At 69.1% G+C, this 88,728-nt stretch carries 79 protein-coding genes and 4 pseudogenes; 50 read left to right on the top strand and 33 right to left on the bottom strand.

All coding sequences use genetic code 11. The features are described 5' to 3' along the window. Positions 1–87: pseudogene (locus ACWDZ7_RS34210) on the top strand (alpha-ketoglutarate-dependent dioxygenase AlkB); the annotation flags it as partial. Positions 88–104: 17 nt separating this feature from the next. On the opposite strand, the pseudogene ACWDZ7_RS34205 reads toward ACWDZ7_RS34210, so the two are convergent. Together ACWDZ7_RS34205 and ACWDZ7_RS34200 are read right to left on the bottom strand one after the other, a co-directional pair. After that, positions 105–491, bottom strand: a pseudogene (locus ACWDZ7_RS34205) (SCO4983 family protein); the annotation flags it as partial. Between the two features lie 110 nt (positions 492–601). Then, positions 602–1,813 (bottom strand): pyridoxal phosphate-dependent aminotransferase, encoded by a 1,212-nt coding sequence (locus tag ACWDZ7_RS34200; RefSeq protein ID WP_451802427.1) that lies wholly within the window; start codon positions 1,811–1,813, stop codon positions 602–604. Positions 1,814–1,971: 158 nt separating this feature from the next. On the opposite strand from ACWDZ7_RS34200, the gene ACWDZ7_RS34195 reads away from it, so the two are divergent. Next, positions 1,972–2,808 carry a trypsin-like peptidase domain-containing protein gene (locus ACWDZ7_RS34195; protein WP_451802426.1) on the top strand — a complete coding sequence of 279 codons (837 nt, stop codon included), beginning with the start codon at positions 1,972–1,974 and terminating at the stop codon, positions 2,806–2,808. 116 nt (positions 2,809–2,924) lie between these two features. Here the strand turns inward: ACWDZ7_RS34195 and ACWDZ7_RS34190 are convergent, their stop codons facing one another. From ACWDZ7_RS34190 to ACWDZ7_RS34180, 3 genes are all read right to left on the bottom strand, one after another. Then, entirely contained in the window at positions 2,925–3,323 is a 399-nt protein-coding gene (locus ACWDZ7_RS34190) for a DUF2267 domain-containing protein (RefSeq protein WP_451802424.1), read from the bottom strand. A 51-nt stretch (positions 3,324–3,374) separates the two neighbouring features. Next, entirely contained in the window at positions 3,375–3,794 is a 420-nt protein-coding gene (locus ACWDZ7_RS34185; RefSeq protein WP_451802422.1) for an Hsp20/alpha crystallin family protein, read from the bottom strand. A 138-nt stretch (positions 3,795–3,932) separates the two neighbouring features. Next, positions 3,933–4,310 (bottom strand): hypothetical protein, encoded by a 378-nt coding sequence (locus ACWDZ7_RS34180; protein WP_451519099.1) that lies wholly within the window; start codon positions 4,308–4,310, stop codon positions 3,933–3,935. Between the two features lie 397 nt (positions 4,311–4,707). On the opposite strand from ACWDZ7_RS34180, the gene ACWDZ7_RS34175 reads away from it, so the two are divergent. The 4 genes from ACWDZ7_RS34175 to ACWDZ7_RS34160 all read left to right on the top strand — a co-directional run bounded on the left by ACWDZ7_RS34175 (position 4,708) and on the right by ACWDZ7_RS34160 (position 8,219). Next, the gene (locus tag ACWDZ7_RS34175; protein WP_451802420.1) at positions 4,708–5,091 is read left to right on the top strand and encodes a MerR family transcriptional regulator; all 384 of its coding nucleotides are present in this window, start codon (positions 4,708–4,710) and stop codon (positions 5,089–5,091) included. Between the two features lie 317 nt (positions 5,092–5,408). After that, positions 5,409–5,612, top strand: coding sequence for a cold-shock protein (locus ACWDZ7_RS34170; RefSeq protein WP_046930152.1), 204 nt, complete (start codon positions 5,409–5,411; stop codon positions 5,610–5,612). A gap of 274 nt (positions 5,613–5,886) precedes the next feature. Then, entirely contained in the window at positions 5,887–7,398 is a 1,512-nt protein-coding gene (locus ACWDZ7_RS34165; RefSeq protein ID WP_451802418.1) for a DEAD/DEAH box helicase, read from the top strand. A gap of 194 nt (positions 7,399–7,592) precedes the next feature. Then, positions 7,593–8,219 carry an SAM-dependent methyltransferase gene (locus ACWDZ7_RS34160; RefSeq protein WP_451802416.1) on the top strand — a complete coding sequence of 209 codons (627 nt, stop codon included), beginning with the start codon at positions 7,593–7,595 and terminating at the stop codon, positions 8,217–8,219. 23 nt (positions 8,220–8,242) lie between these two features. Here ACWDZ7_RS34160 and ACWDZ7_RS34155 read toward each other — a convergent pair whose 3' ends face one another. Both ACWDZ7_RS34155 and ACWDZ7_RS34150 read right to left on the bottom strand, forming a co-directional pair. Beyond that, entirely contained in the window at positions 8,243–9,862 is a 1,620-nt protein-coding gene (locus ACWDZ7_RS34155; RefSeq protein ID WP_451802415.1) for an N-acyl-D-amino-acid deacylase family protein, read from the bottom strand. Positions 9,863–9,964: 102 nt separating this feature from the next. Next, the gene (locus ACWDZ7_RS34150) at positions 9,965–11,308 is read right to left on the bottom strand and encodes an amino acid deaminase (protein ID WP_451802413.1); all 1,344 of its coding nucleotides are present in this window, start codon (positions 11,306–11,308) and stop codon (positions 9,965–9,967) included. Positions 11,309–11,501: 193 nt separating this feature from the next. On the opposite strand from ACWDZ7_RS34150, the gene ACWDZ7_RS34145 reads away from it, so the two are divergent. The 4 genes from ACWDZ7_RS34145 to ACWDZ7_RS34130 all read left to right on the top strand — a co-directional run bounded on the left by ACWDZ7_RS34145 (position 11,502) and on the right by ACWDZ7_RS34130 (position 15,320). Further along, a complete protein-coding gene (locus ACWDZ7_RS34145; protein ID WP_451802431.1) occupies positions 11,502–12,533 on the top strand; it encodes a sugar kinase in 1,032 nt (343 codons plus the stop codon). Beyond that, on the top strand, positions 12,530–13,288 hold the full coding sequence (locus tag ACWDZ7_RS34140) for an IclR family transcriptional regulator (RefSeq protein ID WP_451802411.1): 759 nt from the start codon (positions 12,530–12,532) through the stop codon (positions 13,286–13,288). Before ACWDZ7_RS34145 ends, ACWDZ7_RS34140 begins: the two co-directional genes overlap by 4 nt. A 6-nt stretch (positions 13,289–13,294) precedes the next feature. Further along, complete coding sequence (locus ACWDZ7_RS34135) at positions 13,295–13,705, top strand: RidA family protein (protein ID WP_365819936.1); 411 nt, start codon at positions 13,295–13,297, stop codon at positions 13,703–13,705. A gap of 121 nt (positions 13,706–13,826) precedes the next feature. Next, complete coding sequence (locus tag ACWDZ7_RS34130; RefSeq protein ID WP_451802408.1) at positions 13,827–15,320, top strand: GntP family permease; 1,494 nt, start codon at positions 13,827–13,829, stop codon at positions 15,318–15,320. Between the two features lie 40 nt (positions 15,321–15,360). On the opposite strand, the gene ACWDZ7_RS34125 is transcribed toward ACWDZ7_RS34130, so the two are convergent. Beyond that, positions 15,361–16,704 carry a M14 family metallopeptidase gene (locus ACWDZ7_RS34125; RefSeq protein ID WP_451802407.1) on the bottom strand — a complete coding sequence of 448 codons (1,344 nt, stop codon included), beginning with the start codon at positions 16,702–16,704 and terminating at the stop codon, positions 15,361–15,363. A gap of 258 nt (positions 16,705–16,962) precedes the next feature. Between ACWDZ7_RS34125 and ACWDZ7_RS34120 the strand changes: the two genes are divergently transcribed. From ACWDZ7_RS34120 to ACWDZ7_RS34055, 14 genes are all read left to right on the top strand, one after another. After that, a complete protein-coding gene (locus ACWDZ7_RS34120; RefSeq protein ID WP_451802405.1) occupies positions 16,963–18,312 on the top strand; it encodes an Nramp family divalent metal transporter in 1,350 nt (449 codons plus the stop codon). A 161-nt stretch (positions 18,313–18,473) separates the two neighbouring features. After that, entirely contained in the window at positions 18,474–19,385 is a 912-nt protein-coding gene (locus ACWDZ7_RS34115) for a hypothetical protein (protein ID WP_451802403.1), read from the top strand. 94 nt (positions 19,386–19,479) lie between these two features. Then, positions 19,480–20,190, top strand: coding sequence for a Flp pilus assembly protein CpaB (cpaB, locus tag ACWDZ7_RS34110; RefSeq protein WP_451802401.1), 711 nt, complete (start codon positions 19,480–19,482; stop codon positions 20,188–20,190). A 10-nt stretch (positions 20,191–20,200) separates the two neighbouring features. Next, positions 20,201–21,841, top strand: coding sequence for an AAA family ATPase (locus ACWDZ7_RS34105; protein ID WP_451802399.1), 1,641 nt, complete (start codon positions 20,201–20,203; stop codon positions 21,839–21,841). Positions 21,842–21,930: 89 nt separating this feature from the next. Next, entirely contained in the window at positions 21,931–22,257 is a 327-nt protein-coding gene (locus ACWDZ7_RS34100) for a TadE/TadG family type IV pilus assembly protein (RefSeq protein WP_451802397.1), read from the top strand. 35 nt (positions 22,258–22,292) lie between these two features. Then, a complete protein-coding gene (locus ACWDZ7_RS34095; RefSeq protein WP_451802395.1) occupies positions 22,293–23,630 on the top strand; it encodes a CpaF family protein in 1,338 nt (445 codons plus the stop codon). A gap of 97 nt (positions 23,631–23,727) precedes the next feature. Then, positions 23,728–24,675: a type II secretion system F family protein gene (locus ACWDZ7_RS34090; RefSeq protein WP_451802393.1), complete on the top strand. Its 948-nt coding sequence runs from the start codon at positions 23,728–23,730 to the stop codon at positions 24,673–24,675. A gap of 13 nt (positions 24,676–24,688) precedes the next feature. After that, a complete protein-coding gene (locus ACWDZ7_RS34085; protein WP_451802391.1) occupies positions 24,689–25,579 on the top strand; it encodes a DUF5936 domain-containing protein in 891 nt (296 codons plus the stop codon). Positions 25,580–25,839: 260 nt separating this feature from the next. Beyond that, the gene (locus tag ACWDZ7_RS34080) at positions 25,840–26,058 is read left to right on the top strand and encodes a hypothetical protein (protein ID WP_451802433.1); all 219 of its coding nucleotides are present in this window, start codon (positions 25,840–25,842) and stop codon (positions 26,056–26,058) included. Continuing rightward, on the top strand, positions 26,037–26,666 hold the full coding sequence (locus ACWDZ7_RS34075; protein ID WP_451802430.1) for a pilus assembly protein TadG-related protein: 630 nt from the start codon (positions 26,037–26,039) through the stop codon (positions 26,664–26,666). Before ACWDZ7_RS34080 ends, ACWDZ7_RS34075 begins: the two co-directional genes overlap by 22 nt. A 32-nt stretch (positions 26,667–26,698) precedes the next feature. Next, positions 26,699–27,301, top strand: coding sequence for a hypothetical protein (locus ACWDZ7_RS34070; protein WP_451802389.1), 603 nt, complete (start codon positions 26,699–26,701; stop codon positions 27,299–27,301). Positions 27,302–27,305: 4 nt separating this feature from the next. Next, on the top strand, positions 27,306–27,935 hold the full coding sequence (locus ACWDZ7_RS34065) for an OmpA family protein (RefSeq protein WP_451802387.1): 630 nt from the start codon (positions 27,306–27,308) through the stop codon (positions 27,933–27,935). Positions 27,936–28,006: 71 nt separating this feature from the next. Further along, positions 28,007–28,816: a methyltransferase domain-containing protein gene (locus tag ACWDZ7_RS34060; RefSeq protein ID WP_451802385.1), complete on the top strand. Its 810-nt coding sequence runs from the start codon at positions 28,007–28,009 to the stop codon at positions 28,814–28,816. A gap of 57 nt (positions 28,817–28,873) precedes the next feature. After that, positions 28,874–29,263, top strand: coding sequence for a winged helix-turn-helix transcriptional regulator (locus ACWDZ7_RS34055; protein WP_451802383.1), 390 nt, complete (start codon positions 28,874–28,876; stop codon positions 29,261–29,263). Positions 29,264–29,828: 565 nt separating this feature from the next. On the opposite strand, the gene mgrA is transcribed toward ACWDZ7_RS34055, so the two are convergent. Further along, entirely contained in the window at positions 29,829–30,866 is a 1,038-nt protein-coding gene (gene mgrA, locus ACWDZ7_RS34050) for an L-glyceraldehyde 3-phosphate reductase (RefSeq protein ID WP_451802381.1), read from the bottom strand. Positions 30,867–30,996: 130 nt separating this feature from the next. Here mgrA and ACWDZ7_RS34045 point away from each other — a divergent pair, with 130 nt between their 5' ends. From ACWDZ7_RS34045 to ACWDZ7_RS34030, 4 genes are all read left to right on the top strand, one after another. Beyond that, a complete protein-coding gene (locus tag ACWDZ7_RS34045) occupies positions 30,997–31,758 on the top strand; it encodes an isoprenyl transferase (RefSeq protein WP_451519122.1) in 762 nt (253 codons plus the stop codon). A 321-nt stretch (positions 31,759–32,079) separates the two neighbouring features. After that, positions 32,080–33,402, top strand: coding sequence for a PhoH family protein (locus ACWDZ7_RS34040; RefSeq protein WP_451802379.1), 1,323 nt, complete (start codon positions 32,080–32,082; stop codon positions 33,400–33,402). A gap of 399 nt (positions 33,403–33,801) precedes the next feature. Further along, on the top strand, positions 33,802–34,533 hold the full coding sequence (locus tag ACWDZ7_RS34035) for an aggregation-promoting factor C-terminal-like domain-containing protein (protein ID WP_451519124.1): 732 nt from the start codon (positions 33,802–33,804) through the stop codon (positions 34,531–34,533). A 145-nt stretch (positions 34,534–34,678) separates the two neighbouring features. Beyond that, positions 34,679–35,989: an AI-2E family transporter gene (locus ACWDZ7_RS34030; RefSeq protein WP_451802377.1), complete on the top strand. Its 1,311-nt coding sequence runs from the start codon at positions 34,679–34,681 to the stop codon at positions 35,987–35,989. A gap of 99 nt (positions 35,990–36,088) precedes the next feature. Here ACWDZ7_RS34030 and ACWDZ7_RS34025 read toward each other — a convergent pair whose 3' ends face one another. Further along, complete coding sequence (locus ACWDZ7_RS34025) at positions 36,089–36,622, bottom strand: alkyl hydroperoxide reductase (protein WP_451802375.1); 534 nt, start codon at positions 36,620–36,622, stop codon at positions 36,089–36,091. Between the two features lie 15 nt (positions 36,623–36,637). Next, entirely contained in the window at positions 36,638–37,192 is a 555-nt protein-coding gene (locus ACWDZ7_RS34020) for a peroxiredoxin (protein ID WP_451519704.1), read from the bottom strand. 160 nt (positions 37,193–37,352) lie between these two features. Here ACWDZ7_RS34020 and ACWDZ7_RS34015 point away from each other — a divergent pair, with 160 nt between their 5' ends. Beyond that, positions 37,353–38,294 carry a LysR substrate-binding domain-containing protein gene (locus ACWDZ7_RS34015; protein ID WP_451519705.1) on the top strand — a complete coding sequence of 314 codons (942 nt, stop codon included), beginning with the start codon at positions 37,353–37,355 and terminating at the stop codon, positions 38,292–38,294. A 37-nt stretch (positions 38,295–38,331) separates the two neighbouring features. On the opposite strand, the gene ACWDZ7_RS34010 is transcribed toward ACWDZ7_RS34015, so the two are convergent. From ACWDZ7_RS34010 to ACWDZ7_RS34000, 3 genes are read right to left on the bottom strand one after another with little or no spacing between them, the layout of a single operon-like run. Beyond that, positions 38,332–40,749 (bottom strand): ABC transporter permease, encoded by a 2,418-nt coding sequence (locus ACWDZ7_RS34010; protein ID WP_451802373.1) that lies wholly within the window; start codon positions 40,747–40,749, stop codon positions 38,332–38,334. After that, positions 40,746–41,432 (bottom strand): ABC transporter ATP-binding protein, encoded by a 687-nt coding sequence (locus ACWDZ7_RS34005; protein ID WP_451802372.1) that lies wholly within the window; start codon positions 41,430–41,432, stop codon positions 40,746–40,748. The genes ACWDZ7_RS34010 and ACWDZ7_RS34005 overlap by 4 nt, the downstream gene beginning before the upstream one ends. Beyond that, positions 41,429–41,956: a PadR family transcriptional regulator gene (locus ACWDZ7_RS34000; protein WP_451519708.1), complete on the bottom strand. Its 528-nt coding sequence runs from the start codon at positions 41,954–41,956 to the stop codon at positions 41,429–41,431. Before ACWDZ7_RS34000 ends, ACWDZ7_RS34005 begins: the two co-directional genes overlap by 4 nt. Positions 41,957–42,235: 279 nt before the next feature. Here ACWDZ7_RS34000 and ACWDZ7_RS33995 point away from each other — a divergent pair, with 279 nt between their 5' ends. After that, positions 42,236–44,494 carry a transglycosylase domain-containing protein gene (locus tag ACWDZ7_RS33995; protein WP_451802370.1) on the top strand — a complete coding sequence of 753 codons (2,259 nt, stop codon included), beginning with the start codon at positions 42,236–42,238 and terminating at the stop codon, positions 44,492–44,494. A gap of 78 nt (positions 44,495–44,572) precedes the next feature. Here ACWDZ7_RS33995 and ACWDZ7_RS33990 read toward each other — a convergent pair whose 3' ends face one another. The 4 genes from ACWDZ7_RS33990 to ACWDZ7_RS33975 form a co-directional block, all read right to left on the bottom strand. Then, on the bottom strand, positions 44,573–46,603 hold the full coding sequence (locus tag ACWDZ7_RS33990) for a SpoIIE family protein phosphatase (protein WP_451802369.1): 2,031 nt from the start codon (positions 46,601–46,603) through the stop codon (positions 44,573–44,575). Between the two features lie 62 nt (positions 46,604–46,665). Continuing rightward, the gene (locus ACWDZ7_RS33985) at positions 46,666–47,070 is read right to left on the bottom strand and encodes a hypothetical protein (RefSeq protein WP_451802368.1); all 405 of its coding nucleotides are present in this window, start codon (positions 47,068–47,070) and stop codon (positions 46,666–46,668) included. 117 nt (positions 47,071–47,187) lie between these two features. Beyond that, complete coding sequence (gene fomD, locus ACWDZ7_RS33980) at positions 47,188–47,871, bottom strand: cytidylyl-2-hydroxypropylphosphonate hydrolase (protein ID WP_451802366.1); 684 nt, start codon at positions 47,869–47,871, stop codon at positions 47,188–47,190. A gap of 44 nt (positions 47,872–47,915) precedes the next feature. Then, a complete protein-coding gene (locus ACWDZ7_RS33975; protein ID WP_451802364.1) occupies positions 47,916–49,337 on the bottom strand; it encodes a class II fumarate hydratase in 1,422 nt (473 codons plus the stop codon). A gap of 122 nt (positions 49,338–49,459) precedes the next feature. On the opposite strand from ACWDZ7_RS33975, the gene ACWDZ7_RS33970 reads away from it, so the two are divergent. After that, positions 49,460–50,995 carry a ricin-type beta-trefoil lectin domain protein gene (locus ACWDZ7_RS33970; protein ID WP_451802362.1) on the top strand — a complete coding sequence of 512 codons (1,536 nt, stop codon included), beginning with the start codon at positions 49,460–49,462 and terminating at the stop codon, positions 50,993–50,995. Positions 50,996–51,078: 83 nt separating this feature from the next. Here the strand turns inward: ACWDZ7_RS33970 and ACWDZ7_RS33965 are convergent, their stop codons facing one another. Then, complete coding sequence (locus ACWDZ7_RS33965; protein WP_451802361.1) at positions 51,079–52,746, bottom strand: fumarate hydratase; 1,668 nt, start codon at positions 52,744–52,746, stop codon at positions 51,079–51,081. Between the two features lie 179 nt (positions 52,747–52,925). Between ACWDZ7_RS33965 and ACWDZ7_RS33960 the strand changes: the two genes are divergently transcribed. Together ACWDZ7_RS33960 and ACWDZ7_RS33955 are read left to right on the top strand one after the other, a co-directional pair. Further along, a complete protein-coding gene (locus ACWDZ7_RS33960) occupies positions 52,926–53,612 on the top strand; it encodes a DUF1707 SHOCT-like domain-containing protein (protein ID WP_451802359.1) in 687 nt (228 codons plus the stop codon). A gap of 124 nt (positions 53,613–53,736) precedes the next feature. Then, positions 53,737–54,111, top strand: coding sequence for a WhiB family transcriptional regulator (locus ACWDZ7_RS33955; protein ID WP_451802358.1), 375 nt, complete (start codon positions 53,737–53,739; stop codon positions 54,109–54,111). A gap of 202 nt (positions 54,112–54,313) precedes the next feature. Here ACWDZ7_RS33955 and glpX read toward each other — a convergent pair whose 3' ends face one another. Beyond that, on the bottom strand, positions 54,314–55,345 hold the full coding sequence (glpX, locus tag ACWDZ7_RS33950) for a class II fructose-bisphosphatase (protein ID WP_398518186.1): 1,032 nt from the start codon (positions 55,343–55,345) through the stop codon (positions 54,314–54,316). 180 nt (positions 55,346–55,525) lie between these two features. Between glpX and ACWDZ7_RS33945 the strand changes: the two genes are divergently transcribed. Then, positions 55,526–56,053, top strand: coding sequence for a DUF4245 domain-containing protein (locus ACWDZ7_RS33945; protein ID WP_451802356.1), 528 nt, complete (start codon positions 55,526–55,528; stop codon positions 56,051–56,053). 131 nt (positions 56,054–56,184) lie between these two features. Here ACWDZ7_RS33945 and ACWDZ7_RS33940 read toward each other — a convergent pair whose 3' ends face one another. From ACWDZ7_RS33940 to ACWDZ7_RS33925, 4 genes are all read right to left on the bottom strand, one after another. Beyond that, positions 56,185–56,775 (bottom strand): malonic semialdehyde reductase, encoded by a 591-nt coding sequence (locus tag ACWDZ7_RS33940; RefSeq protein WP_451519478.1) that lies wholly within the window; start codon positions 56,773–56,775, stop codon positions 56,185–56,187. Positions 56,776–56,927: 152 nt separating this feature from the next. Further along, a complete protein-coding gene (locus ACWDZ7_RS33935; protein ID WP_451802355.1) occupies positions 56,928–57,194 on the bottom strand; it encodes an exodeoxyribonuclease VII small subunit in 267 nt (88 codons plus the stop codon). 65 nt (positions 57,195–57,259) lie between these two features. Further along, positions 57,260–58,465, bottom strand: a complete 1,206-nt coding sequence (gene xseA / locus ACWDZ7_RS33930; protein ID WP_451802353.1) for an exodeoxyribonuclease VII large subunit — start codon at positions 58,463–58,465, stop codon at positions 57,260–57,262. A gap of 208 nt (positions 58,466–58,673) precedes the next feature. Then, positions 58,674–60,059: an APC family permease gene (locus tag ACWDZ7_RS33925; protein WP_451802351.1), complete on the bottom strand. Its 1,386-nt coding sequence runs from the start codon at positions 60,057–60,059 to the stop codon at positions 58,674–58,676. 129 nt (positions 60,060–60,188) lie between these two features. Here ACWDZ7_RS33925 and ACWDZ7_RS33920 point away from each other — a divergent pair, with 129 nt between their 5' ends. Both ACWDZ7_RS33920 and ppgK read left to right on the top strand, forming a co-directional pair. After that, positions 60,189–61,172: a 4-hydroxy-3-methylbut-2-enyl diphosphate reductase gene (locus ACWDZ7_RS33920; protein WP_451802350.1), complete on the top strand. Its 984-nt coding sequence runs from the start codon at positions 60,189–60,191 to the stop codon at positions 61,170–61,172. Between the two features lie 22 nt (positions 61,173–61,194). Continuing rightward, complete coding sequence (gene ppgK / locus ACWDZ7_RS33915; protein ID WP_451802348.1) at positions 61,195–61,938, top strand: polyphosphate--glucose phosphotransferase; 744 nt, start codon at positions 61,195–61,197, stop codon at positions 61,936–61,938. 37 nt (positions 61,939–61,975) lie between these two features. On the opposite strand, the gene ACWDZ7_RS33910 is transcribed toward ppgK, so the two are convergent. After that, the gene (locus tag ACWDZ7_RS33910) at positions 61,976–62,491 is read right to left on the bottom strand and encodes a DUF6542 domain-containing protein (protein WP_451802346.1); all 516 of its coding nucleotides are present in this window, start codon (positions 62,489–62,491) and stop codon (positions 61,976–61,978) included. A gap of 910 nt (positions 62,492–63,401) precedes the next feature. On the opposite strand from ACWDZ7_RS33910, the gene ychF reads away from it, so the two are divergent. Together ychF and ACWDZ7_RS33900 are read left to right on the top strand one after the other, a co-directional pair. Beyond that, a complete protein-coding gene (gene ychF / locus ACWDZ7_RS33905) occupies positions 63,402–64,490 on the top strand; it encodes a redox-regulated ATPase YchF (RefSeq protein ID WP_451802345.1) in 1,089 nt (362 codons plus the stop codon). 594 nt (positions 64,491–65,084) lie between these two features. Beyond that, the gene (locus ACWDZ7_RS33900) at positions 65,085–67,076 is read left to right on the top strand and encodes an AIPR family protein (RefSeq protein ID WP_451802343.1); all 1,992 of its coding nucleotides are present in this window, start codon (positions 65,085–65,087) and stop codon (positions 67,074–67,076) included. 95 nt (positions 67,077–67,171) lie between these two features. On the opposite strand, the gene ACWDZ7_RS33895 is transcribed toward ACWDZ7_RS33900, so the two are convergent. Then, positions 67,172–67,348: a hypothetical protein gene (locus ACWDZ7_RS33895; RefSeq protein ID WP_451802341.1), complete on the bottom strand. Its 177-nt coding sequence runs from the start codon at positions 67,346–67,348 to the stop codon at positions 67,172–67,174. A 293-nt stretch (positions 67,349–67,641) separates the two neighbouring features. Between ACWDZ7_RS33895 and ACWDZ7_RS33890 the strand changes: the two are divergent. Then, positions 67,642–68,463, top strand: a pseudogene (locus ACWDZ7_RS33890) (helix-turn-helix domain-containing protein). Then, positions 68,460–68,642: a DUF397 domain-containing protein gene (locus ACWDZ7_RS33885; protein ID WP_451802340.1), complete on the top strand. Its 183-nt coding sequence runs from the start codon at positions 68,460–68,462 to the stop codon at positions 68,640–68,642. Before ACWDZ7_RS33890 ends, ACWDZ7_RS33885 begins: the two are co-directional and overlap by 4 nt. A gap of 58 nt (positions 68,643–68,700) precedes the next feature. On the opposite strand, the gene ACWDZ7_RS33880 is transcribed toward ACWDZ7_RS33885, so the two are convergent. Next, a complete protein-coding gene (locus tag ACWDZ7_RS33880; RefSeq protein WP_451802339.1) occupies positions 68,701–69,540 on the bottom strand; it encodes a hypothetical protein in 840 nt (279 codons plus the stop codon). A gap of 136 nt (positions 69,541–69,676) precedes the next feature. Here ACWDZ7_RS33880 and ACWDZ7_RS33875 point away from each other — a divergent pair, with 136 nt between their 5' ends. From ACWDZ7_RS33875 to ACWDZ7_RS33845, 7 genes and pseudogenes are all read left to right on the top strand, one after another. Continuing rightward, positions 69,677–71,761 carry an N-6 DNA methylase gene (locus ACWDZ7_RS33875; RefSeq protein WP_451802338.1) on the top strand — a complete coding sequence of 695 codons (2,085 nt, stop codon included), beginning with the start codon at positions 69,677–69,679 and terminating at the stop codon, positions 71,759–71,761. 121 nt (positions 71,762–71,882) lie between these two features. Further along, positions 71,883–73,874 (top strand): type I restriction-modification system subunit M, encoded by a 1,992-nt coding sequence (locus ACWDZ7_RS33870; RefSeq protein WP_451802429.1) that lies wholly within the window; start codon positions 71,883–71,885, stop codon positions 73,872–73,874. Positions 73,875–73,984: 110 nt separating this feature from the next. After that, complete coding sequence (locus ACWDZ7_RS33865) at positions 73,985–75,157, top strand: restriction endonuclease subunit S (RefSeq protein WP_451802337.1); 1,173 nt, start codon at positions 73,985–73,987, stop codon at positions 75,155–75,157. Then, complete coding sequence (locus tag ACWDZ7_RS33860; protein WP_451802336.1) at positions 75,154–78,378, top strand: type I restriction endonuclease subunit R; 3,225 nt, start codon at positions 75,154–75,156, stop codon at positions 78,376–78,378. Before ACWDZ7_RS33865 ends, ACWDZ7_RS33860 begins: the two co-directional genes overlap by 4 nt. A gap of 117 nt (positions 78,379–78,495) precedes the next feature. Beyond that, on the top strand, positions 78,496–80,103 hold the full coding sequence (locus tag ACWDZ7_RS33855) for a protein kinase domain-containing protein (RefSeq protein ID WP_451802334.1): 1,608 nt from the start codon (positions 78,496–78,498) through the stop codon (positions 80,101–80,103). A 17-nt stretch (positions 80,104–80,120) separates the two neighbouring features. Further along, positions 80,121–82,289 (top strand): UvrD-helicase domain-containing protein, encoded by a 2,169-nt coding sequence (locus ACWDZ7_RS33850; RefSeq protein WP_451802332.1) that lies wholly within the window; start codon positions 80,121–80,123, stop codon positions 82,287–82,289. A 39-nt stretch (positions 82,290–82,328) separates the two neighbouring features. Further along, positions 82,329–82,669 (top strand): annotated as a pseudogene (locus tag ACWDZ7_RS33845) (sugar nucleotide-binding protein); the annotation flags it as partial. Here the strand turns inward: ACWDZ7_RS33845 and ACWDZ7_RS33840 are convergent. The 3 genes from ACWDZ7_RS33840 to ACWDZ7_RS33830 all read right to left on the bottom strand — a co-directional run bounded on the left by ACWDZ7_RS33840 (position 82,638) and on the right by ACWDZ7_RS33830 (position 84,811). After that, positions 82,638–83,906, bottom strand: a complete 1,269-nt coding sequence (locus ACWDZ7_RS33840) for an IS256 family transposase (protein WP_451802331.1) — start codon at positions 83,904–83,906, stop codon at positions 82,638–82,640. The pseudogene ACWDZ7_RS33845 and the gene ACWDZ7_RS33840 sit on opposite strands and share 32 nt — an antisense overlap. A 249-nt stretch (positions 83,907–84,155) precedes the next feature. Continuing rightward, the gene (locus tag ACWDZ7_RS33835) at positions 84,156–84,548 is read right to left on the bottom strand and encodes a PIN domain-containing protein (RefSeq protein WP_451802330.1); all 393 of its coding nucleotides are present in this window, start codon (positions 84,546–84,548) and stop codon (positions 84,156–84,158) included. Continuing rightward, a complete protein-coding gene (locus ACWDZ7_RS33830) occupies positions 84,545–84,811 on the bottom strand; it encodes a hypothetical protein (RefSeq protein ID WP_385117384.1) in 267 nt (88 codons plus the stop codon). Before ACWDZ7_RS33830 ends, ACWDZ7_RS33835 begins: the two co-directional genes overlap by 4 nt. Positions 84,812–84,964: 153 nt before the next feature. On the opposite strand from ACWDZ7_RS33830, the gene ACWDZ7_RS33825 reads away from it, so the two are divergent. Both ACWDZ7_RS33825 and ACWDZ7_RS33820 read left to right on the top strand, forming a co-directional pair. Continuing rightward, complete coding sequence (locus tag ACWDZ7_RS33825) at positions 84,965–85,333, top strand: tyrosine-type recombinase/integrase (RefSeq protein ID WP_451802329.1); 369 nt, start codon at positions 84,965–84,967, stop codon at positions 85,331–85,333. 357 nt (positions 85,334–85,690) lie between these two features. After that, positions 85,691–85,996 carry a tyrosine-type recombinase/integrase gene (locus tag ACWDZ7_RS33820; protein WP_451802328.1) on the top strand — a complete coding sequence of 102 codons (306 nt, stop codon included), beginning with the start codon at positions 85,691–85,693 and terminating at the stop codon, positions 85,994–85,996. 202 nt (positions 85,997–86,198) lie between these two features. Here ACWDZ7_RS33820 and ACWDZ7_RS33815 read toward each other — a convergent pair whose 3' ends face one another. Further along, the gene (locus ACWDZ7_RS33815; protein WP_451802327.1) at positions 86,199–86,843 is read right to left on the bottom strand and encodes a dihydrofolate reductase family protein; all 645 of its coding nucleotides are present in this window, start codon (positions 86,841–86,843) and stop codon (positions 86,199–86,201) included. Positions 86,844–87,058: 215 nt separating this feature from the next. Here ACWDZ7_RS33815 and ACWDZ7_RS33810 point away from each other — a divergent pair, with 215 nt between their 5' ends. Continuing rightward, the gene (locus ACWDZ7_RS33810) at positions 87,059–88,201 is read left to right on the top strand and encodes an acetate/propionate family kinase (protein WP_451802326.1); all 1,143 of its coding nucleotides are present in this window, start codon (positions 87,059–87,061) and stop codon (positions 88,199–88,201) included. Positions 88,202–88,273: 72 nt separating this feature from the next. Here ACWDZ7_RS33810 and ACWDZ7_RS33805 read toward each other — a convergent pair whose 3' ends face one another. Further along, a complete protein-coding gene (locus ACWDZ7_RS33805; protein WP_451802325.1) occupies positions 88,274–88,453 on the bottom strand; it encodes an acyl-CoA carboxylase epsilon subunit in 180 nt (59 codons plus the stop codon). Positions 88,454–88,476: 23 nt separating this feature from the next. Then, a partial coding sequence (locus ACWDZ7_RS33800) for a carboxyl transferase domain-containing protein (RefSeq protein ID WP_451802323.1) occupies positions 88,477–88,728 on the bottom strand: 252 nt, incomplete at its 5' end.

Here is an 88,728-nt window from a genome sequence, read left to right as displayed (position 1 = left end):
GGCTGGCTCACCGGTGCCGACGCCCTGTTCGAACACCTCGCCACGGACGTCCCGTGGCAGGCCGAGCGCCGGCAGATGTACGAGAGGGCGCCGACCAGGCGCGTGGCGCCCGCGTGGGCGTCCATGCGCTCGGCGGCCAGGATGGCCGCCGCGGTGTCGGCGCGGGAGGCCGCCACGACCAGGGCGCGGCCCGCGAGGGCGTGGGCGCGCTGGTGCAGGGCGGCCGTGTGGGGTTCGTGGATGGCGGCGGCGATGGTGGAGCGCGCCGGCTGCACACCGCGGCGCAGACGGGACACCTGGAACGCAAGCTGCTCGGCGGCGGCGTCCAGCTCGGCCGTCGGGGCCAGGGCGCGCAGCTCGTCGGTGACGGCGAGGAGCGCGGCGAGGTGCCCGGCGAGCTGGATGTCCAGCTCTTCCTCGCGGGAGCGGTGCGGGAAGCTCGCGTCGTCGGCCATCGAGTGGACCGACTTGGTGCGGATCGGCTCGTACATGGGGTGGCCTCCAAGCGGTGTAGCCACCATCCTACCTTAGATCCCGTCTAAAGTTGAGAACGGTCCGAAGATGTGGTTCCGCCTCCGGACCCGTCCGCACGGCGTGGGCGTCACGGCTGGCTGTAGCCGTCCAGGAAGTTCCCGATCCGCCTGACCGCCTCCGCGAGGTCCGTCGCCGTCGGCAGCGTCACGACGCGGAAGTGATCGGGCTCGGGCCAGTTGAAGCCCGTACCGTGCACGACCATGATCTTCTCGGCCCGCAGCAGGTCCAGGACCATCTGCCGGTCGTCCTTGATCTTGAAGACCTTCGGGTCGAGCCGCGGGAAGAGATACAGCGACCCCTTGGGCTTCACACAGCTCACCCCGGGGATCTGCGTCAGCAGGTCGTACGCCGTGTCCCGCTGCTCCAGGAGCCGCCCGCCCGGCAGTACCAGACCGTTGATCGTCTGGCGCCCGCTCAGCGCCGCGACGACGCCGTGCTGGCCCGGCATGTTCGCGCACAGGCGCATGTTGGCGAGGATCGTCAGGCCCTCGATGTACGAGGTGGCGTGCGCCTTCGGCCCCGATACGGCCATCCAGCCGACGCGGTAGCCCGCCACGCGGTATGCCTTCGACATGCCGTTGAACGTGAGGGTCAGCAGATCGGGTGCGATCGCGGCGGTCGGCGTGTGCGTCACGCCGTCGTAGAGGATTTTGTCGTAGATCTCGTCCGAGCAGACCAGGAGGTTGTGACGGCGCGCGATATCGGTCAGACCACGGAGCATGTCGTCGCTGTAGACGGCGCCCGTCGGGTTGTTCGGGTTGATGATCACGATCGCCTTGGTGCGGTCGGTCACCTTGCGTTCGATGTCGGCGAGGTCCGGCATCCAGTCCGCCTGCTCGTCGCAGCGGTAGTGCACGGCGGTGCCGCCGGACAGCGAGACGGCCGCGGTCCACAGCGGGTAGTCGGGCGCCGGTACGAGGACCTCGTCGCCGTCGTCGACCAGGCCCTGCATGGCCATCACGATGAGCTCGGAGACGCCGTTGCCGATGAAGACGTGCTCGACGTCGGTCTCGATGCCGAGCGTCTGGTTGTGCATGACCACCGCGCGGCGGGCGGCCAGCAGGCCCTTCGCGTCGCCGTAGCCGTGCGCGTCGCCGACGTTGCGGAGGATGTCCTCCAGGATCTCGGGCGGGCACTCGAAGCCAAAGGCGGCGGGGTTGCCGGTGTTGAGCTTGAGGATGCGGTGGCCTGCCGCTTCCAGCCGCATCGCCTCCTCAAGGACGGGGCCCCGGATCTCGTAACAGACGTTGGCGAGCTTCGTCGACTGGATGACCTGCATGGCGGCGAGCTTACGGGGTGTTCCGGCGGTCGACGGAGCGGATTATTCGGTGGGTCCCCGGGCGCGGGCCGGATGCGGCTGGTCGCGCGGTCTTGTCCTGATGGCCGGGTGGCCCAACAATGCGCATGACAAAACTGCCAGCGGAGGGGACCCCCCACATGAACAAGCCTCTCGTCGGTGCGTGCTTTGCCGTGCTGCTCCTCGGAGCGACGGCGGCGCCCGCGACGGCCGTCAGCGACGAGCGCCCCGCCAAGCCGAGGGTCAAGGCCGTCGACTTCGCCGGGACCGTGGCGCTCAGCAACTGTTCCGGCTCCGTCGTCCGCGTACCGGACTCGCGGCCCGGCGACCCCGCGCTCGTCCTGTCCAACGGCCACTGCGTCGAGAGCGGCTTCCCCGCGCCCGGCGAGGTCCTCGTCGACAAGCCCTCGACGCGCAGCTTCACGCTGCTGAGCGCCTCGGGCCGCAACCTCGGGACGGTCAGGGCGAGCAAGATCGCGTACGCCACGATGACCGACACGGACATCTCGCTCTACCAGCTCACCAGCACCTACGGCGACATCGAGAGCAAGTACGGGATCAAGGCGCTGGAGCTGAACGCGGCGCGGCCCGAGGCGGGCCGGGCGATCACCATCGCCTCCGGCTACTGGAAGAAGTTCTACAAGTGCGGCATCGACGGCTTCGCGTACCGCCTCAAGGAGGGCCAGTGGACCTGGAAGGACTCGGTCCGCTACACCCCCGCCTGCAAGACGATCGGCGGCACCTCCGGCTCCCCGGTGATCGATGACGCGACCGGCAAGGTCGTCGCCGTCCACAACACCGGCAACGACAACGGAGGCCGGTGCACGGACAACAATCCCTGTGAGGTCGACCAGAACGGCCAGGTCACCGTGCGCGAAGGCATCAACTACGGCCAGCAGACGTACACGATCGTGCCGTGCGTCGGCACCGGCAACAAGATCGACCTGAGCCGGGCGGGCTGCGCGCTGCCGAAGTAGCGGCGGGCGCGGGCACGGGCGCGGGTGCCGTCCGCGGGCGGACGGCACCCGCGTCAGTCCTCAGGTCCTCAGGTCCTCAGGCTCAGAGGGATCGGATCCTCAGAGGTGTCGGGTCCTCAGGCCGCCGGGACCAGCTCGGCCCTGCCGAACAGCAGGGCGTAGCCCGGCGGCAGCAGGTTCAGCAGGCGGTCGACGAGCTCCTCGTCGACCGCCCGCGTCAGGGCGGTGAGGACGGAGCTGACGTCCCACCGGGCGGTGGCCGGCGTGGCACCCTCCAGGCGCAGCGCCACACTCTCGACGAACTCCGGGGCCGTGAGCTGTCGCGTCACGGGCACCTGGTCCGCGATCACCCTCGCCGCCTCGACCGGCAACTGGCCTGCCAGTTCGACGCGTTCGTCCCCGACGACGTGGCCGCCGAGGGCCGACAGGACGGTGCGCGTCACGCGCTCCGCCTCGGCGGCGGTGGTGTACTGGCCGGTTTCCCTCACCGCCTCGATGAGTTCGCTCCATCTCATCGTGCCGTTCTCCTCCGCTCTGTTCTTGTTGTTCTTCGTGTTGTTTCCGCGTCAGCCGCTGATCTGCTTGCGCCCGCCTCCGCCGCTGATCTGGATCTTGCGCGGCTTCGCCTGTTCGGCCACCGGGATGCGCAGCGTCAGCACGCCGGCGTCGTACGAGGCGTCGATCCGCTCGGTGTCCAGGGTGTCGCCGAGGAACAGCTGGCGGGAGAAGCTGCCGGTGGGACGCTCGGCCGCGATCATCTCCACGCCTTCGCGGGCGGGGGAGCGGCGCTCGGCCCGTACGTTCAGGACGTGGCGTTCCACGTCCAGGTCGATCGACTCCGGGTCGACGCCCGGCAGATCGAAGTGGACCACGAACTCGTCGCCCTCGCGGTAGGCGTCCATCTGCATTCCGGCCGGACGGGCGGTGTTGAAGACCTGCTGGGTGAGGCGGTCCAACTCGCGGAACGGGTCGGTACGCATGAGCATCACGGGTCACTCCCTTCCTCAGGTACTGGGTGCGATGCCCTACGTTTTCTATATAGCCCGAGGAAGGAAAATTGACAAGGCCGGGCTCAAGTCAGGTCGCTGGACCTGACTTGAGCCCGGTCGCTCGTCCGGTGCTGGTCAGTTGTCCGAGTAGCTGAGGTCACCCACCGTCCAGGCGCTCACGTCCTGGAGGGCGATGCGGTACATCCCGCCGGTCGCCGGCAGGCCGAGGTTGCCCTGGAGGATCCGGGCCAGGTGGAAGTGCAGATGGGTGGGGGGCGCCGTGCCTCCCGCCGGGTCGGCGGGCTCCCCCTCGCTCTCGAACGCGGCGGCGAACGGACTCAGGTGGTCGGAGTCCTTCAGGACTTCGGCGACGCGCCGCCGCCACAGGGCTTCGGGGGCCAGCCGTCCGGTGATGACGGCGCCGGCCACGACCACGGTGAGGGACATCTGATTGCTGTGCTCGGACTCGACCAGGGTGGCGATGTCGACGAGCAGTTCGTCAGGCTTCGACATGACTGGTGAGCCTACCGAGACAAGGCGGTACGTGGGTCTCCTGATCCCCCCTCCTCCGCTTCCGAAAATCTATCTTGGCTGAGGTAGACATGCGGAACCACCGTTGTTAGAGTTCCTTGTGTAGTCACAGACGTTCAGCGAGAACGTAAAGCAGCAAGGAGAGGAGTGGACGCCATCAGGATCGCCCGGGTGAGGTTCGGCACCGCTCGGGTAACGCAGGCCCCGGATTGGAAGGTGGTCCCCGGTCACGCATTCACGATCCCCGCATCCCCGCCCCGTCGGGCGGCCGTGCGGAAACAGATAGCCGGCACGCAGGGCCGGTAGATGGTGTTGAAACCCCTCGGGGCCTGGTGCCGTACGGCACCAGGCCCCTCGACGCGTTCCAGAAAAGGTGCAAATGCCCCCAGAGACCCTTACGCAAGGCCCCGACCGGTTCGATGACGACGACTACCCCGCCTACACGATGGGCCGGGCCGCCGAGATGATCGGCGCCACGCCGGGCTTCCTCCGGGCCGTCGGCGACGCCCGCCTGATCACACCGCTTCGCTCCGAGGGTGGCCACCGCCGCTACTCGCGCTACCAGCTGCGCGTCGCCGCGCGCGCCCGCGAGCTCGTCGACCAGGGCACCCCGATCGAGGCCGCCTGCCGCATCGTCATCCTCGAGGACCAACTGGAAGACGCGCTGCGCATCAACGAACAGCTGCGCCGCTCCCCGGCCGGGTCCGAAGGGGCGCAGTCGTCCGAGGAGGCGCAGCCGTCCCAGGGGGCGCGCTCGTCCTGAGGGCGCCGTCCATGAAACTGTGTGCCTCGCGCCGCCGGATATCTGCGACGGCAAATGCAGAATTTCATGTGATGCGCGATGAGGGTTTATCCGTCCCTCGGCGGAGCGGTAAAGAACACCATGCGCCGCCGCCGAGGGCGTGCTAGTGTCGTTATCAGTTGCAGTTGTGGTTCCCAAGAGACTTCAAGTGCTCAGTCGGCGTTATGTGCCGGCGGGGCACTTTGTATTGCCGGTCATTCCGGACGGGGAAATCATCGCGGCGACGCGGAGTTCGCACAGTGTGGACTCCACGGGCACTGCCCCGAAGGAGATATGACATGGCTACTGGCACCGTGAAGTGGTTCAACGCGGAAAAGGGCTTCGGCTTCATCGAGCAGGACGGCGGCGGCGCCGACGTCTTCGCTCACTACTCGAACATCGCCACCCAGGGCTTCCGTGAGCTGCAGGAGGGCCAGAAGGTGAACTTCGACGTCACGCAGGGCCAGAAGGGCCCGCAGGCCGAGAACATCGTTCCCGCCTGACGCTGACGCGTACTTCGTGGCTGGGGCCCGCACCTTGGGTGCGGGCCCCGGCTCGTTTTGTTTCCGGGGAAGAAACGCCCCGATGATCTGATGCGACACCCCGGTGGTCACACCCGGAGCGTGTCCCTCTTCTGACCGGCCGGTCCCTGAATTTATTCCGGCGGCCGGAATTTATTTTTTTATCCCCCCGGCCGTTCCTGCAATTCTCGACACCCGTCTCCGACCGGTGTCGGTGAGAATTCCTCGATACGCGCCGCATCGAGGAAGGTTCTTCATGAACCGCTCAACTCGCACGAACGGCCGTTACACCGGCAGCCCCCGCTCCGCCTCCGCCTCCGGAGGCCGGTCGTACTCCAGGGGCCCGTCCCGCCGCCCCGCCGCGCTCCAGGGAGAGTTCGCCCTCCCGGTCACCGTCACCCCGGCCCTGCCGCCCGTCGAGGACTTCGCCGCGCTCGGCCTGCCGGACGGTGTGGTGGAGATCCTCACCCGTCTCGGTGTCACCGAGCCCTTCCCGATCCAGGCGGCCACGCTTCCGAACTCCCTCGCGGGCCGGGACGTCCTCGGCCGCGGGCGCACCGGCTCCGGCAAGACCCTTGCCTTCGGCCTCGCGGTGCTCGCCCGCACCGCCGGGCAGCGCGCCGAACCCCGCCGCCCCCTCGCCCTGGTCCTCGTGCCCACCCGTGAGCTGGCCCAGCAGGTGACCGACGCCCTCACCCCGTACGCCAAGGCGGTGAAGCTGCGCCTGGCCACCGTCGTCGGCGGCATGTCGATCGGGCGGCAGGCCGGCGCGCTGCGCGCCGGGGCCGAGGTCGTCGTCGCGACGCCCGGACGGCTCAAGGACCTCATCGAGCGCCGCGACTGCCACCTCGACCAGGTCGCCGTCACCGTCCTCGACGAGGCCGACCAGATGGCCGACATGGGCTTCCTGCCCCAGGTCACCGAGCTTCTCGACCAGGTGCGCCCGGGCGGCCAGCGGATGCTGTTCTCCGCCACCCTGGACCGCAACGTCGACCTCCTGGTCCGGCGCTACCTCGACGACCCGGTCGTCCACTCGGTCGACCCCTCGGCGGGCGCCGTCACCACGATGGAGCACCACGTGCTGCACATCCACGGTGCCGACAAGTACGCCGCCACGACCGAGATCGCCGCCCGCGACGGGCGCGTGATCCTGTTCCTGGACACCAAGCACGCCGTCGACCGGCTCACCACGCACCTGCTCAACAGCGGGGTGCGGGCGGCGGGGCTGCACGGCGGCAAGTCACAGCCCCAGCGCACCCGTACGCTCGCCCAGTTCAAGTCCGGGCAGGTCACGGCGCTCGTCGCCACGAACGTCGCGGCGCGCGGCATCCACGTCGACGACCTCGACCTCGTCGTCAACGTGGACCCGCCGGCCGACCACAAGGACTACCTGCACCGCGGTGGCCGCACCGCACGCGCCGGTGGCTCCGGCAGCGTCGTCACCCTGGTGACCTCGGCGCAGCGGCGCGACATGAGCCGCCTGATGGCCGCCGCGGGCATCACGCCGCAGACCGCGCAAGTACGGTCGGGCGAGGCCGAGTTGTCGCGCATCACCGGCGCCAGGACTCCCTCGGGTGTGCCGGTGACCATCGCCGCCCCGCCGAAGGAGGGCTCCAGGCACGGCGGTTCGCCGGCCCGTGGCCGACGCCCCCGCGACGGCCGTGCGCGCCGCGCCTACACCGCCCGTGCGCAGGGCGGGGCCTCGCAAGGCCCGTCGCGAGGGGCCTCGGGCGGGGCTTCGGGCGGCTCTCAGGGCAAGGCCGCCTGACACCGGGCGGTCACCCCTGGCGGGCCCCGGCCCGCCGGGTCCTCCCTGTGAGGGCCGCCTTCGGGACCGCCTGTCGGTGACGCCGCCGCACTGCTCACCTCCGCCCGCTCACCTTGCCGGAACGGCAAGAATCCGTGCCAGTTCACGGTGAGCCGGGCAAGACTGCGCGCGTGCCCCGACAGAAGGAGCTCCCGATGAGCAACACCGACGCGCTCACGTTCTGGGACGGCGTCTACACGGCCCGTCCCGCGGCCACCGATCCGCGGCCGAACGTACGACTCACCGAGACCGTCACGGGCCTGCCGCCCGGCGACGTGCTGGACCTCGGATGCGGCGACGGCGGCGACACGCTGTGGCTCGCCCGCCAGGGGTGGCACGTCACCGCCGTCGACGTCTCCGCCGTGGCGGTCGAGCGGCTCACCGGACTCGCCGCCTCCAGCGGCCTGGCCGACCGGATCGCCGCCCAGCGGCACGACCTGCGCGAGTCCTTCCCGCAGGGCGCGTTCGACCTCGTCTGCGCGCACTATCTGCAGACGCCCCTCGACCTCGACAGGGCATCCGTCCTGCGCACGGCCGCGCACGCGCTGCGTCCGGGCGGGCGGCTGCTGGTCGTCGACCACGGATCGACCGCTCCGTGGTCGTGGAACCAGGACCCCGGCATCCGGTACGCGACCGCGCGGGAGGTCGCCGCGGACATCGCCCTGGACCCGGCGGCGTGGACGCTCGAACGGGCCGACGCGTCCCGCCGGATCGCCGACGGCCCGGACGGACGCACCGCCGAGGTCACGGACCACATCCTGATCATCCGCCGCACCGCTTGAACGCCGGCGGCGGAGATGGGTGCTCAGGGGGTTCGGCGTACGGCGCGTCCCGCGAGGGTGTCCGTGCGCCGGCCGTCCCGCATCACGAACCGGCCGTCGATCAGGACGTGCGGGATGCCGGTGGGAAGCGTGCGGGGCGCCTCGAAGGTGGAGCCCGCCGCGACCGTCTCCGGGTCGAAGAGCACCAGGTCGGCGCGGTAGCCCTCGCGTACGGTGCCCCGGTCGGGGAGCCGGAGGCGGGCGGCGGGTCGCGAGGTGAGGTGGGCGACGGTCTCTTCCAGTGACATGACGCCCAACTCCCGGGCGTACCGGCCGAGATACTGCGGGAACGTGCCGTACGCGCGCGGGTGCGGCTTGAAGCCCTGGAGGATGCCGTCGCTGCCGCCCGTGTGCACACGGTGGCGCATGATCGTCCGTACGTTCTCCTCGTGCCCGACGTGCTGGAGGATCGTCGAGCCGAGCCGGTCGTCGATGAGCAGGCGGCGGGCGGTGACCCAGGGGGCCTCGCCGCGCATGTCGGCGGAGTGCTGGATCGTCTTGCCGACGCAGGAGGCGAGCCCGGGGTCGCTCACCCCCGAGATCTCGATCGTGTCCCACTCGATGGGTACGCCGTGACAGCCGTCGGCGCCGATGACCTCCATGTGATGGCGGATCTTCTCGGCGGTCGCCTCGTCCTCCAGCCGGGCGAGGATCGCGTCGGGCCCGCCTTCGCTCGCCCAGCTGGGCAGCATCGCGACGAGCGTCGTGCAGCCGGGGGTGTAGGGGTACGTGTCGAGGGTGATGTCCGCGCCCTGCGCGAGGGCGTCGTCGAGGAGGGCGATCAGGTCCGGGGCCCTGCCCTTGTTCACGCCGAAGTTCATGGTGGCGTGCGCGAGGTGCAGGGGGCAGTGCGCGGTCCGGGTGAGGGCCACCATCTCCTCGTACGCCTCAAGGGCGCCCGCTCCGTAACTGCGGTGATGGGGGCAGTAGTAGCCCTTGTGGGCGGCGACGACCTTGCACAGCTCGGTCAGTTCGGAGTCGTCGGCGTACATGCCGGGGGTGTAGGTGAGGCCGGAGGACATGCCGACGGCGCCCTCCCGCATGCCCTGCGTGACGAGCTGCCGCATGTGGTCCAGCTCGGCGGGGGTCGCCGGGCGGTCGTCCCAGCCCAGCGCGTACATCCGGACGGTGCCCTGCGGGATGAGGTACGCGGCGTTCACCGCGATGCCGTGGCCGCCGTGGGCGGTGTCCAGCGCGTCCAGGTAGCCGCCGACGGTGCGCCACGTGAAGTCGATGTCGGCGCCGTCGCCGTTCCAGCCGGTGATGGCCCGGCGGACCTGGGCGAGCGTACGGTCGTCCACGGGGGCGTAGCTCAGGCCGTCCTGGCCGATGACCTCCAGCGTGACGCCCTGGGCGGCCTTCGCGGTGTGCTCGGGGTCGCGGAGGAGGGCGAGGTCGCTGTGGGCGTGCATGTCGATGAAACCGGGCGCCAGCGCCAGGCCCTGGGCGTCCAGTGTGTGCCGCCCTGTGGGGCGGTTGCCGGTCCCTTCGCGGTCCCCCCGGTGGACCGTGGCGATCCTGCCGTTGTGTACGCCGACGTCAGCGCGGTAGGAGGCACCTCCGGTCCCGTCTATGACGCGAGCGTCCCGGATGACCAGGTCCATGAGGTGCCTCTCTCTTGTTCGCGGGTTTCGTCGGAGGGTGCGGGGTGGCCCCTACGTGAGGGGTTCGCTGCGGGGCAAACAGACCCGCCCAAGACCCCCAGGTCAGAAGAACGTGCGGACGTAGTCCGTGACCGTCCCGTCCCCCTCCACCAAAGGAATCATCTGCCACTTGTCGAACGCCGTGCACGGATGCGAAAGCCCCATGCCGACCCAGTCGCCCACCGCGAGGTCCGCCTCCGGAGCCGTCCGGAGCCACCCGTGCTGGTCGGAGAGCCCGGTGACCGTGACCCCGGTCGCGGGCCGCTCCACCCCGTCGCGCCGTACGACCTGCGCCGCCGGCAGATCCAGGTCGTACGCCGCGTCCCGCTTCCCCGCGTTGGTGAACGCCTGCTCGGCTGAGGGCCGCGACACCACCTGCGTCCAGAGCCGGAAGGCAGGCTCCAGCGCACCCTCCTCCGGGACCCGGTTGAAGGGTGTCAGCTTCCGGTAGTGGCCGTCGTCATGTGAGACGTACGCACCGGAGCGCAGCAACTTCAGCACGGGCACGGACAGTTCCGGCACCTCGGCGAAGACCGACGCCACCGCGTCGAACCACGCGCTGCCGCCCGCGCTGAGCACGACCTCCGGCAGATCCGCGAACCGCCCCGCCTTGTCCAGCTCGACGAGCAGCGCGACCAGCCGCCGCAGCCACGCCGTGACCCGCTCCGTGGAGGGCTGCGGCACCTCACCCTCGTATCCGGCGACGCCGACGAGCCGCAGCGTGTCCGCGCCCGCCACGGCGTTCGCGATCTCGAAGCACTCGGCCTCGGTCCGTACGCCGGTCCGCGCCCCGTCGCCCGCCGCCAGTTCGATCACGACGTCCACGGGACGGCTCGCCCCCGCCTCGCTGAGCGCGGCGTGCATCAACTCGACGCCGCGTACGGAGTCGACGTAACAGATGAAGTGGAAGGACGGGTCGGCGTCCAGTTCGCGGGCGAGCCGGCGCAGCGCCGCCGCGTCGACCAGTTCGTTCGCGAGGAAGATCCGCGAGGTGCCGAACGCCCGTGCCACGTGCACCTGGTGGGGCACGGCGAGTGTGATGCCCCACGCCCCGCGCTCCATCTGCCGGGCGAAGAGCTGCGGCGCCATCGATGTCTTGCCGTGCGGCGCGAAGGCGAGGCCGTGGCGTTCGGCGTACGTCTCCATGAGCGCGAGGTTGTGCTCCAGGCGCTCGGCGGAGAGCGCGAGGACGGGGGTGGTGAAGCCACCGGTGAAGAGGTTCCGGCGCTGGGCCGCGAGCTCGCCGACGGTGAGGCCCTCCGCGTCCGGGGGAAGCCCCTTGAAGCGGTGATCGATCCGTTCGTCCGCGAGCGAGGCGAGCGGGTCGCCGGACCGGCCGACGGACGGTCCGGCGGACCGGTCAGCGGGACGGTCGACGGCGTGGTCGGTGCCGTGGTCGGCGGCCATGGGCGCCTCCTCCAGAGGTGCGTTGCAGTATCTGCAACAGTCATTGCGTATGTCGCTGACAGCTGTCTAACATCCGAGCCAACGCCGGGTCAACGGATCCGGAGAGACGGTTGAGGGGCTGGAGATCGTGACCGCACAGGCAACCGCGCAGGCGGCCGCCCAGACACCGGCGGCCGCCCAGACACCGGCGCCGGTGGACGTCGTGGCGCTCGGCGAGTCCATGGTCACGTTCCTGCCCGCACGCCCCGGCCGCCTCGCCGACGTGCCCTCCTTCGAGCGCGGAATCGGCGGCGCCGAGTCGAACGTCCTCTGCGCGCTCGCCGCCGCCGGACACACCACCCGCTGGGTCAGCCGCGTCGGCGCCGACGGCTTCGGCGACCACCTCGTCGAGACCGTCGCGCGCCACGGCGTCGACACCTCCGCCGTCGCCCGCGACCCGCACCGCCCCACCGGCGTCTACTTCCGCACCGCCGACGACCGCGACACCGACACCCACGAGGTCGTCTACTACCGCGCGGGCTCCGCCGCCTCCGCCATGTCGCGGGCCTCCGTGGACGAGGACGCCCTGACCGCCGGCCGCATCCTGCACCTGACGGGCATCACGCCCGCCCTCTCCGCCGACTGCCTGGCACTCGTACGTCATCTCTGTACCCGGCGCGCGGCCCGCGGCCCGCTCCTCTCCTTCGACGTCAACCACCGCCCGGGGCTGTGGACGGACGCGGGCGACCGCGCCCCCGGTGTCCTCCTCGACCTCGCGCGCGGCGCCGACCTCGTCTTCGTCGGCGAGGACGAGGCCGCGGCGGTCTGGGGCGTGAGCGGCGGCCCCGACGCCATCCGCGCCGCCCTTCCCGAACCCGCCACCCTCGTCGTCAAGCAGGGCAGCCGCGGCGCCACCGTCTTCCGCCACGGAGAGGAACCCGTCTTCCAGGCCGCCCTGCGCGTGGACGTCGTCGCGCCGGTCGGCGCCGGTGACGCCTTCGCCGCCGGGTTCCTCTCCGCCACCCTGCGCGACCTGCCCGCCGCACACCGACTGCGCCACGGCCACCTCATGGCCGCCGCCGCCCTCACCGTCCCGGGCGACCTCGCCCCGCCCCCCGCCCGCGCACACGCCGACCGCCTCGCCGCCCTGGACGACGCCGCCTGGGAGACACTCCGTCTCGGCCCCGGCTGGACGGCGAACATCCCGGAGGAAACCGGGGCCGAGGAAGAGGTACGTACCCCATGAGCCAGACCGTCGACCGCGCGCTCTCGATCCTGCCGCTGCTCGCCGAGGGCCCCGCCGACCTCGGGCAGGTCGCCGAGCGGCTCGGCGTCCACAAGTCCACGGCGCTCCGGCTCCTGCGCACCCTCCATGAGCACGGCCTGGTCTTCCGCCAGTCCGACCAGCGCTACCGCCTCGGCGCGCGCCTCTTCGCCCTCGCCCAGGAGGCCGTCGAGAACCTCGACGTGCGCGAGATCGCCCACCCGCACCTCCTCGCCCTCAACGAGAAGTGCGGCCACACGGTCCATCTCGCCGTCTACGAGGAGCAGGAAGTCCTCTACATCGACAAGGTCGAGAGCCGCTACCCGGTGCGCATGTACTCGCGCATCGGCAAGCCGGTGGCGATCACGGTCGCCGCCGTGGCCAAGCTCCTCCTCGCCGACTTCCCGGAAGCCGAGCGCCGCGCCTTCGCGGAGAAGCTCGACTACCCCACCTACACGTCCCGTTCGACGCCCAACGCCGCCGCTTTCCTGCGGGAGCTGGACAAGGTGCGCGAACAGGGCTGGGCCACCGACCTCGGTGGCCATGAGGAGTCCATCAACTGCATCGGGGCCCCCATCCGCGGTGCGGACGGGCGTGTCGTCGCCGCCATGTCGGTCTCCGCGCCGAACGTCGTCGTCACCGCCGAGGAACTCCTCACGCTGCTCCCGCTGGTGCGCCGCACGGCGGACGCCATCAGCCGGGAGTACTCCGGCAAGTCACCCCTGAAGGAAGCCTGAACGACCATGACCGAAAAGATCGCTCTCACCCCGGCGACCCACACCACCCCGCCCGCGAAGTTCTCCCACGGCGTCAAGAAGGGCAACATCCTTCAGGTCGCCGGCCAGGTCGGCTTCCTCCCCGCCGAGGAGGGCAAGGCCCCCACCCCCGCGGGCCCGACCCTGCGCGAGCAGACCCTCCAGACCTTCGCCAACGTCAAGGCGATCCTCGAAGAGGGCGGCGCCACCTGGGACGACGTGATGATGATGCGCGTCTACCTCACGGACGTGGACCACTTCGCCGAGATGAACGAGATCTACAACGCGTACTTCGAGGAGCAGGGCCTCAAGGCCCCCGCCTCGGCCCGCACCACGGTGTACGTGGGCCTGCCCAAGGGTCTGCTCATCGAGATCGACGCGCTCGCCGTCCTGAGCTGACGCGCATCTTCTTCTTCCAGCAAGCCGTACGTCGTCACGGCACGGCGCCCGTCACCCGCGGTGCGCCGTGCCGCGATCCTCCATGCCTGCCCGAAAGTCCCATGCACTTACGAGGTCAACGATGTCCCCGTCCCACACCGCCGTGCTCGCGGCCGCCGCCCCCGCCGCGGAGACGCCACCCCACACCGGTGGCGTCCTCACCCTGATCGATGGCACGGCGGGTCTGCTGACCGTCGCCGCGCTCGGGATCGTGCTCCTCCTCTTCCTGATCATCAAGGTCAGGCTCCAGCCCTTCGTGGCGCTGCTGGCGGTCTCGATAGTCGTCGGCCTCTCGGCCGGCCTCTCCGTCACCGAACTCTTCGGCACCGTCCAGAGGTCCGACGCCGTCTCGGTCATCGAGTCGGGCATGGGCGGCATCCTCGGCCATGTGGCGATCATCATCGGCCTCGGCACGATGCTCGGCGCGATCCTCGAAGTGTCGGGCGGCGCCGAGGTGTTGGCATCGCGCCTGCTGGGCCTCTTCGGCGAGAAGCGCGCGCCGCTGGCCATGGGCCTGACGGGTCTGATCTTCGGCATCCCCGTCTTCTTCGACGTCGGCATCTTCGTCCTGGCGCCCATCGTCTACGCCGCCGCCAAGCGCAGCGGCAAGTCGATCCTCCTCTACTGCCTCCCGCTCCTCGCGGGTCTCTCGATGACCCACGCGTTCCTGCCCCCGCACCCGGGACCGGTGGCAGCGGCGGGTCTGCTCCACGTGGACCTCGGGTGGGTCATCCTCATGGGCATCGTCTGCGGCGTCCCGGCCGTCCTCGCCGCCTGGGTGTACTCCGCGTGGATCGGCAAGCGCATCTTCGTACCGGTCCCGCAGGACATGGTCGAGGCCGCCGAGGAGGCGAAGGCCGCGGTCGTCGCCGAGCAGCGCGCGGCCGGTGTGGAGCCGCGCGAGAAGCCGGTGCCGCTGGGTGTCGTCTTCGCGATCATCGGTACGCCACTCCTGCTGATCCTCCTCGCGACGTTCTCGTCCATCGCCTTCGACCCCTCGACTCTCCGCTCGGTGATCGAGTTCTTCGGCAGCCCCTTCGTGGCCCTCACGATCGCGCTCCTGATGGCCTACTACCTGCTGGGCATCCGGCGCGGCTGGTCCCGCAAGTCCCTTGAGACGGTGTCGACCTCGTCCCTCAAACCGGTCGGCAACATCCTCCTGGTGGTGGGCGCGGGCGGCATCTTCGGCGCGGTCCTCAAGGCGAGCGGCGTGGCCGGAGCCCTCTCGGACACCTTCCAGGACGTGGGCCTGCCCATCATCGTCCTCGCCTACCTGCTCTCCCTGGTGCTGCGGGTCGCCCAGGGCTCGGCGACGGTCGCGATCGTCACGACGGCGGGCATCGTGGCCCCCCTCCTGGCCGAGGGCGACCACTCCCAGGCCTTCGTCGCCCTGGTCATCATGGCGATCTCGGCGGGCTCGATCTTCGCCTCGCACGTCAACGACGGCGGGTTCTGGATGGTGGCGAAGTACTTCGGCATCAGCGAGCGGGACACGTTGAAGACGTGGACCGTGCTGGAGTCCGTGCTTTCGGTGGCGGGGTTCGTGGTGGCGGCGGTGGTGAGTCTGTTCGTGTAGCGGTGGGGCACCCGGCAGGGTATGCCGGGTGCCCGGGGTGTCAGCTCGCGCAGTACTGCTGCTCCTTGCCGATGGACCGGTACATGCAGTCCGAGTTCTCCAGGAGTTGGAGGACCGCGTCGCGGTTGCGGCTCGTCTCGCGTTCGATCACCTCGTCGGGCGGGTAGAAGCCGCCGCCGCCCGCGGACGACGGGTACATCTCGAAGGTGTAGCTGAAGATCTTCTGGGCGCCCCACAGCCAGTCGTCGATCGAGCCGTCCGTGATGTAGAGGTCGCTGGCCTGCTCGGGCGTGTAACCGTTGCTCGCGGCCATCTTCCTGCCGACGGCCGCGTGGGCGTCACGGTCGTCCTGGGTCAGGCCGGGGGCCGTGTCGGCGTAGGTGTAGCCGTAGGGCCACAGGATCAGTTCGCTGTACGTGTGGAAGTCGATGGCGGTCCTGATCTGCTGCTTGCCGCCGACGACCCGGCTGCGTACGAAGTCCGCGACGACCTTGACCTCGGGGGCCGACTCGGCGCGCGGCCCGCGGTAGGTGTCCGAGCCCGTGGAGCCGGAGGAGCCGCCGCAGCAGCCCCACTTGTAGGCCCAGTTGCGGTTCATGTCGGTCCCGACGCTCGACGAACCGCTGTTGGGCTGGCGGTTCTTGCGCCAGCTGCGGTAGGAGCCGGTCGCGATGTCGTACTCGCCGCCGTCCGGGTTCATGTCCGGCACGATCCAGATCTCGCGCGAGTCGACCATCTTCTTGAGCCGCGCGTCCGTGGCGTAGTCGTCGCCCAGCTCGCGCAGCAGGTAGAGCGCCATCTCCACCGTCAGGTGCTCTCGGGCGTGCTGGTGATGGGTGAAGAGGACCTCCGGCTCGGCCTCGTCGGTGGCGACGTTGTCGCTGATCTTGATGGCGACGATGTCCCGGCCCGCGTACGACTTGCCGATGACCCTCTTGCTCATCAGGCCCGGGTGGGCCGCGATGCGCTGGTCGATCGCGGCGTTCATCTCGGCGTAGTTGTGGTACCTCGCGTCGGCGGGCGGGAAGTCCTTGGGCTCCACCGCATGTCCGTCCGTACGCTTCGGAGGGCCGGCCAGGGCCTTGAGGCCGTAGCCCAGCTCCCTCAGCCTCGCCGCCTCGCGGCCGTCGGCGGAGACGACCACCGCGCGGGCGTCGACCTCGTCGATGGAGACGCCGGTGCGGGCGAGCGCGGTGCGCGCGGCGCGGTCGTCGGGCAGGGGGATCTCGTACTGGCGTATGTCCTCGTCGGCCGTCGTCGCCGCGCTCCGGGCGGCGGGGTCGGCCGAGGACGGTGCGGCGTTGGCGGTGAGAGGGGCCGCCACAGCGACGGCCAGAAGGGCGGCGAGGGCGGCGGATCTTCTGCCGCGTATGCGGAGTCGCATGAAGTCTCCTCAGGGGTGGGGGGGTGGTTCAGTGCGACGCGTGCGGTGCGGGGGTGTGCGGGACGCGGGTGTGCGGGGTGTGCGGGGAGCGTTGGGGTAACGCGGGTGTGCGACGTGTCCCGCGTGTCCGCTGCGGGTCGCGCCGCGTGTCACGTGCGGGTCGCGCCGCCCCATCGTCGGGGCGTGGCATGCTCTGGTCAACGCCGTCTTCCGGCCAACCCCTTGTGCCACGCGCCGCTATGCGCTTTCTTGATCGGCATGGCTGAAACCACAGGCAGTGGCACCCCCGTCGGCGCATCCGCACCCCAGCCGCGCAAGTCGAGCTGGAAGTACATCGGCCCCGGCATCGTCGTCGCCGCGACCGGGGTCGGCGCGGGCGACCTCGTCGCGACTCTCATCGCGGGCAGCAACTTCGGCTACACTCTGCTGTGGGCCGCCGTCATCGGCTGCGTCGTGAAGATCTCGCTCGCCGAGGCCGCGGGCCGCTGGCACCTCGCCACCGGGCGCACCCTCTTCGACGGCTGGGCGAGCCTCGGCCGCTGGACGACGTGGTTCTTCGTCGTCTACGTCGTGATCTGGGGGTACGTGTACGGGGCGGCGGCCATGTCCTCGTCGGGGCTGCCCCTCCAGGCGCTCTTCCCCGACGTCATGGAGCTCAAGTGGTGGGGCATCCTCACCGGCCTCGTCGGCCTTGTCTTCGTCTGGTTCAACAAGTACGCCGTCTTCGAGAAGGTCATGACGGTCCTGGTCGGCGTGATGTTCGTCGTCACCGTCTATCTCGCCATCCGCGTCACCCCGCACCTGGGCGACGCCTTCGCCGGCCTGCTGCCCGTCCTGCCCGACGAGAAGGACTCCATCCTCAACACGCTGGGCCTGATCGGCGGTGTCGGCGGCACGATCACGCTGGCCGCGTACGGGTACTGGGTCAACGCCAAGGGCTGGACCAACACCGGCTGGATGAAGGTGATGCGGCTCGACAACCGCGTCGCGTACATCACCACCGGCGTCTTCGTCGTCGCCATGCTCTTCGTCGGCGCCGAGATGCTGCACTCCGCGAACGTCGCCATCGCCAGCGGCGACAAGGGCCTCGTCCAGCTCTCCGGCATCCTGGAGAAGGAGTACGGCGACGCCACCGCCAAGCTGTTCCTGGTCGGCTTCTTCGCGACGTCGTTCACCTCGCTGATCGGCGTGTGGCACGGCGTGAGCCTGATGTTCGCGGACTTCGTCGAGCGCTACCGCAAACAGCGTGTGGGCGCCGACTCCGCCGACTCCGCCGGGGACGCCTCGCTGAGCGGCGAGGAGGTGGCGTCCGGCGCCCGCGAGAAGTCGGTGCCGTTCCGCGCGTACCTGCTCTGGCTGACGTTCCCGCCGATGATCCTGCTCTTCGAGGGGCAGCCGTTCCGGCTCATCATCATCTACGGCGTCCTGGGCGCGGCCTTCATGCCGTTCCTGGCGCTCACCCTGGTCTGGCTGCTCAACTCCGCCCGCACCCCGAGGGAGTGGCGCAACGGCTGGCTCAGCAACGGCATGCTGACGGTCGCCGGCCTGCTGTTCCTGGTCCTGTGCGTCAAGCAGATCTCGGACCAGGACTGGAGCAGCTTCTTCTAGCCCACGGCCCGGCCCGCGACCCCCTCGAACACCGCCCGCTTCCCGGCACGGGACGACCATCTCCACGTGAACACTGGGAAGTTGGGTGTGGATGCGGGCCTTGCCTGGATATGGTGCTGAGGCCGAGGAGAAGTGCAGGGGGAGCCGCAGGGGGTACGCGCATGCCGACCGCCATAGCCGTCACCGGCCCCGACCTCGTGCTGCCCTCACCCGACCGGCACACGCCGTCGGCCGCGGTGCTCCAGTCCGCCGTGCAGTCCCCGCGGACGTACTCGCTGGACCAGGCGCTCACCGAGATGGACACGCTCATCGAGCACCACGGATATGTGATCGTCCTGTGCCCCGCCTCGGCGCCCGCGGCCGTCACGCACCGCCTGTACGCGGTCCGCTCCGTCCTGGAGAGCGACCGGATCGCCGTCGTCCGCTCGGACCTGCCACCGCTGGGCCTGGCCGTACTGGCCCTCCAGCTGCGCCAGCTGTCCATCTGCGACTTCAGCCCGGGAGTCCTCGCCTCCGCCGCACGCCTGCTGTCCCACTACATCTACGCGGGCGCCCTGCTCGGCTCCGTCACCAAGCTCGACCGCGTCCCCGTCACCCTCCAGTCGCACGCCAGGTCCTGGCTGCCGGGCACCCAGTTCGCTGTCCTCGCCACGCCACGGGCCGAGCTGGTGAAGATCTCGGGCGGCGGCCCGGAGGCGAGCCTGTCCGGCCCTGGATTCGGTACGAAGTTGCTGTACGCCCCGGGGCAGCTGGCGCCCGGCTGGGTCACCGGGACCCTCGCGCCGGCCTGGCGCTCCCAGGGGGTCGCCGAGGCGCGCCTGCCCGCGGAGTCCGCGCGCTGGTGGGCCACGGGCAGACTCGTCGAGTTCGCCGCGGCCATCCCGGACATCTCCGTCCTCTACCAGCTGGTGTCGTCCGTCCGGCGCGACGACTGCCACTGGTGCGGGCTCGAACTCATCGGCGACCGCTGCGCGTTCTGCGCCGCACCGCTGGCGCCGCCCGCGGACCGTCCCGCCCACCTCGCCCACTCCGCCCACCCCGCCCGCGCCCTCCTGCCACGCGGCGCGACTTAGCCGCACTCCGCCCTCGTACGCGACCTACGACCGCACACGCGCCACACCGCTCACTGTCCGTAGCCACCCGCACTCGATCGAGGTAGTCCGGCCCATGAACTCACGCCAGCGTCGCGGCGTCATCCTGCTGGTCCTGTCGGTCCTGTGCGCGTTCGGCGCCTTCGCGGGCGTCCTCTCGGTGATCCGTGACGTGAACTCGAAGGTGGGCCCCGAGGTCGCCGCGTACAAGCTCAAAGGGGACATCGCGCCCTACAAGGAGCTGACCGCCGAGCAGTTCGAGAAGGTCGAGATGCCCGAGCGGTGGCTGTCCGACAACGCCGTCACCGACCTCGGCGATATCCGCGGCAAGATCGCCGTCACCCAGCTGCGGAAGGGCTCGCTGCTCCAGTCCGACATGATCGTCAAGCGGCCGGAACTGGGCGCGGGCCAGCAGGAGATCGCCATCATGATCGACGCGGCGACCGGCGTCGCCGGCAAGATCACGCCCGGCTCGAAGGTCAACATCTACGCCACCTTCAAGGGCGAGGCCGACAAGGCGAAGGACCAGTCCAAAGTCATCGTGGAGGGCGCCAGGGTGCTCGACGTCGGCAAGCTGACCCCGCTCGAACCGGACCAGGACGACCGCACGCGCCGCAGGGCGAGTGAGGCCGTGCCGATCACATTCGCCCTCGGCACGGCGGACGCGCAGCGCGTCGCGTACGCGGAGTCCTTCGCCACGCACGTCCGCCTCGCCCTCATCGGCGAGGGCGGCGAATCGACGGTGCCGCCGCGGGATCGTACGTACACCCTCGATGAGGACAAGTAGGAGGTCTCGTATGGCCACTCGGATCCTGCCCGCCGTCGGGGACATCGAGGCCGCCCGGGCGTTGTCCACCCTGACCGGGCAGCTGCCGGGCGCGGAACCGGCGCTGCCCGTCGGGGACTCCACCGCGCTGCTCGACACCCTCGCGCGGCTCGCCGGCGAGTCGGTCGACGAACTGCCGGAGGTCGTCCTCGTCCACGAGCGCATCGGACCGGTTCCCGCGCTCGACCTCATCCGCGATCTCGTCCTGCGCTTCCCCGCCGTCGGCGTCGTCCTGATCACCGCCGACACCAGCCCGGGGCTCCTCACGGCCGCCATGGACTCCGGGGCGCGCGGCATCGTCGGCTTCCCGCTCGCGTACGACGCCCTGGCCGAGCGCGTCCAGGCCGCCGCCGCCTGGTCGACCGGGATGCGGCGCCACCTGGGCAGCGCGAATCTCGACCTGTACGGGGGCGGCGGCGCGGGCGGGGCGCCCGGGGGCGCGGGCACCGTCGTCGCCGTCAGCGGCGCGAAGGGCGGCGTCGGGACGACCGTGACCGCCGTCCAGCTGGCCCTCGCGGCCCAGGCGTCGGGGCGTTCGGCCGCCCTCCTCGACCTCGACCTCCAGTCGGGGGACGTCGCCTCCTACCTGGACGTACAGTTCCGCCGCTCCGTCGCCGACCTCGCCGCCATCAGCGACATCACGCCCCGCGTCCTCCAGGACGCCGTCTACACCCACGAAAGCGGCATCGGCCTGCTCCTCGCCCCCGCCGAGGGCGAGCGCGGCGAGGAGGTCACCGACCGGGTCGCCCGCCAGATCCTCGCCGCCCTGCGCGCCCGCTACGACGTCGTGGTCGTCGACTGCGGCGCCTACGTCACCGCCGCGAGCGCCGCCGCCGTGGAGCTGGCCGACCACGCCCTGCTGCTCCTCACCCCCGACGTGGTGGCGGTACGCGCCGCCAAGCGCATGGTGCGCCTGTGGGACCGCCTCCAGATCCGCAAGGCCGAGGAGACCCTCACCGTCCTCAACCGCCACGCCAAGGGCACGGAGATCCAGTCCTCCCTGGTGGAGCGCGTCACCGGCACCCGGGCGGCCCGCACCACCGTGCCGGCCGCCTTCAAGGAACTGCGGGCCGCGGTCGACGCGGGCCGCATGCAGGACCTGGACAGCCGCTCCTCGGTGAAGCAGGCGCTGTGGGGGCTCGCGGGCGAGCTGGGCCTGGTCGACGCGGAGACCGGGGGCGCCGGGAGGCGGGGCGGGCTGACTCTGCGGAGGAAGGCGGCGAGCGGCGACCGGAGCCTGGGCAGCGACCGGGGCGCGGTCACGCTCGAATTCGCCGGGATGTTCCCGCTGCTGCTCGTGGTCATGACGATCCTCTGGCAGTGCGCGCTGTACGGCTATACGTACTCCCTCGCCGGAAACGCGGCGGACGAGGCGGCGCGGGCGGCCACGGCGGCGTACGCGGCGGGTGAGGGCGCGGCCGGAGCCTGTTCCTCCGCGGCCAAGGAGCACCTGCCCGCCGCCTGGCAGGACGCGACCGTCACCTGCACGGACGAGGGCACGGTGTGGAAGGCCCACGTGTCGGTGGACGTACCGGTGTTCTTCCCCGGCTTCGACGCGGGCTGGCACGTCGACGGGAAGGCGGGCGCGGCGAAGGAGGGGGAGGACGGATGAGGATGCCGGGGTTCTTCTGGGGACGGAGCCTGGGCCGGGGGCGAAGCCGGGGCCCGGGGCGGCTTCGGTGGGGCGACCGCGGGGTCTCGATGCTGGAGTTCGCCGGCTTTCTGCCGATCCTGCTGCTCGTCGGCCTCGCCGCCATCCAGCTCGGGCTGGTGGGATACGCCGCCAACCAGGCGGGCTCCGGCGCCCGCGCGGCGGCCCGCGCCGCCTCGCAGGGCGACTCCGGAGAGGCGGCGGGCGCGGCGGCCATGGACGGCGGGCTCAGCTCCTCCGTCCAGGTCGGCACGGGCGGCGACACCACCACCGCCACGGTCGAGGTCGACGTGCCGCTCCTGTTCCCCTTCGTGGACACCGGCTGGAGCGTCACGAAGGAGGCCACGATGCCCAACGACGACGACGCCGAGTACTGAGACACACGTACGCCTGAGGGAGGTTGAAGGACGCCATGAGCCTGCGCGACCGCGTGGCCCCCACCCACCAGACCGAGCCGAGCCGCGACGACGGCCTCGTCGCCGTCTACCGCTCCAAGCTCCTGGAGGAGATCGACCTCGCCGAGATGTCGTCGCTCACGGCCGCGGACCGCCGCGTCCGCCTGGAGCGCGTCCTCGGCCACATCATCAGCCGCGAAGGGCCCGTACTCTCCACCTCCGAACGCGCCCAGCTGATCCGCCGCGTCGTCGACGAGGCGCTCGGCCTCGGCGTCCTCGAACCGCTCCTCGCCGACGCCTCCATCACGGAGATCATGGTCAACGGCCCCGACTCGGTCTTCGTCGAACGCGCGGGCCGCGTGGAACAGCTCCCCCTGCGCTTCGCCTCAAACGACCAGCTCATGCAGACGATCGAACGCATCGTCTCCACGGTGAACCGACGCGTCGACGAGTCGAACCCCATGGTCGACGCCCGCCTGCCCACCGGCGAACGCGTCAACGTCATCATCCCGCCGCTCGCCCTGACCGGCGCCACCCTCACCATCCGCCGCTTCCCGCGCGCGTACACGCTCCCCGAACTCATCGGCCTCGGCTCGCTCGACGAGCACATGCTGATGCTGCTCGCGGCGTTCGTGCGGGCCCGCTTCAACCTCATCGTCAGCGGCGGCACGGGCAGCGGCAAGACGACCCTCCTCAACGCGCTCTCCGGACTGATCCCGGCCCACGAACGCATCATCACCATCGAGGACTCGGCGGAGCTCCAGCTCCAGCAGGACCACGTCATCCGCCTGGAGTCCCGGCCGGCCAACGTCGAGGGCAAGGGCCAGATCACCATCCGCGACCTCGTCCGCAACAGCCTGCGCATGCGGCCCGACCGCATCATCGTCGGCGAGGTCCGCGGCGGCGAGACCCTCGACATGCTCCAGGCCATGTCCACCGGCCACGACGGCTCCCTCGCCACGGTCCACGCGAACACCGCGGAAGACGCCCTGATGCGCCTCCAGACCCTCGGCTCCATGTCGGAGGTCCAGATCCCCTTCGAAGCGCTGAAGGACCAGATCAACTCGGCCGTCGACGTGGTCGTCCAGCTCGCCCGGCACAGCGACGGCTCCCGCAAGGTCTCCGAGATCGTGCTGCTCGTCTCGCACGGCCGCCAGCAGTTCCGCATCGCCCCGGTCACCCGCTTCGTGGCACAGCCGATCGGCCCCGACCGGGTCGTGCACGGCCACTTCGAACACCTGCCGCTGCCGCGCGCGATCGCCGACAAGCTGTACGGGGCGGGCGAGCCGGTGCCGCCGGCGTACGGGGTGGCGGAGGCGATCGACGTGATGAACACGAGGGAAGCGATCGGATGACCGCTGGTATGGCCGTTGGAACGACCGCTCGTATGACCGTGGGTACGACCACGACCGCCCGTATGACCGCTCGTACGACCATGAGGGAGGAGGTCCGGTGAACAACCCCGCGCTGCTCGCCCTGGGCGCCACGGTCCTGACCGGCACGCTCGCCGTCGCGGGCGTCCATACGTACGCGTCCGGGCGCGCCCAGCGCCAGGCGCTCGTCGACCGGCTGGCGCTCGGCCCCGGCACCGGGGACGGCGGCCCGCCCGGCCGCTCGCGCCGCTTCGCCGCGGTCGACCGCCGCCTGCGCCGCACGCGCCTGGGACGCTCCATCCACCTGCGGCTCTCCTCGACGGGTCTCGACCTGACGGCGGGCGAGTTCTTCACGTACGTCGTCGCGGTCGTCGCCGCCCTCTGGCTGATCGCGGCGGCGACGCTCGCGCCGTTCTTCGGCCCGATCGCGGGCGTCGTCGCGGTGTGGAGCGCGGTCGCCTTCCTCAACTGGCAGCGCCACAAACGCATCGAGGCGTTCATCAACCAGCTCCCCGACGTGGCCCGCATCCTGGCCAACGCGACGGCGGCGGGTCTGGCCCTGCGTACGTCCCTGGCCATGGCGGCGGAGGAACTGGAGGCTCCCGCGGGCGAGGAACTGTCCCATGTGGCCGACCAGCTGACACTGGGCCGCTCCATCGACGACACCCTCGGCGAACTGGCCGAACGCCTCCCGTCCCGCGAGCTGATCGTCCTGGTCACCACGCTGGTCCTCTCCAACAAGGCGGGCGGGACGGTGGTGAATTCCCTCCGGAACCTCACCCAGACCCTGGAGGACCGCAAGGAGACGCGGCGGGAGGTCCGCACGATGCTGTCGGAGGTCCACGCGACGGCGTTCACGGTCCCGCTGCTGGGCCTCGGCTCCCTGCTCCTGATCAACTCCTCCAACGAAGGCGCCCTGGAGCGGGTGACCGGCTCACCGATGGGCCAGACGCTGATCCTGATCTCACTCGGCCTGTACGGGATCGGCTTCCTCGTCATCAGACGCCTCGGCAAGATCGAGGTCTAGGAGGGGAGTCACATTGCTCGGCTTGCTGCTGGCGGTCGCGATGGGCCTCGCCGTGGCCGGTGCCTGCCAGGGCGTCCGCATGTACCGCGCGGACGCGAAGCTCCCCTCCGACCTGGCCGTCGCCCTGGAGGTCGGCGCGACCCGCGTCTCGGCGGCGGGCTCGGCGGTGGACCGCCTGGGCATGCGCTTCGCCCCCCTCGTCCTGCGCCTCATGGGACCGAGACGGGTCGACGCCAAGCGCCGCAGGATCGACATGGCGGGCAACCCCGGGGGCCTCACGATCGACCGCTACGGAGCGCGCCGCGCGGTCTACGGCGCCTTCGGCGTCATCCTGGGCCTGATCTTCTTCACGAACGGCTCCCCGCTCTTCGGCCTGCTGACCTTCGCCTTCGGGGCGACGGCGGCGGACGCCCTGATCTGGCAGGCCGTCCGCGAACGCCGCGAGGTCATCGACCGCACGCTCCCGGACTTCCTGGACGTCCTGGCGGTGGTGGTCTCGGCGGGCCTCGGCTTCCGCCAGGCGCTGGACCGGGTCGCGGAGCGGTACGAGGGTCCGTGGGCGGACGAACTGCGCATCACGCTGCGCCAGATGGACATGGGCGTCAGCCGCCGCCAGGCCTTCGACGAACTGCGCCGCCGCAACGCGTCCGAGCAGGTCGCCCAGTTCGTCTCGGCCCTGCAGCAGGGAGAGGAACTGGGCTCCCCGATCGCGGACACGCTGATCCAGCTCGCCACGGACATGCGCCGCACGGACGCCCAGAACTCCCGCCGCCGGGCGGCGAAAACCATCCCCAAGGCGACGATGGTGACGCTGGTCTTCATGCTCCCGGCCACGATGATCCTTATCGCGGCGGGCATGTTCCTCGGCTCCGGCTCGGACTTCGGTTCGATTCTGGGGCGCTGAGGATGCGACGTTCATCAACTGTGCGAAACCCCTTCGCGGGTGCAATGCGATGTGGGACAGTCGGGTCTGAGTTCACGGTTCGCGGGAGGGGACTTCGTGCATGGTGATCTCACCGAGAGGGAAGGGAATCCGCCAACTTGCGGGCCGAGTAGGCCTGTCAGGGCACCGGTCGCGCAGAGTTGCTGCCGACGCACGCCTTGTGGCGTACGTTGCCTCTGACCACAAAGGGCGCGGTATCTGGTGGGAGAGAAGGGGCCGTCGTGCTGAAGGAACGCGTGCTCGAAGTCTGGGTCGACTGGACGGTGACCGTGGCATCCCGGATCCGGGGGAGGGATCGGGATGCGGGGGCGGGGTTTGTGGAGTATGCGGGGCTCATGATTCTTATTGCGGGGATCTTCGTCTTGATCGACGGCTTGGGACTCGACGGACAGATCTCCGGAGCGATTCAGGACGCCGTATCAGATGTGATCGGCGGCTGAGGCGGGCCTTTCTCAGAAGTGACCGAGGGCAGACTCTCCCCATCTACATCTGGATGACGGGGATTCTGCTCTTCGTTGCGTTGGCCTTCTTCGCTTTCGCTCAAGCGGCCTCTGCGCGCAATGGCGCCCAGTCCGCCGCCGACGCGGCCGCTCTGGCCGCAGCGCAGGAGTCCAGGGACGAACTGGTCGAGGGGCTCGGCCTGGCCATCGGTGAGGGCGGCGACTGGCTGGACTGGCTGGCCGGTGACGCGTTCACCGGCACGGGTACGGCCCAGGAGGCGGCGGACGCACTCGCGGCGGAGAACGACTCCGAGGTCAGAGAGTTTGATGTGATCGTAGCCAACGGATACCCAGGGTTCCGCGCATTGGTAGAGACCAACTACACAGTGGGCGACTCAGTCATCCCTGGCACGGAGTCCCAGCATGCCAAGGCCGATGCCACCGCCGTCATCAAGCCGCGCTGTCACGTCGATCCATCGACGGACCCGGAGAAGGCCGTGGAATTCGAGTGTGACGGCGGCGACTCCTTCGAGATCGATCCGGACGACTTCGACCTGGATGACCTTCCTGACGCATCCGTCCTCTTCTCTGTCCACCTGGCCGACTGAGCGGCGATCGACGAAAGAAGGAAGCGGTAGCGATGAGCATTCGGCGCACCATGATGGCCCGCAGGGCAATGACCGCTGTGGCGATCACGACCGGGCTGGTCTTCACGGTCGTCGGTTGCGGCGGCGGAGACGGAGGTGGTGACACGCCCGACGAGAAGTCATCACCCACGTCGACCGCCAAGCAGGGCGGAGACGATGCCGAAAAGGACGAGGCCGATCAAGCTCCCAGCGACAAGGTGTTGGCTGAAGTAAAGGGTGAAGAGAACATCACCCTGACGGTCACCTCGGCCGTGCGTGACGAAGGCGGCTTTGTGACCGTCTCGGGAAAGGTGACCAACAATGGCGGCAGGTTCTGGGCCGCGGCCAACTGGCGCGGAGAAGAACGTGAGCTGAACAAGAATGGCTCCTCCGTGGCCGGCGCCAACCTGATCGACAATGAGGGCAAGAAGAAGTACCTCGTCCTCCGGGACACCGAGGGGCGGTGCCTGTGCACCAAGTTCACGGGTGGCGTCAAGCCGAGCCAGACCACCGACTGGTACGCGCAATTCCCCGCACCGCCGGAAGGCACGACCAAGGTCGATTTCCAAGTCGGCGCCATGCCCCCCGCCCCCATAGACATCTCCGAGGGCGAGTAACCCCATGACCCCCCACCTCCGCACCGCGGGCGCCGTCACCCTCACCGCCCTCGCCCTGCTCCTCGGCCCCGCGCCCGCCGCCTGGGCCGATGAGGGTGACCCCAGCGCGCCGCCCGGCAGCACCACCACCTCCCCGCCCCCCGACGTCGACTCCAACAGCCCGGGGCTGAAGCTCGCCGACGGTGCCACGCTCGCGCCCGCGAAGGTGCTGGACATCAAGTCCGTCGTCGAGGACCTCGGCGGCGAGGAGCGCCGCGAGGACACCAACACGGACGTGAAGTTCGCGCTCCAGGCGGAGGTCCTCTTCCCCAAGGACAGCGCGAAGCTGAACCCGGAGGCGAACGCCCGTATCAAGGCGATCGCCGACGAGGCCGAGGCGCAGAAGGCCACGGATGTCAGAGTGTTCGGCTTCACGGACAACCTCGGCTCCTACGGCCACGGCAAGAAACTCTCCCGGCAGCGCGCCGAAGCCGTGCACGACGAACTGGCGGGCCACCTCGGCCCCGAGGTCACGTTCTCAGTACGCGGCTACAGCGAGGACTACCCGATCGCGGACAACGGCTCGGAGGAGGGCCGCAAGAAGAACCGCCGAGTCGAGGTCTCCTTCCCCCGCGGAGCGGCCGGCACCGGCTGAGGCGAGACGCCGGTCCGCCGGTCCGCCGGTCGGCGGCTCCATGGAAGCGGCCGCGATGCCAGGCTTCTCCCATGAACAACAGCTCCAGCAACCCCAACGGCCCCACCCCCGCCCCCCATCAGCGGCGCTCCTTCGAAGACCTCGTCGCCGAAGCCGAGGCCGCGCCCACCGAAGGCTGGGACTTCTCCTGGTTCGAGGGCCGGGCCACCGAGGCACGGCCCTCGTGGCGGTACGCCGAGTCGATGGCGCGACGCCTCGCGCGGGCGGAGGCCTCGCTCGACATCCAGACCGGCGGCGGCGAGGTGCTGGCCTCCGCCGCCACCCTGCCGCCGCTCGCCGTCGCCACGGAGGGCTGGCCCGCGAACGTCGCCAAGGCCACCGCGCTCCTGCGTCCGCGGGGCGTGGTGGTCGTCGCGTCGCCGGAGGACGCGCCGCTGCCGTTCGCGGACGGCGCCTTCGACCTGGTCACCAGCCGCCACCCGGTGCGGGCCCGCTTCGAGGAGATCGCGCGCGTGCTGCGCCCCGGCGGCACGTACTTCGCGCAGCACGTAGGGCCCTCCAGCGTCTTCGAGGTCGTCGAGTACTTCCTGGGTCCGCAGCCGCCCGAGGTCAGGAACGCCCGCCACCCCGACCAGGAGCGCACCGAGGCCGAGGCGGCCGGCCTGGAGGTCGTGGACCTGCGGTCCGAGCGGCTGCGGATGGAGTTCTTCGACATCGGGGCCGTCGTCCACTTCCTGCGCAAGGTGGTGTGGATGGTCCCCGGTTTCAGCGTGGAGAAGTACCGGCCGCGCCTGCGTGAATTGCATGACCGGATCGAGACCGAGGGGCCCTTCGTCGCCCACAGCACCCGCCACCTCTTCGACCTCCGCAAGCCGGAATAGCCGTCCCGGTCGGTACTGTCGGATCAGTAAGCGACCGTACGAGCGGAGGAGTTGGCCGTGCCCAAGGAACAAGAGCCGTACGCCTGTGGGCTCGACGCCGCGGTGGACGTCGTCGGCGGCAAGTGGAAGCCCATGATCCTGTGGGCCCTGTACGCGGGCAGGACGCTGCGCTTCGGCGAGCTCAAGCGGCATATCCCCGGGGTCAGCGAGAAGATGCTGATCCAGCAGCTGAGGGAGCTGGAGTCGGACGGCATCGTGCACCGCGAGGTCTACCGCGAGGTGCCGCCGAAGGTGGAGTACTCCCTGACCGACCTCGGCCAGTCCCTCAACGCGGCCCTGCTTCCCTTGGGGTTGTGGGGCGACCAGCACATGCGGGAGATCACCGACAGTAAGGCGAGTAAGGCGAGTAAGGCGAGCAAACACGGCAAGTCCGCCAACGCCGCCTGAAAAGGCGCCCCGTGGGGCGTTCCCGGCAAAATCGAAGCCTTGATTCCGCATCGTTACCAATACTGGCTCGATCTGCCCCTCGGCATCACGTAAGTTCAGACCAAGGCTAATTCGCGTGAGCAAAGCGACGCGTGCGGTGCCGCGCGGTGGAGGGGGCCGCACGGCACCGCGAGCCGTCACCCCGTACAGAGGTATGCCGATCCGTGCGCCCCGCGTACGCCCCCGACCCCGTCGGTGCCCCGGTACCGTAACGATCATGTGCCGGACCCTCCGCAGGCCCGCGCCGACCCCGCGGCCCCGGCGTCAAGCGCGCGAAGCCGGCCGGGGTCCCTCTTGGGGGGTACCGCCGCGCTCGGCCGAAATCCGTCCTCGAACCCCGGATTCCGCAGGAAGAACGGGGTCTCGCAGTCGTCGCGCGGTTTCGGAGAGTAGTTGTGGCACGCCAATGCACGCAGCATCACTTACAAAGGGTTATGGTGGAAACCCCCCCTCGGGCCGGTCCGTCTCCCCCCCACGGACCGGCCCGTTTTTTTCTGCCCACGCCTCAGGCGCCGACCGGCCGCTCTCAGCCCCGTCCGGCCCAGATGTTCGTGCCGGGCGTCGACACCGCGAACGTATCGATGGCCGACAGCTCCGCGTCCGTCAGTTTCGGGCCCGTGAGCGCCGCCACGTTCTCCTCCAGCTGCTTGACGCTGGAGGCGCCGATCAGTGCCGACGTCATCCGCTCGTCGCGCAGCACCCAGTTGAGGGCGAGCTGGGCGAGCGACTGGCCGCGGGACGCCGCGATGTCGTTCAGGCCGTTCAGTCGGCGCACGACCTCGTCGCTCAGCAGGGTCGGGTCCAGCGACTTGCCCTGCGTGGCGCGCGAACCCTCCGGGATGCCCTTCAGGTACTTGTTCGTGAGCAGCCCCTGCGCGAGCGGCACGAACGAGATGCAGCCCATCCCGGCCCGCTCCAGCGTGTCGAGGAGGCCGTCCTCCTCCGTCCAGCGGTTGATCATCGAGTACGACGGCTGGTGGATGAGCGCCGGGACACCCATCTCCCGCAGCAGCCGCGCCGCTTCGGCGGTCTGCTCGCTGTTGTACGAGGAGACACCGGCGTAGAGCGCCTTGCCCTGCTGGACCGCGGACGCCAGCGCGCCCATCGTCTCCTCCAGCGGGGTGTCCGGGTCGAAGCGGTGCGAGTAGAAGATGTCGACGTAGTCCAGGCCCATCCGCTCCAGGGACGCGTCCAGCGACGACAGCAGGTACTTGCGGCTGCCCCACTCGCCGTACGGGCCAGGATGCATGAGGTATCCGGCCTTGGTGGAGATGATCAGTTCGTCGCGGTACGACGCGAAGTCCTGCGCGAAGATCTTGCCGAAGTTCAGCTCCGCCGAGCCGGGCGGCGGCCCGTAGTTGTTCGCCAGGTCGAAGTGCGTGACGCCCAGGTCGAAGGCGCGGCGCAGGATCGCGCGCTGCGTGTCCAGGGCCTTGTCGTCACCGAAGTTGTGCCACAGGCCGAGGGAGACCGCGGGGAGCTTCAGGCCGCTGCGGCCCGTGCGCCGGTACTCCATCGAGTCGTAACGGCCGTGGGCCGCGCGGTACAGAGAGGTGTCGTTCATGGGTATGAAGCTACTTCAGCGGCGAGGACCCGACTTCGGTGGGCGGCCCGTGCAGCGGTAGGGTGTCGCCCTCGGGGACTGCCCTACGCACACCCCTTGGGACCGCCATCTGCTGGAGGGGCTGACACACGTGAACCTGCGCGACCTGGTGTACGGACTTTACGCACGCCGGGTGGAAGGCCGCCTCGACCACGACCAGGTGCCCAAGCACATCGGGGTCATCCTCGACGGCAACCGCCGCTGGGCGAAGGCGTCCGGCGGGACCACCGCACAGGGCCACCAGGCGGGCGCGTACAAGATCGAGGAGTTCCTCGGCTGGTGCGCCGAGACCGACGTCGAGGTCGTCACGCTGTGGATGCTCTCCACGGACAACTTCGACCGGCCCGAGGAGGAGCTGACCCCGCTCCTCGGCATCATCGAGGCCACCGTCCGCTCACTCGTCGCGGACGGCCGCTGGCGCGTGCACCACGTCGGCGCCCTCGACCTGCTGCCCGCCCGCACCCAGGCCGTCATGAAGGAAGCCGAGCAGGCCACCCACGACAACACCGGGATACTGGTCAACGTGGCCGTCGGCTACGGCGGCCGCCAGGAGATCGCCGACGCGGTGCGCTCACTGCTCCTTGAGCACGCGGACAAGGGCACGAGCCTGGAGGACGTCGCGGAGAGCGTCGACATCGACCTCATCTCCAAGCACCTCTACACCAGCGGCCAGCCCGACCCCGACCTGGTGATCCGCACCAGTGGGGAGCAGCGCCTGTCGGGCTTCATGCTCTGGCAGTCCGCCCACTCCGAGTACTACTTCTGCGAAGTCTTCTGGCCGGCCTTCCGCAAGGTCGACTTCCTGCGCGCGCTGCGTGATTACGCGGCCCGCCACCGCCGCTACGGCGGCTGATCCGCATGTGCCCCTGAGGTCGGGGCAACCCGGAGTTAACCAACGCGTCGTCATATGCCCTGGCATGGCTGCGCTTGTTCGAGGGAATAAGCCTTCCAGGTCGACGTCCGATTCACGGATGTCGTATCTGAGCGGACGGTATGACGCCGTCCGCCCGGGAGGCCCTTTGCACCAGGACGACCGTGTGAACAGCACGGGCGACGTGGAGGGCCGGCGCCCGGCCCGCGCAGCGCGGCCGCGTCCGGCCTGGATCACACCCGCCAGCCCGCCCGGAATCCCTCCCGTCGCTCCCCGACCTCATCCGAGGGGGTACGTCCTTCCGTGGTGACCAGCACAAAGCGCCGCATGCCCGACAGGCGCACCTATGTTCTCGACACCAGCGTCCTGCTGGCCGACCCGAACGCCCTGACCCGCTTCGACGAGCACGAAGTCGTGCTGCCCGTCGTCGTGGTGACGGAGCTGGAGGCCAAGCGGCACCATCCGGAACTCGGCTACTTCGCCCGGCAGGCGCTGCGCCTGCTGGACGACTTCCGCATCCGGCACGGCCGCCTGGACGCCCCGATCCCGATCGGGGACCTGGGCGGCTCGCTGCGCGTCGAGCTCAACCACTCCGATCCCGGCGTGCTCCCGGCCGGCTACCGGTTGGGGGACAACGACTCCAGGATTCTCGCCGTAGCGCGCAATCTCCAGGCGGAGGGGTACGACGTCACGGTCGTCTCCAAGGACCTGCCGCTCAGGATCAAGGCGTCGTCCGTCGGGCTGCTCGCCGAGGAGTACCGCGCGGAGCTGGCCATCACGGACTCCGGCTGGACCGGCATGTCCGAGCTGACCCTCTCGGGCGAGCAGGTCGACCTCCTCTTCGAGGAGGACCAGCTGTACGTCCCCGAGGCGGCCGACCTGCCCGTCCACACGGGCCTGACCATCCAGTCCGAGAAGGGCAAGGCGCTGGGCCGCGTCACGCCCGACGGCAACATCCGTCTCGTACGCGGCGACCGCGAGGCCTTCGGCATCAAGGGGAGGAGTGCCGAACAGCGGATCGCGCTCGATCTGCTCCTCGACCCGGACATCGGGATCGTCTCGATGGGCGGGCGGGCGGGCACAGGCAAGTCGGCGCTCGCGCTCTGCGCGGGCCTGGAGGCCGTCCTGGAGCGCAGGCAGCACCAGAAGGTGATGGTCTTCCGGCCGCTGTACGCGGTGGGCGGGCAGGAGCTCGGCTATCTGCCCGGCACCGAGGCCGAGAAGATGGGCCCGTGGGCACAGGCGGTCTTCGACACGCTCGGTTCGGTGGCCGGCAAGGCGGTCATCGAGGAGATCACCGCGCGCGGCATGCTGGAGGTCCTGCCGCTCACCCACATCCGCGGGCGCTCGCTGCACGACGCGTTCGTGATCGTGGACGAGGCCCAATCCCTGGAGCGGAACGTCCTGCTGACCGTTCTGTCCAGGATCGGGGCGAACTCCCGCGTCGTCCTCACCCATGACGTCGCCCAGCGCGACAACCTCCGAGTGGGGCGGTACGACGGGGTAGTTGCCGTCGTCGAGAAGCTGAAGGGCCATCCGCTCTTCGCGCACGTCACGCTCACGCGGTCCGAGCGTTCGCAGATCGCGGCCCTGGTGACCGAAATGCTGGAGGAAGGCCACATCTGAGTAAGTTCGCGTTGAATGCACGGTAGTTGGCGCCGCCCGGCGAAGCGAAGGAGCCTAGCCGGGCGGTGCCGTCGCGCGCCCCGCTTTCCGTAAAACTCCTGGGGCAAACGGAGTGTGAGCTTTAACACGCAACGGAGAATTGCCTTGCGGTGTCGAGCTGGGGCAGAGTCTGGGTCCTGTCAGGCCCCGCATGCGACACACCTGTACCCCCAGCGGTACTGAAACCCAGAACTTCATAGTGGCCGTCGCATGCCGCCCGAAGCACCACGCGGCGCTCCCGTCACGGGAGTTGTCCACCGGGCCCGTGCCTCCCGTGACCGATCGCAAGCGGAGGCCAGCGCCAGGGGCACGATTGCGTCCGCGAGGTCACCTATGCGGGCGATGCTGGAAGGAAACCGTGTGAGCCGGATTTCGGTCCGGGGATTCGCCGTGGCGTCCGCCACCGCGGTCACCACCGTCGGAGCTGTCGTGGGTGTCGCCTCGGGCAACACCCAGCCCGCGAACTCGAACGACTTCGAGGCAGCGGCGAGCGACGCCACCCTCCTCGCGGAGATCCCCTCGGGCCAGCAGGCCCAGGTCCAGACCGCTTCCCTGACGCAGCAGGCCGACGCGCAGGCCATGGCCGCCGACACCGCGGCGAAGAAGACCGCGGCGGAGGAGGCCCGCAAGCAGGCCGCCGCCTCGGCGATCGAGAAGCAGAAGGCCGCGGAGAAGGCGGAGGCGGCCGAGAAGGCCGCGAAGAAGGCCGCCGCGAAGAAGGAGCGCGAGGAGAAGACCGAGACCAAGGCCAGCCGCTCCTCCAGCCGCGACGCCGCCAGCTTCACTCCCCAGAGCTCCTACACGGTCGCCCAGGTCCAGGCGATGGCACGGCAGATGGTCCCCGGGGACCAGTTCCAGTGCTTCAGCAACATCGTGAACCACGAGTCCACGTGGAACTACAAGGCCACCAACGCCTCTTCGGGCGCGTACGGCCTCGTCCAGGCGCTGCCCGCTTCCAAGATGTCCTCGGCGGGCTCGGACTGGCAGACCAACCCGGCCACGCAGATCAAGTGGGGCCTGAACTACATGAACGAGCGTTACGGAAGCCCGTGCGGAGCATGGAGCTTCTGGCAGTCGAACAACTGGTACTAGGCCGCACCCGGGCCGTACCGCGCTCAACCTCGCCAGACCCCTCATCGTCCTTCGGTGAGGGGTCTGTCCTGTGTACGGCGTGTACGGTCGGTGCGGAAAGCTCCAGGGGTGAGTGGTGGGGAAAGACGGGGGTAGAGGACGGATCATGTCGCGAGTGCCAGGGTGGCTCGGTCGGCTCGGCGCCGGACTGAGCGGGATGGGCGAGCGGTTGAACGAGCAGCGCCGTGACGAGGACGCCGACTCGGACACCGACGAGCCGAGTGACCTCGGCGACGGCGAGCAGGAGCACGTGCCGCCGCCGCCCGCGTACGCACCGGCCGTGGCGGCCAGGCCCGACCCCGTGGCGGCCGTGCCGTGGGGGATGCGGGTCGCGGCCGAGGCCGGCTGGCGGCTGCTCGTCCTCGCGGGCACGCTCTGGGTCCTGATGAAGGTCATCAGCGCGGTGCAGCTGGTCGTACTCGCCTTCGTGGCCGCGCTGCTGATCACCGCGCTGCTCCAGCCCACGGTGGCCCGGCTCAGAAGGCTCGGCCTGCCGCGCGGCCTCGCGACCGCGGTCACCGCGATCCTCGGCTTCGTCATCATGGGTCTGGTCGGCTGGTTCGTGGTCTGGCAGGTCATGGAGAACGCCAACGAGCTCTCCGGGCAGGTCCAGGACGGCATCGAGGATCTGCGGAAGTGGCTGCTGAACAGCCCCTTCCATGTGACCGAGGACCAGATCAACGACATCGCCAAGAGCCTGCGCGACGCGGTCGGCGCCAACACCGAGGAGCTGACCTCCGCGGGCCTCGAAGGCGTCACGGTCATCGTCGAGGCGCTGACCGGCATCCTGCTCGCGATGTTCTCGACGCTCTTCCTGCTGTACGACGGCAAGCGCATCTGGCAGTGGTTCCTGAAGCTGGTGCCCGCCCAGGCCCGGCCCGGCATCGCGGGCGCGGGGCCGCGGGCCTGGCGCACGCTCACCGCGTATGTGCGCGGCACGGTGATAGTGGCCATGATCGACGCCATCTTCATCGGCCTCGGCATCTACTTCCTCGGCGTGCCGATGGCGGTGCCGCTGGCCGTCATCATCTTCCTGGCCTCGTTCGTGCCGCTGGTCGGCGCGGTGGTCTCCGGCGCCCTCGCGGTGGTCGTCGCGCTGGTCACCCAGGGCGTGTTCACGGCCGTGATGGCGCTGGCGGTGGTCCTCGCCGTGCAGCAGATCGAGGGGCACATCCTGCAGCCGTTCATCCTCGGCCGCGCGGTGCGGGTGCATCCGCTGGCGGTGATCCTGTCGGTCGCCGCGGGCGGCATGGTCGCCGGGATCGGCGGGGCGGTGGTGGCGGTGCCGCTGGTCGCCGTGACGAACACGGTGGTCGGCTATCTCCGGGCGTACTCGCGAGAAGCGGCGCTCAAGCAGACGCCGGGGCCGCAGGGGCCCACGGCGACGGACGTGTCCGCGACGGACCCGCCCCAGTAGGTCTTCGGATACGCCGAACGCCGGACGGGCTGAAGGGATTCAGCCCGTCCGGCGTCTGAGGACGAACCCGGCGAAGCCGGTGATCGACGGTGCGGAGACCTACTCCGCCAAGTGAGCCTCGGAATCGAGCGTGACGCCGACCGCCTGGATGACCGCGGCGATCTTGACCGCTTCCTGGACGATCTCGCGGTCGACACCGGCCTTGCGCAGGACCTGCTCGTGCGAGTCCAGGCACTGGCCGCAGCCGTTGATCGCGGAGACCGCGAGGGACCACAGCTCGAAGTCGACCTTCTCCACGCCCGGGTTGCCGATGACGTTCATCCGCAGACCGGCGCGCATCGTCCCGTACTCCGGGTCGGAGAGCAGGTGACGCGTGCGGTAGAAGACGTTGTTCATCGCCATGATGGCGGCGGCCGACTTGGCGGCCGTGTACGCCTCGGGGGAGAGGTTCGCCTTCGCCTCGGGCTCCAGCTCGCGCAGGACCTTCGGGGAGCGGGACGCGATCGCGCAGGCGAGCACGGTGCCCCACAGCTGCTGCTGCGGAAGATCGCTGTTGCCGATGACCGAGCCGAGGTTCAGCTTCAGGTCCTTGGCGTAGTCCGGTACGGCGGACTTCAGTTCGTCGAGTGCCATGTCAGTAGGCTCCGTTCACTCGCCCGAGAGCAGCGCGACCGGGTCGAGGGTGTTCTCGCCCTTGGTCCAGTTGCACGGGCAGAGCTCGTCGGTCTGCAGGGCGTCGAGGACCCGCAGGACCTCCTTGGGGTTACGGCCCACGGAACCGGCGGTCACCATCGTGAACTGGATCTCGTTGTTCTGGTCGACGATGAAGACGGCGCGCTGCGCGAAGCCGTCCTCGCCCTCGATGCCGAGGTCACGCATGAGCTCGTGCTTCGAGTCGGCCAGCATCGGGAAGGGCAGGTCGGTCAGGTCCGGGTGGTCCTTGCGCCAGGCGTGGTGCACGAACTCGGAGTCACCGGAGAAGCCGAGGATCTGGGCGTCACGGTCGGCGAACTCGTCGTTCAGCTTGCCGAACGCCGCGATCTCGGTCGGGCACACGAAGGTGAAGTCCTTGGGCCACGCAAAGACGATCTTCCACTTGCCCTCGTAGGTCTTGTGGTTGATCTGCTCGAACTCCTTGCCCTGCTCCAGGGAGACACAGGCAGTCAGGTCGAACTCGGGGAACTTGTCACCGACAGTGAGCACACGTACTCCTTGCGACAGAGAAAATCCCTTTTGGGGAGCTTCCTGGGGGGTTGGACAGATGTCGATGGTGGCACAGGGCGCATTGATTAGGGAAATAGCTAGAGTGGGTCATGTTGATCGGAGGTGGTTATCAGTGCGAGCCATATATAGGGGCAAACAGATGGGCGGCAAGCAGAACGGCGTGAAGCAGCCCAGCCTGGCGCAGCTGCGCGCCTTCGCCGCGGTGGCCGAGCATCTGCACTTCAGGGATGCCGCCGCCGCGATCGGGATGAGCCAGCCCGCCCTGTCCGGCGCCGTCGCGGCCCTGGAGGAGGCGCTGGGTGTCCAGCTCCTGGAGCGGACCACGCGCAAGGTCCTGCTCTCCCCGGCCGGCGAGCGCCTCGCCGGGCGGGTCCGGGCGGTCCTCGGTGAGGTCGAGGCGCTCCTGGAGGAGGCGGACGCCGTCAAGGCGCCGTTCACCGGGGCGCTGCGGCTCGGCGTCATCCCCACCGTGGCGCCCTACCTGCTGCCGACGGTGATCACGCTGGTTCACGAGAAGTACCCCGACCTGGACCTCCAGGTGCACGAGGAGCAGACCTCCTCGCTGCTCGAGGGGCTCGCGGCGGGCCGGCTCGACCTGCTGCTGCTCGCCGTGCCGCTCGGGGTGCCCGGCGTGACCGAACTACCCCTCTTCGACGAGGACTTCGTGCTGGTCACGCCCCTGGACCACTGGCTCGGCGGCCGCGAGGGCATCCCGCGCGAGGCACTCAAGGAGCTGAACCTGCTGCTGCTCGACGAGGGACACTGCCTGCGCGACCAGGCCCTGGACATCTGCCGCGAGGCGGGCCGCGCCGACGCCCCGGTGACGACGACCGCGGCCGGGCTCTCCACCCTCGTCCAGCTGGTCGCCGGCGGCCTCGGCGTGACGCTGCTGCCGCGCACGGCCGTGCGCGTGGAGACGAGCCGCAGCAACCAGCTGCTCACCGGGTACTTCGCGGACCCGGCACCGACCCGGCGGATCGCCCTCGCGATGCGGACGGGTGCGGCGCGGGCGGCGGAGTACGAGGAGTTGGCGCGGGCCTTGCGGGGGGCGGTGCGGCCGTTGCCGGTGCGGGTGGTGTGATCCCCGCACCGGCAACGGACGACCGCTCACCCGGGAGTTACTCCGTCCGCAGACCCTCCGGTCGCATCATCCGCCACAGCGGCGGCAGGCTGAGCAGCGTCACGAGTGCGACCAGGGCGGCGCCCGCGCCTGTCAGCGGCAGGAAGACCCACCAGTCGGTGACCTGCTTCTCGATCATGCGGACCATGACGGCGCCCAGGCCGAGGCCGCCGACGACGGCGAGGCCGAGTCCGAGCGCGACCGGAATCGCCGTCTGCCACAGGACCGACCACGCCATCGAGCCGCGGTGGGTGCCGAAAGCGGTGAGCGCGGCCAACAGCTTCCTGCGCTCACGGAGTTGCTCCAGCATGGAGACCAGCATGGACGCCGCGATCAGCGCCATCGTCGCCACCGCGCCGATCTGCAGACCGGTGTGGATGCTGGCGTACTGCTTGTCGCGCTCGACCGCGCGCAGCGTCATCACGTCAAGCAGCGGATCGATGTGGGCCGCGGTGTTGCGGACGTATTCCTCGGCGTCCGGCACGTCCGGGTCGATCCGGGTCATGGCCGTCGTCGAGGCACCTCGCAGCTTGGCCATGTCGACGGCGCCGGGCGTGGCGTAGATGCCGTGGTGCAGGTCGCCGCCCGGGTCGGGCCGGGCTTCGACCGTGCGGGAGTCGGCGGGCAGCGTCCACGGGACGTGCTTCTCGTCGGGATCGTCCCAGCTGGCGGCGTTGAGCTCGACCGGCTTGCCGGGGCGCGCCGCCTGGTCGACCCACTTGTTCAGTTCGGTGTCGCCGGTGTGTACGACGAAGGCGTCACCGTCCTCGCACGAGCCGATGTGGGCCAGCTCGCGCAGGTTCGCGCAGCTGCCGACGGTCAGCTCGGTGGTCGGCCGCAAGTCGTCGGCGTTCTCCAGCTTGCCCGGCTTGACGACGTACGCGGAGACGGTGCCGATGACGTTCTTGACGCCCTTGGTGGTGCGGAACTTGTCGATCATTCGTTCGGCGAGTGCACCGTCGCCGACGTCCGCCATGACCACCAGCTTGGCCCGGCCCGGGTCCTCACCCGTGACGCGCGTGAAGTCGTCGTGCATCGAGGCGAACAGCATCTGAAGGGCGACCGCGCCCGCCACCGCGACCGTGATGCCGCTCACCGCGCGGACCGCCGTGCCGCTGCTCACCTGGAGCCGCCGGGTCGCCAGTTGCCAGGGAACAGGGCCACCGCGCAATCGGGCCACGGCTGCTTCGACGAGCCAGGGGAGCAGCGTGGCGAGCCCCACCAGGGTGAGCGTCGACCCCGCGGAGATGGCGACGACCGGCGGGGCCATGTCGCCACCCACGCGGCCCGCCGCCAGCAGGATCCCGATGCCGAGGAGCGGCATCACGACGCGCCACCACATCCGGCGCTTGCGGGGCTTCGCGCTGCGGACGACGCCGAGCGGCTCGATGGAGACGGCGCGCAGCGAGATCAGTGTGACCACGACGGCTGCGACCGGAACGGCCACCAGGATCAGCGCGGCGAGGCCGGGCAGCGGCACCACGTCGGAGGGGAAGGCGCTGACCCGGTACAGATCGACCACGCCGGCCAGTTGGCGCAGGGCGAGGAAGAACCCGCAGCCCAGGGCCAGGCCGAGCAGCGCCCCACACAGGGCCTCGCCCGCCGCGATCCGCCGTACGCTCCGTGCGTCCGCGCCCACCAGGCGCAGCGCGGCCAGGCGCCGGTCACGGCGCTCGCCGCCGAAGCGGACCGCCGTGCCGATGAAAATGACCACGGGGGTCAGGAGGACCACGCAGATCATGATGACGAGGACGAGCAGAAGCGGGTCCAGTGGCTCCGCGGGCAGGTGGAAGCCGTATACCGAGACGCGTTGGCCGCCCTTGTCCAGGGTGAGGGAGTCGGAACCGGCGTAGTAGTACAGCTCTTGGGGGCTCACCAGGCCCGCGTCGCCGAGGGTGCCGGTCACGCGATAGTCGCTGAAGCGTTCTTTGAGGAGCGCGCCGCCGGAGCTGTCGAGCAGTTCGCGCAGGGCGGGCGAGGCGACCATCTCGCCGGGCGCGGGCAGCGCGTCCAGGCCGGGCGGCAGGACCGGGTGCTCGCCCTCGGCGCGCACGACGCGGCCGCCGACCGTCGAATCCCGGAAGTCGGTGGGGGCCTCGGCCTGGAGGACCGTCGTGTCGGAGGGCTTGATGTCGTCGGACGAGAACTGGCCGGAGGGTGTACGGGCCGCCGAGCGGTCGTCGCGGGACTGCGTCAGCTCAGGCACGGACGCCGCCCCGAGCAGGAGCGCCACCCCGAGCCCGACGCCGACGGCGGTCAGGAGCGTGCGGGTCCAGCCCTCACGGCCGCCGCCGACGGCGAAGCGTATGCCCATGCCGAGGTCGCGGACCCAGGCGCGCACGCCCGTGGGCCCGGTGCGCCCGGCGCTGGGCGCACCCGGTTCCGCGGCGGCCCTGGCGCGGGTGTCGAGGCTCATACGACCCGCTCCATGTCGCGCGACCTGCCGTCGCGTACGACGATCTCGCGGTCGGAGTAGGCGGCGACACGCGTCTCGTGGGTGACCAGGACGACGGCCGCGTTGGTCGAGCGGGCGGCGTCGGTCAGCAGCTCCATCACGCGTTCGCCGTTGAGCGAGTCGAGGGCGCCGGTCGGCTCGTCGGCGAAGACCACGCGCGGGCCGGTGGCGAGCGCGCGGGCGACGGCGACGCGCTGGCCCTGGCCGCCGGAGACCTCGCCGGGCCGCTTGGCGGCGACGTCGTCGACCTCCAGGCGCTCCATCCAGGTGCGGGCGGTCGCCTCGGCCTCCTTGCGCCTCGCGCCGTTCAGCCGCAGCGGCAGGGCGACGTTCTCGACGCAGGTCAGCTCCGGCACGAGCTGCCCGAACTGGAAGACGAAGCCGAACTCGCTCCGCCGCAGCGCGCTCAGCGCGGAGTCCGGCATGCCGGTCAGCTCACGGCCGTTGTATGTGATGGAGCCCTCGTCCGGGCGGACGATCCCGGCGAGGCAGTGCAGCAGGGTCGACTTGCCGGAGCCCGAGGGGCCCATGACGGCGACGACCTCGCCGGGGTGGATGGAGAACGCCGCGCCGTCGAGCGCGGTGGTCGGGCCATAGGCCTTGCGCAGTCCGTGGGCCGTGAGAAGGGAACCTGCGGGGGTCATGCGGAGCGCACCTCCTGGGCGAGCTTGCCGAGGCGCGCGGCGGCCAGTTCCAACCAGCGCAGATCGGCTTCGAGGTGGAAGAGCGCGTGGTCGCAGATGAGCTGGTCGGCGAGGTCGCCCTTGCGCTTGCGGTCGGTGAGGATGCGCATCAGGCGCAGGTGCTCGGCGCGCTGGACGTCGAGGAGTTCGGCGGCGTCACGGCCGGTGAGGAGCGCGAGGACGACCTTGGTGTAGAGGGTCGACTGGAGGTAGGGCTCCGGCTTCTCGGGGGTGGCGAGCCACCGCTGGACATCCGTGATGCCGGACTCGGTGATCGCGTACCGCTTGCGCTCGGGACCGCCGCCCGCCTCGATGCCGTCGACCTCGACGAGGCCGTTCTTCAGCAGGCGGGACATGGTCGAGTAGACCTGTCCGTAGTGCAGCGGCTTGTCGTGCCCGAACTTCTCGTCGAAGGCGCGCTTGAGGTCGTAGCCGTGCCGGGGGCCCGACTCCAGGAGTCCCAGAAGGGTGTGGCCAATGGACATGTGCGGCACTCTACACGGTGTGTATACGTGGGGTGTATACGCCCCGTACAGAGCTGCGTGGACGGGTCGCGATCGGCCCATGGTTGGTTCATGAGTTCGAGAACAGGGCAACCTTCCACCCGGTGAAACCGTCGGTTCCTAAGGGGCAGGTGCTCATTGTCACGTCCGGAAAAGACCGGATCGGATGACCTTTGTCCCCAGGTGCGGTGTTAGCTTCATGAGCTGACCTGAAGACCAGAAGCACGAATCGTTCGAGACCGAAGCGGAGCACTCTCAGTCATGGGCCGAGCCGAAGAACGACAAGCGCGGCAGCGCGGTGCCCGCCGGGCAGTGCGCGGGCGCCCGTCCGGCGGCAAGCGCACCGGCATACGCCGCTTCTTCACATGGAAGAAGCTCCTCGGGACGTTCTTCGGGTTCTGCCTTCTCGGCATGCTCGGCTTCGTGATCCTGTACATGGTCGTCGACGTACCCGAGGGCAATGCCGCGGCGAAGATGCAGAGCAACGTCTACAAGTACAGCAACGGCGAGGTCATCGCCCGGACCGGCGACGTGAACCGCGAGATCGTCGACCTGGACAAGGTTCCCGAGGACGTCCAGAAGACCTTCGTCGCCGCCGAGAACAAGTCCTTCTACAAGGACGAGGGCGTCGACTTCAAGGGCACGGCCCGCGGTGTGCTCAACACGGTGACCGGCAAGGGCAAGCAGGGTGGCTCCACGATCACCCAGCAGTACGTCAAGAACTACTACCTGAGCCAGGAACAGACCGTCAGCCGCAAGCTGAAGGAACTGGTCATCTCGCTGAAGGTGGACCGCGAGATGGGCAAGGACAAGATCCTCGCGGGCTACATCAACACCAGCTACTACGGCCGCGACGCCTACGGCATCCAGGCCGCCGCCCAGGCCTACTACGGCGTCGACGCCAAGAAGCTGAAGGTCGAGCAGGGCGCCTACCTCGCCGCGCTCCTCCAGGCCCCGAGCCAGTACGACTGGCAGGCCGCGACGCCGACCGGCAGGAAGCTCGTCAAGCAGCGCTGGAACTACGTACTCGACAACATGGTCGAGGAGGGCTGGCTGGACTCCGCCAAGCGGGACGGCATGAAGTTCGCCAAGCCGATGGACCCCAAGGCCCCGCCCGGCCGTGAGGGCCAGATCGGCTACCTCGTGGACGAGGCCAAGCGCGAGGTGCTGCGCAACAGCGGCCTCAGCGAGGCCGAGTTCGGGGCCGGTGGCTACACCATCACGCTCAACATCGACCCCAAGAAGCAGAAGCAGCTCGAAAAGGCCGTCGACAAGAAGCTGAACGACAAGCTGGACCGGAAGAAGAACAAGGCGGACGCCCGGGTCCAGGCGGGCGCGGCGTCCGTCGACCCGAAGACCGGCAAGGTCCTCGCCATGTACGGCGGCCAGGACTATGTGAAGCACTACACGAACAACGCCACCCGCCGCGACTACCAGTCGGCCTCCACCTTCAAGCCGCTGATCCTCGCGGCGGCCCTGGAGAACGGCGCGACGACCCAGGACGGCAAGCCGATCACGGCGGGCACCATCTACGACGGCACCAGCAGGCGCCCGGTCAGGGGCAGCGAGGTCGGCTTCGCGCCACCCAACGAGGACGAGAAGAGTTACGGCCCTGTCACTGTCCAGAAGGCGATGAACAAGTCCATCAACTCCGTCTTCGCACAGATGGGCGTGGACGTCGGGATGCCCAAGGTGATGGAGACGGCCGGCGCGCTGGGCATGGACGTCAAGGGCCTGCCCGCCGTGCCCGCCCAGACCCTGGGCTCCATGGGCGCGAGCCCGCTGGAGATGGCGGGCGTGTACGCCACGCTCGACAACCACGGCAAGAAGGTCACCCCGGCCCTGGTCGGCTCCGTCGAGCACAAGGACCGCACGGTCGACCTGCCGGACCCGATCGGCGACCAGGTCGTCAAGCGCGGCACCGCCGACTCGATCACCTCGGTCCTGACCGGCGTGGTCGACGACGGCACGGGCCACGCGGTGCGCAGCCCGGTGCAGGACGTGGCGGGCAAGACCGGTACCTCCGACGACAACAAGTCGGCCTGGTTCACCGGCTACACGCCGAAGCTGGTCACCTCCGTCGGCCTGTTCGGCGAGGGCGCCCCGGACACCCCGGAGAAGAACAAGCAGGTCTCCATGAGGGGCGCGGGCGGCCTGCCACGCGTCGACGGCGGCAGCTTCCCGGCCGAGATCTGGGCGGCGTACACCTTCGACGCGATGGGCTCGCCGAGCACCTTCGACCTCGAAACGGACATGGGCGCGGCCGTGGCACCGCCCCCGGAGCCGACGCCGAAGGCCCCCAAGGAGCCGTCGAGCACGCCGACGAAGCCGGAGAAGGACCCCACGTCCAAGCCGCCGACGTCGACCCCGTCCTCGGAGCCGCCGTCGTCGTCGTCGGCGCCGCCGACCACGCCGCCGGCGACCAGCCCGACGATGAAGCCCCCGACGGACGAGCCGGACCCGTCGTCCACGATCGAGATCCCCGAGGACCCCGACGGCCGCTTGTCCGGCAGGGACTGACAGCGCTTCGCGCGTACGGGAAAGGCGCCCGGAACCTTCGAGGTTCCGGGCGCCTTCCTCTGTACGGGGAGGCGGGCGTCAGCTCCGGTTCAGTTCGAACCAGACCACCTTGCCGGTGCTCAGCCGCGTGGCACCCCACCGCCGCGCCATCTTGTTGACCAGGTACAGACCGCGGCCGCCCTCGTCCGTGGCGCGCGCCTGCCGCAGCCGGGGCAGCTGCGGGACGTCGTCGCCGACCTCGCAGCGCAGGACGTCGGTGCGCAGCAGCCGCAGGGTGATCGGCCGGGACGCGTACCGCACGGCGTTCGTCACGACCTCGCTGACCAGGAGCTCCACCGAGTCGGTCATGTCCTCCAGGCCCCAGCGGACCAGCGCGCTGCGGGCCAGGCGGCGGGCGCGGGACGGCGTCGCGTTCTCCGGCTCCAGGAACCAGTACGCGACGTCGCTCGGCGCGATGCCGTCGAAGCGGGCGGCGAGCAGCGCGATGTCGTCGTCCCGGTCACCCGGACCGAGCATGTCGAGCACCTCGTCGCAGAGCGCCTCCAGGGGCGGCGGATGGTCGGGACCGGTCAACTGGGCGGTCGCCGCGAGACGTTCGCGCAGCTGCTCTATGCCGGTCCACACGTCGCGCAGCCGGGACTCGACGAGCCCGTCCGTGTACAGGAGCAGCGTCGCGCCCGCCGGGGCGTCCAGCTCCACGGCCTCGAAGTCGACGCCGCCCACGCCGATGGGGGCGCCCGGCGGCACCCGCAGCACCTCGGCGCGGCCGCCCAGGTGCAGGAGCACGGGCGGCGGGTGCCCGGCGTTGGCGATGGTGATGCGGTGCGAGACCGGGTCGTAGACCGCGTACAGGCAGGTCGCCATGCGGTCCGAGCCGAGCCGCTGCGCCTGCTCGTCCAGGTGGTGCAGGACCTCCTGGGGCGGCAGGTCGAGCCCGGCGAGGGTCTGCGCGGTCGTCCGCAGCTGGCCCATGATCGCCGCAGACGTCATGGAGTGCCCCATCACGTCGCCCACGACCAGGGCGACCCGGCTGCCCGGCAGCGGGATCGCGTCGTACCAGTCGCCGCCGACCCGGGCCGTCTCGGCGGCCGGCAGATAGCGGGAGGCGAGCCGCACCCCGGTCGGGCGCGGCAGCGTCTCGGGCAGCATCGTGCGCTGCAACTCGTCGGCGATGTACGCCTCGCGGCCGTACAGGACGGCCTTGTCGATGCCGAGCGCGCTGTGCGTGGCCAGCTGGGCGGCGACCAGCAGATCCTCCGCCTCGAACGCGTCACGGTCCGAGCGGCGCAGGAACACGGCGGCGCCGATCACCCTTCGGCGGCCCCGCAGCGGCGCGAGGATCGCCCGCTGCCCGGACGGCACGGTCCGCCCCTCGCCGAGCAGTTCGGGCAGCGCGGCCCGCGCCGCCGCCGAGTCCGCGAAGACCGGGCGCACCCCGCGCAGGACCTCGGCGAGCGCGCCGCCGTGCCGCACCTCGCACAGCTCCGCGGTCCCCATCACATCGGTGATGTCGGGCTGCACCACCTGGAGCGGGGGCGGCGTGCCGCCGTCGGTGTCCGGCTCGTCGGCGCCCTCCTCGATGGAGCGCAGCCGGTCGGTGCGGCGCAGGCGCAGCACCAGCGGGCCGGTCGGCCGCTCGTCGCCGACGGGCAGCGGGTCGCGCAGATAGACGAGTATCGCGTCGGAGAACGTCGGGACCGTGGCCCGGCACAGGCCCATCACGATCTCGTCGAGGTCGATGCCGCGCGCGATCCGCCGGGTCGCGGCGCCCACGAAGCGCAGCCGGTCGCCGTCGCGCCGCATCGCCACGGGCCCGGTGCCCGGGGGCCGCGGCCGGCCGGTGCGCCGCTCCTCGCCGTCCGGCGGGCCCACCGGTCCGGACTGCGCCGGTACGACCTCGGGTGCCGGACGCGGCCTGCCCGGGTCGGGCTCGGCGGCGGACGGCTGGGAATGCTCACTGGTCGGCGGCACGGATGCTCCCTGGGGCGCGTCGTCCGCACCCTGTGGCGTCTCGGGGGAACGCAGCAGCGCCCCGCGGGGATCCGCGGGGGCGGTCGGCCGGGCAGCTGGTGCCTTGCGACCCTCGTGGGGGGTGAGGTGCTCCGTCACGCGATTCGAATCCGTCCGTCCGGGGCTGCGCGCCGTGCGCGCCGTCCAGCGTTGCACGTCGCTCAGCCGCGTCGGCAGTGCAGAGAAACCTGGTGCTCGGGACCGGGGCCTCCCCTGCTCGAACGAAGCTGAGAGCTCGGGGAGATACCGCTGCCCGCGGGGGCGTACGAGTCCCGCAGGTAACCCGATACCCGGATTGTGTGCCCCGGGAACGGAATCACCGCGCCGTCCAGGCCGGCCTCGGCCATGGACAGCTGCATCAGGCCTCCCGGCCGCACGGCGGAGGAGCGGGCGATGCCGTCGAAGCGGCCGATTCCGGCCGGTCCCCCGGCCGTCAGGTCCGCGATGTCGATCTGCCGGAACTCGGCTGCCGGGACGTCCTTTTCGGCCAGGGCCGGCATGCCGTCGTCGCAGTGGTGCCCGATCGCGTCGAAGGCCACTGCCTGGCCCCTGCGGTCCTCGCTCACGTTCTTGCCGCCCCTCGATGACTTCCTGTCAGACACCGCGCAGGTCGACGGAGTTGCTGCCGCGCGCCCTTGCGGAGGACGATCCTACGTTTGAACCACTGGGGTGCATCAAGGGTCTCACGAGGACACACGCGCGGGGGTACGGTCCCAGTCATCCGGAAGGGGTGGTACGACCCAGGACGGATCGGGACGCCACCGCTCCCAGCCGTCCGAAAAAGGTGCTCCCCAGGCGTCGATGGCGTCAAGCGCGTCCCGCCCCGCGGCACGTACGTCAGCTGCCTTTCCCGCGTCCATCAGACCTACCCGCAGGGCCTCGGCGAACTCGTCCTCGTCCTCCCACTGCCAGCTGCCGTCGGGGCGCACGGAGATGTCCAGAAAGTGATCCTCGGAATCCACGCCGCCCGCCCAACGGGTGCGGGGTTCCTCCAGGTTCACGTACCAGTTCTTGAACTGCCAGCCCGGCTCCCAGAAGAGCCAGACCGACCAAGGATCGCCGGGCCGGGCCAGTTTGAGGATGCCGGTGCCGAACCAGCGGTCCCTGCGGACCGTGCGGGGCTTGGTGTAGCGGGTGGCGAGCGGCTCGTGGTGCAGGGGAGTGCCGTCGGCCAGCACCGGCTTGACGCATTCGGTGCCGGGCGCCATCCACACGGCGAGGAGTTCCTCGCTGTCCTGGACGACGGTGACGGGACGGCAGATGTGCACGCGGTCCCCGGCGTTCTCCCGGTACCGCCACAGGATGTGGTCACCGGGGGCCCACCGGGCCGCCGCACCGTCCGCCGTCTTCCCGTCGAGGTCTGTCATGGACAGATATTAGACGCCCCTCATGTGCCGGGCGGGGCCGTCCGCTAGGGACGGGTCATGCGCAACACGTCCAGGGCGGCGTCCAGTTGCTCCAGGGTGAGGTCGCCCCGGTCGACGTAGCCGGCCTCCAGGACGACCTCGCGGATCGTCTTCCGCTCGGCCAGGGACCTTTTCGCCACCTTCGCCGCCTCCTCGTAGCCGATGTACTTGTTCAGCGGCGTCACGACGGACGGCGACGACTCGGCGTACTCCCGGGCCCGTTCGCGGTTGGCGGTGATCCCGTCGACGGTCCGGTCGGCGAGCAGCCGCGATACGTTGGCGAGCAGCCGGATCGACTCCAGTACGTTCTTGGCGATCACCGGGAGCATGACGTTCAGCTCGAAGTTGCCGGCGGCGCCCGCCGCGGCGACCGTCGCGTCGTTGCCGGTCACCTGCGCGGCGACCATCAGCGCGGCCTCCGGGATGACCGGGTTCACCTTGCCCGGCATGATCGACGAACCGGGCTGGAGGTCCGGCAGGTTGATCTCGGCGAGGCCGGTGCGCGGGCCCGACGCCATCCACCGCAGATCGTTCGCGATCTTCGTCAGGCCCACGCCGATGGTCCGCAGCTGCCCGCTGGTCTCGACGATGCCGTCCCGCGCGCCCTGCGCCTCGAAGTGGTCGCGCGCCTCGGTCAGCGGCAGGCCCGTGGCCCGCGCGACCTCGGCGATGACGGCCGCGGAGAAGCCGGGCGGGGTGTTGATGCCGGTGCCCACGGCCGTGCCGCCGAGCGGCAGTTCGGCGAGGCGGGGGAGCGAGGCGCGGAGCCGCTCGACGCCGTACCGCACCTGCGCCGCGTACCCGCCGAACTCCTGGCCCAGCGTCACGGGCGTCGCGTCCATGAGGTGCGTACGCCCGGACTTCACGACGTCCGCGAACTCCTCGGCCTTGCGCTCCAGGGCGGCGGCGAGGTGTTCGAGGGCCGGGATCAGATCGCCGGTGACGGCGCCGGTGGCCGCGATGTGGATCGAGGACGGGAAGACGTCGTTCGAGGACTGTGAGGCGTTGACGTGGTCATTGGGGTGTACGTCCCGACCGAGCCGCTCCGTCGCGAGCGTGGCGAGCACCTCGTTGGTGTTCATGTTCGACGACGTGCCGGAGCCGGTCTGGAAGACGTCGACGGGGAAATGCGCGTCCCAGCGCCCGTCGGCGACCTCGGCCGCCGCGTCCGCGATGGCGTCGGCGATGTCCTTGTCGAGCACCCCGAGGCCCGCGTTGACCTTGGCGGCGGCCGCCTTGATCCGCGCGAGCGCGGCGATGTGCGCGCGCTCCAGACGCTGCCCGGACACGGGGAAGTTCTCCACCGCGCGCTGGGTCTGGGCACGCCACTTGGCGTCGGCGGGGACCCGCACCTCGCCCATGGAGTCGTGCTCGATCCGGTACTCGCCGGTGCGGTCGTGGCTGGAGTCGCTGGCGTCGCTCGTCATGCCCTGAACCTACCTCTCCGTTCAACCCCGCTGGAAAGTTGAGCACTTGTCTTGTTCCAGGTATTCCCAATACCTCTACCCACCAGTAAAAACCGTGGGTAACACCAATCCGGGGAGGCGCGATGAAGCGCATCAGACGCAGCGGACGGGCCCGTCTGCGATGTACGTTCGCGGCGGCCGTCGCGATGGCGGCCGTGCTGGGCACGGCGGCCGCGGTACCCGCCGGGGCGGCGGACGGGGGCGCCGCTCAGGTGTCCGCGGCGCCCCTGCCGCCCGAGCTGGAGAAGATCCGGGCGGCCGAGGCGACCAAGCTCTACGGCAGCCCCGCCGAGCGCCCGATGGCCGACCGCAAGACCGGCCTGATCTCGCTCGGCGACAGCGAGATATCCGGCGAGGGCGTCGGAACGTACGAACCCGGCACCGACGGCCCCGACAACTGGTGCCACCGCTCGCCGGACGCCGCGATCCACCGCACCGGCATCCCGGCCGACGTGACGTACAACGTCGCCTGCTCGGGAGCGCAGACCGTCAACATCAGGATCGGCGGCCAGAAGCAGTACGCCGACGAGCTGGTGCAGAGCGACAGCCTGGCCATCAAGGCGCGCAACACCAAAATCAAGACGATCCTGCTCGTCATCGGCGCCAACGACGACCTTCAGTTCGCGCCGGTGATGACGGACTGCGTGACCCGCTATCTGCTCAGCCAGGGCGCCTGCGCCGGCAAGTACCACGCCGGCTGGCAGGCGCGCGTGGACGCCCTCGTGCCCAAGGTCGAGCAGTCCATCCGCGACCTGAGGACCGTCATGAAGGACGCGGGCTACCAGGAGGGCGACTACCGGCTCGTCGCCATGGGCTACCCGAGCCCGATCGGCCCGGACTTCCGCGACAACCCGACGTTCCCCGGCAAGCTGGCCTGCGGCGGGCTCGGCTACGACTCCGACACCGAGTGGGGCCGCGACTACGCGGTGCCGACGTTCGAGACGGGCATGCGCAAGGCGGCCAGGAACGCGGGCGCGACCTACCTCGACAACTCCCGCCTCTTCCACGGCCACGAGGTCTGCATGGAGGACACCTGGGCGCGCGGCCTCTACGTAGACGTGTCCAACCCCTTCCCGCCTGACTCCAACTCCGTACGCCAGTCCTTCCACCCCAACGCACGCGGCCACGCCGCCTTCGCGTCCTGCCTGACGCAGCTGTACGAGTCGGGCTACCGCGAGGCCGGCTGCGCCGACCCGGCGAGCACGGGCAACCCGAAGCTGTACAAGGGGGCCTTCGCCGACGCGTACAAGCCACTGAAGAACGAGGCCACCGGTACGTGTGTGGACGTCGACGCGTCCAAGAGCCGTAACGGTACGAAGGTGCAGGGCTGGGAGTGCACGGGGAATCGCAATCAGACCTGGTGGTACGACGGCGGGCAGAAGTCCCTGCATACCGGGTTGACGCAGGACCGGTGCCTGGATGTGCCTGACGGTGCCTACAAGGAGGGTGCCGCTGTTGTTCTGTGGAACTGCCACGGGGGTGGCAACCAGAAGTTCGTCCGTGAGGCCGGGACGGTGCGGCCCGCTGCCGCGAGTGAGCTGTGTCTGACCCTTGCGGGGGCCAAGGAGCCGGTGCGGCTCCAGAAGTGCACGGGGGCGGCGAACCAGCGGTTCGCCTGAGGATCCGCCTTCTCCGCGGGTGCGCTGTGGCTGGGCGCGCGGTTCCCCGCGCCCCTTCTGGGGCGCACCCGCGGAGGCGTGTGTTACTTCAGGCCCGGTCCGCGTACCGGGATGTGCGTGAACGTCGGCTCGGGGGCCGGGTTCTGGAAGAAGTCGTTGCCCTTGTCGTCGACGACGATGAAGGCCGGGAAGTCCTCGACCTCGATCTTCCAGACCGCCTCCATGCCGAGCTCCTCGTACTCGACGACCTCGACCTTCTTGATGCAGTCCTGGGCGAGGCGTGCGGCGGGGCCGCCGATCGAGCCCAGGTAGAAGCCGCCGTGCGCGTCGCAGGCGTCGGTGACCTGCTTGCTGCGGTTGCCCTTGGCGAGCATCACCTTGGAGCCGCCGGCCGCCTGGAACTGCTCCACGTAGGAGTCCATGCGTCCGGCGGTGGTGGGCCCGAAGGAGCCGGACGCGTAGCCCTCGGGGGTCTTCGCCGGGCCCGCGTAGTACACCGGGTGGTCCTTCAGGTACTGAGGCATCTCCTCGCCCGCGTCGAGCCGCTCCTTGATCTTGGCGTGCGCGATGTCGCGGGCCACGACCAGCGGTCCGGTGAGGGAGAGGCGGGTCTTCACCGGGTACTTGGTCAGCTCGGCGAGGATGGCGTCCATGGGCTGGTTGAGGTCGATCTCGACGACGTCGGAGGCCTCGTCGAGATGATCGTCCGTGGTGTCCGGCAGGAAGCGCGCCGGGTCCGTCTCCAGCTGCTCCAGGAAGACGCCCTCCGCGGTGATCTTCGCGGTGGCCTGGCGGTCGGCCGAGCAGGAGACGGCGATGGCGACGGGCAGCGAGGCGCCGTGGCGGGGCAGCCGCACCACGCGCACGTCGTGGCAGAAGTACTTGCCGCCGAACTGCGCGCCGATGCCGATCTTCTGCGTCAGCTCGAAGACCTTCTCCTCCAGCTCCTTGTCCCGGAAGCCGTGCCCGGTCGCCGAACCCGCGGCGGGCAGCTCGTCCAGGTAGTGCGCGGAGGCGTACTTCGCGGTCTTCAGGGCGAACTCGGCGCTGGTGCCGCCGACGACGATCGCCAGGTGGTACGGCGGGCAGGCCGCCGTACCCAGGGAGCGGATCTTCTCCTCCAGGAACTTCATCATGGAGGCCTCGTTCAGGACGGCCTTCGTCTCCTGGTAGAGGAAGGACTTGTTGGCGGAGCCGCCGCCCTTGGCCATGAAGAGGAACTTGTACGCGCCGCCGTCGGTCGCGTACAGCTCGATCTGCGCGGGGAGGTTGGAGCCGGTGTTCTTCTCCTCCCACATGGTCAGCGGGGCCATCTGCGAGTACCGGAGATTGAGCTTCGTGTACGCGTCGTAGATGCCGTGGGAGAGCGCCTTCTCGTCCTCACCTTCGGTGAGGACGTGCTGTCCGCGCTTGCCCATGACGATCGCCGTGCCGGTGTCCTGGCACATGGGGAGCACACCCGCCGCCGCGATGTTCGCGTTCTTCAGCAGGTCCAGCGCCACGAACTTGTCGTTGGACGACGCCTCGGGGTCGTCGACGATGCGCCGCAGCTGGGCCAGGTGCGCGGGCCGCAGATAGTGCTGGATGTCGTGGATCGCCTCGGCGGCGAGCGTGCGCAGCGCCTCGGGCTCGACCTTGAGGAACGTCCGCCCGTCGGCCTCGAAAGTGGAGACACCCTCGGAGGTCACCAGCCGGTACGGGGTGGTGTCCTCTCCCAGCGGGAGCAGATCGGAGTACTCAAACTCTGGCATTACGGCCATTCCTCACTCGGCAGACAGCGGCGCGGCCTCCATTGGCGACGCGTCGACCAGCGTAGAACGCGCGCGGCGGGCCGGGCCTGTGAGGTAAGGCTCAGTAGGCCGCGGGCCGCCCCCGGCCGGTTGTCCACAGGGGGTAGTCGCGATCTATCGCGTTTGGGTACGCTGCTGGCGTGGACCTCGAAAAGCGCCTCCCGCAGCCCGCTCCCGCCACAGCCGAGGAGTCGGGGTCGCTGCGCGCCTCCGACGCCGACCGGGACCGCACGGCGGACATCCTCCGCGAGGCCCTGGCCGAGGGCCGCCTCACCGCGGAGGAGCACGCGGACCGCATCGACGGGGTCTACCGCGCCAAGACCATGGCCGAACTGCGGCCGCTCGTCAGGGACTTGCCCGCCTCCCACGACCAGGGCCGGTCCGGGCCCGCTCTCCGGCCCGCCCCCGCCCGGCCGTCCCCCGGAGCGGTCCCGCCCGTCGCCGACGAGAATCTGGTGGCGGTCCTCAGCGGCTCCGTCCGCAAGGGCCGCTGGCGGGTCGCCCGCCGTACCCATGCGTACGCCGTCTTCGGCAGCGTCGAGATAGACCTGAGCGAGGCGATCTTCGAGCAGCGCCAAGTGGTCATCAAGGCGTACGCGATCTTCGGCTCGGTCGAGATCCGCGTCCCGCAGAACGTGTCGCTGCGCGGCAGCGGCGCGGGCGTGCTCGGCAGCTTCGAGGTGGACACGCTCGACTCCCCGGAGCAGGACGCCCCGGTCGTCTTCGTGGACGGCACGGCGATCCTCGGCAGCATCGAGGCACGGCCCAAGCGCGGCAAACTGGTCCATGACCTGCACCGGCAGCTGCGCAAACACCTCGGTCACTGACGCCCGCGCCCCGCCGCGGGAAGGAGAACCACCGTGCATCGGAACTCAGTGCATAGGCGCGCACACAGCGGGTAGACCTTGCTGCATCGTCTCTCGCTCGCGAAGCCGTCGTCAGGAGTGGACCGTGCTGCAACCGTCGCGTCAGTCCCTGCAGGTCGCCGCCGTTCCGGTGCAGCGGGCGCCGGCACGGGATCGGACCGATGACGCTCCATGGCACACCGAAGCCGTGTGCCGCCGCGACGAGGCCGGACTGTTCTTCGCCCCGTCCAAGGAGCCGACCGCGGCCAGGCTCTCGCGCGAGGAGGCGGCCAAGCGTGTCTGCGCCCGCTGTCCCGTGATGGTCGAGTGCCGCGAGCACGCCCTGCTCCAGCCCGAGCCGTACGGCGTGTGGGGCGGCCTCACCGCCGCCGAGCGCCGCGTGGTCCTCGCCCGCCGCCGCAGGCGCGACCTCGAACTGCAGAAGGCGGCGCACGCGGCGGGAATCGCCGCCGCGGGATAGTCCCGCCCCGGACCTACGGCGAAGGGGGCGTCCCCCGCACGGGACGCCCCCTTCGCCGTACGCGGCTACTTCGTGCCGTAGGCGGCTACCCGCGCGGTACGCGGCTACTTCGCGCCGTAGGCAACTGCTTCGTGCCGTACGCGGCTACTCCGCGCCGTAGGCGACCCCCCCGCGCCGTAGGTGACCCCCCGCGCCGTACGAACTACTTCGCGCGGTCGAAGTCGATCGCGCTGTAGGCGCGCAGCTTCGAGAGCCGGTGGTCGGAGTCGATCTTGCGGATCGTGCCCGACTTGGAGCGCATGACCAGCGACGACGTCGAGGCGGTCGCCGCGCGGTAGCGCACGCCCTGGAGCAGCTCGCCGTCGGTGATGCCGGTCGCGACGAAGAAGACGTTGTCGCCCTTGACCAGGTCGTCCGTCGAGAGCGTGCGGTCCAGGTCGTGGCCGGCGTCGATGGCGCGCTGGCGCTCGGCGTCGTCCTTGGGCCACAGCTTGCCCTGGATCACACCGCCCAGGCACTTGATCGCGCAGGCCGAGATGATGCCCTCGGGGGTGCCGCCGATGCCCATCAGCAGGTCGACGCCGGTGCCCTCGCGCACGGCCATGACCGAGCCCGCGACGTCGCCGTCCGAGATGAACTTGATGCGGGCGCCGGTCTCGCGGATCTCCTTGACGATGCCCTCGTGGCGGGGGCGGTCCAGGATCATGACCGTGACGTCCTCGGGCGAGGAGTTCTTGGCCTTGGCGACGCGGCGGATGTTGACCGACGCGGGCGCGTTGATGTCCACGTAGTCCGCGGCCTCGGGGCCGGTGACCAGCTTGTCCATGTAGAAGACCGCGGACGGGTCGAACATGGCGCCGCGGTCGGCGGCGGCCAGCACGGCGATGGCGTTCGGCATGCCCTTCGCGGTCAGCGTCGTGCCGTCGATCGGGTCGACGGCGATGTCGACCTCGGCGCCCGTGCCGTCACCGATGCGCTCTCCGTTGAAGAGCATCGGGGCCTCGTCCTTCTCGCCCTCGCCGATGACGACGATGCCGTTCATCGAGACGGTGTGGACGAGGGTCCGCATGGCCCTGACAGCGGCGCCGTCCGCGCCGTTCTTGTCGCCGCGGCCGACCCAGCGGCCCGCGGCCATGGCGGCGGCCTCGGTGACCCGGACGAGCTCCAGGGCGAGGTTGCGGTCGGGAGCCTCGGGAGAAACCTCGAGCTCGGACGGAAGATGATGCTCGGTCATCGGGACGCACCTCTCTGCTGATACGACGACGGCCGGATGAGGGATTGTGAACGACTCTATCCGTAGGCCGACAAAATGAGCAGTGGGCCCCACGCATGAGCGGGCGGGGCGGGTGGGGGGAGGAACCGGTGAGGCGCCGGGGAGGCACCGGGGGAAGGTGCTCGTTCCGCGCCTGAGACCATGGGGGGCGTGGCAGGCAGACAAGGCAACCAGACCGTCAAGAACATGCTGTGGTCGTTGGTGGTGATCACCCTGGTCGCGGGCGTGAGCTACCTCTTCGTCCCGCATGACGAGTCCAAGACCCCCGTCAAGCGGGTCGACTACCGCGTGGAGCTCCTGACGGCCCGGCGGGCCGCGGCCTATCCGGTGGCGGCGCCCGAGGGCCTGTCCAAGGAGTGGAAGCCGACGTCCGTGCGGTTCAAGGGCGCCGCCCACGACGACTGGCACCTCGGCTTCCTCGACCCCGACGGCGAGTACGTGGCGGTCAAGCAGTCCACCGCCAAGCCGGTGAAGTTCATTGCGGACGCCACCCAGGAGGCCGCGAGGACCGACGTCACCGAGAAGATCGGCGGCCGGACGTGGCAGCGGTACAAGGGCTCGACGTACGACGCCCTGGTGAGCACCGAGAAGGGCGCGACGACGGTCGTCACGGGCACGGCGTCGTTCGCGCGGCTGACGAAGATGGTCGAGTCGCTGAAGACGACGTGAGCGTGTGGTTGTGGTGACCAGATGGCCAGGTGACCAGACGGCCAGGTCACGAGCGCGCGAAGGGCCCCCGGCAGTGTGCCGGGGGCCCTTCGCGTGACTGGCGCCTGCGGGCGTGCGCGCGGTCGCTTCGCTCAGACCGTGGTGACGACGTCGTCGTAGGCCAGGCGCGGGGAGCGCGGGAACCAGGCGTCGTCACCCGGCTTGCCGATGTTGACGACCATCAGCGGGGTGTGGTCGTCGTCCAGGAACTCCTTCTGGACGCCGGCGAAGTCGAAGCCGGTCATCGGGCCCGCGGCCAGACCGGCGGCACGGACGCCGACGATGAAGTAGCCGGCCTGAAGCGTGGCGTTCACCAGCGCGGCCTGCTCACGGGCCGGGCGCTCGGCGAAGAACACGTCCTTGGCCTGCGGGAAGTGCGGGAAGAGCGCCGGGAGCTCCTCGTGGAACTCGTTGTCCGCGGAGAGGATCGCGACCAGCGGCGCGGTCGAGGTCTTCGGACGGTTGCCCTCGGCCATGTGCTGCACCAGGCGCTCGCGGGCCTCGGGGGAGCGGACCAGGGTGACCCGCAGCGGCGACTGGTTGAAGGCGGTCGGGCCGTACTTGACCAGGTCGTAGATCGCCTGGACCTGCTCCTCGGTGACCGGCTCGTCGGTGAAGGTGTTCGCGGTGCGGGCCTCGCGGAAGAGCAGGTCCTGGGCGGCGGGGTCAAGGGCGAGAGACATGGATCTACCTTCTCGTTACGTGCTGTGGATCAGCTGGCACGACCGACAGTACGACAAGTGACGTTTAAGATTCAACCAAAATGGCGCCGCCGTGATCCGCCTCACAGGGCTCGGGTGCGCCCCTTCGGCCCTCGATGCGGCCCTGCCCGCCCCTAGCCGTCGCCCTTGCCGTCACCGACGCCCTCGGCGTCCTCGGCGTCCTCGCCCGCGAGCGCCGCGTCCAGGCGGGCGCGCGCGCCGTCCAGCCAGCGGCGGCAGATCTTCGCCAGCGCCTCGCCCCGCTCCCACAGGGCGAGTGACTCCTCCAGGGTCGTGCCGCCGGTCTCCAGGCGGCGTACGACGTCGATCAGCTCGTCCCGTGCCTGCTCGTACCCGAGGGCGTCCGCCGGGCCCGTGGCCTCGTCCGTCTTGCTGGTCATGCGCCCACCCTAATTGTCGATTTGGCGGTTCGTTCGGTTCGTGCGGTTCATGCGGTTCATGCGGTTCATACGGTTCGTACGGTGAATTCGCCCTCGGCGACGCGGGCCCTCAACTCCTCGTCGGCGCCCACCTCTTCGGGGGCCCGGACGACCGCGCCGTCCGCCTTCTGCAGCACCGCGTACCCCCGCTGGAGGGTCGCCGCGGGGGAGAGGGCCACCACGCGCGCGTGGGTGTGCGTCAGCTCCGAGGCCGCCCGGTCCAGCAGGTGGCCGAGCGTACGGCGGGTGCGGTCGACGAGCGCCGAGACCTGCTCCTCGCGCTCCTCGACCATGCGGTGCGGATGCTCCATGCAGGGGCGGCCGAGGGCGTGTGCGAGGCCGCGGCCCTCGCGGTCCAGGAAGGCGTCCATGCAGCGCCGGGCGCGCTCCCGCAGGGCCTGCACGCGCTCGTACTCCTCGCCGACGTCCGGCACGACTTTCTTGGCGGCGTCGGTCGGGGTGGAGGCGCGCAGGTCGGCGACGTGGTCGAGGAGGGGGTTGTCCGGCTCGTGGCCGATCGCGGAGACCACCGGCGTACGGCACGAGGCCACCGCCCTGATCAGCTGCTCGTCCGAGAACGGCAGCAGATCTTCCACGCTGCCGCCGCCCCGCGCCACGATGATCACGTCGACCTCGTCGAGCGCGTCGAGGTCCTTCACGGCCTGGACGACCTGTGGCACCGCGTGCACGCCCTGGACCGGGACGTTGCGCACCTCGAAGCGGACGGCCGGCCAGCGGTGCCGGGCGTTCTCCAGGACGTCCCGCTCGGCGGCCGAGGCGCGGCCCGTGACGAGGCCGACGAGCTGCGGCAGGAAAGGCAGCGCCTTCTTGCGCTCGGGCGCGAAGAGGCCCTCCGCGGCGAGGCTCTTCTTCAGCTGCTCGATCCGCGCGAGCAGCTCACCGACGCCGACCGGCCTTATCTCGGCGGCCCGCAGGGACAGCTGCCCTCGCGGCGCGTACCACTCCGGTTTGGCGTGGACGACGACGCGGGCGCCCTCGGAGACGACGTCCGCGACGGCGTCGAACACCTGGCGGTAGCAGGTGACGCTCACCGAGATGTCGTGCGACGGGTCGCGCAGCGTCATGAACACCACGCCGGCGCCGGGTCTGCGGGACAGCTGGGTGATCTGCCCCTCGACCCAGACGGCACCGAGCCGGTCGATCCAGCCGCCGATGAGCCGCGACACCTGCCCCACGGGCAGCGGCGCGTCAGCAGACGTATTGAGAGCCATACGGCGAGCGTAGCCGCAGGGTCTGACAGGCCGGCACCGTCTTTCCGGCGCGGTGTCCGGGCGGGGCGAACGGTTCGTTCGGCGCGGATTCGACGCGGGGCGAATGGTTCGTTCGGCGCGGACTGGACGCGGGGCAAACGGTTCCCTCGGTGCCGATTCGACGCGGGGCAAACGGGTGGGTGGGAGACACCCGCCGCGAAGCGGCGGTCTAGTCCACCCCCCAACGGCCCCGCTGTGCGAAAAGCACCACAAGCCCGACCCCCAGCCACACCGCCCCCACCACCTGCGCGGCCCCGGACGCCTCCCAGATGACGGCCACCACGATCGCCGCCCCCAGCACAGGGACCAGCACATGCCGCCACCAGCTGAAGCCCGCCTCACGGTGCCGCACCGCGAACCACCCCACCACGCTCGCGTGCAGCAGCAGGAACGCCGTCAGCGCCCCGATGTCCACCACCGACACCAGGTGGTCCATCCCGTCGTCCCGCCGAGCCGCCCACACCGCCGCCACCATCGTCACCACGGCCGCACACAGCAGCGCGACCCGCGGCGTACCGGAGTCCGTCCGGGACAGGCCCTTCGGCAGCCGCCGATCCCGCGCCATCGCGAAGAGCAGCCGCCCCGCCGCCGCCTGCCCCGCCAGCGCGGCGAACGCCGCGCCGATCGCCTTGCTGGCGGCCACCAGATCATGCAGCCACGTCCCGGCCGCCGAGTTCACAGCATCGTAGAAAGCAGTCCCCTGCTTGCCCGGATCCGCGGCCAGCTCGGCGGACGACAGGGGCTCCAGGAGCGCCACCAGATACGTCTGGGCGACGAAGAGGACACCCGCGAGCGCCAGACAGAACAGCACCGCCCGTGCGACCTTCGCCGAGCCCCCCGTCACCTCCTCCGCGAAGGAGGCGATCGCGTCGAAGCCCAGATAGGACAGGACGGCGATCGACACCGCGCCCACCACCGCCGAGAGCGCGAACGCGCCCTGTGAGCCGTCACCCGTCAGCGGTGAGAGCCAGTCCCGCCGCGCCCCGTCCTGGACGAGGACGATGACGGCCGCGACGACGAAGACGACGAGGACCACGATCTCCATGGCGAGCACCGCGAAGCCGACCCGCGCCGCCGCCCGCACCCCCCACAGGTTCAGCGCGGTCGTGATGAGCACGGCGAGCGCTGTCCATACCCACCGCGACACCGAGGGGACCAGCGAGTTCATGGCGATCCCGGAGAACAGATAGGCGACCGCAGGGATGAGCAGATAGTCGAGCATCGCCATCCACCCGGCGACGAACCCGGGCCCCTTGCCGAGCCCCACGCGCGCGTACGCGAAGACGGACCCCGCCTGGGGGACCACCCGCACCATCTGGGCGTAACTGAAAGCGGTGAACGCCATCGCGACCGTGGCCACCAGATAGACGAGGGCCACGGCGCCGTGCGACTTCGCGTCGAGCGTCCCGAAGACACCGACCGGCGCCATGGGGGCGATGAAGAGCAGGCCGTAGACGACGAGGTCCCGGAAGCCCAGCGTGCGCCGCAGCCCACCACCGTCGGCGGGCTCGGCGCCAGCGGCAGGAGCTCCCGTACTGGCGGACTGACCGGACATCGTGCCTCCGTAGATCAACGCAGGACCAGCGCAGGACCAGCGCAGGACCAGCGCAGGACCAGCGCAGGCCCCCAGTCTCCCCAACCGTCCGATCTTTGACGCGCTGGACGCGGCCTTACGATGGTGTGCATGACTGCAACGCCTGGCTCCCGCCGTGTCCTGCTCGCCGCTCCCCGTGGCTACTGCGCGGGCGTGGACCGTGCCGTGATCGCCGTCGAGAAGGCCCTGGAGCAGTACGGGGCCCCGATCTATGTCCGCCACGAGATCGTCCACAACAAGTACGTGGTGCAGACCCTGGAGAAGAAGGGCGCCATCTTCGTCGACGAGACGGCGGAGGTGCCCGAGGGCTCCATCGTCATGTTCTCCGCGCACGGCGTCGCCCCGACCGTCCACGCGGAGGCCGCCGAGCGCAAGCTCGCGACGATCGACGCGACCTGCCCGCTGGTCACCAAGGTGCACAAGGAAGCCGTCCGGTTCGCCAAGGACGACTTCGACATCCTCCTGATCGGCCACGAGGGCCACGAGGAAGTCATCGGTACGTCCGGTGAGGCGCCCGAGCACATCACGCTGGTCGACGGCCCCGAGGACGTAGCGAACGTCGAGGTCCGCGACCCGGACAAGGTCGTCTGGCTCTCCCAGACCACGCTCTCCGTCGACGAGACGATGGAGACGGTCGACGCCCTGAAGAGCAAGTTCCCGAACCTCCTCTCGCCGCCGAGCGACGACATCTGCTACGCCACGCAGAACCGCCAGATCGCGGTGAAGAAGCTCGCCGAGCAGGCCGAGCTGGTCATCGTCGTGGGCTCCAAGAACTCCTCGAACTCCATCCGCATGGTCGAGGTCGCCCTCGACGCCGGCGCCCCCGCCTCGCACCTGGTGGACGGCGCCGACGAGATCGACGAGGCCTGGCTGGAGGGCGTGACCACGGTCGGCCTGACGTCCGGCGCCTCCGTGCCGGACGTCCTGGTGGACGGCGTCATCGAATGGCTCGCCGAGCGGGGCTACGGCGACGTGGAGACGGTGAAGACGGCCGAGGAGTCGATCACCTTCTCGCTGCCCAAGGAGCTCCGCAGGGACCTGCGTGCCGAAGCGGCCGAACTGTCACAGCGCTGACCCCGGCCGTAACGTGGGGGCCATGCAGATCTTCGGTGTGGACATCGGCGGATCCGGGATCAAGGGCGCTCCCGTTGACCTGGACCGCGGAGAATTGACCCAGGAGCGGCACAAGGTCCTGACGCCACATCCGGCGACGCCGGACGCGGTGGTCGAGGGCGTGCGCGAGGTCGTGGAGCACTTCGGCTGGACGGGCCCCGTCGGGGCGACCTTCCCCGGCGTGATCACCGACGGCACGGCCCGCACGGCCGCCAACGTCGACAAGAGCTGGATCGGTACGGACATCCGCAAACTGGTCTCCGACCGGCTAGGCGGCGTCCCCGTCACCGTCCTGAACGACGCGGACGCGGCGGGCGTCGCGGAGATGCACTTCGGCGCGGGCCAAGGGCGTACGGGCACGGTCCTGATGCTCACGCTCGGCACGGGCATCGGCAGCGCCCTGTTCACGGGCGGCCGTCTGGTGCCGAACACCGAGCTCGGCCACCTCGAGCTGGACGGCCACGACGCGGAGAAGCGGGCCTCCTCCAAGGCGCGCGAGGACGAGGACCTGACCTGGGAGCACTGGGCGAGGCGCGTACAGAAGTACCTGGCCCATGTGGAGATGCTGTTCTCGCCGGAGCTGTTCATCATCGGCGGCGGTGTGAGCCGCAAGGCGCACAAGTTCCTGCCGCTGATCGAGGGCATCTCGGCGGAGATCGTCCCGGCGCGGCTGCAGAACAACGCGGGCATCGTGGGAGCGGCGATGGCGGCGGCGGGCGAGGTGTAGCGGCGGCGCCCCGCGGGGCCTCTCCCCGACGGCGGCGTCAGACGGTGGGGAGGCGCTTGCCGTCCGGCTGCCGCGGCGCGGGGTGGGGCTGCCCGGGAGGCTCGGACATCAGCCGGACCTTGCGTACGGTCACGATGAGTCCGGCGACGAGCGTGCCTCCGTAGAGCCATCCCGCGTACAGCGCCAGCGACGTCACGAGCCCCATGAACTGGCCGCCGAGCCCGCCGGTGCCCCCGGAGATCGGCAGGATCCCGGCGGCGAAGGCGATCGGCACGGTCACCGGCGCGGCGATCAGGTCGGCGGGGCGCACCCACAGCGCGGTGAGCGCCGCCACGGGCAGGAACAGCACGCCGTACGCGACGACGGAACCGCTGAACAGCAGCCTCAGCACGCAGGCGAACACGAACATCACGGCCGCGCAGAACAAGCCGCTGCCGAGCCCCGTCAGGCGGGGGTTGGGCATCCGCTGCGCCCAGCGGTACAGCGGGGTGCGGCGCAGCGCCCGGACGAACGGCGGGGCGGGCCGGCGCGGACGGGCGGCGGCCCGGTACACGGTGCCGGGCTCGGCGGCCCGGCCTTGCGGGGGCAGTGGCGCGGTGCGGCCGGGCGGCTCCGTGCCGGCGCCCTTCGGGCCGGACGGAGCCGTCGGCCCGGATGGCCCCGCCGGTCCGGATGGCCCCGTCGGTCCGGACGGACCCGCCGGCTGGGGCTGGGGCTGGGCCTGCGGCCGGGATTGAGCCTCCGGCTCGGACTGAACTCTCGCGTTCGGGCCGGGCTGAGCCCTCGGCGCGGGCTGAGCCTTCGGCCGGAACTGAGCCTCTGGCTCGGGCCGAACTCTCGCGTTCGGGCCGGGCTGAGCCCTCGGCGCGGGATGAGCCTTCGGCCGGAACTGAGCCTCTGGCTCGGGCCGAACTCTCGCCTTAGGGTCGGGCTGAGCCCTCGGCGCGGGCTGAGCCTCCGGCTCGGCCCGAACTCTCGCCTTCGGGCCGGACCGCACCCTCGGCGCGGACTGAACCTCCGGCGCGGGCCGAACCTCCGGGGCGGACCGAACCCTCGGCTCGGGCCGAACCCTCGGCGCGGACTGCACCTCCGGGTCGGGCCGAACCCCCGGCTCGGACCGAACTCTCACGTTCGGATCGGACCGAACCCTCGGGTCGGGCTGAACCCTCGGCTCGGGCTGGACCTCCGGGGCGGGCTGAGGCTGAGGGGGACGCGTCCTGTGTTGCTCCACTGGACCAACCTAGGTCGGCTTCCGCGCGGAATCAGGCGCGGGACACGCCCTTTGGGTGACCTTGGCCATGCGTTCGACAGGGCGGGGCCCGGGCGGACGGCCGTCCGGAGGGGCCGACGGCGGCACGCCGTAGACTGGTGGATCGGCCCATGTACGAAGCTCATGGAAGTTCATGGAAGCTCATGTACGAAGGGGCCGCCCCACCCAGCCCTGACGTACGGGAAGTCGCAACGTGTCGCTCACGATCGGAATCGTCGGTCTGCCCAATGTCGGCAAGTCGACCCTGTTCAACGCCCTGACCAAGAACGACGTGCTGGCGGCCAACTATCCGTTCGCCACGATTGAGCCGAACGTCGGCGTGGTCGGCGTCCCCGACCCCCGCCTGACGAAGCTGGCCGAGGTCTTCGGCTCGCAGAAGGTCCTCCCCGCGACCGTCGACTTCGTCGACATCGCGGGCATCGTGCGGGGCGCGAGCGAGGGCGAGGGCCTGGGCAACAAGTTCCTCGCGAACATCCGCGAGTCGGACGCGATCTGCCAGGTCATCCGTGCGTTCAAGGACGAGAACGTCGTACACGTCGACGGCAAGGTCTCGCCCAAGGACGACATCGAGACGATCAACACCGAGCTGATCCTCGCCGACCTCCAGACCATCGAGAAGGTCCTGCCGCGCCTCCAGAAGGAGTCGCGCATCAAGAAGGACATCGCTCCGAAGGTGGCGGCGGTCGAGGCGGCGAAGGAGATCCTGGAGAAGGGCGACACGCTCTTCTCCCAGGGCATCGTCCAGGGCTCGGGCAACGAGGAACTCCTCCACGACCTCCACCTCCTCACCACCAAGCCCTTCCTCTACGTCTTCAACGTCGATGAGGACGAGCTGACGGACGACGACTTCAAGGCCGAGCAGCGCGCGCTGGTCGCCCCCGCGGAGGCGATCTTCCTCAACGCCAAGCTGGAGTCGGACCTCGCCGAACTCGACGACGACGAGGCCCTTGAACTCCTCCAGTCGGTAGGCCAGGAAGAGCCCGGCCTCGCCACCCTGGCCCACGTCGGCTTCCGCACCCTCGGCCTCCAGACCTACCTCACGGCAGGTCCGAAGGAGTCCCGCGCCTGGACCATCAAGCAGGGCGCGACGGCCCCCGAGGCGGCCGGTGTCATCCACACGGACTTCCAGAAGGGCTTCATCAAGGCCGAGGTCATCTCCTTCGCGGACCTGGTCGAGACGGGCTCGGTGGCGGAGGCGCGCGCGGCGGGGAAGGCGCGTATGGAGGGCAAGGACTATGTGATGCAGGACGGGGATGTGGTGGAGTTCCGCTTCAACAACTGAACTCCACCACGTCGCTGACGTGGTGGAGTTCAGGGCCAAAATGCAAGTGACTGACGGGGTCGGGACGAGTTCGTCCCGGCCTCGTTAGCTATGCCCGCCATCGTTGCTGGTGGCATTGCGACAGAAGGAGCAAGTTGTCGCTTAGGGCGCTGTATACCCGGCGATGGCGGAAGCCTGCCGGTGAACATCGTTCACGAACAGCTGGTGACCTTCTCTGCGCGTCCACGTCGGTCAGTGTCGACTGGGATCATCGGACGAGTTCACCGCTCACCTGAGCGAGGTCCGTGCCGAACAGAAGCGCAACTCGAATCTGATGCGCCTCCTCCATCAGCATGGGTTGTGACGCAGACGCATCAGTTACGTCCCGCGGGCTCACGCTTCTCGTAGCATATGAAGAGTTCAAGCACGTGATCGTGACTGGGGGCAGGGATGAGCAGGAGCGGTCAGGCAATGCCGCTGGAAGTCCGGCATGTGCGCGATGCGTTGAAGCGCGAGTTCGATCCGCTGATCTCGCTCGCTGACTATGAGAAACGTCAACCTTCGGAACGTGAGAATGCCTTCAACTCGCGTGCGTTGTCCGCCAGGGCGGCTCGCATGCTCACGGACTGTACGCCCGAGGAAGCGGCCGAGTCGGTGATCGACGGCCGGGACGACTTCGGTATCGACGCCGTCGCCTTCTCCGCCTCCGCCCCCGAACTGTGGCTGATCCAGGCCAAATGGAGCGACAAGGGCAAGGCCGGCTTCGACACCAGCGCCGCACACAAGCTGGTGCACGGCCTGAAGAAGCTCGACAACCGGGACTTCGACCAGTTCAACGAACGGTTCCGGCGTCTCGCTGACCGGGTACGGTCGGTGCTCGACGTTCCTACGTGCAAGGTGGTCCTCGTCATCGCCGTTATGGGCGAGGGACACCTGTCCACGGAGACAGAGGCCATACTCGACGAAGCTGCCCAGGAGTTCGGCGGCTATACGCGCTCCATCGAGCACCGGGTGCTGAACCAGACCGACTTCCACCGCGCCGTCCGCGAGGACCTCACCCCGGAGCCGATCACCCTTACCGCCACCATGACGCAGGGCTGGCATTCCAGGGAAACCCCCTATCAGGCGTACTCGGGGCTGGTGGCGGCCGACGAACTCGCCCAGTGGTACGCCAGCAACGGCGAGCGGCTGTATGACCGCAACGTCCGCAGATCGCTGGGCCTGACCGGAGTCAACCAGACACTCGTCGAGAGTCTCATCCGGGATCCGCAGGGCTTCTGGTACCGCCACAACGGCATCACTGTGCAGTGCGACAAGATCGAGCCACATTTCTTCGCGAAGCATAAACCCAGTGAACCCGTCAAGCTGGTCCTCGAAAACGCGAGTGTCGTCAACGGTGCGCAGACCGTTACTTCTGCACACCGGGCGTTCCAGCAGAACGAGGAAGCGGTGGGCGAGGCGTACGTCACCGTCCGGATCATCTCGGTTTCCGGCGCCCCGGAAGGGTTCGCGGGCGAGATCACCGAGGCGACGAACACGCAGAACCACATGGAGCGCTCCGACTTCATCGCGATCAAGCCGGTACAGAGTCTGATCCGTGAGGACTTCCGGCTCTCTCTTGACAAGGATTACGTATTCAAGCGCGGTGAGATCGAGCCGTCGCCGGCGTTCGGATGCTCGGTCCGCGAGGCCGCCACCGCCCTCGCCTGCGCCCACCCGGACCCGGCCCTGGCGGTACGGGTGAAGGGCTCGGCCGACGCGCTCTGGGAGGACGGTCCCGGCGGTATCTACACCCGGCTGTTCGGCCGCAGGCCCAGTGCCTATCAGATCTGGCGCAGCGTCCTGCTGATGCGGCGGGTGCGGGAGTCCCTGCACGAGGTCCGCTCCACGCTGACCGGGCGGGCGGGTTCGATCGCTGACAGCGGCGCTTTGTTGGTGGCACACATGGTCGCCCAGCAGGTCGGCTCGGAGGGGATCGACGAACCGGACTCGGGTTGGGAATCTGCCCTGGAGGACGTACCGGCGCGGGTCGGTGCCACGCTTGCCCAGCTCATCCCGCTGGTGAACCACCTTTTCGGGGTCGGGAGTTACATCACCAGTACCTTCGCCAGCGAGGAGCGCTCCCGGAAACTGGTCGCAGCCGTCCTTCGGGCGCTCGCCGACGGTACGGACGCCGGAGACCTAGCGGCGTACCAGCAGCGGGACGAATCGAAGCCGCCCAGGCGTCCCAACACCGTGACCCTGCTCATCGACCACGACCGCATTCCGGCCGGCACCAGACTGATGTACCACCCCAGTGCGACGGAGGAGCAGGCCATCGGGGACTGGCTGAACGCCGACCCGCGCCGGGCCTACGCCACCTGGGTCAACGACCGGCGCAAGCCCCTGCTCTGGGAGGCCGACGGGAAGCGGTACTCGCCAAGCGGCCTGGTCACGCACATCTGGCAGCAGGCCGAGTGGCGGGAGGCGTGGAGCGCGGTCCAGGGACCGAAACAGTGGGGCGTGCTGGGCGAGGACGGAACGCTGGTCGACCTCGCCGAGCAGCTCTGGCAGCGGCTCCTGACGGATTCCCTGCCTGAGGAGGAAAAGTTCGACTTGCTCCAATGAGGGCGGGCCTCCGGCAGCACTGGGCATGGTCACGCGGGTCAGCGGTCCAGCTCCGTCCAAACCGTCTTTCCCGGCCCCTCACGCTCGTCGACGCCCTAGCGTGAGGTGAGCGCCGCGACGACCAGCAGCCCCCTGCCCGATTCGGCGTCGGGCGGGGGAGGGGCGAGCGAGGAGGACGGTCGGCGCTCGGAGTGAGCGTCGGCGACTTCGATACGCGGAGCCAACTTGATACGGAACTCGAAGTCACGTCCGGGGACGCGGCCGTGGGTCACGGCATTTGCCCCGAGTTCCGCGACGAGTGCGGCGCCGCTGGAGATTCCTGGGCTGTCGTGCGGGAACTCTCACTCGATGAGTTGGGCGACGGCCAGTGCGCGCGAGCCGCGCGCCGCGCGGAGTCGGGCTGAGCCGCTGGCTGAACATACATACGGTGACAGGCGAAGGTGTGAACAGGCGCGACACCCGTACAGGGCCGCTTGTACGAGCGTGTGTCATGGAGAGTCCCCGTAACCGGACGTGACCATAGGCAGGCTGGGTGGCTCAGCGGAATGCACGGAGGTGACCGGGCATGGCGGGTGGGACGAGCAGCGGCGGTGGTGAGCCCGAACCGTCGGAAGCGCTGAAAGGGTTCGGGGCGGTACTCAAGGCCCTGCGGGAGCGGGCAGGCCTGACGCATAGGAGGAGTTCGGGCCCCGGGTCCGGTACTCACCGCACTATGTGGCCTCGATCGAACAGGGCAGAAGGTTCCCGCCCAAGGACCTGATCGAGCGGGCGGAGGAAGTCCTCGACGCGGACAGGATCCTGCGGGTGACGCGGCGGGCGGGGCTGGCTTCGTGGTTCAGGCAGTGGGCGGGGATCGAGGAGGAGGCGTTCAGTCTTTATGCGTACGAGTGCTGGTTGATTCCTTGGCTGCTGCAGCCGGAGGCCTACATCCGACCCGTGTTCGGCAGCAGGCTTCCCCGCTGTCGGACGAACAGATTGTGCAGCAGGTCGGCGCCCGTCTGGCGCGGCAGGGCATGTTGGCCGAAAGGGCCAATGTCGCCTTCAGCTTCATCATCGAGCAGGCCGTATTGGAGAGGCGTACAGGTGGGGCGGCGGTGACTCAGGTGCCCATTGATCACCTGCTGGAACTGTTCTGCCTTCGCAACGTGGGGATTCAGATCATGCCGCTGCGAACGGAAGAACATGCCGGGCTGGACGGCTCGATGTACTTGGCCGAAACCCGGACAGCAGTTGGATCGGCTACTTCGAAGGCCATGACAGCAGTGGTCTGACTTCCAGCCCGAAACAGGTCAGCTCATGGCTCCAGCGCTATGGCAAGATGCGCTCGCAGGCCCTCGGACGCGAGGCCACAGTGGGTCTGCTGGAGCAGATGCCAGGAGCGCTATGAGTACCGACGAAGTGGTCTGGTTCAAGAGCAGCTACAGCGGCACAGGTGGCGGCAACTGCATCGAGGTCGCCACCCGCCCCGATGCCGTGCACGTCCGGGACCCCAAGGACGAGCAGGGCCCGAACCTGTGGCTCACCCCCCGCAGCTGGACCGCCTTCGCGACGTACGTGGCGAGCTGATCCGGACCACTGAACTTCCTTTGCCCCGAAACCGATACGGAGTCAGGGCGAGGAACGTTCAGGCTCCCTCGGCGAACCGGGGCCGAGCCGTGTGTCGTGAGACGCGCGGCATCGTCTCGCCCGGTGAACGACGGAGCAGCTTCATGTCGCGGCCCTCGACCCAGGCGTTCCATGACTTGAGGTAGTAGAGCAGGTGCTCCCGCGAGTCGTCGCGCCTGCGGTGGGTCTTGCCGGCCGCCAGATTCAGCAGCGTATTGCGCAAAGTCAGCCGTGGGTCACCGATGCGCAGTCCCGCACCGGTGACCAGGGCTTCGTGCCAGGGGAGTTGATTGAGCTCGGGACGGGCGGCGGTGGTCGCGTACCAGCCGACCGCGGCGGCCGTCACAGTGATGCGGAACGCCTTATTCATTGGGATCGCCGCCCGGACAGCGTCCCGCATACCGGGGTGCTGGTCGAGGACGGTGAGCAGCAGATCGTTGCTGACCGCGGCGCTCTGCCCGCTCCACGCGGAGTCCGGAGCGGTCAGGTAGAGATGCAGTCCGCGCAGGGCCGCCGCCAGGTGGGTGCTGTGCTCCTCGCCCGCGAGGGCCAGCGCGTCGCGCCCGCTCCGCTTGCGGCCGGTGTCCATCACGGTGAACGCGGACTGCGCCACCCCGCGTGTCACCACGCATTGCACGGGGACGCCCGCCTTCGCCACCGCCTCCAACCGGTGCTGGCCGTCGATGAGTGCGCCGTGCTCGTCGAAGGCGATGCCCTGGTGGGTGAGCTGCCACTCGCCGCGCTCGATCTGCTGGGTGAGCTGCTGGACGAACGCTTTGCTCAGCGGGCGGTTCCTGGTGTTGAGCAGCAGCCAGTCGCGGGCCAGCTCGGGCGTGATCACTTCTACGTTGCTCTGCATGACGTCCCCTCCATTGCCATCAGCGGCAGCACTCGTCGACTACGACGATGACAGCACTGCCTGAAAGCATTGTCAAACGGCATTATGTCGTGCTGTACTGTTCGTGCGTGTTCGTTGAAAACGAAGGGGGCTGCTGATGGCCGCACCGACCACGGTGAGTACCTCCGAGATCGCCCGTATCGCGGACGTCGGCCGCGCAACCGTGACCAACTGGCGGCGCCGCCACTCCGACTTCCCCGCTCCTACGGGTGGTACGGAATCGCGCCCCACGTTCACGCTGGAGGACGTGGAGGGGTGGTTGGCCGAGCATGGCCGCCTCCCGCAGTTCACCGAGCAGCAGCAGCTGTGGCGGGAGCTGCTGAGGGAGGCCGAGGGATCGGGGCTGACTGAAGCGATGACTCGGGCCGCGCTCTTCCTCACCTTCCTGGAACGCGAAGGTCACACCTCACGGGAGACGCGTTACGTTCACTACGCCGAAGGGCCGGACCTGGACGACGAGGGTCTCGGTGACGGCATGCTCGACGAGATCGGCAGAGCACTTCAGGACATGCCTGAGCCGCTCGCCCTGCTGCGTTCCGCGTCGCTGATGCGTGAGCTCGCGGCTGCCGCGACACGGCAGACGCCGGACGAGGTCCTGTCGGACCTGCTCGACCGCTACGCGAGCGAGTCGCGAAGGCGCGGGCCGGGGACCCCGGAGGCGGTGGCCCACTTCATGGCGACACTGGCCAAGGCCGCGTCGCCGGACGATGCGCTGAGCGCCGTACTCGATCCGGCATGCGGGACGGGGGACCTGCTGGAGGCGGCCCGGATCCGGGGGGCCACGCAGCTCGACGGTCAGGACCGGGACCTGCACCTGGCCCAGCTGGCCGCCGCCCGGCTCTCCCTCCGGCTGGGGGGGAAAGGGCACTGCTCTGTCGACGCCGAGGACGCTCTCGCCCGATCCCGGCATACGGGTGGGGAGTTCGACGCGGTCCTGTGCAACCCCCCGTACAACGAACGTGACTGGGGCGCGGACGAGTTGGCGTACGACTCCCGCTGGGAGTACGGCCTGCCGTCCCGGTCCGAGTCCGAGCTCGCCTGGGTGCAGCACTGCCTGTCGAGGGTGCGGCCGGGTGGTGTGGTGGTCATGCTACTGCCGCCGTCCGTCGCCTCCCGGAGCTCGGGGCGGCGGATCCGGGCGGCGCTCGTACGGCAAGGTGCGCTGCGCGCCGTGCTGACACTGCCTGCCGGCGCTGCTCCGCCGGCGCATATCGGACTGCATCTGTGGGTGCTGCGCAGGCCGGGCGGGGACAGTGACGCAGAGAGCGGCCATGTGCTGTTCATGAACTGCAAGTCGTTGCCGGACATGAACAGCCGTGGCGGGCGTCCCTCCGTCACCTACCGAGAGCTGCTTACAGCGCCTGAGAAGTGCCCTGCCATGCCAGGCGTGTACCGTGCTGTCCCGATCACGGATCTGCTCGACGACACAGTCGACCTCACGCCCGCGCCAAGGCTCGCGGGGGTGCGCGACCTGCCGCAGGTAGACGACCTCCGCCGTACCCTGAGCGGCCGTCGCGACGGCCTCGGCTCTGTGCTGTCGCAGGCATCGGCACTCGCCCCGAGCGACGAATGGGGCGTCTCCCGAACGGGCGGGCCATGGACGATGGTGCCGCTCGCCGATCTGATCCGTACGGGGGCGCTGGCTCTGCTCAGACCCAAGGCGACGAGCGGCAACGGGGAGTCGGGTGGCGACGATCCCGTCCTCACGGCTGCGGATGTGAACGAGGGGCGCTCCCCGTCCGGGCGCGGTTCGGCAGGGGACGAGGACGCGGTGCGGATCAGGGCCGGGGACGTGATTATACCCGGGACGCTGCTGTCTCCGGAGAGGACCGCCGCGCGGGTTGCGGACGACACTGATGCGGGGGCGCTGCTGGGCAGGAACTTGCACCTGCTGCGCCCGGACGAGGCGCGGCTCGACCCGTGGTTCCTGGCCGGCTTCCTCGCCGACCCTGCCAATGTGCAGCGGGCCAGCCAGGGGACGTCGATCGTTCGGGTGGACGCGCGCAGGCTCCAAGTGCCGTTGCTGCCGCTGGAGGAGCAGCAGACATACGGGGCGGCGTTCCGGCGGCTGCACACCTTCACGACGGCTCTGCGCCGTGCCGCGTTCCAGGGCGAGGAGACGGCCGGGCAGCTGCGGGCCGCGCTCACGGCCGGCGCTTTGCGGCCACCGCCACCGGCCTGAACCCATGCGGGCCTCCCCGCACACACGACACACTGACCGCGTACGTACCGCACTGAAGTAATCGCCGCCCTGGCGGCCCGGAAGGACAACGGTGGAGCAGGACCACAGCAGGCACTCGGAGATGATCAACTTCATCTGGAAAGTCGCCGACTTGCTGCGCGGCGACTTCCGGGCGCATGACTACGGGAAGATCATTCTTCCGTTCACGGTGCTGCGGCGGCTGGACTGTGTGCTGGAGCCGACGAAGGCCGAAGTGCTCGCGGAAGTTGCGGAGATGGAAGAGCGGGGGCGACCGCTGGCCTACCGGGAGATGAAGCTCCGTGAGGTCGCCGGGCACGGGTTCTACAACACCAGTGAGCTCACCTTCAAGCGCATCGGCCGGGACCATTCACAGGCGAAGACGCTGCTGAAGTCGTACTACAGCGCCTTCTCGGAGAACGCCCGGGAGATCCTCGACCGGTACAACTTCGAGCAGCACATCTCCGATCTTCAGGAGAAGGGGCTGCTGTATCAGGTCGTCGGCGAATTCGCCAAGATCGATCTGCGGCTGCCGAAGGGGCCGGACGACAAGGACGGCATCGACAACCACCAGATGGGCTACATCTTCGAGGAGCTCATCCGGAAGTTCTCCGAAGACAACCCCGCCGGTGAGCACTTCACGCCCCGCGAGGTGGTCCGGTTGATGGTGAACCTGCTGCTGGCCCCGGACGAGGGGACGCTGGGTGCGGGCAAGACGCGGACGGTTCTCGACCCGGCCTGCGGGACGGGCGGCATCCTCAGCGAGACCGAGGACCACATCAAGCGCAAGGCCCCGCATACGACCGTCGGGCTGTACGGGCAGGAACTGAATCCTGAGTCGCACGCCATCTGCCAGTCCGACCTGCTGATCAAAGAGCAGGAACCGGACAACATCAAGTACGGGAACTCCTTCACCCAGGATGGCCACAAGGGGCAGAAGTTCGACTACTTGGTCGCGAACCCACCCTTCGGAGTGGAGTGGAAGAAGGTCAAGCAGGAGGTGGAGCGGTTCGCCAGAAATGGGGATCGCTTCCACGCGGGACTGCCGAGGATCAGCGACGGTTCCTTCCTCTTCCTCCAGCACATGATCTCGAAGATGAAGCCGGTGACTCCTGACGGTAAGGGCGGCAGTCGTATCGCAATCGTCTTCAACGGGTCGCCGCTGTTCAGTGGCGGGGCGGGCTCCGGCGAGTCCGACATCCGGAGGTGGATCCTGGAGGAAGAGGACCTGCTGGAGGCCATCGTGGCGCTGCCAGATCAGCTCTTTTACAACACCGGGATCTCCACTTACTTCTGGATCCTGTCGAACAGGAAGCACCGGAGCCTCAAGGACAAGGTCATCCTGCTGGACGCGCGAGGCCAGTGGACGAAGATGCGGAAATCGCTGGGCGACAAGCGCAAGGTCATCTCTGATGCCCAGATCGCAGCGGTGACGGACATGTACATGGAGGCGGTGGCTGCCGCGGCCGACGAGGAGCAGTCGCTGCCGGAGAACGCGAAGATCTTTGAAACGAAGGAGTTCGGCTACCAACGTATTACCGTAGAGCGGCCGTTGAAGCTGCGCTTCGAGGTCACGGAGGAGACGCTGACCGCGCTCCGGGCTTCGGCCGCGATCGACAGGGCGGTTGATGCGGGGGTGTTCGCGGATGCGCTGAAGTCGCTGGTCGGTGAGCGATGGGCGACCAAGGAAGAGGCGTGGGACGCGATCCGTCAGGCGTTGGTGCCGGCGGGCCTGATGATGCCGACGGGCAAGCCCTTCCAGAAGGTGCTACGGGATGTGGTGGGGGTGCGCGATCCCGAGGGCGAGGAGCAGTACCTCAAGAAGGGCGACCCGCACCCGGAACCGGACCCTGACCTTCGTGACAACGAGAACGTGCCGCTGGAGGAGGACATCGACGCGTACATGAAGCGCGAGGTGCTGCCGCACGTGCCGGACGCGTGGGTGGACCACACGAAGACGAAGATCGGATACGAGATTCCGTTTACGCGGCAGTTCTATGTGTATGAGCCGCCGAGGCCGTTGGAAGAGATCGATACGGAGCTGACGTCGCTGGAGGCCGAGATTCAGCGGCTGCTCGGGGAGGTGACGAAGTGACCCAAGTGCTTGGAACTGCGCTGCCGGAGAACTGGACCGCTTCCCGTCTGAAGCGCGTCACGTCCCTGCTGAACCGGGGATCTGCACCAGACTACGTTGACGATGGCCCCGTGCGCGCCATCAGTCAGGCGGCTAATCAACCTGGGGGATTGGACTGGGCGCGGACTCGGTTTCATGATGCGACTGGGGATCCCCGCAGGCTTAAAGGCTACTTGTTGCCGGATGACATCCTCATCAATTCGACTGGGACCGGAACCTTGGGGCGAATCGGCTACTTCCAAGGGGGGCCGGATGAGATTCCCTGCATGGCGGACACCCATGTGACCGTGGCGCGTGCGATCCCGCCCGAAGTGGACTCCCGGTTTCTCTACTATTGGCTGTCATCGATTCCCTTTCAGGAATACATCTATGCGGCGTTGGTAGTAGGGGCGACGAACCAGATCGAGTTGAATCGTGATCGACTCGGCGATGCGCCAGTGCCCCTCCCGCCTGCTGAGGAACAGCGTAGGATCTCCGGCTTCCTGGATGCAGAGGTCGCTCTTATTGATGACGTTGTGAGCGCCAGGGTCACGCAGCTCGCCATCCTCGATAGGCGTCTCTCAGCGATCCGTGATGCCCTCGTTGAAGAGTACGCCGAGCGTTTTCCGCTCGTTCCCCTGCGTCGCTTCACCGCAAGGATTGAGCAAGGTGCGAGTCCGCAGTGTGACAACAGTCCAGCCGGAGCCGACGAGTGGGCGGTGTTGAAGCTCAGCAGTGTGAAACGGGGAATGTTCGCTGCTGGAGAGAATAAACGGCTTCCCGAATTGGGCAACGTTGTCCGTCAGAATGAGGTGAAGCTGGGAGACTTTCTTGTGACCCGAGCCAATACGCCGGATCTCGTGGGAGATGTAGCGGTAGTGCGAGAGACGCCTTCGCGGCGGCTACTGCCTGACCTTATCTACCGCGTATTGCTTGATCCGGCTCTCGACGCTGACTATGTCGCAGAAGTCGCACTCAGTGGCCGAATTCGGGCGTTGGTTAAGGCTGATGCGCGTGGGTCTTCGCAATCAATGGTTAAGCTTCGTGGCGAGGATATCAAGAACTGGCCCATTCCGGTGGCGTGTATGGCTGCCCAGAAGCAACTCGTTGCCACTATGGGTGATGCTGCCCGGGCCACTGGGCAGCTCAAGTCGGCCATTCGACGCCAAATCGATCTACTGACTGAGCGCCGCCGCGCCCTGATCACCGCCGCAGTAACCGGCCAAATCGACGTAACCACCGCACGGGGGGTGCGAGTTCCGTGATTCACAGCAATCCGTTCAGCAATAAAGGCCCGAAAGGACCCCAGCACAAGGTCCACCACGAAGAGGCCTTCCGTGTCGCGATCATCGAGAGGCTCCTCGCCCACGGCTGGCAGATGGGCCTCAGCTCCGACTACCGCAGCGACCTCGCCCTCGACACCGCACAGGTCTTCGCCTTCATCGGGGCCACCCAGAACAAGGCTTGGCTGGACTATGCCGGCTATTACGACGACGACACCGACACCGCCCAGCGCGCGTTCGCCGAGCACCTCGCCAAGTGGATCGACAAGCGGGGCACCCTCCAGACCCTCCGCCAGGGGGTCAAGGCGCACGGCATCCACTTCGACCTCGCCTACTTCAAGCCATCGCAGACGATCGATACCAGCGCCCTAGTCTCGTACGGCAAGAACCGGCTCACCGTCGTCCGTGATCTCGTCTACGCCACCCGCCGCGCGCCGGATGGCGCCATCAGTACCGACGAAGGCAACAAGCCCGACCTCACTCTCTTCGTCAACGGCATCCCTGTCGCCACGGCCGAGTTGAAGAATCCGCTCACCGGCACCGGTACCGCCGAGGCCATGCACCAGTACCGGACCACCCGGGACCACCGGGAGCCGCTCTTCGCCAAGCGCGCCCTCGCGCACTTCGCGGTCGATCCGGACGCTGTGTTCCTCACCACCCAGTTGAAGGGCAGGGACACCGTCTTTCTGCCTTTCAACACCGGTTCCGACGGCCCCGGAAACCGCGGCGGTGCCGGAAATCCGGCGGTCCCCGACGCGGCTCCCGCCGGCACGTACCGGACCTCGTACCTCTGGGAACAGATCTGGCACCCGGACACCTGGCTGGACTTGCTGGAGCGGTATGTTCACCAGAGCACGGAGAAAAAGGACGACGGCAGCACCGTCAAGAAGCTGATCTTTCCGCGCTTCCACCAGTGGCACGCGGTAAGGGAGTTGACCGCACACGCCGCGCGGAACGGGGCGGGGTACAACTACCTGGTCATGCACTCCGCCGGGTCCGGGAAGTCGAACACCATCGCCTGGCTCGCGCACCGGCTCTCCGACCTGCACGACGCACGCCACGAGTCGGTCTTCGACAAGGTGCTGGTGATCACGGACCGCACGGTCCTGGACGACCAGCTGCAGGAAACCATAGGTGACTTCCAGCAGACCAATGGCCTGGTCCTCGGCATCGGCGGCAAGGGCGGCTCGAAGTCGTCCCAGCTGGCGGATGCGCTCGCACAGGAGACGGCGAAGATCCTCATCGTCACCCTCCAGACCTTCCCCGCGCTGCTCGCCTACCTACGCAAGTCGCCCGTCGAGATACGCGGCAGTCGCTTCGCGATCATCGTCGATGAAGCGCACTCCTCCCAGTCGGGCGAAGCCGCCACCGACGTGAAGAAGGCCCTGCGCGATCTCGGCCTCGACGCCGACGACGAAGAGACCGGAGCCACGGAGGCGGAGGCCGAGGCGGAAGCGGAAGAGTCACAGCCCACAACCGACGAACGTCTCGCCGAGTCCGCCCGCGCTCGCGGGCAGAGTGCGAACCTCTCCTACTTCGCCTTCACCGCCACCCCCAAGCACAAGACGCTGAAGCTCTTCGGTACCAAGAACCCGCTCACCGGCCTCTACGAGCCCTTCCACACCTATTCCATGCGGCAGGCGATCGAAGAGAAGTTCATCCTCGACCCGCTCTGCCAGTACGTGAGGTACGAGACGTACTGGCAGATGGTCAACGAGGACCCGCACGAGGCGGACCGCGAGGTCGACAAGAAGAAGGCCAACGCGATGCTCGCCCTGACCGCGCACAGCCACACCACGACCGCCGTGCAGCGGGCCAGGGTGATCGCGGAGCATTTCATGGCCCACACCCGCAGGCGGCTGGGAGGGCGGGCCAAGGCCATGGTGGTGTGCCGTTCGCGGTACGGCGCGCTCCAGCTGTACCGGCAGATCGTCAAGTACTTCGACGACAGCGACTATCCAAACCCCGGCGTGCTGGTCGCCTTCTCCGGTTCTCTCAAGGAGGGAGAGGAGGAGGTCACCGAGGCGCAGCTCAACGGCTTCTCGGAGGGCGAGCTGCGCAAGAGGTTCGCGTACACCGCGGCCGACGACAAGAAGAGCACATCAGCCGGGCGGCAACGCGAGTACCGGATCCTGGTGGTCGCGGACAAGTACCAGACGGGTTTCGACCAGCCGCTGCTGACCACGATGTACGTCGACAAGAAGCTGAAGGGCGTCGCCGCTGTGCAAACGCTCTCCCGCCTCAACCGCACGCACCCTCTCAAGGACCAGCAGGATCTGTGTGTCCTGGACTTCGCGAACGACCCGCATGTCATCCAGAGCGAGTTCCGGCCGTTCTTCGAAGAAGCCCAGACCATGCCCACCGACCCCAACCTGGTCTACGACGCGCAGCACCAAGTCATGGATCCGCCGATCCTGCTCGTCGACGAGATGCAGGCGTTCGTGGCCGACTACCTCAGGGCTCAGGACGCGGCGGCCGGTGACGACACCCGCTGGGAGAAGCTGCACGCGGAGCTCTACCGGCACACCGACCCCGCCCGCGACAGATTTATCGCGCTCAGGGACAGCGAAGTGCGTGCCGAGCACGAAAGCGCCGAGCAGTTCCGGGCCGACCTCGCCGACTATGTGCGCAAGTACAGCTTCCTCGCACAGATCGTGCCGTACATCGACATCGATCTGGAGCGCCTGCACCTCTTCGGGCAGCATCTGCTGCGTAGGCTGCCCCCGCGCGAGGGGGGCGGGGTGGACATCGGAGAAACCCGGCTTGAGGCCGTGCGTCTGGAGAGGGTCGGGGAGGTCAATGTGAGCCTGACTCCCGAGGGCGCGGTCGAACTGAAGGGCTTCGGTAGTGGTGCCGGTGGTGCCGCGGAGCCCGACAAGTCGCCGCTGGCCGAGGTGATCGACCGGTTCAACGAGCGGTTCGGTACTGACTTCACGGAGGAGGACTTCATCGTGCCGCTGCGGGCGGTGATGGCTGACGAGAAGGTGCGGCGATCTGCCTCGCAGGACGACGAGGACGGATTCAAGCACGTCATCGACCCGGTACTGGACGCCGAGATGATGAAGCACATCGACTCCGTACGCGAGTTGGGGGACCACTACTTCCACGACGACCGGGACCACCGGGAGTCGATCAAGCGCGACCTGCGGCGGCACGCCTTCCGCATGCTGCGCCGCGAGCTGGGGATGGACGACGCGGCCTGAACCCGCCGCGGGCAGCGCTGACCGTCTACGGCAACTCCCCGTAGCCGTGGACGGTTCACGGCGACACGCGCCACACTGGGCACACACGATCACGGGGCACGGGGGAGGACAGCGCAGGTGGCGCCAGGAGTACGAGTCATCGCCGAACGCTATGAACTGCGGACCAGGATCAGTACCGGGGGTATGGGACAGGTCTGGCTCGGCTACGACCCGATCCTGAGCCGGGACGTGGCGGTCAAACTCATCCGCCGGGACCTGACCACGCCGGGCCCGGACGCGGAAGAGCTGGCCGAGCGCTTCAAGCGGGAAGCCCGGGTCACAGCCAAGTTCGACCACCCAGGGGTGCCCGCGGTCCATGACGCGGTGCTCGACCGAGCGGCGGACGGCGTCTACATGGTGATGCAGCTGGTGCGTGGCGCGCTGCTCACCGACATCCTCGCCAGGCCCGGTGTGCTGCCGGTCCCCTGGGCGGTCTCCGTCGCCGCGCAGGTTTGCTCGGTGCTCTCGTACGCGCACGCCGTGCCCGTCGTCCACCGCGACCTGAAGCCGGACAACATCATGGTCGCCGGGGACGGCACCGTGAAGGTACTCGACTTCGGAGTCGCCGCGGTGCTCGGAACCGATGTCACCAAGCTGACGTCGACAGGGCACATCATCGGCACCCGTCGCTACATGTCGCCCGAGCAGATCCAGGCGGCCGCGGTCAGCCCGCGCAGTGATCTCTACGCGCTGGGCTGCATCCTTCATGAACTGCTCGCCGGGAAGCCGCCATTCACGGCCGAGGCGGAGTTCCAGCTGATGGAGGACCACATGTACCGGGCGCCGGCCCCGCTATGCGGGCTGCGCGCCGAGGTGGACCCGGCACTGGAGCGGCTGGTCCTGGATCTGTTGGCCAAGGTGCCCCATCAGCGGCCTGACTCAGCCCAGGATGTCTACGACCGTCTGGTGCCTTTTCTCCCCGCACCCGATCCCGAACGGACCACCGAGCAGCGGGTGCAGGGAATCAATGACCCCACGGGCCCGTACCGCCGTCCGCTCGCGCCCCGTCCCCGCTCGGCGGAGAAGGCTGTGTACACGCCGACCGCTGTGGACTCGCCATTGCGGCCGGGCGCCCCTGCCGTACCGGATGAGGAACTACAGCAGGCCCGCGGTCACGCAGCGGCGCTCGTGGAGGAGGAGCGGTTCTCCCAGGCATCCGGAATGCTGGAGGACGTCCTGGCCCGTGCTGCCGCGGTCCGTAGCGCTTCCGAACCGCTGATGGTCGGCCTCCGTCTTGTCCACGCGCTCGCGCTCTTCTGTGACGATGACTACGGGCGAGCACTGCCGGAGTACGAGGCGCTCGTTGAGGTTCTGAAGGCCGCAGGTCCCGCCCGCGGCGAGGATGCCCTTTACTGCCGCAGGCAGGCCGCCTTCTGTCGGATGGAGCTCGGCGACAGCGAAGGTGCGCTGGCCGAGTTCGAGGCCGTACTGGGGCAGATGAGACAGGGGCTGCCGGACAGCGATATGGACGTCCTTGAGGTACGCAGGCATGTCGGCCTGCTGCTTCAGGCGGTCGACCGGCTGCGCGAGGCGGTCGAGGTGCTGATGCCGCTGTACCGGGACCTGGTGGCCGAGTACGGACCGGATGCCCCGGAGACCGCCCAGGTGCGGGACGCGCTCGTACGTATCCGGCTGCGCACCTCGCGTACTACCGGCACTGGCCGGGCCGCCACGCGCGGAAACTGACCGAAGGAGCTTCCCTCATGGCACAGCTGGCTCTGTCGGTCCGGTTCCTCGACGAGTTCGCGAAGCTCGACTCCAAGGCGCGGTCCGGGGCCGTGAAGACGGCTCTGAAGTTCCAGCAGCTTACGCTCAAACAGCTCTGGTCGGACGCCGGACTGGACTTCAAGCAGCCCAAGGGGGCCAGGGACAAGCACATTTATACCTGCCGTATCGACAGGTTCTACCGGGGAGTCGTACTCGCGCCCGGCGCTGGCGAGGACTTTCTGCTGCTGCGTGTGATGGCCCACGACGACGCCTACGCCTGGGCTGCCAAGCAGGTGCCGAGCGTAAACGCGGTGACCCACGGACTGGAGATCCGTGACGTCGTCACGGTGGAGCAACTGGTGCCGGCATGGGAGGCGGAGGCGGCCACCGCCGCGGTGGAACCTCTCTTCGCCCATCACCCGGACGGGGATCTTCGTGGTCTGGGTATCGAGGATGATGTGGTGCGCGCGGCCCGTTCTCTGACCTCCAAGGAGCAGCTCGACGCGTTCGCTCCGTTGATGCCGGAGGATCAGTGGCAGGTGCTGCAGTTCCTCGCCGAGGGACTGAGCGTGCAGACGGTATGGGGTGAGCTGGTCGCCTTCCGCGCCCGGAACGGCGCGCTGACGGTGGACCGTACGGACCTGGCCGGTGCGATGCGTAACACTCCGTCGCGCATTGCCCTGGTGACCGGCCCGGAAGAACTGTCCGAGATCCTCGACAAGCCGTTCGCCGCATGGAGGATCTTCCTGCACCCGTCTCAGCGGTATATGGCGTACCGGCCCAGCTACTCGGGACCTGCCCAAGTGACCGGCGGACCGGGCACGGGAAAAACCGTGGTGGCGCTCCATCGAGTCAAGCACCTCTTGGGGCATCTACGGGCCGGCGAACGCATCCTGCTCACCACATACACCGGGGCGCTCACTTCGGCTCTTCGTGAGGGGCTGGCCCTGCTGATCGAGGAGGAGGAGCTACGTGGCCGGGTGGACGTGTCGACAGTCAACGCCCTGGCACGAGAGATCGTTGAACCACATGACGCCGCCCGGCGTGTGTACCTGGACGGGGCGCAGGAGCTGGCTCTCTGGGGAGAGATCGGTGAGCAGCTGGGCCCGCCGTGGAGCGGCCAGTTCCTGGCCCAGGAGTACAAGCACGTCATCTTGGCGCAGGGCCTGCGCTCGCTCGACGCCTACCGAGAGGCGTCCAGAAGCGGTCGGGGTTCCCGGCTCCCCTCCGCTCGACGGCACGAGGTCTGGCAGGCGGTGGAGGCGTTCCAGGCCGCGCTCGACAAGCGCTCCGCGCGTACGCATCTGGGAGTGTGTGATGAAGCGGCGTTGCGTGTCACCGCATCCGGAGTGCCGCTCTATCGGCATGTTGTCGTTGACGAGGCACAGGACCTTCACCCCGCTCAGTGGAGGCTGCTGCGCGCCGTAGTGCCCGCTCGCCCAGACGACTTGTTCATTGCCGGCGACCCGCATCAGCGCATCTACGACACGAAGGTGTCTCTGAGATCACTGGGGATCCCTGTGACCGGCCGTTCCGCCCGAATGCGCAAGAACTACCGCAGCACGCAGGAAATCCTCACCTGGGCGGTGGCTTTGCTGGACGGCCGGTCCGTGGAGCAACTGGAGAACGGCAGCGCGGACACGCTGGCAGGATTCCGGTCCTCGCTCCGTGGCGCCCGCCCGACCGTGTGTGCCACGGATGACCCGGATGCCGAACTGGCTGAGCTGGTGGTGCGCATCCGGGAGTGGGCTGACAGTGGCGTCGAGCTGGCCGACATCGCGGTGGCTGCCCGGTTCAACAAGATCGTGTACAGCGTGGCGCAGCGGTTGCGGGACGAAGGAATCCCCGCGGCCCGGCTACGGCAAGACGGAACCGCCAACGCTGAGGGCGTCAGGGTCGGAACGATGCATTCCCTCAAAGGGCTGGAGTTCAGGTGTGTGGCGGTTGTCGGGGTTCGCGAAGGGACGCTTCCGTACCCAGGGGCCATCACGCCAATGAAACTCGACCCCATTCAGCACCACACGGATCTGACGGCCGAGCGTTGTCTGCTCTTCGTCGCCTGCACGCGCGCACGCGACCGACTGCACGTGTCGTGGAGTGGTCCAGCGAGTCGCTTTCTTTGTGAGGCAGAAGTGGGCACAGGAGCCCCCTATGCGTCGCACTGACGGACCGGCGCGAGGCTGGAGTAAGTGCCTGATCTTGGGGCTGTCTTCTCCGGTATCGGCAACGCTCGGTACGACGAGACCTGGGTTCCTGACCCGATCACTCCGTACGGGGCCGCGAAGGCCGCCGGTGAAACTGCCGTACGGCTTCTGTGCCCGGACGCAGCTGTCGTCCGCACCTCCTTGATCATCGGCGACGGAGGATCCGCGGCCAGCTCGTGCACCACCCGTTCGTGTTCATCCATGTCGTCGATCTCGCGGCCGGCTTGTGGAAGCTCGCGGCCTCGGACGAGGCCGGTGTCTTCCACCTCGCCGGCGCCGATGCCCTCAGCCGCTACTCGCTGGGCGTTCTCATCGCCCGTCGCGACGGCATCGCGCCCTCCTTGCCGGGTCATGTCCCTTGTTGTGGTGTAGCCGGGTCGAGTTGGTCTTTGTCGTGGGGGTAGATCTGTCCATGCTGCCTTCGGGGAGGTAGTGGTGGGGAAAGGCGGTCCATTCGTCGTGCATCTCGACGAGGACGGCGGTGGTGAGTCGTTCGAGGGCGTCTGGGTTGGGGAAGATCTGGACGACGTCGGTGCGGCGCTTGGTCTCGCGGTTGAGTCGTTCCAGCGGGTTGGTCGATTGAATCTTTTTCCAGTGTTGTTCCGGGAAGTCCGCGAACGAGGTCAAGTCCTCCTTGGCTTCCTGGAGCATGTCTTTGACCTTGGGGAACTGCCGGGCAAGCATGTCGGCGACGGTGTCCAGCTGAGTGCGGACCAATTCCGCGGTGGGCTGGGCGAAGATGGTGCGGATGGTCGCGGCGACCAGCTCGCCGGAGTCCTTGGGGATCACTGCGAACGTGTTGCGCAGGAAATGAACGCGACATCGCTGGTAGCCGGCGCCGAGCATGACCTTGCGGACAGCTTTGACCAGGCCCGAGTGGTGGCCGGCGATGACCAGGCGGACTCCGTTCGGGCCGCGTTCGCGCAGCGAGCGGAGGGATCCGGTCCAGAACACCTCGGTCTCGCTGTCGCCGGACATCAGCCCGAGGATTTCACGGCCGCCGTCCTCGGTGATGCCGGTGGCGATGACCACGGCCTGGGACACGATCTGATGCTGGACGCGGGCCTTGCAGTAGGTCGCGTCCAGATAGACGTAGGGGAAGCGGGTGTGGTCCAGGGGCCGGGTGCGGAACACACTCAGCTCGGTGTCGAGGTCCTGGCAGATCCGCGAGACCTCGGACTTGGAGATTCCGGTGTCGCCGCCCAGGGCCTTGACCAGGGCGTCCACGCTGCGGGTGGACACGCCGTGGACGTATGCCTCCATGATCACGGCGTAGAGGGCCTGGTCGATGCGGCGCCGGCTTTCCAGCAGGCTCGGGAAGAAGCTGCCGGTACGGACCTTGGGGATCACCAGGTCCCGGTCCCCGGCCTGTGTCGTGAGGACCTTCTCCCGGTGCCCGTTGCGCCAGGTCGTGCGGGTCTCGGTGTGCTCGCCGGACTCCGCACCGATCTGCGAGGTGGCCTCGGCCTCGATGAGTTCCTGCAAGATCCGCTGAGCCAGAATCCGAACCAACTCGATTCCGTCCTCCGTACGCAGTGACTCCATCAACCGGAGTAAGTCATGCTGGGACAAGGCCATCGCGCCACCTCTCAACGAGCGTCACTACTCGCAGAGTCGCGCGATGGCCGCCCCATGACCAGGGGCTACGTGCAGATCGCCGCTACACCACCCGACGGGACGCCATCGAGACGGGGACTTGGCCACCGGAACGGGGACGGAGCGACAACGGATACTTCGACAACTGCATCGGCCTGCGAAACAGACCCGAGCATGCCCGCTGATCATGCAGGTGCCCCGGCAAACTCCAAGATCCCCGACAGAGTCAAGTTAGACAGTGCGAATGACAGGGGCGGGTTTTATGTCCTGGGCGTCGATGAGGGTGCGGATGTCGTTCGGGTCCGAGGTCCAGATGATGGCGCCGAGGCTGGCTGCCATGGTCACGACGGTGGCGTCGACGATGTCGGAGGTGCCCGCCTTGCCGCAGAGGATGCCTGCCGTTTTGGCGGTTTCGAGGCCGACGGGTACGACGTGGCACCCGGCGAGGAACTTGCCGAGTCTGACCTGGCGACGGGAATCCCGCCATGCCTGGCTGACGACGACGGATGGGACGTGGATATCCCGTCCGTCCTCCAGGGCCAGGCTGTGGCGGGCCCACATGTGCCGGTCGTCGTTGTCGATGGCGATGAGCACCCCGGCGTCGTACAGGTAGGGGATGTTCACGCGGCCGAGGCTCCCGAGCTGCTGAGGTACTCGGCGTCGGCGGCGGCCAGGTCCGCGCGGGCGGCAGCAAGCTCTTCCGGGGTGAAGGCACCGTGTTCGGCCTGCCACTCCTGGATGACTGCCCGGCCGGCCCGCAGGCGCAGTTCCCGTTCTGCTGCTCCGGCGACGAGGCGGGAGAGGGGGATGCCTTCTTCCTCGGCGGCTCCGGCCAGGGCTTCGACCAGGGCTTCGTCGAGAGTGATAGTCACCTTCTTGGTAGCCATACAACAACCATAGCGAGGTATGGCCTTCCGTGTGGACCTGTGGATCACGTGGCGGCGAGCGCGGAGGGTGCGAGCGCATACAGCAAGGAGGCACCTCGCTGACTCAAGGGCCCGCGGGACTGCGGGCGAGGCTGGGTCCACATTCCCCGGAAAGTGCGCGTGGGCTTGTTCCGGTGCAGGTCTGGGGCTCAGGAGTGGCTGGAGCGGCGGGTCATCGGCGAGTCGACGCGCCGCAACTACGAAGGGTTCATCCAGAACCATCTCGTGCCGCACCTGGGTCGGAAGATGCTGGCCGCACTGGCGCGGCGCGACTTCGAGGAGTTCGCCAGGGACGTGCATGCCTCCGGTGCGGGTCTGGCGGTCTCCACGGTCAATGACCGGATGGTGACGGTGGCCGCCATGCTGGAGGCGGCCGACGTTGACAAACGCATCCCGGACCCCTGCGCGCGGCGTCCGGATATCCCGGGCGGACCCGTGCGGTGGACGAGGACGAGATTCCCACGCTGGGCGATGTGGATCTGATCGCGGAACACATCATCCCGCCGTACTAGCTCGCCGTCTACCTACAGTCGGGTACCGGCCAGCGCCCCAGCGAGGCCCTGGCCTTCTCTATCGAGTGCTGGCGGTCTGGCTTCGTCAGGGTCCGCTGGCAGGTCAGTTCCAAGGCTCGCCGCGATGACTACCGCACGGTCTTCGTGCCGCTCAAGCTCCGTGCGTAGTGTGAGTACCGCGACGTCCCGACCGCTCCTTTCGTCGAGCAGGAGATCAACAACCACCTGTCGCGGTGGGAGCCGGTGCCCGTGACCTTCACCGGTCAGCGAGGGCAGGCGATGACGGCTTGAGGTCTTCTTCGCCCCACGCCAGCGCGGCAAGGGAGCGATGCCCACCGCCTCCACCTACGACTACCACTTCAAGAAGGCGTGCGTGTCGGCTGGCCTGGTCGATGTGGACGGCAAGACCAAGTACACGTCCGGCAGTCTGCATCACTTCTTCGCCTCGACCGCGTTGGCGAACGGCGTGCCGGTCCGTGAGGTCTCGCGCTGGCTCGGCCACAAGTCGATCAAGACCACCGTGGACATCTACGGTCACCTTGTTCCAGAGGCGTGGGATCGTTGCCGGGACATGATGCAGAACGCCATGCGCCCGGCGGTCGAGGAATCGGAGGACTCTGTTTCCGCGGCTTGACGTGCTGGATGTGCTGGATGTGCTGGATGTGCTGGATGAGTTCCGACGGTGCTGGATGGGTGCTGGTTACGATCACTCGAAGGAACATTTCCGCAGGCGGGAGCACTGTATTGAATGTTCCGCTTCAACGTGTGATCGGTGGTGAGAAGGGGCCGACTCCTCAAGGAGTCGGCCCCTTGTTGGTCTCAGACCTGAGGAGTGGCTACTTTCGCCAGAAGAGGTGGTGCGTCACGCCGCTCGGGCTGGGGACGACGTCCAAGTGGAACCGGTCCCGCAGGTCGTCGGGGGAGTTCCAGAGTCGTACTCCGGATCCGAACTTCACCGGCGAGACCGCCACATGCAGGGTGTCGACGAGGTCGGCGTCGAGGAACTGTCGGATGGTGGTGGCTCCGCCGCCGAGTCGGATGTCCTTGCCCTGCGCTGCTTCCCGCGCCTGGGCGAGGACCGTGGCCGGGTCGCCGTCGACGAAGTGGAATGTCGTGTCGGAGAGCGTGAACGACGGGCGCTTGTGGTGCGTCATGACGAACACCGGGGTGCGGAACGGGGGCTCGTCACCCCACCAGCCCTGCCACTCGTGGTCGTGCCAGGGCCCGCGCTGGGGCCCGAACTTGTTGCGGCCCATGATCTCGGCGCCGATGTTGCGGGCGTAGTCCCGCGTGAGGTAGTCGTCCAGGCCCCGGGTCCCTCCGGGATCCGTGCGCATCGGCCAGCTCGCCGTGGCGCCGGCCCAGGCGAACAGCCTCTCGGGCTCGACATGACCGAATGGCCTCTCGAGGGTCTGGTCCTCCCCGGCGCCTATTCCGTCGCTTGAGACGTTGAAGTTCTGGACTCTCAGTAGCTGAACCACACGTTCCTCCTGTGATGGTGACAACGGTGATGAGACTTGCCGGGTCGGGGAAACTCATCGGTGAGTTGCGTTGGCTTTGTGTTGGCTTTGCTTTGCGTTGCGTTGCGTTGCGTTGTCTTCGTGCCGCTTGGTGTGTGCCGTGCGCAGCGGCTCGTGCGGCAGTACGTTGTCGTGCAGGAGGAAAGTCCGGTTCCGGAGCGCGAGAGAGGATCGCGGTGGCGGCAGAGAATCTGGGACCGGTGCTGGTGGCCGACGCGGGATCGTCGAGTCTGCGCCTGGCCGTGTTCGGTGACGACGGCACGGTCCTCGCCGAGCACCACAGCTCCTCCGCCCCGGGCGAAGACGTGTCCGGCTCGCTGCGGAAACTGCTGGACGGAGCGCCCGCGCCCGTGGCCGTCGGCCACCGCATCGTCCACAGCGGACCCGATCTGCGGAGCCACACCCTCGTCGACGACGATGTCCATGCTCTGCTCCGGCACGCGGCGGACCTGGCACCGCTGCACGTTCCCCCGGCGCTCACCGTCCTCGACGCCGCCCGCGAACTGCTGCCCGGCATTCCGCACGCCGCTTGCTTCGACACCGTCTTCCACGCGGGCCTGCCCGCGGCCGCACGGGAGTACGCGGTGCCGGCCGTGTGGCGTGAGGAGTACGGGCTGCGCCGTTACGGCTTTCACGGTCTGTCCTACGCCTGGGCACTCGAACGGGCCGCTGAGCTGCTCGGCCGCGGTCCCGAGCGGCTTCAGGTGGTGATCGCCCACCTCGGTGGCGGCTGCTCGGCGTGCGCGGTGCGCGACGGGCGGAGTGTCGATACGACGATGGGGTTCACTCCGCTGGAGGGGCTGGTGATGAGCCACCGCAGCGGTAGCGTGGATCCGGGTGCCCTGACCTGGTTGCAGACCCGGCACCGGCTGTCCGCCGACGACATCGAGGGCGCGCTGAACCACGAGTCCGGTCTGCTCGGCCTGTCCGGCACGTCGGACGACACGCGTGATCTCGTACGCGGCCGAGAGGCGGGGGACGAGCGTGCCGCTCTCGCCCTGGACGTCTTCACGCACCATTGCCGCCGGGGGATCGCCGCCATGGCCGCCTCCCTCGACCGGCTCGACGCCCTCGTCTTCACCGGGGAGATCGGCGAGGACCAGCCCGAGGTACGCGAGGAGGTGTGCGCCCGGCTCACCGCCCTCGGCCTGGCCGGCGGACTGCGTATGCCCGCCGCCGGCCGTCCCGACATCGTGAGTGAGCCGGGGGCGCCCATCCCCGTCATCGTCGTGCCCACCGGGGAGGCCCAGCAGGTCGACCGCGAGACTCGGGCCCTCCTGCGGGGGCCGAGTTCCAGCCGGGGCCTCGGTGCAATGTGACAGCACGCCCCCTGAAATCCACCATGTGGACAGGGGGCGCGCTGGGAGGTGGGCGGGCGGGTTGGTTCGGGGTCAGCCTTGCCAGCTGTGGGGGGCCTGGTAGTTGTCGTGGCGCCAGGGCGTTGTGGGTTTGGGGCGGTTCGTCGAGGGGCTGGGTGGGGGTGTGCTGCGGGCGAGGAGGAGGAGCGTTACGGCTGCCAGTTCGGCGGCCGTGACCTCGCCTTTTTCGATGCGGATGTCGGCTGTGCGCATGGGGCCTCCGGGTGGGGAGAGCGTCATTGCGGGGGGTTGCCGTGTTTGCGGGCGGGGCGGTCGGCGTGTTTGTTGGCGAGCATCGCGAGGGAGTTGATGAGGACCTCGCGGGTCTCGGCGGGGTCGATGACGTCGTCGACCAGGCCGCGTTCTGCGGCGTAGTACGGGTGCATCAGCTCGGCCTTGTACTCCTTGACCATGCGGGCGCGCATGGCTTCGGGGTCCTCGGCGGCGGCGATCTGGCGGCGGAAGATGACGTTGGCAGCGCCTTCGGC

The sequence above is a fragment of the Streptomyces sp. NPDC003032 genome, from assembly GCF_053591415.1.
Note: the sequence above shows the minus strand (reverse complement) of the source record. Positions and strands in the feature narration are given on the sequence as shown.

Bases quoted from the DNA above. Each gene is read 5' to 3' on its own strand.
- ACWDZ7_RS34200 (WP_451802427.1), bottom strand. From the start codon at position 1,813: ATGCAGGTCATCCAGTCGACGAAGCTCGCCAACGTCTGTTACGAGATC.
- ACWDZ7_RS34195 (WP_451802426.1), top strand. From the start codon at position 1,972: ATGAACAAGCCTCTCGTCGGTGCGTGCTTTGCCGTGCTGCTCCTCGGA.
- ACWDZ7_RS34190 (WP_451802424.1), bottom strand. From the start codon at position 3,323: ATGAGATGGAGCGAACTCATCGAGGCGGTGAGGGAAACCGGCCAGTAC.
- ACWDZ7_RS34185 (WP_451802422.1), bottom strand. From the start codon at position 3,794: ATGCTCATGCGTACCGACCCGTTCCGCGAGTTGGACCGCCTCACCCAG.
- ACWDZ7_RS34180 (WP_451519099.1), bottom strand. From the start codon at position 4,310: ATGTCGAAGCCTGACGAACTGCTCGTCGACATCGCCACCCTGGTCGAG.
- ACWDZ7_RS34175 (WP_451802420.1), top strand. From the start codon at position 4,708: ATGCCCCCAGAGACCCTTACGCAAGGCCCCGACCGGTTCGATGACGAC.
- ACWDZ7_RS34170 (WP_046930152.1), top strand. From the start codon at position 5,409: ATGGCTACTGGCACCGTGAAGTGGTTCAACGCGGAAAAGGGCTTCGGC.
- ACWDZ7_RS34165 (WP_451802418.1), top strand. From the start codon at position 5,887: ATGAACCGCTCAACTCGCACGAACGGCCGTTACACCGGCAGCCCCCGC.
- ACWDZ7_RS34160 (WP_451802416.1), top strand. From the start codon at position 7,593: ATGAGCAACACCGACGCGCTCACGTTCTGGGACGGCGTCTACACGGCC.
- ACWDZ7_RS34155 (WP_451802415.1), bottom strand. From the start codon at position 9,862: ATGGACCTGGTCATCCGGGACGCTCGCGTCATAGACGGGACCGGAGGT.
- ACWDZ7_RS34150 (WP_451802413.1), bottom strand. From the start codon at position 11,308: ATGGCCGCCGACCACGGCACCGACCACGCCGTCGACCGTCCCGCTGAC.
- ACWDZ7_RS34140 (WP_451802411.1), top strand. From the start codon at position 12,530: ATGAGCCAGACCGTCGACCGCGCGCTCTCGATCCTGCCGCTGCTCGCC.
- ACWDZ7_RS34135 (WP_365819936.1), top strand. From the start codon at position 13,295: ATGACCGAAAAGATCGCTCTCACCCCGGCGACCCACACCACCCCGCCC.
- ACWDZ7_RS34130 (WP_451802408.1), top strand. From the start codon at position 13,827: ATGTCCCCGTCCCACACCGCCGTGCTCGCGGCCGCCGCCCCCGCCGCG.
- ACWDZ7_RS34125 (WP_451802407.1), bottom strand. From the start codon at position 16,704: ATGCGACTCCGCATACGCGGCAGAAGATCCGCCGCCCTCGCCGCCCTT.
- ACWDZ7_RS34120 (WP_451802405.1), top strand. From the start codon at position 16,963: ATGGCTGAAACCACAGGCAGTGGCACCCCCGTCGGCGCATCCGCACCC.
- ACWDZ7_RS34115 (WP_451802403.1), top strand. From the start codon at position 18,474: ATGCCGACCGCCATAGCCGTCACCGGCCCCGACCTCGTGCTGCCCTCA.
- cpaB (WP_451802401.1), top strand. From the start codon at position 19,480: ATGAACTCACGCCAGCGTCGCGGCGTCATCCTGCTGGTCCTGTCGGTC.
- ACWDZ7_RS34105 (WP_451802399.1), top strand. From the start codon at position 20,201: ATGGCCACTCGGATCCTGCCCGCCGTCGGGGACATCGAGGCCGCCCGG.
- ACWDZ7_RS34100 (WP_451802397.1), top strand. From the start codon at position 21,931: ATGCTGGAGTTCGCCGGCTTTCTGCCGATCCTGCTGCTCGTCGGCCTC.
- ACWDZ7_RS34095 (WP_451802395.1), top strand. From the start codon at position 22,293: ATGAGCCTGCGCGACCGCGTGGCCCCCACCCACCAGACCGAGCCGAGC.
- ACWDZ7_RS34070 (WP_451802389.1), top strand. From the start codon at position 26,699: ATGAGCATTCGGCGCACCATGATGGCCCGCAGGGCAATGACCGCTGTG.
- ACWDZ7_RS34065 (WP_451802387.1), top strand. From the start codon at position 27,306: ATGACCCCCCACCTCCGCACCGCGGGCGCCGTCACCCTCACCGCCCTC.
- ACWDZ7_RS34060 (WP_451802385.1), top strand. From the start codon at position 28,007: ATGAACAACAGCTCCAGCAACCCCAACGGCCCCACCCCCGCCCCCCAT.
- mgrA (WP_451802381.1), bottom strand. From the start codon at position 30,866: ATGAACGACACCTCTCTGTACCGCGCGGCCCACGGCCGTTACGACTCG.
- ACWDZ7_RS34030 (WP_451802377.1), top strand. From the start codon at position 34,679: ATGTCGCGAGTGCCAGGGTGGCTCGGTCGGCTCGGCGCCGGACTGAGC.
- ACWDZ7_RS34025 (WP_451802375.1), bottom strand. From the start codon at position 36,622: ATGGCACTCGACGAACTGAAGTCCGCCGTACCGGACTACGCCAAGGAC.
- ACWDZ7_RS34015 (WP_451519705.1), top strand. From the start codon at position 37,353: ATGGGCGGCAAGCAGAACGGCGTGAAGCAGCCCAGCCTGGCGCAGCTG.
- ACWDZ7_RS34010 (WP_451802373.1), bottom strand. From the start codon at position 40,749: ATGAGCCTCGACACCCGCGCCAGGGCCGCCGCGGAACCGGGTGCGCCC.
- ACWDZ7_RS34005 (WP_451802372.1), bottom strand. From the start codon at position 41,432: ATGACCCCCGCAGGTTCCCTTCTCACGGCCCACGGACTGCGCAAGGCC.
- ACWDZ7_RS34000 (WP_451519708.1), bottom strand. From the start codon at position 41,956: ATGTCCATTGGCCACACCCTTCTGGGACTCCTGGAGTCGGGCCCCCGG.
- ACWDZ7_RS33995 (WP_451802370.1), top strand. From the start codon at position 42,236: ATGGGCCGAGCCGAAGAACGACAAGCGCGGCAGCGCGGTGCCCGCCGG.
- fomD (WP_451802366.1), bottom strand. From the start codon at position 47,871: ATGACAGACCTCGACGGGAAGACGGCGGACGGTGCGGCGGCCCGGTGG.
- ACWDZ7_RS33975 (WP_451802364.1), bottom strand. From the start codon at position 49,337: ATGACGAGCGACGCCAGCGACTCCAGCCACGACCGCACCGGCGAGTAC.
- ACWDZ7_RS33970 (WP_451802362.1), top strand. From the start codon at position 49,460: ATGAAGCGCATCAGACGCAGCGGACGGGCCCGTCTGCGATGTACGTTC.
- ACWDZ7_RS33965 (WP_451802361.1), bottom strand. From the start codon at position 52,746: ATGCCAGAGTTTGAGTACTCCGATCTGCTCCCGCTGGGAGAGGACACC.
- glpX (WP_398518186.1), bottom strand. From the start codon at position 55,345: ATGACCGAGCATCATCTTCCGTCCGAGCTCGAGGTTTCTCCCGAGGCT.
- ACWDZ7_RS33945 (WP_451802356.1), top strand. From the start codon at position 55,526: ATGGGGGGCGTGGCAGGCAGACAAGGCAACCAGACCGTCAAGAACATG.
- ACWDZ7_RS33940 (WP_451519478.1), bottom strand. From the start codon at position 56,775: ATGTCTCTCGCCCTTGACCCCGCCGCCCAGGACCTGCTCTTCCGCGAG.
- ACWDZ7_RS33935 (WP_451802355.1), bottom strand. From the start codon at position 57,194: ATGACCAGCAAGACGGACGAGGCCACGGGCCCGGCGGACGCCCTCGGG.
- xseA (WP_451802353.1), bottom strand. From the start codon at position 58,465: ATGGCTCTCAATACGTCTGCTGACGCGCCGCTGCCCGTGGGGCAGGTG.
- ACWDZ7_RS33925 (WP_451802351.1), bottom strand. From the start codon at position 60,059: ATGTCCGGTCAGTCCGCCAGTACGGGAGCTCCTGCCGCTGGCGCCGAG.
- ACWDZ7_RS33920 (WP_451802350.1), top strand. From the start codon at position 60,189: ATGACTGCAACGCCTGGCTCCCGCCGTGTCCTGCTCGCCGCTCCCCGT.
- ppgK (WP_451802348.1), top strand. From the start codon at position 61,195: ATGCAGATCTTCGGTGTGGACATCGGCGGATCCGGGATCAAGGGCGCT.
- ACWDZ7_RS33900 (WP_451802343.1), top strand. From the start codon at position 65,085: ATGCTCACGGACTGTACGCCCGAGGAAGCGGCCGAGTCGGTGATCGAC.
- ACWDZ7_RS33885 (WP_451802340.1), top strand. From the start codon at position 68,460: ATGAGTACCGACGAAGTGGTCTGGTTCAAGAGCAGCTACAGCGGCACA.
- ACWDZ7_RS33880 (WP_451802339.1), bottom strand. From the start codon at position 69,540: ATGCAGAGCAACGTAGAAGTGATCACGCCCGAGCTGGCCCGCGACTGG.
- ACWDZ7_RS33875 (WP_451802338.1), top strand. From the start codon at position 69,677: ATGGCCGCACCGACCACGGTGAGTACCTCCGAGATCGCCCGTATCGCG.
- ACWDZ7_RS33870 (WP_451802429.1), top strand. From the start codon at position 71,883: ATGATCAACTTCATCTGGAAAGTCGCCGACTTGCTGCGCGGCGACTTC.
- ACWDZ7_RS33850 (WP_451802332.1), top strand. From the start codon at position 80,121: ATGGCACAGCTGGCTCTGTCGGTCCGGTTCCTCGACGAGTTCGCGAAG.
- ACWDZ7_RS33840 (WP_451802331.1), bottom strand. From the start codon at position 83,906: ATGGCCTTGTCCCAGCATGACTTACTCCGGTTGATGGAGTCACTGCGT.
- ACWDZ7_RS33830 (WP_385117384.1), bottom strand. From the start codon at position 84,811: ATGGCTACCAAGAAGGTGACTATCACTCTCGACGAAGCCCTGGTCGAA.
- ACWDZ7_RS33820 (WP_451802328.1), top strand. From the start codon at position 85,691: ATGCCCACCGCCTCCACCTACGACTACCACTTCAAGAAGGCGTGCGTG.
- ACWDZ7_RS33805 (WP_451802325.1), bottom strand. From the start codon at position 88,453: ATGCGCACAGCCGACATCCGCATCGAAAAAGGCGAGGTCACGGCCGCC.